Raw genomic sequence first — 115,343 nt, forward strand, 5'->3', positions numbered from 1 at the left:
CCCAGTTCCAGGTGTGCGACGCGCGACCACAGGACCGCGTGCGCGCGATGGAACCGGGCCAGGTCGGGCGGGAGTTGCCCGCCCTCGGGTCGCTCCCCCGGGTGCGTCACGACCCGCCCTCCCTGCCGTACCGCGGCGCTCCGCACGTGTGACCTTCCGCGCCGGCGGAGACCGCGGCGCGGGCGGGGATCGTCACCCGGGCGGAGACCGCCGCACGGAAGGTGGATAACGATGCGCGGCTTCGGCGCGGTGCCTCCGCCCCCGGCGCGGGGAGAGGTATCTGCCGGCCGTGCCCGGTGGCCCGCGGCGTGGTTGACAGCGTCTCCACGGGGAGACCTCTTCTCTTGTTCTGTTGGCACCGCCCCGGTCCGCACGGGTCCCGGGCGTCGAGTCGGGACGCGGTTTTCGCTCCCACGCAAAGCAAACCCGCTCGATGCCCCGGTTGTGCAAGAAGGAGCTAACTGCATGTGAGGGTGTATGCGCGTTCCGTCGACCACATCGGACCTTTTCTCCCGCACTTGCCATCGTTTGCGCGAAGCGGGGTGGGACGGCGTCCACGCGGACCGGTCGGGCATCGGCGTGGGCCTGCCGACGCTGCCGGGCCCGGACCTGCCGACTTGCGCGTCGGCCGGCCGGCATCCCGACGCCCGCGCGGCAGCCGCCCCCTCGCGTTCTCGCCTCCGTCGTCGCGTTTCTCCCCGTCGCCCGAGTCGGGACAAATCATTTCCCACGCAATTGCACAGACGGGCCTCGTATCGGCTTGGCTGGACACGTCGAACCGCCTTTTGTCCGCGCGAAGTCCTGTCGATGTCCGCATCGAGAAAGACGCGGTCCCGACCCACGCGACGAACGAAGCAGGGATGTCCATGAGCCGCCGTCGAAACCCGAGCCACCCCAGTCACGCCGACCCGCACGCCTCCTCGGCGATCCGGCGCCACTCCCCTTCCCCGGAACCGATGACCTCCCGCCGCACCCGTTCCCGCGGATGACCCCCGCCCGGGCCGCGACCGGCGGCGAACCCCGCCTGGTACCCGTGTCGTTCGAGGCCTACCGCCTCGCACACGCGGCGAGTTGGTTGCACTACGCCCACGCCCACCTGGAGAGCCGACCCCGGGCACACGCCGTGATCGACCGGGCCTTCGACGACCTCGCCCACACCTGGACCCACGCGCTCAGCCGCCCCAACGTCCAGGCCCACGCCTGGGCGCTGTTCAAGCGACATCTCGGCACCCACCCGGCGCCGTTCGCGATCGCGACCCTGGTCCGGGACACGGTGTCGACGCTCGCCCGACGGGCGCCGACCTCCGATGCGGATCCGGGCCCACCCCGGGCGTCGTCGCCCCTTCCCGCCCGGTACTACGACGTGCTCGTCCTGCGTGTGCTCCTGCGTCGCTCCGAGGAGGAGGTCGCGGACCTGCTCGGGACGACCGTCGACGAGGTGCGGTGCGACCTGCGTTGGGCGCTGCGGCGACCGACCATTCATCCGGGCACGACCGACACGAGCGAGGACACCCTGTGAGTACTCACCACGGCCGTCGCGAACACCGGCCCTCCATCGACGACTTGCTGGGCGAGGAAGGCGTTCTCGCGCGCGAGTACGACGACTACGACTTCGACGCGGAGGAGCGCGCCATCGCCGCGGCCCTCTACGGCACCCCGACCGCCGCCGGTGCCGAGGCCGACCCCGGTCCGCCGGCGCTGCGCGAGCGCGCCGGCCACGAACTGTCCCTGGCCGCGGCCGTCGTCCTCAACGCCGACCAGGCCACCGACGCCCTCGAACGCCTGTCCACGCTCACCGACGGCGCCCCCGACGGCGCCCTCGTGTTCGCCTGTCTCCTCTACCTCGCACACCACGAGGACGGCGCGCGCTTCTGGTGGCAGGTCGCGGCCGGATGCGGAAACCGCACCGCCGCCCACTGCCTCTACCTGCTACACCGCAGCCACGGCCAGACCCGCGACGCCGACCACTGGCGCGGCCAGGCCGAACGGCCCAGTGCCACGCGGCTTCCCCACGTGAACCGGGGTGAGCCCCGACCGCTGCTCACCGACCACGTGCGACACGCGCTCATCGCCGCCAGCCACAGCGGAGCCGACCCACGCCTGCCGCCCGCAGTCGAACAGGTCATACACGACCTCCCGGTCGACGCAGCCGCACACGACTTCGGCGAGGTCCCGGTCCCCGAACCCACCCTCGCGCAAGAACTCGCCGTCGCCACGACTCCGTAGCCGGCGACCCCGCGACCGACCCCAGCCTCGCCAACCGCCGCCACGCACGCGGTCGTTACGCCGCACTCCACCTCGCCGCGATCCTCACCCGGACCCGACACCGAGACTGGGCAACAGCACTTGGCAGTCAGCGCGGCGAGTGGACCACAAGCCGGTTCTGCTCCCCGTCGAAGATGCCGGCCAAGGCTTCGCCTTCCTGCCGGCCGCCCTCGAACAGTCCGCGCTGATCGACGTGCACGACAAGGACGTCGTAGCCGTCGATCACCTCCGATATGCCACGGGCGTGGATCGTGTCCGACCAGGCGTCCAGGTTCCTGCCGAACCACTCCGGCAACCCGCACGGCTCGGCGACCGCATCCCAGAAATCCTTGAGCGTCTCGATCCGTCGGCCCCGCAGGTCAACGGTCAACACGTGGTCCTTCGTCACCCCGGCAGCGTAGCCGGCCGACGACTCGTCAAGGATCGCGGTGCGCACGGCGCGACGGTGGGCGCGGCACTCGCGGGTCGACGCCTTCCGGGTGGACGCGACATCCGGCAAGGCGAGCACGTTCCGTGGCGGCTGCGGCGAGCCGGTCGAGTACGGCCGGGTCGGCGTCCGGCCGGTCGGCGGCTTCGCCGGCCGTCAACCGATCTCCATGGCCTGGATCTGCCGACGGAGCCCGCGGTCGGCGACGGCCGCGCGGATACCTTCGCTCCCGAGCCACAGACCGAGGCGTCGGTGCAGTTCGGCGACCTGGTCGATGGTCAACCCGGTCACCGGTACGGGGTCCAGGCACAGGCGCGGCTCGGGCGGCGTGGTGGTGGGGATCAGGTCCGGGCGGTGCCGACCGAGGTCGCCGAGGAGGACCGCCCGGTGGTGCTCCTCGATGTGTACGACCAGGCCCGTCTCGTCGTCGATCGGGTCGACGAAAACCCGCAACCGCAGCCCGAATCCGTCCCGAACCACGCGCGCCCGACCGCGCCGAGGCTCGTCCGGGTGCGGGGGGCGCAGCAGCGTCACCGCGAGGAACCGTACCTCGTCGTCAGAGAGGCACACGGCGGCACGGTCGATCCGCACAGCCGGGGCCTGCGACCCGGCGGAAACGACGGCAAGACGCCAGGGCCGCACATCGTCCACGGGCGACAGGTGGATGCTCCACGCAGCCAACACCACGGCCCCGACGGGCATCCGGATCGCCGGCTCGGTCTCGATACTCATGCTGTCCTCGGATCACTGGTCGTCCGACTGGGCTGATGATGAAGGCGGGCCCGGTGCCGCTCGGTGCGGCGTGGGGGGACGGAGGGTGGCCGATCCCTTTGCCGGGCCCGCCCGCTCAGGGAGCGGGTCCGGTGATGCAGAACCAGACCGCCTTGCCGTCGCCGTCATCGACGGGCAGGACGCCCCACCGATCGCACATCTCGACGACCAGGAGCAGGCCGCGACCGTGGTCGTCGGCGCGGGTGGGACACCGAAGGACGGGTGGCGTCGGGTCACTGTCATGCACCTCAACGCTGAGCCGACGCCCGTCCCGCCAAGCTACGACGCCGAACTGGGCGCTCTCGGTGTGGATCACCGCGTTGGTCGCCAGCTCGGAGACAGCCACGACAGCCGCCGGCTCGATGTCGTAGAGGCCCCAAGCCCGGCACGCTTCGGTGACGTGGGCACGGGCGACGGCAACGGACGCGGGCTCACGCGCGAGCCACGTCGTGCGGCACTCGATCCCTCGTAATACATCCATGGCCACAGCATCGGCCCGGAATAGCAACGACCGGGGACAGATCGTCCCCGGTCGCTATGTGTACCCGGTCCGCTACGCGGCGATCAAGCCTACGTTCGTTGCCAGCTTGAGCGCGTCCTCGCGCACTGTCGCGCCGCCCCCGTCGACGAGTGCGGAGATCAGCGACCGTCCGACCGGTGAGTACGTGAGGGTCTCCGAACTGGCGCGCCACGACTTGTCCAGCAGGCTCGCGGTCGCGATGTGGTCCCCACGGTGATGCGCGCCACGGGCGAGTTCGATCCAGTGCCTGGACCTTCGCTCGACACTCGGAATGGAACGCGGATCGAGCTGGTCGGCCTTGCGTTGCGCCTCCCCTGCCTGCCCGACTTCCACATCGATCATGATGTCGTACAGGTCGACGACCGCTTGCCCGAAGCCATGCCATGGGTGGGCGTAGCCACTCGGCAGTTGCGGCACGATGGCGGCTGCCTTGTCGAAATACCTGCGCGCCTCCCCCTCCTGACGCTCGCGCGCGGCGGTCAGCGCAGCGCACAGCCACAGGTGTCCGTACATCGGCAGCAACCGGTCGCCGGCGTGGTCGAGTTGGGGGCGCAGCAACTCGGTTGCGCGGGAGACCAGTTCCTGCGCTTCCTCTCCCCGGTCGCATGCGCGGATCAGGTGGGCAAGGTAGAAGGCGGACCCGGCGAGAGCAAGCGGATCATCCGATGCGCGAGCTGCGGCCATCGCTCGATCGGACACGAGCCACACCAGCCTCGGCTCGGCCTGCCAGGCAAGGTACGCCTGCGCCAGGTGGTAGACCTCGGACACCAACGCCTGCGCGGTCCGCCGGTCGTCGCCGTCGTGGGTCTCGGCTGCCCGTTCGGCTTCGTGCATGAGTCCGGGAAGCACCTGACCGATCTCGGTCCGCTGCCGGGTCGACGTGTGCCAGGTCCGCCAGGCGCTGTCCAGTTGGGCCCGCACACGGTCGAGCGTCGGTGGCTCGTCGGTCGCGGCATCGAGCGGGTACGCCATGAGCGCGCGCCGCACGCCGTCGAGGGTGTCGTGACCGGGTCGGGCGTAGTCCATGGTGCGAATCTGCCGGCCGACCAGCTCGGTCAAGTCCGCGACCTGCAACACCTCGGCAAGACGGAGCAGCATCGGAAGTGGCGTGGAGCGCTTGCCGATCTCGATGCTCTTGAGCCACTCCGCGCTCTTGCCGCACGCCGCCGCGACAGCAACCCGGGTCATGCCCTGTCGAGTTCTCCGGTCGCGGATGCGCCGGCCGATCTCCTGCGCGTGGTCGTCAGCCACTGTGTCCCCTACCCGTGCTGGTCGGGTCTGCCCCCGAAGGCGATGCGTTGTACGGCGGGGGCTTACCCTGCCTGTAATGCGAGCCATCGCCAGGCTACGCCTGCCGGTGACATCCAGGGCCCCGCGATCCGGCACGTCACCAGATCCGGGGCCGCTGTCGCATCGGTCCAACCGATGGCCTTGTTCGACGACTTCGGATGCGCCGGCCGACCCGCCGGATGGGGCTCAGCGGGCGCGGTTCAGCGGCACAAGGCCGCTTCCACCACGTTGTCCACCCGCTTCCTGGATGCCGCGTCGTCGAGCTGGATGGTCACCGCGACGTTGGTGGCGCGGCCGTCGTCCGTGGCACCGCCGCGAGTCTCGTAGCCCGGGAAGCTGCCGCCGTGGCCCCAGTAGAGGAGATCGCCGCTGCCGCACCGCAGGGGCTTGCTCACGATCCCCAGCCCGTAGCGGGCGCCCTCGCCGAAGGTGGTATCGGCGGGGAGCGTGGCGGAGCGCATTTCGTCGAGCTGGGCCTGCGGAAGGAGGTGACCGGACAGGAGTTCGGTGAAGAACCGGTTGACGTCGGAGTTGGTGGAGATCAACTGACCTGCCGCCCAGCCCCAGGAGGGATCCGTTCCGGTGATGTCGCGCAGCGGCGCGCCCGGCGAATCCTGGTAGTAGCCCTTGGGGTGGGGTCCTCGGATGGTCACGTCGCCGGGGGCGGGGAAGTAGGTGTGGCGCAACCCGATGCGCTTGAAGATGCGCTGGTCCATCTCCTTGGCGAGGGGTCGACCCGTGACCTTCTCGACGAGCAGGCCGGCCAGCACGTAATTCGTGTTGCTGTACGCCCACTTCTCCCCGGGGTCGAAGTCGGCCGGGTGGCGGAGAGCGATGTCGATGAGCTCGCGGGGCTCGAAGTACCGCACCTCGTCACCGAGATGGTTGCTGTAGTTGGGAAGCCCGCTGGTCTGCTGCAGGAGGTGACGGACCTTGATCTTTCGACCATCGATGCCCTCGCCGCGAACGAGGCCGGGCAGGTAGGTGTCGATCGGGGTGTCGAGGCCGATCCTCCCCTCGCCGACCAGTTGCAGCACGAGCACCGCGGTGAACGTCTTGGTGTTGCTGCCGATCCGCACCCGACCGTCCCTGGGCACCTTCGAGCCGGTGGCCAGGTCGCCCACCCCCGCGGTGTAGGTACGGTTGTGGCCGTCGCGACCCTGGACGCTCGCCAGCGCGCCGGGCGGGCCTTCCGGCTGGATCAGCGCGTTCAGACCCCGCTGGACGTCGTCCGGCTTGCGGGCGGCGGACGCCGAGGGCGGTGCCAGGACACCCATCGTCACGATGCCGGCGGCCACCACCGCCACCGCCGAAACGGCCCTGCGCCGACCACCGCGCCGCGTGGAAGAACGCAATCCCTGCCATGCCTGCTTACGCACGAGCCAACTCCTGTGGAATCGCTGGAAACCAACCGTATGTGCAGGACCCAGCATGTCCGGACGCGGCCACTCGCAACGATCCCGCTACCCGCCCGGTTCCGGGTAGGGCTAACCCCCGACAGGCGCAACCGATGCGAAACGGGCGGATATACCGAAGGAATCATGGCGATTTAGCAGGCATTATCGGCATCATCCGCCTGTCCGACCGTCGACCCGCGGCCGCCGCACTCGGCCCGACACGGCACCAGGCGGCAGCGAACTCCGCGGTCCGGGGCGGCGGTTCGGTCGGGACGACAGTGCTCGTCACGAAGAATTCACGCCGCGTGGGGTCCCGGTGGCACGCACGACTCGGGCACGCTGGGCGCGCCGATCCGCGCCCGCCCCCCGGGCCGGACGCCACCACGACCCTCGGGAGGGCTCGCCATGACCACTCCGACCGTGCTGCGCCGCACCGCAACCACCCTGTGTATAACCGGACTTGCGCTGGCTGCGACAGCGACCGCGATCACCCCCGCGCAGGCCGCGCTGCCCACACCGATATCGGCGGCAACCGCGCGCTCCTACCTGTCCGGCATGTCCGCCACCGCCGAGACACACGGCGACAGCTACGACCGCGACCTGTTCCCGACCTGGATCACCATCTCCGGGACCTGCGACACGCGCGAATGGATCCTCAAGCGCGACGGCACCGGCGTGACCACGAACAGCGCGTGCACCGCCACCTCCGGGACCTGGACCAGCACCTACGACAACGCGGTCACCACGAACCCGTCGACCTTCGACATCGACCACGTCGTACCGCTGTCCGAGGCCTGGGCGTCCGGGGCCTGGGCCTGGACCACGACAAGGCGCCGCGGCTTCGCCAACGACGTCACCGCCCCTCAACTCATCGCCGTCTCGGCCTCGTCCAACCGTTCCAAGGGCGACAAGGACCCGGCCGAATGGCTCCCCCAGGCCTCCTACCGCTGCACTTACGCCCGAGCCTGGGTCCAGGTCAAGCACGACTACGCACTGACCGTCGACGCCACCGAGAAGAGCGCCCTCACCACGATCCTCAACGCCTGCTGACCACTGCCGCACTCCGACCGCGCGTGTGCCGTCGGAAGTCGCGGACGGCACACGCGGCCTTGATGTCCCCGCCTTGATGTCCCCGCCTTGGTGTCTCCCTGGCGTTGCCGTGACGACCGCCCCGTCGGACCGAGGCCGGCCGAGCACGAGAACCACCGCCATCGGCACGCCGCGGGTCGCCCGCGCGGCGACGATGGAGGGAACGAACCCGTACGGGATCGACCGTCGGGAAACGGTGGGCCGGATCGGTCAGGTCGCAGGCCGCAAGAAACCGACAACCTCCGCGCGTTCGCCCTCGATGCCCGCTTCGACCGCGGCCGACAGCGGCTCGAACGCGCTCACCTCGATGGTGCGTCCGCCCGCGAGGCGGGTCCACGTGGCGACGGCCAGCCCATCGACGCTGATCGTGGGCCGGATGAGCCCGCCGCCGGGGCGGACCCGATTCTCGTAGGCGGCGGGAACGGCGGATTCGCGGGTGCGATAGCCGACGAGGTATCCGTCGTAGGCGGGCAACATCCGCACGTCCGGCGCCTCGGACGACATGCCGACCAGGTCTTCCGCGGGATCGACCGACTGGGTCGGTGCGCCGTCGTCGGTGATCGCGCCGGACCAGGCCAGTGCCTTCCATGCCCTGCGGGCCCAAGTGATGGGCAGGCCCGACCAAGTCGCGAAGTCCTCCGCGTCGACGGGTCCGTGCGACTTCAGGTAGCGGAGCGCGAGTTCGGCGAGAGCCGACTCCGGCTCCGAATCCCTTCCCGAATCCCCGGGTTGCGCCGGCACCCAGTCGTCGAGAAGGGCATAGGTGGCCTCACCGGCGTGATCGGGGCCGTGGCACACGACGCCGGTGAGGGCCGCGTGGCGGATCAGGTGGAACGACGCCTGCCCTTCCGGCGAGACGCCGAGCGTGCCCAGGCGGTCGGTCAGTTCCTGGCGCGTGAGCGGTCCATGCGCGGTGACGGCGTCCCGGATGAGGCGGTCGGCGCGCTCGCGCAGGCCCTCGTCCAGGCCGAGTTCCCGATAGCGGCGGCTGGTCCCGTCGAGGAGGCGGGGCGCGAGCAGCCGCAGGATCCAGCGGACGTCCTCGGCCGCGACGGTGTGCAGGGTCCCGCGCATGAGCCAAGTGCGCACGACACTGCGCTCGTTCTCGTACGCCGCGCGGACGTCGCGAGCTGCGATGCCCCTGCCCCGTACGCGGATGCCCAGGTCGGCGGCGGTGGCGTCCTGGGCCTGGATGGCCAGGACCCGCCGCAGGACCGCCTCGACGGAGTCCTCCCTGACCCCATCCGCCAAGGCCTGCGCACGGGCTCGCGTCCTGCGGATCCGCTCCGGGTCGAGCATCGACAGTGCCTCGCGTCTTCTCTGTGGGAAGGGGACCGACCGCCCGGGTCGGACCATATCGTGCGCGTGGCGGAACACCGCTCGCAGTACCGCTGGTTGACATCGGGTCCGGCGATCGGGAGCCGACCCGACTCCCGGGTCCCGAGCCCCGACTCCCGATCGCGGCCAGTCAGAAATTCAGGCGCTGGAGGTGCACGGCCGGAACGACCTTGGAGGGAAGCCCCGCCCGGGCGATGGTCGCGCGAAGTTCGGCGACCGCCTTGGGGTTCACGGTCCCGGGGAGGGCCGGGTCGTCGTAGCCGGTGATCATGTCGTCGTGGTGGCTGGGGATGACGTAGCGCGGCCCGCCGAGCGCGGTGAGCAGCCTCGGAAGGTACTCGTGCACCGTGCTGTAGTCGGTCATCGACACCATCACCACATCCGGCCGCATCCCCGCGATCTCCCGCTCCACGAAGTTGGTGCCGCCGAACAACATCACCTTCAGCCGGCCCGGCACGGTGACCTGGTACGCGAGCGTGCCGCCCTCGACCAGGTCGGCCGTGGTCGTCGGCGGCGGAGGCGGGGCGGTGCGCGAGCCGGGCGCGAAGAAGCCGTGGCCGGCGGATTGGCTGTGCAGGCTGCGGATCACCTCGACGGTGTAGGCGCCGCCGCCGAAGCTCAGGTACTCGCCGCCCGAGGCGACGATCACCGGGCGCTCGACGCCCATGGCGCGCAGCAGATGGGCGTGCGTCTCCGTACCGATCGTGTCGATCGTGCGCGCGGCCCACTCCTTGCGGGTCAACAGGTAGGGCACGTCCGCCATGTGGTCCCAGTGGCCGTGGCTCACCATGACCAGTTCGGGCGGTCCCGCCAGTCGACCGGAGGCCAACAGCCCTTCGATCACGCGCGGGTCGGTGCGCAACGCACCACCCTGGAGGCGGTAGTCGAAGCGGCTCAGGTACGGGTCGAAGTACAACACGCGTCCGTCGAAGGTGATTTCCCAGCCGGCCACGCCGAGCCACCGCAGACCCACCCCCACCGGTCCGCGAGCCGCTTCCACCGCGACCTCGGGTTCCGCCGCCGCGCCGGGTGCGCCGCCGGCGACCGCGAGCCCCGTCGCGGCGAGCCCCGCACCACCGATCACCGCCGTGCGCAACAACCCTCGACGACTCGCGCCCGTCTGCCCGCCGCCCGTTGTGCAGTTCTCACACATCTCGTGCTCCCCGTTCTCCGTTCCGATCAAGGGAGCAGCACATCAAGGGCCGTCACCACATGTCCAAGACCGGATCCGACCGGCAGCCATAGGCGATCAACTATCGCCGCTGGTAGCCGACTTGCCCATCACCCACTCCCGCCCGGCAATCCGCCCCGGACGCCTGTGGGCCCGACCCGATCGGCGACCGAACCGAAGGCGGGCGCCGAACCACACCCGCCCCCATCACCTCGCGTCCATCGGCGCCCGCTTCCGGCTCACCGGCCGCCGCTCACCACTCACCGTTGCCCGTTTCCGACCCACCGTCGGCTGCTCTCGACGCACCGACGCCCCCTTCCGGCTCACGAGCGCCGCCGCCGCACCACCGGCTCCCGGCTCCGACCCGGCAGGTACCGGATCCCATCCAGCGGGTGCCGGATCCGATCCAGCGGGTGCCGGATCCGATCTCGCGCCTTCCAGGTAGAGCCCGGACCCTGGGCCGGCCAACCGCCGGCATCCATCCGCGCTCCCGGCACTCCCGGGCGGGTCGGCAGCGGCCGACCGGGCCTCGGGACCGAGAACGGAGCACTGGGAGGCAGTCGTGAGCCTTGTCGTCAACCCCTACGAGATCGTGTCCGCCTGGCGCGCGGCCGGACGCCCCGCCACGTTGGGAAACCATGTCCGGGGACAACTCGACCGGCTGTGTCGGGTGACCGGCGTGGCCGATCCCGAAGGACGGTACGCGGACTCGCTGACCGACCTGCTCGGCACCTCGGCCGACCGTCCCCTCGGCGCGCCGCCCGCCTGGCCGTCCTTCATCTCCGACGATCACACGCCCGCGGAGTTCTCGGTGACGGTCCCGCGCGGCGGCCCGCCGAGTGTGCGGGTGCTGACGGAGCCCGGCTGCGGTGCGGCGACACTCGCCGACAACGGCCGGTCGGGGTGGGCGGCGCTGCGCCGGTTGGCCGGTCGTTGGGAGTTCTCCGTCGAGCCGCTGCGTCGGGTCGAGGCGCTCTTCTTCCCGGCCGCGCCGCAGGGTGCGTTCGCGCTGTGGTGCGCGATGGAGTTGCGAACGCACGAAGGCCCGGGATTCAAGGCGTACGTGAATCCCGGGGCGCACGGGCCCGGCCGGGCGGCGGAGGTGGTCGACGAGGCCATGGCCCGGTTCGGGTACGCGCGGGCCTGGGCGGCGGTACGCGCGCACGTCGCGGCGCGTCGTCCCGACGACGACCGGTTCGCCTTCGTCGGCGTGGATCTGGGGTCGTGGCCGGCGCCACGCGTGAAGGTCTACGTCGCGCATCACCGCTTCGACCTCGACGGTGTCCGCCGCGTCGCCGGGCTGTACCGGGGCGGATGTCCGGAGCAGGCGGTGCGGTTCTGCCGCATCGCCGGGGCCACGAACCGCTTCGACGGTCGTCCCCTGCTGTCGTGCCTGTCCTTCAGCGGCGGTCCCGACACCTGCGGCCCCAGCGGCTTCACGCTGCACCTGCCGGTACGCGACTACGTCGGGGACGACGCGTGCGCCCGCGACCGCGCGGCGTCGGTGCTGCGCGAGCACGGTCTGCCCGCGGTCGTGCTCGATCGGGCGCTGAGTGCGGTGTCGAGGCGCCGCCCGGCCGACGGGGTGGGCCTGATCTCGTACCTCTCACTCGTACAGGCCGCGGGCCGGCCACCGAGGGTGACGGCCTACCTCTCCTCCGAGGCCTACCGGGTCGGGGCACCGCGCGCGCGGCGGTCCCGCCCGGAGACGTCGTAGCGGAGCACGGTCGCGGTTCCGTACCGAAGGAATGCCGCTTCCGAAGGAACGCCGTCACCCCGGGAAGACCGTCACGGAGCGCCCGCCGTCAACGAAGGAAGGCCTTCACCGAAGAAGCGCCCTCACCCGAGCGATGTCGTAGACCCGACGATCCGCGACCGATTCCAGACCGACGCAACCATCGTCCAACCATCCTTTCGAGCGAATTCGAGCGTCGGGTGCGACGCACCGACGCGCCGCCTCCCTAGAGTCGACATCCTGTCGACAGTCCGGAGTCGACGGCGGGCGGGCGGTCCGACGCGGGACGCGGCGGTTCGTCGGCGCCTCGTGGTCCCGCCCGAGAGCGAGAGGACGTCGTGCCTTCCGCACTCATCGGCAGGACCGACTGTCTGGATGTGTTGCGGTCACACGTGGAGCGGGCCCGCGCGGGGCACGGCGGCCTGGTGCTCGTCGGCGGGGAGGCCGGGATCGGCAAGACCACCCTGGTGCGCCACATCGCGTACCAGGCGCCGGGCCTGGGGATGCTCGTGCTGCGCGGGACCTGCTGGGACTCCGGCGCCACGCCCGACTACTGGCCCTGGACCCAGGCCCTGCGCGGCCTGCGGAGCGAGGTCGCCGCCGACGAGTGGGAGCGAATGGCAGCGGCGGCCGGCGGAGCGCTCCCGGTCCTCCCGCCCGAGCACGTCGCAAAGGCAGATCCGGACAAACATCCGGACGCGGATCCGGAATGGAGCCCGGACAGGGATCCGGACGGGCGACCCGACGGCTTCGCGATCGGCGACGCCGTGACGACGATGCTGACCACCGTGTCCCGCAGGCGACCGGTCCTGCTCGTCCTCGAGGATCTGCACTGGGCCGACGCGGCGTCGCTGGACCTGCTGGAGTTCGTGGCCCGACACACCTGGTTCGAGCGATTGCTGGTGGTGGGCACCTGCCGCGAGTTCGAGGCGCGGCAGGCCGGGCGGCGGCTGCCGGCGGCGGGTGCGGAGACGTCGATCGTTCGGCCGGCCGGTCTGACGCGCGCGGAGGTGGCGGAGTTGATCACCCGTACGGCCGGCGCCCCGCCACCGGACGCGGTCGTCGACGAGGTGCACCGGCGCACCGGCGGCAATCCGTTCTTCGTGGAGGAGACGGCTCGCTTGTGGTCCGCCGGTCAACCGGTCACCGCGATGTCCGCCGGCGTGCGGGCCGCGGTCCGGCGACGACTCGAACTCCTGGACGAATCCGTCGTGGAACTCCTGCGCGTCGCCGCCGTCTTGGGTCGGCGTTTCGAGGTCGACCCGCTCGCGCGGGTGGCTGGTGTCGGCGCGGTCGCGGTGGGCCGGTTGTTGACGGACGCGGTGGACGCGCACCTGGTGGAGCCGTCCGCGGGCGGGGAGTTCGTCTTCCGGCACGATCTCGTCCGCGAGACCCTGTACGTGTCGGCGGCCGAGGACCGCCGTTGTCGCCTGCATGCCGCCGTCGTCCGCGCGCTGCCCGTCACGGCGTCCGGCGCCGACCCGGCGCGGCCGAACGAGGCGGCGCACCACGCCTATCTCGCCGGTGCCGAACTCGACGCCGGCACGGTGGTCGACCTCCTGGTGGCCGCCGCCCGGCACGCGGCGAACCGGCTGGCCAACGGGGAGGCGGTGCGCCACTATCGGCGCGCGTTGGAGCGGCTCGGCCCCGACGCGCGGCGACGAAGAGTGACGCTGACCCTGGACCTGGGCCTCGCGCTGCAACTCACCGGCGACTACCGCCGGTCGTGGCTCGCCTTCGAGGACGCGGCCGTGCTGGCCCGCGACGAGGACCCCGTACTGCTGGGCCTGGTCGCGCTCACCCTGCTCGGCACGGACGGCCGCGGCGACGCGTCCGGCCTCAAGTCCCGCCTCACCCACGAAGCCCACGCCGCCCTGGCCACCGCTCACCCGAACGCACGACCCGCACCTTCGGGCCACGCATCCCCCGAGCCCGAGCCCCCGCCCGCCGACCCGACACCACCCGCTGCCGCATCACCCGCCGGCGCGCCACCCACTCCCCCACCGGCCACGCGCGTACCGCCACCCGAGCACGACCCCACCCCCCTCGCCGCGGAAGTGGCCCGCCACGTCACCGCCGCCGCCCGCCGTACCGGTGACGACGACGCCCTCCAGACCGGCTTGTGGGCCGCCGTACAGGCCTCGTGTGGGCCGCACGCCGTAGCCGAACGTGTCGCGTTGACAGCCGAGTTGAGCCGGGTGTCCCGCCGCCGGGGCGACCGCTGGATGGAACACATCGCGATGTCCCTGCGCTGGGTGGCCCTGCTGGAATTGGCCGATCCGCGTTTTCTGGACCAACTGCAGTCCCTGGTGGCGGTGGCCCGGGCCGGCGGCTCGCCCCGGATGCGGCTGACCGCGCTGATCGACCGAAGCGTGGTCTGCGCCTGCCAGGGCCGATTCGAGGAGGCCGAGACCCTGCTCACCGAACTCGCCACGCTCGACGGGCCGGACCCCAGCTACCGAAACTTCGGCGGCCAACACCGGTGGGCGTTGGCGCTGTTGCGCGGACGATTCGCCGAATTGCCGTTGGTGTACGACGCGTTGCGCGATGAAGATCATCCGTTCGCGGACCTGTTGGCGAATATCGCCGCGCTGGAGGCGGGCGAGCGTCCGCGGTTCCCGTGTCCGGTTCCGGTGGGCGACGGCGAGGGCACGGTGGCGCACCGCAGCATCGTTCCGCTGTGGTTGCGCCACCAGGCACAGGCCGCCGCCGCGGAAGGTGATCCCGCGCGTTGCGACCGAGCCCGCGCCGCGCTGGGTCCGTACCGGGGGCAGTGGCTGGTATCCCTCTACGGATGGGACATCGGCGGTCCCGCCTCCCTGTGGACGGGCATCGTGGACGCCGCCCAGGAGCGCTGGGACGACGCGGTGGAGGCGTTCGACGAGGCGCGCCGCTCCGCCGACCGCCTGCACGCGCGTCCCTGGTCGGTGCGCGCCCGGATCGAACTGGCCGAGGCCCTGCTGGCCCGGCACGTCGGCGACGATCGTGCCCGGGCCGAGGTGCTCTTGGCGGACGCCGGAGCGGAGGCGCACGAACTCGGCATGGCGCACCTGGTCGACCGCGCCCGTCGGCTGAGCCTCCCGCCGCCGACCGCTCGTCCGGAACCGGCGGAGCGTACCGCCGAGTTCCGTCGCGACGGGGCCGTGTGGCGGCTGGATTTCGCGGGCCGAGTGGTGCACGTGCCGGATGCCAAGGGCCTGCGCGACGTGCACCACCTGCTCGAACGGCCCGGTACGCCCGTCCGGGCGGCGCGACTGCTCGACCCGGACGGCGAGGCGGAGGTGTCGGCCGCGGGGGCCATGGGCGCGGACGCGCTCCTCGACGACGAGGCGCGGGCGCGCTACCGCCGGCATCTGGATCGGCTCGACGAGGAGATCGCCCGGGCCGAGCGGTGCGGTGACGACGTACGGGCGGCGGCGTACGACCGGGAGCGGGCCGCCCTGTTGGCGGAGTTGCGCCGCGCGGCCGGCCTCGCCGGGCGCGTCCGCCGTCTGGGCGACCCGGGGGAACGCGCCCGCAAGACGATCACCGCACGCATCCGCGACACGCTGCGGCGCCTGGACGAGCGACATCCGGAACTCGCGGCACATCTGCGCGCGAGTGTGTCGACCGGGTCGACGTGCTGCTACACACCGGATCCGCGGGTGCGTTGGCGGTTGTGACCGAGGCCGGATCCGCGGGCGTGTCGGCGGTCGCGATCGCCAACGCGCGGGGGCGGCTCGCCCCGGGGTCGGATCCCCGCCACGTAGCGGATTCGGCACCACCCGGTGGGGGGACCGGCAGATCCCGGGCCCAGGAGAGGAAGAACCTTGAGAGCGAAACGAGCCCTTGCGGTGGCGGCGCTGACCGCCGCGGTGCTGTCCGCGACGACCGCGGCGGCGATCACGACGACCAGCGCCACGTCGTCCGGATCGGTGACCGGACTCGGCCACCGCCGCGACGCGTCCGCATCGCCCACGCCCGCCGGCACCGCACTGGCGCGCACGGACACGGGCCTGGTGCGCGGCGTCCGCACCGCCGCCCACCGGACCTTCCGCGGCATCCCGTACGCCGCGGCCCCCACCGGCGACCTTCGCTGGGCCGCGCCGCGGCCGGTGCCGCCGTGGCCGGGGGTTCGGGACGCGACCGTGCCGGGCCCGCTGTGCGCGCAGGTCCCCGCCGCGCACGCGCAGTTGTCCGCCGTCGAGGAGGACTGCCTGGTCGTGAACGTCACCGCCCCCGCGCGGACCCGCGCGCCCGGACGGACCGCGCCGGTGCTGGTGTGGATCCACGGGGACGGCACGGTCGGCGCGGGCGAGTTCTTCGACGGCCGCCGACTCGCCGATCGAGGGGTGGTCGTGGTCACCGTCAACTACCGACTGGGTGTCTTCGGCGGCTTCGCCCATCCGGGCCTGCCGGGTTCGGGCACCTTCGCGCTCCAGGACCAGCAGGCGGCGCTGCGCTGGGTAAGGCGCAACGCGACCGCGTTCGGCGGTGACCCCGACCGGGTGACGGTGGCGGGTTCGTCGTTCGGTGCGACGGCGATCACCGCGCACCTGACCTCGCCGTCCGCCCGGGGGTTGTTCCAGCGTGCGGCCCTGTCCAGCGGCGAGGGCATGATGGACATGCCCGCCGGGGCCATGGGTGAGGGTGTACCGGCGTACCCGTGGTACGGCTGGCGCACCACGCGCGAGATGCAGGACACCGGGGTCGACACGGCCTCGTCGCTGGGGTGTTCGGCGCCCGATCCGGACGCCGCGCTGCGGTGCCTGCGGGCTCTGCCGGTGGAGCGCCTGTTGCGGGTTCCGTACATCATGAACGCCCTCCAGGCCTTCGCCTTCGGCAACGAGGTGTTGCCGGAGTTGCCGGAACAGGCGCTGCGGGAGGGGCGGTTCCACCGCGTTCCGGTGTTGTCCGGGGCCACCCGTGACGAGCATCGCCTGTTCGTCGGCGCAGCCCACGACGCGGTGCAACGACCTTTCACGGATGCGCAGTTCGACCAGGCGGTGGAGACGGCGTTCCCGGACACGCGGGAGTGTGTGCTCGCCGAGTACCCGGTCCGCGACCATTCCTCGCCGGCGCTGGCCTGGGCCGCGGTGGTCACCGACCGCATGTGGGCCCGGGGGACCTACGCGCAGCACATCGCCTTGAGCCGGTTCGTGCCGACGTACGCCTACGAGTTCGCCGATCGGGACGCACCGATGTACCTGCCGTTTCCCGCGGCCTTCGACTTCGGTGCCTACCACGCCTCGGATACGCCGTACCTCTTCGAGGACCCGCAGGCCCAACCCCGATTCACGCCCGCCCAGGTGCGGTTGTCGAACACGATGAGCGACTACTGGGCGGCGTTCGCGGCCGGCGGCAATCCGAACGGCCCCGGCCTGCCGTACTGGCCGCGGTTCGTCGACGCGCACCATCCTTCCGCCCCGCCGCGCACCCAGTCGCTGGCTCCGGACCGGATCGCGCCCGTCGACTACGCGAGCGTCCACAACCTCGATTTCTGGAACGCGAACGGCACCGGCTGCGCGGGGCAACGGTCGCCCCGATGACCTGGAACCGATGGCCCGGGCAGCCAAGGGAGCTGCCCCGAGCGGCCGTTGCGGCCGGTCGGGGCAGCTCCGCGGGGAGTGGGTGTTCAGCACTCGTACGCGTAGTAGGCGGCGGCGTCCGCCGCGAAAGTGACCCGGCGCGACTCCTTCGCGGGGATCGCGACGCAGTCCGGGTCGTAGCCGTCGACCTCGACCGAGGCGTTGATCCCGTGCGAGCAGTCGTTGTTGATGTTCGCCCAGCCGGGGCCGTGGTCGCCGAGCTGCGCGCACCCCGGTCCGTCCGCCGCGAGGCCGGGGCCGGCGGCGGCGATCGGGGCGGTGAGCAGGGTCGCCGGGATGGCGAGGAACGCGGCGGCGGAGAGGGATACGAGGGTGGTACGCAGGCGAGTCATGGTGATTCCTTTGTCGTTGTCGCCGGGGGTCTTCGCCTCGGCGGGGGTCGTTCTCGATGGGGTTTCGTTTCTCGCGTGGCCGGTGCCGTGGCACCCACCGGTGGGCCCGGCCACGGCGCCTGTCGCGTCGTGTTCGTGGCCGGATGTGCGCCCCGGGATCACAGTGCCGGGGCCGGGGTCGCTCGCGCGCCGCGGTGGCGTGAACTCGCCACTGGTCCAGGCTTCAACGGCCCGCCACCCGCCCGATCCCCCACATCCGGCGCCCGGCACCGACCACCAGTGGCCCCGGGTCCGGCCCGGGCCACGGAAACGAGTCGACACGTGGTGCACATGAGTGCGTACTCTTGGTGACAGCAGGTCTGCCCCTGCTCATACGAGGAGGAAGCGCGTGTCGGTGGTGACCTCCGGTCGGGTGCCCGCCCGCTCGGTGCTGCGCGAGACCTTGAGTGCGTCGCTCGAGGAGTCCGCCTTCCACGCCGATCGCGGCATCAGGCCACCCGCGCAGTGCGTGCGGCCGGAGAACGTGGGTACGGCCGCCGCTCGGCTCGCCGCCGCCACCCGGCACGAACTGCTCACCTTCGACGACCCCTCCGGCTGCATCGGTCAGGGCGTCCCCGAGCGCATGCTCGTCCACGCCGCCGCGTGCGTCCGTCAGATCGTGGATCGTGTCCCCGAGGTCCGCCAGATCACCTCGCGACGCGGCCTCGCCCAGGACGCGGACGTGGGCACCATCGGCTGGCGGCACGGAGCCCAGGCTCGCGTGATCGACCGAATCCCCTTCCGGATGGGCGTCATGGACCGCTCGGTCGCGCTCGTCCCGATCGATCTCGACGTCCTGTACAACGGCATGCTCCTGGTCCGCGATCCCGTCGTCGTACGCACCCTGGTCCGGGCCCACCAGTGCTCGTGGCAGTCCGGCGAGGATCCCAACGCCACCTCGTCCGACGAGGAACTGCCCGCCCACCTGGTCCCGGTCCTCGACTGCCTGCTCGCCGGCCTGACCGACGACGTGGCCGCCACCCGGATCGGCCTGTCCGCGCGGACGTACTGCCGCCGGGTCGGCGACCTCCTCACCCTCCTGGGCACGACCAGCCGCTTCCAGGCCGGCGCCCGCGCGGCCCGCAAGGGCTGGGCCTGAGAAGACTCGCCCGCCGGCGCCACGCGGCGACGCTCGACCGGAGGAAGCCGACACCGGACGCGATGGACCGAGCCGCGAACCCACCGACGTCCCTGGTCGCGGGCCAGGACCGCGACAGCCGCGACACGCTTCACAAACGCGCGACCCGACCAACGACAGGGCACACTCGGACAGGTGGGCCTTCGACGGCATCTCGCGGAGACCCGGCAGCCATGGCGAGCGTCTCATGCGCTGTCGGCGATTCCCGTCGCACTGATCGTGGTCATCACGGTTTTGGACGTGCTCTCCTCGCCCGACGTGCACCTGGGTCCGCTCCTGGTGGTCGCACCGGCGCTGACCGCCTCCTTCGCCGGGCCGCGGTTCACCGCCGCGATCGGGCTGCTCGCGGTGGGCGCCCAGATGGTCATCGCGGGCCTGCGCGACGGCCTGACCACCCAGAACCACGTGATGCAGATCCTCGCACTGACCGCGATGTCGGCCCTCGTCGTGTTCTTCAGCCTGCGCCGCGAACAACGCACGCGCCAGCTCGTACAGCTCCGCTCGGTGGCCGAGGCCGCACAGCGCGTCCTGCTGCGCCCGCTGCCGCCCCGCGTCGGCTCGCTGCGGATCGCGTCGTTCTACCTGGCCGCCGAGGACGAGGCACAGATCGGCGGCGACCTGTACGCGCTGGCCCGGATCGACGGCGGAGTGCGGCTGATCATCGGCGACGTACGCGGCAAGGGCCTGGCCGCCGTCGAGGACGCCGCCCAGTTGCTGGGCGCGTTCCGCGAGGGCGCTCATCACCACGCCACGCTGCCCGAGTTGGTCGGCGCGCTGGAGGAGAGCGTGTGCCGCTATCTGGCCGAGGTGGCGAAGACCGATCACGACGCCGACGAGCGCTTCATCACCAGCATCGTGGCGGACGTACGGGACGCCGACGGCCGCGGCGGGCTGACCAATTGCGGGCATCCGCCGCCGTTGCTGGTGCGCGACGGCCGCGTCGACACACTCGACTCGCGAAACCCCGCACCCCCGATCGGCCTGTGCAACATGTTCGGCGCCGCCTACACCTACCCCGTCGACACGTTCGTCCTCCGTGGGCGGGACATCCTGGTCCTGTACACCGACGGGGTCATCGAGGCGCGCGCGCCCGACGGGGCGTTCTATCCGCTCCCCGAGCGGGTCGCGCACTGGCCCGACACCGACCCCGAGTCCCTGCTGGAGCACATCCGCCGCGACCTGCTCGCCCACGTCGGCGGTCGGCTCTCGGACGACGCCGCCGTGATCGCGATCCAGCGCACGCCCGTCGAGCACACGTCGGCGGCCGTCCGGGAGTGAACGAGCCCGACCAGGGTGTGGCCGGATCCTCCCGAGCAACCCCGCTCGCCCGTCTGTCGGTCGCGTGTGGAAGGTTCCGGTGCGGCGCAGGCGATGCCCTGTGTCGCGCGGAGTGTCCGAGTTCGGTTCCGGTTGCCGCGCGTACGCGGCCGATCGCGGTGTCCGGTCGGTCGTTCCCTGGTTCGGAAGGTGGGTGCCGACGGCATGGACAGCACGCTCTCCGCCGCGGTCGTGGTCGCTTACGACTTCGTCCCCTCGGCGGATGTCGGTGCCCTCGTGCGGCGGCTGCGCGCCGAGACGATCGCAATGCTGAGGTACGCGGCGCGTCTGCCCCCTCGACTCGTGCGGTACGTACTGGCCACCGACGACCGCGAGTTGCGAGCCGCACTGGCGGCGAACGTCGGCGGGCGCTGCGGAACGATGCCGTGGCGCGCCATGCTCGCCCGGGTCGGCGATCCCACGCTCGCGATGGCGCTGTACACCGCCGATCCGGCACTCGACGACAACGAGGCCACCCGCACGGCCGTCTGGGCCGCCGCCGATCCGGCCGACGTCGGATGGCGCGACCCCGGCGGCCTGGTCGAACTCCTCACGCGTACCGTCCCTCCCGTCGCCCCGAGTCTGCTGCGACCCGCTCTGCGCGCCCCGTTCCCCGAAGTGATGATCGCCGCGCTTGTCGCACTGGCCCCGTCCATGACCCCTCGGCATGTCACCCGGGTGTGCCGCCACCTGGTGGACGTCGGGGGCCGGACCGCTCTCGCAGAGGCGGTCGCGCGGTTGTCGGCCGCGGGCGAACTGCATCAGCCGGACCTGCTCGGCCTGTTGCGCGATGCCCTCGACGCGTCCGAGCCCGCGCGGATTCCGGCCGTGGAAGTCTCCTCGACCGACGAGGCGCTGCTGCAGGTCCGTCTGCAGCGGGGCCGGGCGTTCGAAGTGGCGGTCACCGACTGGGAGTCGGTCCGCGCCGAGCAGGCCCGCCGGCCGTTCGACAATCGGGACTGGTGTGTGCTCGTCCGATGGCCCGACTGTCCCGACGACCTGGTTCTGGCGGCGTTGCGCAACAACCCGTACGACGTCGCGAACAACGCGGCACGGATACCCTTCGACGCGCTTTCCGAGCCGTGCCTGATCGCCGACGGGAAGTTGCTCGAACGGCTGTTGCGGCGCGGAATCACCGAGCGATGGTGGTCGCCCGAGCGTGTACTGGACGAAGTCACGCCCGCGCGGCGCGCGTTGGCCGCGATACCGGACGACGACCCGGCCGTCGACGCCCTGCTGACCCGTCTGGTCGAACCGCTGGGCGCCGAGCCCGCGTTGTGGTTGTCCCTGTACCGCAGTCTGCAACGCTTCCCCGGGACCGTGCTCGACCTGATCGAGACGGACTGCCGGCAGGCGGACCGAACACGTCCCGCCGCGTGGTCCTCGCCGCTCGCGCCGCTGTTCCCCGGGCGTGCTCCCGAGGGGTCGCGCGCGGTGCTGCTGCGGCTGTTGCGATGCGCGCCCGAGGAGGCGACGCGGGCCATGATTCCGGTGCTGGACCCGCGCGGAGTCCAGCAGTTGCTGTTGTACGGCCGGCTGACACCGCGCCTGCGCGACCACGTGTACGCCGTGCGCGGCAGCGCCGCGCAGGCCGCGCACGCGTCGCGCTGGGACCTGTCGGCCGAGGATCTCGCCAACCTCTCGGACCTGGACGATCCCGAGGTCAACGCCAATCTCTTTCTCTTCACCCTCATCGACCGGGCGGAGCGGGCGCGCGTGTTGGCCGGTGTCGGCCGCTCCGGGAATCCGGTGGCGATCTCCGAACGGTTGATCACGGCGGTGCGCGGCGACACCTCGGTCGACCGGGAATCCGTCACCGCCGGCATCGCCTCCGGTGACCCCCGCGTGGTCCGGGCCGTACTCGCGCGGATCAGGATCCACAGCGAGAACGGGCGACTCCGGCTCCTGGTCGCGCTGTGGGAGCGGCACGGTCCGGTCGCCGTCCGCGAACTGCTCGACGAGACGCACTTCGAGGGCCGGCGCGGCGCCAAGCATCCGCTGCCGGCCGGAACCCGGCGGATCGCCTCTGCGGCATTGGAATCCTCCGACGGGCTCGACGAACTCAGGTCCCGTCTGGCCGGGTTGGATTCCCCCGAGGCGATCGTGGCGTTGTTGCGCCGCTACACCGGGAAGGGCGAGGAGCCGATCCGTCACCTGCGGGCGGAGGGCGGCACGCTGTCCTGGCCGGAACTGAGCGCGGCCCATCGCACGGAACCCTTCCACCGCGACATCCTCTACACGCTGGTCGGTCAACCGGACTGCCCGCGCGCACTGCTCCTGGTCGGTCTCGCCTCGCTGCGACTTCTCTCGCCCGACGGCGACGTGCAGGACTGGTTGGCCCGCGCGCTCGACCGAGGCGTGATCACGCCGGAGGACGTGGTGCGGGTCGGCAACCCCGCCCGCGACGCGCTCGACGTCCTGGGTCGCCGTCGGCGGCGGGACTCCACCACGTGGCGCCCGCCCGTGCGATTCCTCGCGCGACTGTTGCGGGGGCATCTCGGCTCGGATCCCCAGGCGTGGACCGTCGCCCTGCACCTGTTCGCGGACTTCACCGGCACCGTCCCGGAACTGCTCGCGACGGCCGGCGCGGTGGCCCGATAAGGCCACACTCACCTTGACTGTGACGCAGGTCACATTCTCTGTGTCATACCGCAGACCGTCACCGACCGTGTACGGGCTGTCCACGCAACGCGCTTCGAAGGGACATCATCATGCGTCTCCGCAACTTCGTACTCGCTCTCGCCACCGGCGGCGCCGTCCTCGCCGGCACCGTACTGGCCGCGGCTCCCGCCCAGGCCGCCCCCGCGACGGTGGCCTGCGAGCATCCGTGCCACCCGCCGGCCAGCCCCGGCTACACCTACATCACCGACTACTACTGGGCCAGTGCGTGCAACGACACGGGCAACCAGGGGATCAACGCCCATCGCTGGTCGAGCTACCAGTGCACCGGCGGCGGCCAGTTCGAGAACTACGAGCTGTGGGTGAAGTAGCGCTCGGAGCCCTCGAAACCGGGCGCCCCCGGCACCTCGGCACGCACTCCGTGCGCATTGGGGACTCCCACGGTCCCGGGCCGTGCCTTCGCCACGCGAGCGTCGTCCCCACCACCCACACCTTCGGTGGGGACGACGCCCGAGGCCGTCGACGGTCGGGGCGCGAGTCGGCCATCACCGGGCCGGCCACCCGGCGGCAGAGCTTCGCCGCCGCCGAGGCACCGGTGCGCCGCGCCCGCCGGGTGCGTCCGGCGTTCGCGACGGGCGGCGCGGCGAACTCGTCGGGAGTGGCGGCGGATCCGCATGCCGTAGCCTCTCGCGGACGCGGATGCGGATTCGGATGCGGCTCGGATGCGGCTCGGATGCGGCAGCCGGTCGGTCCCTCGGACGGGGGATCCGTGTGGCTTCGTCTCCCCCCGAGCGGGGAACCGAGTTTGGCTCGGATGCGGGAAGACGCTCGGTTCGCGGATTCATAGCGTTGTCGGGGACGACGCGGGACGTCCGCGTCCGAGCTTCGGGGGAAACGCCATGCTACGGATCTCACGTGTGCGACGACGTCGGTTCGCTTTCCTGGCCGGGGCCTCGGCGGCGGCGCTGATACTGGCGGGCTGCTCGGGCGCGAACGACGACGGCAAGCCGCCGGTGTCGTCCGCGAGTACGAGCGGGGCGGCCAAGGCACCCACCGCAACCGCGGCTGCCACGGCCACGGTCGCCCCGCCGACGTCCGCACGGGCAGCCGCCGTCGCCGTGTATCTCGACAGGCACTGGCCGTCCGGTGCGGGTGGGGCGATAGCCACCGCTCGAAACGGCGAACTCGTGAGCTGCCAGGGGCGCGGCCGAGCCAACATCGAGTCGGGCGTCGACGCCGGGTGCGACACCGTCTTCGACATCGGTTCGATCACCAAGTCCTTCACCGCCGCGGCGATCCTGAAGCTGGAGACGACCGGTGCGCTGCGGGTGACGGACCCGATCGGCACGTATCTGGGCCCCGTCCCCGCCGGCAAGCGCGACATCACCGTGCACCACCTGCTCACCCACACCTCGGGCCTGCCCGAGGGCCTCGGCGACGACTACGATCCGGTGGGCCGCGACGACATGCTCGCCCGCGCGCTCGCGGCTCCACTGGACGCGGCGCCGGGCGAGACGTTCGGCTACTCCAACGTCGGCTACTCGCTGCTGGCCGCGATCGTCGAGAAGGCCTCCGGCACGAGCTACTCCGAGTTCCTCACCCGGAACCTGTTCACCCCGGCCGGGATGACCCGCACCGGCTACCGACCGGCCGACCCGCGTCGCGACGACATGGCCGTCGAGTACGACGCGGACGGCCACGCCCACGGCACCCCGTTGGACCACCCGTGGGCTCCGGACGGCCCGTACTGGAACCTGCGCGGCAACGGCGGCCTGCTGTCCACCGCGCGCGACATGTTCCGCTGGTACCGCGCGCTGGACGGCGAATCGATCCTGCCCGCCACCGCGAAGGCGAAGATGTTCACTCCGCACGTCCCCGAGGGCCCCGACACACCGCAGTCCTATGGCTACGGCTGGAGCGTCCTGCCCTCCGCGTCCGGCCCGATCGCCACCCACGACGGCGGCAACGACTGGTCCTACGCGCGCTTCCTGATCCGTCCGGCCGACCGTGCCATGGTCTTCTGGGTCAGCAACCACGTGGCGCGGGAAGGCACATGGAACCTCGAGGAGCAGGACCGCGAACTCTCCCTCGATCTCCTCGCCCTGACCGCGACCACGACCTGACCGGGTTCGGCCCTCGAGATGGCGGGTGCCCGGGTCAGTCGTGGGGCGGGAGGTTGCCGATGCGGTGGTCGGCGACGCGCAGGGCCTCGTCGACCAGGCGGTTGACGTGGCCGTGCGGCACGGCGTACACGACGCGGCGACCCTCCTTGCGGGTGGTGACGAGGCCGGCCAGGCGCAGTCGGGCCAGGTGTTGGCTGACCGAGGTACGGCTCGCGCCGCACGCCTCGGTCAGCGTGCCCACGTCGGCCTCGCTCTCGGCCAGGCGTCGCAGCAGGGCCAGTCTGGTGCGGTCGGCCAGCAGGGTCAGGACCTCCACCGCGACCGCGTATCGCTCGCTTTCGTCGTGCACCTGCGCATCGTACGCACCTGATAGGTGCATGCGTGCGCTCATGTGCACATAATTGAAGGCGGGGTCGGTGGACCACCGACCCGACCCGCCTCGCCGAACGCCGCCGATCCGCGCCGAACGCCGACCCGAGGACACCGCCCGTGCCCGAGAACGCCGCACACCACCCTGGACACCACCACCCCCACGGCCACCCGCACCGGCACCCGCACGGCCCGCACGAGCACGGCCGCGAGAAGCCCGACTTCGGCCCGGACCCCGACCACGACGGCGGGCGGTGGGCGCGGCTCCGCCACGCCCTGGCGCACACGTTCTCCCCGCACTCGCACGACGCGCGCGATCGAATCGACGCGACCCTGGAGGCCTCCGCGGACGGCATGCGCACCCTGTGGATCTCCCTCGTGGTCCTGGGCGCGACCACCGTCCTGCAGGCCTTCGTGGTGCTGTTGTCCGGATCGGTCGCGTTGCTGGGCGATGCCGTCCACAACGGCGCCGACGCGCTGACCGCGGTCCCGCTGGGCATCGCGTTCGTCCTCGGGCGGCGCGCGGCGACCCGACGCTTCACCTACGGCTACGGCCGCGCCGAGGACATCGCCGGGATCGTCATCCTGCTCACCATCGCCGCGTCCTCCGCGTTCGCCGGGTGGACCGCGATCGAGCGCCTGTTGAATCCCCGGGAGGTCTCGCACCTGCCCGTGGTCGCGCTCGCGGCGCTGATCGGCTTCGTCGGGAACGAGTGGGTGGCCCGCCTGCGCATCCGCACCGGGCGCCGGATCGGTTCCGCCGCGCTGGTCGCCGACGGACTGCACGCGCGCGCCGACGGCTTCACCTCACTCGCCGTCCTGCTCGGCGCCGCCGGTGCCGCCCTCGGGTGGCCGCCGGCCGATCCGATCGTGGGACTGCTGATCACCCTGGCAATCCTCGCCGTCCTCAAGGACGCCACCCGGGAGGTGTTCCGCCGGCTGATGGACGCCGTGGACCCGGTGCTGGTCGACACCGCCGAAGCCACGGTGCGCGCGGTGCCGGGTGTGCTGGACGTCGGGGAGTTGCGGATGCGCTGGATCGGCCATCGCCTGCGCGCCGAGGTCGCCGTCGTCGTGGACGCCGACCTCAACCTGCGCGACGCGCACACCGTGGCCGTCGCCGCCGAACACGCCCTCCTGCACGCCCTCCCCCGCCTGAACGCCGCCCTGGTCCACACCGATCCCGCCGCCGTGGCCGACGGCAACGACCCCCACGCGGCCTTGGCCCACCATGTCCGGACCTGATCGCCCGCGTGCGCCCGGAGCGTCGATGGGTGGGGTCGAAGTCGCGGCCGGGTAGGGGTTACCGTCGGGTCCGGGTTGCGGTCGGGTCCGGGTTGCGGTCGGGTCCGGGTTGCCGTCGGGTCCGGGTTGCCGTCGGGTCCGGGTTGCGGTCAGGTCCGGGCGATCAGGGCGTAGCGTTCGTCGGTCACCGCGCGCCCCCACAGCGCGGGGTCTTCGTCCAGGGGTTCGACGCGCAGGTCCGCGACGAACGGGCGCACGGCGCTGGACAGGTCGTGCGCTCCGACGCCGCCGTGCCAGGGCAACGCCTCGGCGCCGGCCACATACGGGACGCCGCCTTGGCCGGCCTCGCGCCAACGCCCCTCGATCAGCAGCAGGGTGCCGCCCGGGCGGACCCGGGTCACCCAGTCCCGCAGTGCGGCGTGCGGGTCGGGCAACGTCCACAGCAGGTGGCGCGACAACAGCACGTCGTACCGCTCGTCCCCGGTCGGCGGCGCCGCGGCGTCGCCCACCAGGAATCGGGCCGACAGGCCGCCCGCGGACAGCTTGGCCCGGGCGCGTTCGATCATCCGGGGCGACAGATCCACACCCGTGACCCGGTGGCCGGCCTCCGCGAGCAGTCGCGAGAGCGATCCCGTCCCACAGCCCACGTCCAAGACGTCCGCCGGGTCGGCCGGCACCAGCCCGGCCAGAAGCCGCGACCACGCGGCACGTGTTGCGCCGGCGCGCAGGCCGTGATCCGGCTCGTCGTCGAAGGCGGGAGCGGCGGCGTCCCAATAGGCGGTGATCGCGAGGGGGTCGGTCATCCGTCGATCCTCGCAACCGACACCGACACCGACGCCCTGGGCCGCACCGACCCGCGATCGGGCGATGAGGACCCCTCGACCGGGCTCGACCGCGGTCGAGGGGCGTGCGGTCATCGACCAGGTCGGTGCCGGCGCGAGGGGACGATCGACGCGACGGTGACGCCGCGGCGGCGGGTGAGGCGGTCGGCGAGTCGGCGGGCGAAGGCTTCCGTGAGTCCGGCCGCCGCCACGCACAGCACGTACAGGGGCAGGACGACGGCGATGGTGTCCGGGTCGAACCCGGCCTGGGTCGTCTGGGCGATGCCGACGTAGGCGAACCCGTAGACGGCATCGCGCCATTGCGACCGGGAAACGTCGAACTGCGGGGCGCCGTCGGAGGGACGGTCGCGCTCCTGGGGGACCTGTGGCTCCGGAGCGGGCTTCGGGCTACCGTCGGCGGTGGAGATCTCAGGCATATGCGCTCCTTGGGCAACTATGCCGGGCCCGGGGCGACCGCAGATCGCACCGGGCCCGTCTTCGGGATGGGTCCTCGAGGTCCGCACGGATCTCGGGGACCCGCTCGGATCCCGAGGACCTCTTTCGCTCGCACTCCTCATCGTGGTCGGCCCCACCTGCCCCGACAAGCGTGTTCGGGGTGTGCACGACCCTCCGCGCGAAGTCGTTTGCGCAGGTCAGGACAACCCCGATGGGATCGCGTAACAGGCTGGGCACGCATCTCCACGTGTGCGGTGCGCGGCCTCAACAGCGCTGTTAACGTTCCGGAATGGACCCCGGGGAGCGTATGCCCGCCGGCGGCGTCGACCGTGATGCCGCGAGGCCGGGCGAGGACCGCATTCGACATCACGTCGACGACATCGACGACGTGGGGCAGTTGATGCGCTACGCGCTCGCGGCGCAGCTCGCCCGCCTCGAGCGGTACGGCATCTCGCAGAACGCCGTGGCGCGCGGGGCCGGCAGTGCCCCGGCCAAGGTGACGGGCAGCCTGCGCGCCCCGAACCCGACCACGAGCTCGACCTCGAACCCGACCTCGACCTCGACCTCGAACGGGAAGTCCGCGAATCGGCCGAACACCCGGGAATCGGTGGCGCTGACGGGCGACTGGCTGCGCAACCTGGACCGGGCGATGGTGGCGCTGGCCCCCGACACCGAGTCCCTGGGCGGCCTGAACTCGCTCGGTATCCGGCTGCGCGGGCTCACCCGCAACGACGGCCTGCCCGCGCACCTCCCGGCCGGTTGGACGTGGGAGATCCTGCAGGACGACGCGGACACCGAATTCGCGGTGCTGATCCAGGCGTCCGCGCTGTTGTCCCTCTTCATGCCCGTCGACCACGCCAGGCGCTCGTCCTCGGAACTGCGGCAGAAGTACAAGAAGAAGATCCATTCGATCGCCGAGCGGCTGGCGTTGATCGGAGGCGCGCCGCCCACGCCGCGCAACATCGACGCGCTGGTGTTGCTGGGCAGCCTCACCAGGTACGCCTACGATCCCGATCTCGGCGACCTCATCGGTGGCGGGTTGCGCACGTCGCCCCTGGGCTTTCGGCACTGGCGGGTGCTCACCCAACTGGTCCACCTGTGCCAGGACAATCTCGGCTCCACCTCGCATCTCAAGGGCTGGGTGATCCGCCTCCTCGAGGACGCCGAGGAACTCCGGCGCAAGAGCGTGTGCCCGGGACGTTCGCTGGATCTGGAGCTGGCCGTCGCGATCCCCGAACCGTGGTCGCCGCCCGAGGACGACTGGGTGCGGGACCTGCTGCTCACCCGGGCGACCGATCCCCGTTCGACGACCCGGGAGCGCGGAACGGCGGCGCTGGGGTTGTGGCAACGTACCCTCGCGCACAATCCGCTCCACCGCGAGGACGACGCACAGGCCCGCCGCGTCGGCGAGGTCGAGGCCCGACTGCGCGAGTTGGTGACGTGGTTGCGGGACCAGGGCGCCGGCCAGGACGCGGGCGGTCTGCGCTGGACGGCGGCGACCCTGGAGTCCGTACTCGATGCCGGGACACCGGTGTGCAATGTGTGGCCGACGCCCGAGCCCCGGGACGAGTCCTGGTTTCGCGTCGTGCGGGGCGCGGTCGATTCGCTGGATTCCCAGGAGATCCCCGAACGCGTTCTGCAGCCGACCAAGGCCCTCCTCCTGCACGTCCTGCTGCAAAACGCCGTGGTCCAACGGCGAAGGGCGATCGACACGCTGATGGCGAGCGGGTGGAGCGGCGCAGTCGTGCACGCGCTGGAGCATGTGCTCGAACACGAGAAGGAGCAGTCCTGGTTGCGGGTACGGGCGCTGTTCGCCATCGGTTTCCTCCAGCGCCGGGACAACACCGTGGCGCGGATCCTGGTCGAGGCCTGCAAGGAGGCCCACGGCAAACTCGCCAACGGGCCGACGGACGCCCAGATCACCGAGATGCACGCGGTCCTGTTCGCCATCGGGGATTGCTTCGGGGCCGGATTCGGCGCGCGCGATCGCGGAAATCTCAGGACCGTCCGGGCCGGAACCGCCCTGATCATGAAAGAACTTGCCACCGGGGACATCACCAGGGACGACCCTCGCTTCTACCCGGTGGCCAGAGCGCTCGCCTACCAGTCGACCTTCACCGCCCAGGATCGCCGCGCCGGGACCAAGGATTCGTCCGAGGAGTTACTGGAGGCGCTTCGCACGCACCCCGACGACACGACCCGCGAGTTCTGCGAATGGGCGCTGCAATACCGCTTCGGCGACGACGGCAAGGTGCGATCCCTGCTCCACGCGGCCGACACCGACGACTAGGGACATGGACCAGTGCTGTCGTGGGAACGGGCCGGACGGCGTCGCGGGCCGACCTCGCACGCCGACCTCGCACGCGAACGGCCCGCCGTCGCACGCCCGATGGCGACGGGCGTCGTTCGCATCCCCCCGGTCTCGCGCTCGACCGTCGTGAAGCCGCCGCCGACGGCCCCCGTCCGGTCTCCCCCGTCGGCGCGGCGGGATCAACTGTGGTCCCCGGCACGGCCGATGACCAGGGTGATCGCGTCCCGTCCCGCCGTGGGACGGGTGTCCCGGGGCTGACCTGCACAATCGCGGCGGGGCTGGGACGGGCTTGCCATACTGACGCGGGAACTGGAGAGCGCCGTCACGGGGGTGGGCCGCATGGACGAGGCACAGGACAGGGCAGCAGCAGTCCGCGAATTGTCCGCCGTGTTGGCGGCGCTGAAGCGGCGCAGCGGTCTCAGCTACCAGGACCTGGGGCGCCGGGTCTTCACGAGCAGTTCCTCCCTGCACCGGTACTGCCGGGGCGAGTCGGTGCCACCGGACTACGCCCTTGTCGTCCGGATCGCCAAGGAGTGCGGGGCCGGCCCGGACGACCTGAACACGTTGCTCGAGTGCTGGAACGCGGCAGCGGGCCAGGGCCGGGTACAGGACCCGATTCCCTCCCCGGTTGTCGTCGAGCCCGCCGCGCCGACCGACTCCGCGCCCTCCGCCGGCACGCGGGCCGCGGGCCGCCCCCCGAGGCGTCGGCGGCGCTCGGCCCTGCGCTTGGCGGTCGCCGTGGGCGTGGTGCTGGTCGTCCTCGCCACCGCCGTCGCGAGCACCCCGCAGCAGCAGGGGCCGCCGGCCGAGCGCATGTCGGTCGAGGCCACGAGTTGGACGCGGGCTCCGTCACCGGTGCCCGCCCAGCTCTTCGGCGTCACGATGAACAGTTCGAGCGGAGCGATGCCGTCGTTCCGGGTCGGGGCCCTGCGGTTGTGGGACAGCGAGACCCGCTGGGCGCAAGTGCAGCCGCGCAGGGGGGAGTTCGACTGGTCCACGCTCGACCGACTCCTGGACGGCGCGCGAGAACAGGGCCTGCCCACGCTGTTCGTGTTCGGCGGTACGCCGGCCTGGGCGGCGCCGGAGGCCCGCAAGGCCGCCTACCCGGACGGGTCGCGAGCGGCGCCGCCGGACGACCTGGCGGACTGGGACACCTTCGTGCGGTCCCTCGTGCGACACGCGGGCGACGGGATCGACGCGTACGAACTGTGGGTGATGGCCAACCACGAACACCACTACAACGGCAGTGTGGAGACCCTGGTCGAGATGACCCGCCGCGCGAGCGCGATCGTCCGGGCCGACGACCCGAGCGCCACCGTGGTGTGCCCGTCCATCACGGAGCTGTGGAAGCGGCAGTCGCACGACTACCTGCTGAGGTTCGCCGAACTGGGGGGCTACCAGTACTGCGACGCCGCCGGGGTCAAGCTCTACCAGCGGCAGGTCGCCGACCCGCCGGAGACCATGTTGACGGCCGTGAACGACGTGGACCGAACCTTCCAGCAGGCCGGCTACCATCTGCCGCTGTGGAACACGGGCACCACGCAATCGCTGCCGCTGAACGACCCGCTGGACCCGGACACCGCCGCGGACTTCGCGGTGCGCTTCTACCTGACCGGCCTGTACGCCCGCAATCGCGGCCTGGAACGCATGTACTTCTATGCGTGGGGCAACGGAAAGATCCCGCTCGTGCTCCAGGCCGAAGGCCGGCAGCCCACCCGCGCGGGGCTGTTCGTCGACCGCCTTCAGCAGTGGCTCGCGCACGCGCGAATCCTCTCCTGCGGCAACGGCGGCCAGATCGGCCTGCCGGACAACGTGTGGCAGTGCGAGTTCGTCGTCCCCGACGAACACGGCACCCCGCGCGGCGCCCGGATCCGCTGGACCCACACCGGCACCGCGGACGTCCGGGTGGGCGCCGGGGCGACACGGGTGCGCCGGCTCGACGGGAGCGCCCACGGCGTGGACTCCCGGGACACCGTACGGGTCACGGAACGACCGATCCTGATCGACTACACCTGACCACCCGGCGACCCCTCGGGCCGGCGCACGGCACACCGGGTGTGATCCGACCGTCCGGGACCGGGCATCATGGGAGGATGCGTCCCGTTCCCGACACCGCCGCCTATCTCGTCGGCCGCTGGTCCATCGACCGCGCCGTGACCGACGAGCGCTCCGGCGCGCGGGGCACCTTCGTGGGGACCGCGGTCTTTCGCCGCACCGACGACGAGCTGCTGGAGGTGGAGTCCGGTGAGTTCGTCTGGGCCGGGACGGCCAATCCGGCGAGCCGCACCCACCGCCTCGTTCCACGGGCCGACGGCACGGTCGACGTGCTCTTCGCCGACGGGCGACCGTTCCACCGTCTCGACCTGCGCACGGGCCGATGGAGTACCCGACACCCCTGCGCCGCCGATCGCTACGACGGCGAGTTCACCGTCGTGTCGCGGGACGAGTGGCACCTGCTGTGGCGTGTGGAGGGCCCGACGAAGACCCAGACGCTGACGTCCGTGTACCGACGCATTCCCACCGGGTCCTGAGCGACAGCCCAGGGCTCCGGGCCCAACCCCGGGCCCCGGGCTCACCAAACCCCGCCGACGCCGACGCCGGTCGGCTCGCCCGCCACCCCGACACCCGGCCACGCGGCTACTCGGTGCGCGAGAAGCGGCGTGTCGCCAGGGCCAACGCCATCAGTGCGGCGACGGCGAGGAAGGACACCTCCAGCGGTACCGGCGGCGCCCACCCCCACCACTGTGGTCCCGTTGCCACGCCGTCCGGGGCCGCCGCCTCCCCGGGGAGGGTGCGCCGCAGCGCGTCGACGCCGTACGTCAGCGGGTTGATCAGGACCGCGGCCCCCAGCCAGCCGGGGAGTCCGCGCGCGGGGAACATCGCGCCGGACAGGAACAGCAGCGGCATCATGAACATGCCGACCACGACCTGGAAGGTCTCGATCCGGCGAATGCACACCGCCGCGAGCACCCCCAGCGCGGTGAAGGCGAACGCGATCAGCGCCAACTCCGGCAGCACCAGCAGCAGTCGCGGACGATACGGGACTCCCGCGGCTCCGGCGACGGCCAGCACCAAGGCGCCGTAGGCCGCCCCCGTGGCGGCTCCCCCGAGACAGATGCCCGTCAGCAACACCCCGCGGCGCACCGGCGCGACGAGCATCTGCCGTAGGAATCCCGCCTGGCGGTCCCACACGATGGTGACCCCGACAGCGATCGCGGGCGCCTGCACGGCCATGATCAGCACGCCTGGGAACAGGTACGCGCGGTAGTCGCCGAATCCGTCGGCCGAACCGCCGACCAGTGAGTCCAGTCCGGTCCCCAGGATGAGCAGGAACATCAGGGGCGTGACCAGCCCCATCGCCAGCCGGACCGGATTGCGGGCGAACCGGATCATCTCGCGTTGCCACAACACCCGAACGGTACGCAGATCCCGCGTGGCCTGGATGCTCGCCATGGGTTCACCTCCTCGGTCCGCGGCCGGACGGCGCGGTCGGACCGCCGTCGGCTTCCCGTATCGTGCGGCCCGTGTAGTGCAGGAAGACGTCGTCCAGCGAGGGCGCGGTCACCCGCACCGACCGCACCGGCACGTCGAGTTCGGCACACAGGCGGGGCACGAACGCCGCGCCGTCGGCCACCCTCACCCGCAGACCTCCCTCGTGGACCTCCGCCGTCAGGCCGAAACGTTCGTGTACCGCCCGCGCCGCCCGCTCGTCGTCGCCGGTGTGCAGCGTGACCAGATCGGCGCCGACAACGGCCTTGAGCGCGGCGGGTGTTCCCTGGGTCACCAGTTCGCCCGCGTCGATCACGGCCATCAGGTCGCAGTTCTCGGCCTCCTCCAGGTGATGCGTCGTCAGGAAGATGGTGATGCCCTGTTCGCGTCGCAGGCGGTGCAGGTGCTCCCACACGGCCGCGCGGGTCTGCGGATCCAGCCCGGTGGTGGGCTCGTCGAGGAACAACACGCGGGGTGCGTGCAGGAGACCCCGGGCGATCTCCAACCGGCGGCGCGTGCCGGCCGAAAGTGTGCGCACCGGTGCGTTCCCGCGCCGCGCCAGGTCCACCAGATCCAGCAGGGCCGGGATCGTCGTGCGCGAACGCCGTCGCGGGATCCCGAACAGGTCGGCCTGGAATCGCATGTTCTCCTCGGCGGTGAGATCCACGTCGAGCGTCGATTCCTGGAAGATCAGCCCGATCCGGCGCCGCACCTCGTCGGGTTCCGTGCGCACGTCACGGCCGGCGACCCGGGCCCGGCCCAGCGTCGGGCGCACGAGCGTGCACAACATGCCGATGGTGGTGCTCTTGCCCGCGCCGTTGGGGCCGAGGAACCCGAAGATCCGGCCCGCCGGGACCTCCAGGTCCAGCCCCACCACGGCCTCGGTGTCGCCGTAGAGCTTGCCGAGCCCTTCGGCACGGATGGCGATCTCGTCGTCGACGGCCACCCGGGCGGCGGTCGTTCCCTCCTCGGCGGCGATGCTCATGACGACCGCCGGTCGGGGCGTCGCACACTGAGCACCGTGTGGAACAGCGCCATGTCGGCGCTCTCCCCGATCGGCACGCCCCGGGCCTCCACCCAGGCGTGCGCGCGGAACGGCTGCGTGCGAACTCCCGTACACCAGTCCGGAGTCGCGCCCCGCAGCCGGCACAGCAGCAGCGTGGCCACCGATCGCTGCAGGCATCCCTGACCGGCGCAGCGCGCGCTCACCGACACCACGGCCCGCCTCGCCTCCAGCGTCTCGGCGGCGCCGGCGGGGCGGGTGCCCAGGCCCACCGCCCACAACACCCGGCGCAGTCGTCGCGGCGGAAGGAGCGCCAACGGCCGGGCGAGCGCGACCGCCCAGCGCGCCGTGACGTGTCGTTGCCAGGCCAGGGGCACCGGCTGTTCCGCGACGACCGGCATCGTCATGACGCCACCACCAGACGGGCGTTGCACAGCGCGCGCAGCAGGTTCCGTACGTCGTGGTGCGCCCGTGCGGCGGCGGCCGGGGACGTCCGCGCCAATCGGGCCGCCGCGTCGTCCGCGGTGTGACCGTCCAGGAGCAGGCGCAGTGCACGCGCCCCGGTCGCGTTCAACTGCCAGTACCGGCCCTTGCGTTGGTCGAGCAGGACGAGCCCGTCCGGCACCTCCGTTGCGGTGACGTCCGGGGCCAGGGTGATGGTCATCGGAATCCTCCTGTGGCTATCGCGGGACCGGTTGCGACCGGCACGCTTCGGCGGAGCGCAGCCAGCTCTCGCAGGCCAGGGTGTTCTCGAACGGCGCCAGTGCCGCGGTGTCGGGCTTGGGCCCCGACAGCGCGGCGCGCAGCGCTGCGGCGTCGACCAGTCCGAGCCGGGCCAGGCGCAGGTCCTCGCACAGTTCCGCGAGCCGGCGCCGATTGTGCTCCACGCCCGCGTGGAACTCCGCGCTGAAGTCGCCCTTGCCGCGCCGGGCCAGGAGTTCGTCCGGCACCAGTCCGCGCAGCGCGGTGGTCAGGATCGGCTTGAAGCCGCCGCGCGGCATGCGGTCCCGCGTCCGGACCGACAGGACGGCCTCGACGACCCGGTCGTCCAGGTACGGTGCGGCGAGGTCGATGCCGAACCGGGACAGGACCTCTCCCATGCCGCGGATCGCGGCCCCGCCGTGGAGTACGCCCTCGAGGATCTGGTGCCGGTCCCGTTCGGGGTGCAGCGGCCGGGGGTCGTCCGCCGCCGCGTCGACGAGCAGCCGGCGTACGGACGCCGCGGCGCTCGCGGACGCCCAGACGGGCAGGCGCGGGTGGGGCGCCCAGCCCATGAAGACCTGCGACGGCCGCGGCGCGGGAGCGTGCAGGCCGCGCGCGCCGGCGAGCAGCGCGTCGGCGAAGGAGTCGTTGTCGGTGAGACCGCGGAGGGTGGGGAGCAGGCCCCAGCGGTTCAGCGCCCGGCAGCGGAGCACCGCCGGCAGGCCCGTGAGCGGGTGGGTGCGCACGAGTGTCCGCAGGTGGGTGGGGGTGACGGAGAACAACTCGTCGCCTCCGACGCCCATCAGGTGCACGGTCGCGCCCCGGGCGGCGGAGTCGCGTGCGACGTGTTCCATCCGGGCCAGATTGCGGCTCCACGGGAGGGGGCCGTGCGCGCCGTCCACGATGCCCGGGTCGGCGACCTCGTCGAGCCAGCCCGGACCATCGGCGGGCCCGTCCACGCGGTGCCGCGCGGCGGGCAGAAGTTCGGCGGCTCGTTCGGCCCATGTCGTGTCGTCGTTGGCGGCGTCCAGGGGCCGCCAGTGGTGGGTCAGCAGGGTGCCCTCGCCGGCCGCCGCGACGAAGCACAGGCCGGTGGAGTCCAGTCCGCCGGACAGGTCGGCGCTGACCGTGCGTCCGCCCGCGGTTCGTACGGCGACGGCGTCGCGGATCACGGCGCGTACGCTGTCGGCGGCCCGGGGCAGCGGGACTTCGGCCGCGGGCGGCTGCCACCAGCGCACGGCGCGCCGCGCGCCGCGGGTGTCGATGTCCAGCCGGCAACCGGCGTCGAGTTGGTCGATGCCGGTCCACACGGTGCGGGTGCTCAGCGGCCAGGGTGCCCCGGGGGTCGCCAGTCGCAGGGCCAGGACGTCCCGGTCCAGGGGCGCCCCGACGAGGTGCGCGAGGCGCCCCGGCGAGTCGGCCGCCACGGTGACGCCCGCGAGGCGGGTGTGGAAGATCTGTCGGGTGCCGGACAGGGCGCCCTGGGCACGGATCCGGCCGTCGATCGAGGCGAGGAGGTGGATGCTGCCGGGCAGTGTGCGGGCCAACGCGTCCAGATCGTGCGGTGAGCGGGCCCGGGCCAGGATGCGGGTCGCGGTATCGGTGTCGAGGCGGGTCCGCCCGAACACCACGAGCCGACGGGTGCCGGCCACGAGCACGGTGACGTCCTCGTCCGCCCAGTGCCCGACCAGCCACGGCCGGCCCGAGGCGTGCGCGAGGCATCGCAACGGCCGTTGTCCGGCGTTCCCGACGGTGATCGACTCCGGCACCGAGACGTCCGGAAGGATCAGAAAGTCCATGGCCTTCTCCAGGCGTGACGATCCGGTGAGGTTGGTTGCTCCACGGGAGTCCCGGGCGTATCCGGGAGGCGCGCGGGGTCCGCGGGGTACGCCGGATTCGCGCGGGGCCCGAGGCGTACCCGGGAGGCGCGCGGTCCGAGGGGTACGCGGAAGCGCGCGGAACGCGCGGTGCCGGAAGGATGTGCGGAGGCGCGCGAGGCGCCTCCGCACCCCAGTCCCCGGCGACTTGCCGACGCGAGGGTCAGCAGGCGAGCGGCGTCGGACCGCCGAAGATGTCCTGCGGGCAACCCCACCAGAGGCCGAGGGTCAGTTCGGTGAAGTCGCCGACCTCGACCAGCGCCGGGGGCTCGTAACCGTCGTCGTACGTCATGATCTTCTCCATCCCTTGCGTACTGCGGATGTCGCGAGCGGAACACGTCGACCGGATCGACGTCCCCTCCTCGTCCGGACCCCCGCCACGCTAGGCCGCCCGTTGTCCCGGGCACCCGGGGCACAGGTCCCACGCCAGTCCCACGACAACCGATCGTGGCGGGACCACGGCGGCTCGTCGAAGAGTTCGACCGGTCGCCGGAAACCGTCGAGCCGTTCCTGCCCGATCAAACGCGCGAATCCGGCGGCGTACCTCGGATCGACCTCCATCCGGCGAGAATTCGGGAGTCTCGCCCGGCCCGGTTGCCGAGCGGTCACCGACGCTCCGCGTCCGGCTACGCGAGGGTGAGATCGCAGCCGGCACGACGCGCGGCGGTGCCCGCGGCCACGAATATCGGCAGGGCCAGGAACATCCGGTCGGCTTCCGCGCGTTCGCGCTGCTCGGCGATCCACGCGTCGGCCCGTACGCGAGTCACCGCGCCGGTCGCGCGGGCCTTCTCCGCGAGCCCCGCCACCATGGGAAGCATCGCGGCATCGGTGAAGATCTCCATCCGCGCCTCCACCGTGACATCCCCGAATCCGGAGTCAAGGAGCAGATTTCGATAGCGCCGCGCGCTCCGCGGCCCGGCGATCGCATCGGCGCGCGCCCACACGATCGTGCGGGTGAGCGCCGGGTCGTCGGAGTCGATCACGAAGGCGTCCCAGTCCTGACCGACCAGCACGATCCGCCCGCCCGGGGCCAACACGCGCCGGGCCTCGACCAAGGCCTGCTCAGGTACCCGCAGTTCGTGGTAGACCTTGTCCGCCAGGTACCCGTCGACGCAGGCGTCCGGCAGCGGAAGCCGTCGCGCGTCGGCACGCCTGAAGTCCCGCTCCGGCCACCGGCTTCGCGCCACCTCGATCATTCGCTCGTCCGGGTCCACTCCGACGGCCTCGACGCCGCGCCGGGCCAACTCGTCGACCGCGCGGCCCGCGCCACACCCCACGTCCAGCACCCTCGATCCCGGCCCGGCGTCCAGCAACTCGTAGGCTCGCTCGCGTAGTTGTCGAGCGCCCGACAATTCCTCAGCCGCGTCGAGCAAGGCGACGAGCGCAGGCGTCGCGGGTTCTTCTTTCCGTTTCTTGGACATGGCCCCAAGGCTCCGGCTTAATGTCGGCATGAAGTCAAGCGGCTCGAACGAGACCCTGAGCATCGGCGCCGTCGCGGGGCGTTTCGGTGTGCCCACACACGTCCTGCGCCACTGGGAGACAATGGGTCTGCTGAGCCCGGCGCGCGACACGGCCGGCCGGCGCCGATACGGGACCGACGCCGTCACCCGCGTCGCCGTGATCCTGCGGGCCAAGGAAGCGGGCCTGAGCCTGGCGGGCATCCGATCTTTGACCACGGCCGACTCCGCGGCGCGCCGGGAAATCCTGCGCCGGGAAGCCGAGGCCGCGCGCTCCGCGATCGCCGCCGCCCGATCCAGACTCCGTCTCATCGAATGTGCCCTGGACTGCGACCACGAGGATGTCGCCCGGTGTCCGCATTTCCGCCGCGTGCTCACCGAGCGGATCGATACCGGGAGTCCGTCCCCGTGAATGGTGATCGAGGAACGGTGATCGAGGAAGGGCGACCGAGGAAGGGCGATCGGTGGCCCACCCTCGGTTCGGCTCAATTGCGCGGCGCCACCTGCGCGTTCGCCGCAGCACCGGCGTGAATTTCGCCGAGGGCCTTACCTGCGGCCCGCGCGGGCCGAAACACTGGGAGGCTCCGGTCCTCGGCATCGTCAGGAGCAGCTCGTGAGGGTGACCATCGGCACGTGGAATCTGGAGAACCTCTTTCGCCCCGGCGACCCGGACGGCCCCGAGGACGACGCGACCTATCAGGCGAAGTTGGCCGCGCTGGCGTCCACGATCGGCCGGCTCGAACCCGATCTGCTCGGCATCCAGGAGGTCGGCAATCCGGACGCACTCGCCGACCTGGTCGGCCTGTTGCCCGGCCGTTGGCACACCGCGCTGTCCGCCCACCCGGACGGGCGCGGCATCCGGGTCGGCTTCATCGCCCGTACGCCGCTCACCACCGTCGCCGACGTCACCGCGTTCCCCGCCGCGTTCGCGCCCGTGCAGACCCAGGACACCGGCGCCCCGGCGAGCGGCATGGGTCGAGGCGGCCTCGCCGTCACCACGGAACCCGCGGCCGGCCACACCCTGACCGCGGCCGTCTGCCACCTCAAGTCCAAGCTGCTCACCTACCCCGGCAACCGCCACGCCCCGCGCGACGAAGGCGAACGCGCCCGCTACGCCGCCTACGCCCTGTCCCGGCGCGGCGCCGAGGCGGCCACGATGCGCGCCCTCGCCGACCGGCTCCTCGCGGGCGACGGCCGCACCCGCGACGTCGTGCTGATGGGCGACCTCAACGACCAGCCGCAGGCCGCCACGACCCAGATCCTGTACGGCCCGCCCGGCTCGCAGATAGGCACACCCGGCTTCACCCACCCCGATCGCGGCGACGCCTCCCGGCTGCGGAACCTCGCCCCGCGCATACCCGAAGACCAACGCTTCTCGCGCGTGTTCGAGGGCCAGGGCGAACTCATCGACCACATTCTGGTCAGCCACGCCCTCCTCGCCCGCGTCGAGTCCGCCGGCACCGGAGCCGACCACCCGCTGCCCTCGGTGAGCGGCCGGCCCGCCGAACGGCAGGGCGAGCCCGGCTCGGACCACGCACCGGTATTCGCCCGACTCGCCTACTGACCGGGCCGGTCGCCGCCCGCGCAACCGCTCCATGAGATCCCCACCGACGCTATTCGTCGTATAAACAATCCTTCGCATCGAATAATTGAATGCGTTTCGGAGTATCCATTGCACACCTCGACAGCGACCGACAAACCGGTTGCATGGATCCGGAATATCGACCTATATTGATTCCGCCAACTCGCCCGCCCGGAAGTCGAGACGGATTCAATGCGCACCGATTCCAATGCACGAACCGTGGTCGTCTCCGGTGTGGAATTCGGCTGGGGCAGCACGGGAAAACTCGGCGCGATCCTGTCGGCCGCACGAGAACGATCGACCGAGCCACTGCGCTTCGTCGGTCTCGCCTCCGAACTCGGCCGCCCCGTGTTGTCCGAGCACGCCATCGACCGCTGGTACGACCTTCCGGACACCGAGGAGGACGTACCCGCCACGCTCGACGCCATCACCCGATCGGAACGGGCTGCGGCCGCGGTGGTCGTCCTGGACGGTGCGCTGGCGAAGACGCTGGAGGCGTCCGGCGTACCCACTGTGTTCGTGGACAGCCTGCCCTTCCTGTGGACCGAGGGCGACCGGGCCGCGCTGCCCCTGGACGCGACGGCCTACTGCGCGCAGAAGTGCGTCGAACTTCCCCCCGAGTGCCGGGACGTGCTCGCCTCCGTCCGGGCCCTGCGCTGGGTGGAGGCCGTCGTCGGTGCACCGTCGGCCGCCGAGCCGAGCGCACCCGCCGCCGGCCCGTACCGCACGGCTCTGGTCAGCCTGGGCGGTCTGCGCGCGCCTCGGCTGGCCGACTGGACGGCCTACCCGCGCATCGTGGTTCCCGCCGTCCTGGAGGCGCTCGCCGCGTACGGGATCCACGAGGTGCACGTGGCCGGGAACCTGCCCGCAGACCTCGCCGGGCGGCTCGTGGACGCGTCGATCGCACCCCCGCGGGTGAGCACGGGGGCGCTCGCGCACGGCGAGTTCCTGGACCGGGTGGCCGGCTGCGACGTCCTGCTGACCTCCCCGGGCCTGACCACCCTGCTCGAGGCCGGTCGGCTGCGCGTGCCCACCATCTGCCTGCCACCGCAAAACCTCAGCCAGATCTTCAACGGACGATTCCACAGCCGCGCGATCGGCGCCGAGACCCGAATCGCCTGGCCCAAGGGGGTGTTCACCGAGGAGGAGGCGCTGTCGCTGCGCACCTGCGGCGAGGACCACGCCTTGGAACTGATCTACGCGGCGATCGCCGCGGTGGCCGCCGACCCGGACGGCCGGAGAACGACCGCCACACTTCGCGACGACATCCTGACCGCGCTGCGCGGCCCCGCCGACGGCACCGACTGGGGCGCGCTGACCGCGACCGTCGGTGTCGACGGAGCCGCCCAGGTGGCCGACGCCCTGCTCGCGATCCTGCCCGGCGCGCCCCGGCCCGCCTGACCCTCGCCTCGACCCGCCCCGCCGTCACCTCGACCCGCCCTGCCCGCGACCGGCCCGAAGGGGTCCCCCTGTGCGTGAGCGTCACCGATATCTCTTCGTCAGGATCCTGGAAGCCTGCAACGCCGACTGCTTCATGTGCGACTTCGCGCTGTCGCGCGACACGTTCCGCTTCTCCCGGGAGGACTTCGATGACCTGTTGCCGAAGGCCCGCGACGCCGGCGTGGCCTATGTGCGGTTCACCGGCGGCGAACCGCTCATGCATCCGGACGTGGTCGAGCTGGTGCGCTCCGGCACGGCGGCGGGAATGCGGATGTCCCTCATCACCAACGGCTCGATGTTGCCGAGGATGGCCGAGAGCCTCGCCGAGGCGGGCCTGGCCCAGGTGATCGTCAGCCTCGACGGCGCGTCCGCCGAGACCCATGACGTCTACCGCCGTTCCCCCGGCATGTTCGACAACGGGCTGCGCGGACTGCGCGCCGCCGCGGACCTCGGCGTCCTGCCCAGGGTCAACACCGTGGTCGGACCGCACAACTACGGCGAAATGCCGCTGCTCCAAGAGGTGTTGACCCGCGCCGGGGTCCGACAGTGGGAACTGTCGGCACTCAAACTGGATCGCAGCATCACCTACCCTGATCCCGACGACGTGCGCCGGGTGTGCGACCGCGTCTACGACGCCGATCCGAACTCCCTGCTGGTGCCGATGGGCAAGCGCTTCTACGGCGACGATCCGGAGGAACAGGCGCGCTACTTCGCCGAATCGGTCACCCCACGGGCGTCGCTGCCGCAGTGCCACGTCACCGACGACGTGATCTACATCGACGGCAAGTACGGGCGGATGTACGCGTGCAGTTGCATTCCGCACCGCGAGGGCGAGGACGGCCCGGGCGGAGCACCGCTGCGCCAGGCGGGCGTGATCGGCCTGGACACACCGGCGTTCCGCGAGCACGCCGACTTCTACCGCGAACGCGGACCCCTGGTGTGCAACGGCTGCTCCACCACCGCGGCCGGCTACAGCGACGACGTCGCCCGGCTCGGGTCGGTGAGCCCATGGCAGTACTGACTCCCCGGGAGGGGCCGGATACGCGACGGACGGCCGCCGACGGGTCCGAACTCGGGCCCGCCGAGCCGGCCCGCCGCATCCTGCTGGTCTCGCGCGACGACCGCCTGGACTCGCTGCTCGCCCGGCGACGCGTCGCCGCCCATCTCGGCGACCTGCGACCGGTGCGCGACCCGACCGGGGCCCCACTCCTGGACGTGGCGCTGGTCTGCGACGACGAGGCCGCCACGGACCGGCTGCTGGAATCGGGCGTACCGGTGGTGCATCTATCCTCGGGTCACGAGGGCGGGGCCGGGACGACCGGGACGGCCGGAACGACGGGCACGGCCGGAGCAAGCGGGACGACGTCGGCGACCGGGGCCGCCGGCCGGGCCCTGCATCGTGTCCACCGGCCCGGCTGGCTGCCCGACCCCGCACTCGCGTCGACGGGCGTTCGCCCCAGCGGCGTTCGCCCCACCGGGATGCTCGCCCCCGCCCGCACCGCCCGCAAGCGCGAACGCGCGGGAACCCTGCTGTTGTTGTCCACGTGGGACGCGCCGGACGCCGAGGCGGACGCGTTCATCGTCGGGACGCTGCCCGCGCTGGTCCGAGCGGCACTGCGTCGCACCGGCCGCTGCGACGTGGTCGGCGACACGCGGCTGACCGCGATCCGCGCCGCGCTGGCGGGACTTGACGGTCGCCGGGAGGTACGGGTGAGCCGCGCGGTGGACGTGGACGTGGACGCGCTGCACGCCGGGGCCGAGCTGTTCCTGGCCGCGCCGACGCTGGGCGCCCTGTCGCTGGCCCAGGCGCGGCGCGCACCGCTGGTGTTCCTGCCCGCACTGGGCGACACCCAGCGCGATCTGGCCGCGCGCGTACGGCACCTGGTCCCGGTTCCGACCGCCGACGATCCCGAGGACGAGGCCTTGTGGGTACCGCCCGAGCGGAACGCCACCGCGCTGTGGAGCGTGCTCGACCCCGACCTGGACGACCTGCGCGGCGCGCAGCGCGTCGCCCGTACGCTCCGCCAACTCTCGCTCGCTCCCCTGTGAACGGCCCCCCTGTGCACAGCTCCCCGCGTACAGCCCCCCGTGTACATCTCGCCGTGACCAGCCCACCGTAACCAGCCCACCGTGAACAGCTCGCCGTGAACATCCCACCGTGAACAGCTCGCCGTAAGCGTCCCGCGCGGACATCTCGCCGTGGACGCCCCCTTCCGAACGGCCCGCGACACCGCGACCCACCCACCATCGCCCCCGACGCGGGCACGGCCGCCACATGCGCCCCGGCCGAATGCCTCGCGTCGTCGAAGGCCCGTCAACCCTGGAGTCCGCCATGTCCGCCACGCCCCTCGAAGCCACCACCTCGATCGATCCCGAGATCGCGCGACCGCGCGTCCCCGACACGGACTGGGACGACTGGCGTTGGCACATGCGTCGACGCATCACCAACGTCGACAAGGCCCGACAATGGATCAACCTCAGCCCCGACGAGGAGAAGGCGATCGCCGGGGTGGCGGGCAAGTACCGGTGGAGCATCACGCCGTACTACGCCTCGCTGATGGATCCGGACGACCCGCGCTGTCCGATCCGGCAGCAAGCCGTCCCCGCCGCAGGGGAGTTGGTGGAGTTCTCCGGTGCGGAGGTCGACCCGGTCGGCGACACGTACTACCGCAAGACCAACCGCGTCGTGCACAAGTACCCCGACCGGGTGATCATGCTGATCACCGAGGCGTGCCCGGTCTACTGCCGGCACTGCACCCGCAAGTTCCACACCACCGACGTCAACGGCACGTACTTCCGCGACGACGAGGGCGAGTCATTCGACGAGGATCTGCGCTACATCGCCGATCACCCGGAGATCCGGGACGTGTTGCTGACCGGCGGGGATCCACTCTCCTACCAGGACGGCAAGCTCGAGGAGATCATCGCCGGGCTGCGGGCGATCCCGAGCGTGGAGATCATCCGGATCGGCAGCCGCTTCCCGGTGTTGCTGCCGCAACGCATCACCGACGACCTGTGCGCGATGCTCGCGCGCCACCACCCGGTGTGGGTGAACACCCATTTCAACCACCCCAAGGAGATCACCCCGGAGGCGACCGCGGCGGTGGACCGCATGTTGCGCCACGGGATCCCGGTGGGCAACCAGACCGTGCTGCTGCGGGGCATCAACGACGACGTCGCCACCATGCGCACCCTGATGACGGACCTGCTGCGCATCCGGGTGCGGCCGTACTACCTCTACCACTGCGACAACGTCACCGGCGTCTCGCACTTCATGACCTCCGTGGCCAAGGGCTGGGAGATCATGGAGGGTTTGCAGGGTCACATCACCGGCTTCGGTGTGCCGCAGTACGTGCTGACCACCAGGATCGGCAAGATCCCGATCGCGCAACCGTACTTCACGGTCACTCCGGAGGGCCTGCGCCTGCGCAACTTCCGCGGCGAGGAGATGCTCCTCGACAGCACGGCCTGCCCGATCACGGAGGCGGACGCACGATGACCCTGGACAAGCGACTCGGACAACGTTTCCTGCCGTACGGCGCGAACTACCTCGACTGGTCCGACATGGCGGAACTGCGCGAGGCGATCGACCATCGGGTGCTGTTCCGCTACCAGACGGAAACCGAGAGCATGGCCTCGCGGTTGGAACGCGAGACCTGCCGACACCTGGGCGCCGCCCACTCGTTGGCTGTGCACAATTGCACCGAGGCGCTGCGGCTCGCGCTGATCGCCACCCGCCCGTCCATCGGCGACCGGGTGTACATCCCCGCCGTGACCTTCGTCGCCGTGGCCGGCGCGGTGTTGTCCTGCGGCCTGATCCCGGTGCTGGTCGACACCGACGACTCGCTGTCGTTGGATCCCACGCTGCTGCCGCCGGACGCCGAGCGGGTGATCGTGGCCCACATGGAGGGCACCGTGGCGCCGCTCCCCCAGGGCGTGCGGTACGTGATCGAGGACTGCGCCCAGTCGCTCGGCGCCCGGTTCCCGGACGGACGCGCGGTGGGAACCGCCGGCTACGCGGGGACCTTCAGCTTCCACCACAACAAGGTGCTCACCTCGGGCGAGGGCGGGCTGGTGGTCACCGACGACGAGCAGGCGTGGGCGACGATGCGCTGCTACCACGACCACGGCTCGGCGCGCGTACCCGGCCGCTACCCCACCTGGAACGAGGACGCCTACTACGGCGAGAACTTCGTCACCAGCGAGCAGGTAGCCGCCGTCCAGTGCCAACAGTTCCGCCATCTCGACGAACTCCTCGGCGGGCTGGAGCGCATGTACGCCATCGCGATGCGCGAACTCCCCGACCGCGCGGACCTGGAGGTGCGGCCGCGCGCGGCGGGCGACGTGAAGGTCAGCCTGCGCTTCCGCTGCCGCGACCGCGCCCTGCGCGACGCCGCCGTGGCCGCGCTGACCGCCGAGGGCATCGCCAACTGGACGCTGAACAAGTACCTGTTGCCCGAGCATCCGGTGCTCACCGGCCGGCGCTCGCTCTACGCCGACGGCTTCCCGTGGAACCACGCCCCCGAGGGCTCGCTCGCACTCAGCCACGACGGATTCGCCCGCACCCGCGACCGGTTGGACCGCACCCTGTGCGTACCGCTGTCCCCGGAGTTGCCCGAGTCCGAACAGGTCGACGCGGTCAAGGCGATCCGGCGCGTGCTGGAGGCGGTGTGAGCCCGCGTCCTACGCTGCTGATGGTGGACGACCGGGCCTCGTCGTTCACCCGCTACGCGGCCCGGGCGCTGTCCGAGAATCTGGTGCTGCTGCGCTTCGCCGAGCTTCGCGACGACCTGCGCGAGGACTACCTGCGCGAGACCGCGCACCTGCCGGCGTTCTGGGTCCGGGAAGGGGTGTCCCTGGCGGAGGAGGCGCGACGCTACCGGGACTGGGCGGCCGAACTGCCCCAGCCGCCCACCCGGTTCTGCAACCCCTCCGAACCGCGCCAGCACGTCGCGCATCGCTTCGCCGCCCTGGTCGGGCTGCCCCATCTGGACGAACGCCAGGTGGCCTGGGTGCGCGACAAGGTCGCCATGAAGGAGCGCTTCCGCGAACTGGGCCTGCGTACGGCCGCGTTCACCCGGGTGCGGTCGGCCTCGGAGGTGGAGCGGTTCGCCGCGCGGTACGACTGGCCGCTGGTCCTCAAGCCGGTGGACTCGTTCGCCTGCGTGGACACCTACCTGCTCCCGGGACCGACCACCGCAGCCGAGATCGACTACGAGGCCAGGGACTTCATGGTCGAGGAGCACCTCGGCGGCACCGAGTGGGAGGTGTGCGCGCTCATCCACGACGGCGAGGTGCTGACCGCCTGGCCCAGTGCGATGCCCTGCCGTCCGCTGGACATCGTGGACGGCGCGATGAACGCCAACATCAGCGTCGGCACCGACGAGGGTCCTCCGGTGGACCTGCGCGACATGCTCCAACGCATCGTCACCGGCATGGACATCGACCACGGGTACGCGCACATGGAGTTCTTCGTGGTCGACGGCCAGGTGTTCGCGGGCGAGATCGGGGTCCGGCCGGCGGGTTGCGAGATCCCCGCCAACCACGGACACGCCTACGGATTCGACGTGTTCGCGGCCACGCTGGACGTCTACCTGGGTCGTCGCCCGCGCCTGGACTACCGCGAACGCCGCTGCGCGGGCGACCTGCTGCTGCCCCTGCCCGGATCGGGGACCGTGCGCCGCGTCACCTCGGCGGACGAACTCCTGCGCCTGCCGGGCGTCGTCGAGGCCGTCCTGCGCACCGGCGTCGGCGACACGGTGGTGGCCCGCCGGGCCTCGCACAACGCCTCGGGCCACGTCCATGTCGTCGGCGACTCGATCGCGCGGGTCGAACAGCGCATGCGGGCCGTCCTGGACGCCTTCACGATCGAGGTGGTCCCGGCCCGCGAGCCCGATCCGGTGGCCCGATGACCGCCGGTCCGCGCCCGGACGGCGAAAGCGCGTCCGCGATGGGCCCACCGGAACCGGCGCCCCCCGGGGCCGGCGGCCTGCTCGGGCGCTTCCGCGACCTGCTCGCCCGCCCGCAGGTGGCCCCGGCGGCCGGGTGGAGCGTCGTGGCCAGGCTGCCCGTCTACCTGATGTCCCTGGCCATGGTGCTGACCATCCGTGAACAGGGCGGCAGTTACGCGCAGGCCGGCCTGGTCGCCGCGCTGTACACGCTCGGGATGGCCCTGGGCAGCCCGCTGATCGCCCGTCACCTCGACCGCAGCGGACGCCGAGGCGTCCTGGTGGTCACCGGCCTGGCCTACCCGGCGACGCTCGCGACGCTGGTGTGGGCCACCCGGCCGGGTTCCTGGGCGCAGCCCCTCCTGGCCGTCGCCGCGGGTGTCGCGCTCCCGCCGACGAACGCGTGCATGCGCTCCTTGTGGGCGCGCATGCCGCTCGCGGACGACGAACGCGAGACCGCCTACCTGTGGGAGGCGCTGCTCACCGAGGTCCTGGTCATCGGCGCGCCGCTGATGCTCGCGGCCCTGATGGTGTCCGGATCCGCCGGGGCGGCGCTGACCACGGTCGCCGTCGTCGGCGGCGCGGGAGCCCTCGGCCTGGCCTGTGTCCGGCTCCCGGCGAGCACCGAAGCCGCTGCCCCGACCGGCCCGAAGACGGCCGGCGCCGACGCCGAGTTCCCGGGCATACCGCGCCACCCGCTGCGCGATCCCGCGATGCTGGTGCTCCTGGGCGTGATGACCGCGTGCGCCGTCCCCATCGGACTGATGACGCTTGCCATCCCGGCCTTCGTCTCCGCCCACGGATCACCGGACGGCACGGGTGTGGTCTACGCGTGCTGGGGCGTCGGCAGCGCGGTGGGCGCCCTGTGGCTGGGGCGCGCCCCGTCGCGGATCCCGATGCGGGTGCGCTTCCCGCGCCTGGTGCTGGCTTTCGCGGCCGGCACGGGACTGGCCGTGCTGAGCACCTCCCCGCTGACCCTGGCGATCGCCCTGGCCGTCGGCAGCATGCCGATCGCCCTGGTGTCGGCGGCCGAGATGACCCTGGTCGGCGCGCTCGCGGACAAGCGTCTGCTGGCGCGGGCGTTCACCTGGGCGTCGCTGGCCACCGTCCTGGGGGACGCGGTGGGTCAGCAGGTCGGCGGCCTGCTGATCGAACCGGTCGGCCCACGCGGCGTGTTCACACTCGCGTTCGGCGTGGCCCTGGCGGGAGCGGGACTGGCCTTCGCGGGCCGCAGGTTGCCGGCGCCCGATGCCGCCGCCCCCGCGCGGTGCGCGACCTGATCAGCGCCGGCGGTGCGTGAAGCCCGTCCGCCCCACCCCGGTCGGCCCGTTCCCGGCCGGGTCAGCCCACAGAACTCGAGGTCATCCGTCATGAACGCCCCCGTCGTCACCGAAGCACACGACCGCTCGGATCCGACCCCGGCCCCCGCGCTGTTCGGTGTGGTCGAGGTCGAGCAACTGCCGCAGGCCGTCGCCGACTTCCTCGCCGCGCCCGGACATACCCCGGTACCCGTGCCGGGCGTGGGACGCCCGGATCTCACGCACGCCGTCGATCTGGCCGCCCGTCTGTACGCCGGCGTCGAACTCCCGCGGCCGCTGGACGTCGGAGTACTGCTCGGGCCGCGGGACCTGCCCGACGGCGTGCCGGCGCTCGCCCGCCCGCTCGCCCGTACCTGGGTGGCCGAGGAGGAACTGGCGGACGCCGCCGAGTTCCGGCGTCGACACCCCGGCACGCTGCTGATGGTCGGCTGCTACGACCGGCTCAACCTGGATCCGGTCCGGGCGCTGCTGCTGACCACCTACCGTGACCGGGAGCCCGGGCTGACCCTGCTGAGCGGACGCGACGCGGCCTCGGTGGCCTGGAACGTGGCCAAGCAGTACGCGACGCCGGCGACCGGCGTCGACGCGATCGGACTGTTCACCGACACCGACCGGCCGCCGCACCCGGACGGCGTCCGGGTCTTCGACGACCGGGACTTCGAACGCGTGGACATCCAGGCCGAGATCCTCGGCACGCGCTGGCGCAGGGTGGCGTTCCAGGGCCACGGCAAGGACGACAGCGTCAACCTCGGCGAGTTCACCATCTGCGGCCTGAACCCCACCGCCCCCGCCCGCGCGGGACTGCTCGGCCCGCGCTGTGCGTACGGACTGCCCTGCTACAAGCCCGAGGACAAGCTGGTCCCGCTCAACCGGGTGGAGGCCGTCGAGGTGGTGCTCAGCGCCTGCAACAGCGGCCCGCTCGCCGATCTCGCGCTGTACGACCCCCGGTACCAACTGCTGCTCAACGCCCTGGACGGCCCGGCCCGCACCGTCGTCTCCGCCGTCTCGGTGCACGATTCCGATCGGCCGGAGAACGTCGCGTGGATGCGCGCGGCCCTGTCCGGCGCGGACTCCGTGGACACCCTCAACGCCAGCCTCGCCGGGTCGCACCCCTATCCCGCGTTCATGCGCTTCGGCCTTCCGCAGGGTGACGCGCCCGCCCCACCGCCCCCCGCCGAGCACCGCCCCGACCCGCTCGTACTGACCGTGGGACGACGCCTGACCACCCTGCTCACCTCGGAACTGCTGCCGCACAACCACGCGTTGCGCCCGAGGCTGGTCAAGCTCGCGCGCAAGGTCGACCTTTGGGTGTCCCGGCCGACCCATCTCGCCGACCAGTCACCCGACGAGATCCGTTCCTCGCTCACGGCGGACCTGCAATCGCTCGACCACGTGATCACCGAACAGGTCGCGGCGAACCCCGAGAACGAGATCATGAGTTACCCCGCGCACTTCGGGGACCGCAGTTCGCTGGACCCGCAGGTGAACGAGGTGACCTGCCATTGCGGCCGTCCCGCCCAGGAGTTCACCCGGCGGGGGCTGCTCCCGCACGTGTCGGACACGGTCTGCGCGGTCTGCATGCGTTGCGGCGACGTCACCTTCCGGGTCCCCGAAGCCCCTTCCCTGCTGGCCTACGCCCGCGACGAGGTCGAGCAGGGCGGCGTGCTGGAGGTGCGCGCCACCCTCACGGTCACCCGCGCCGGACCCGTGCGGCTGGGGCTGTTCGTGCCCACCTACCTGCGCGAGGACACCACGGTGGAGCCGGGCGTGGTCAAGGTCCGGGCCGGGCACGACCGGCCTCAGGACGTGGCCTTCCGGGTGCGCTTCGCGGCCGACACCGCGCCGCAGGCGTACTACTTCACCGTCTTCGCCGTCCAGGACCTCGCCGTCTCCACGGCCCGCCGCCACTTCGGCGTGGTGCCGCGCCGTACCTGAGCCGAATCCGACCCCCGTTCCGCCGAACCAAAGGACGAATGTGATGGAAACCCGATCCAAGCCCGAGATCGAACTCGTCGAGACCGACGGCGAGGTGACCCTGAACATCGGCGGCGAGCAGGCGATGCAGGCCTGGGAGCGCGATCTGATGTGGGCGAGCGCCGACATGTTGTGCGAGTACGGCCGGGACTTCTACGAAGTCGGCCTGGGTCTGGGGCTGTCCGCGCTGCGGATCGCGGGCAACCCGGCGACCCGCAGCCACACCGTGCTGGAACTCTTCGACGAGGTCGAGGACCTCTTCCGAAGCCGGCACCCTTCGCTGCCCGACAACCTCGCCATCGAGCGCGGCGACTTCTTCCGGCGCGTCTTCGAACTGCCCACGGAGAGCCTCGACGGGATGTTCTTCGATCCGGCCCTGGACATGGAGGTCTGGAAGGACGAGGCCCTGTGGGCCAAGACCATGCCGGAGGTCGTCCGGGCGCTGCGCCCCGGCGGGGTGTTCATCCCCTTCTTCAGCACCAAGCCGGAACTGCGTTGGCAATACCTGCCACATTTCCGGAGCATCCGGGTCGAGTCGCACCCGTACCGGGCGTACGACACCACCGAGTACACCTACGGCACGAGCGGCCAGGCCTACATCCAGTGTTTCCGCAAGACCTGACCACGAGCCGGCGCCGCCCGCCGGCCCGGCACCCGCGGCCGCAACGCGCCACGGCGTCGCACCTCGTCCCACGCCATCCCCACGGCCCCAATCCGGAGGCAGCCGTATGACCACCGCCCCCTCTACCGACTACCTGTGCGGCCTCGACGTGGCTTCGCTGTTCCTGGCCGGGCCCTTCATCCAACTCCTGGACCCGGCCACGGGGGAGATGCCCGAGCACGCACGAACCCCCTTCGACATCCTGATCAAGCACTTCGAGGCGCGTGGGCTCGCCGTGCACAACGCGCACCGCCGCGAGGCGTGGGGTGCGGAGCTGATGCGGCCGGAGCAGTGCACCCGGCTGGACCAGGACGAGATCCGCAAGGCCGACGTCTTCGTCGCGCTCCCGGGCTTCCCCGCCTCGCCGGGGACCCACATCGAGGTGGGCTGGGCCAGTGCCTTCGACAAACCCATCGTGCTGATGCTGGAGCGGGGACGGGAGTACACGTTCCTGGTCCAGGGGCTGCACACGGTGGCCACCGTGGAGTACGTGGAGTACACGGACGTCGCGGAAGCCCTGCCCGAACTCGACCTGGCGCTGCACCGGGCGGTGTCCCGGCACCGCGAGTCGACCCGCACGGGCTGACCCGCGCCGCCAGACCGGCGGGCGGCCGGGTCGCGCCCGGCCGCCCGCCTTCGAACGCCGCCGACCCGACGGGGATGATCCGATGAGAATCGCCACGGCCGTGCTCGCCGCCGTCGCCACGCTGCTCGGCGGGGTCGGCGCGAGCGCCGGCTCCGGCTCCGGCTCCGGCTCGAGCGTCGTGTCGGTGCGCGATCAGGCGCCGACCGCGGATGAGGCACGGACGTCCGCGGACGGGTCACGGACACCTGCGGACCGGGTGCGGACGCCTGCGGACCGACTGCGGACGCCTGCGGATCAGGTGCGAACACCCGCGGCGCCCTCGTACACGGTCGACCTCGCCGGTGACGCCGCGGGCCGTGTGTGGACCGGCCACGAGCGGGTGGGCTTCACCAACGCCTCGGCCGATCCGCTCCCGGAGGTGTACCTGCGATTGTGGGACAACGCGCACGGCACGTGTGCGGCGCCGCCGATCACGGTCTCCGAGGTCAGCGGCGGCACCCCGGTGGCCCTGTCCGTCGACTGCACGGCCCTGCGGGTCGTCCTGCCCAAGCCGCTCGGCCGCGGCGAGCGTGCCTCGATCGCCTTCGATCTGCGGATCGAAGTCCCGGACCGCGTCGACCGGTTCGGCCACGACGGCGAGCACGCCGTGCTCGGCAACGCGTTGCCGCTGCTGGCGATTCGGGACGCCGCGGGCCCGCATCTGGACCCCTACACCGACCACGGCGAGTCCTTCTACTCCCTCGCCGCGGACTTCGACGTCACCCTCGACCACCCCACGCGCCTCCGGGTGCCCGCCACCGGCACCTCGGTCGAGTCCCCGGGTGCGCCCGGTCGTACGGTCACCACCGCGACGGCGCGCAAGGTCCGCGACTTCGCGTGGGCCGCCGGGCCGTTCACCCGCGTCTCCGGCACCTCCGCCGCCGGGGTCCGGATCAACGTCCACGCGGACGACGGCATCGACCCGTCCGACGCCCGGGCCATGCTGGACGTCGCGCTGACGAGCGTCGACGCCCATGCCGGGCGCTTCGGTGCCTATCCGTACGCCGAACTGGACGTCGTCCTGGACGACGATCTGTGGTTCAGCGGCATGGAGTACCCGGGCTTCGTCCTGGACCGGGTCCGGTCCACGGCACTCGTCCACGAAGTCGCGCACCAATGGTGGTACGGGATCGTCGGAAACGACGAGTACAACGACCCCTGGCTCGACGAGTCGTTCTCCGAGTACGCCACCGACCTCGCCCAGGGCAGGACCGGCGACGGCTGCCGAGACGGCTTCTCCTGGGCCGCGCCGACGGAACGGGTCACCGAATCGATGCGGTACTGGGACGCGAACCCGTCCCGCTACGAGGCCGTCGTCTACGACCACGGCAAGTGCGCCCTGCACGAGCTTCGGCGCCTGATCGGCGATGCCCCGATGGAGAGGCTGCTGCGCGCGTACGCCGCCGAGCACTGGTACGGGATCTCCACGACGGCCGAGTTCAAGCGCGCGGCCCAGGCGGCCACCACCCACGACCTGACGCCGTTCTGGGCACTGCACCGCATCGACGGCTGAACCGGCCCGCGCGCCCGCGCGGGCATGAACCGGGGTGGTCAGCCGCGGTGTTCCGCTCCGGTCTCCAGGTTGCGGGTCATGCGTTCCAGGACGGTCACCGCGATCCGATACTCCTCGTCCGTGATCCCGGCCGTGGACAACTCGCGGAAGGTACCGACCCGTTCGGCGACCTCGGCGAGGCGAGCGCGACCGTCGTCGGTCAGCGCCAGCCGACTCGGTGCCGGGCGGGAAACCCAGCCGTCGGCCAGGACCGCCTCGACGGCGGCGGTCAGGTCGGCGACGTCGGCGTTGGCGGCCAGGACGGTGCGCACGTCGGCGTCGGTGGCCCGCGGGTCGCCCTCGACGACGTTGAGGACCTGCCAGGCGAGGCGGGTGAGGCCGAACTCGGCCACCATCGAGTCCATCGAGGCGGTGATGGCCTTGTCGGTGCGGTTGAGCCAGTAACCGATGGGCTTCATATTCTGCTCCCGAGTGGATCGGCGCTTCCGGGGCCGAGTGGCGATGGCACGAACGGGCCGCCGGCGCGGGCTCGTTCGGTCAGCGGCCGGCGAAGGCGGCGGCGTTCTCGCGGGCCCACTGTTCGAAGGTGCGGGCGGGGCGGCCGAGGAGGGACTCGGTGGTGTCGGCGATGGCCGCGGGGCCGTGGTCGGCGGCTTCCCACAGGTCGAGCAGCGAGGAGACCATCGGCGCGGGCATGTGGTGGCCCATCTGCTGCTCGGCCTCGGCGCGGGTGATCCGCTCGACGGGGATCGCACGGCCGATGGTGCCCGCGAGGACGGCGAGTTGCTCGCGGAAGGAGAGCGATTCCGAGCCGGTCAGGGTGACCCGGCGGCCGGTGAGGGAGTCGCCGGTGAGCGCCTCCACGGCGATGTCGGCGATGTCCTCGGGGTGGATCGGGGCGATCCGCGCGTCCGGGTAGGCGAGTTGGATCGGCATCGCCCGGCCGATGAAGTACGCCCAGCCCAGCGCGTTGCTCGCGAAGGCGTCGGGCCGCAGGAACGTACAGCCGAGGTCCGAGTCGGCGAGCGCGCGCTCGACCCGGAGGCTGTGGCTCGCGAGCGGGTCGTTCTCGGCGTCCGGGTTCAGGACCGAGGACGAGGACAGCAGGACGACGTGCTCGACGCCGGCCGCGCGGGCGGCCTTGATCAGCGCGTCGATGCCGGCGGGCTCGGGATACAGAAAGACCTGGCGAACGCCGCGAAGCGCGGCTTCGAAGGTCTCGGGACGGTCGAGGACGAGTTCGGCGACCTCGACGCCGGCCGGGACGCTCAGCTCGGCGGGGTTGGCACTGGCGGCGCGCAACGTGTGTCCGGCGGAGTGCAGGCGGTCGATGATCGCCCGACCGACCCTGCCGCGGGCGCCGGTGATGAGGATGGTCATGGAAAAAGCCCCGTTCGTTTGTTCTCGGATGGTCCGCGTATTCGATGATCCGCACGCTCGACGGTCCGCACGTTGCGATTTGCACGTTGCTTCGCTCGTGCCGACATATGCATGCTGTCATGCATACGTTTTCGCGTCAACACATGTCTTCGGCTGGTCACGTATGTGTACGATGAGGACATGACGAAGCACGAGCCGCGCACAGCCGACGAGCTGCTCGACGCCGTGGGCCCGGCCTTCGGGAAGCTGCGGCGCTCCTCCCTACTGGACGTCGAAAACCCGATCTCCCAAAAGGACTTGAGCCGCACCCTGGTCCTCAACATCATCCTGGAGGCCGAACAGGACGACGGCCGCGAGGTCACCGTCGGCGCGGTGGCCGACCACCTGAGCGTGGATCCGTCGGTGGCCAGCCGCATGGTGTCCGACTGCATCTCGGCCGGCTACCTGATCCGCGCCGCCTCCCAACAGGACGGCCGCCGCACAGTCCTCCACCTCAGCCCCGACGGCATCGACCTGATGAAGCGCTTCCGCCGCCACCAACGCTCGGCCTACGAATACATCACCGCCGACTGGCCCGACCAGGAACGCCTCGACTTCGCCCGCCTCATGCTCAAATACGTAACCGCCCAAAACACCCTCCGCCACAACCCCCCGACCCCCAAGTCCTGACGCCACCCACCTCCCCTCGCCCGGCGAATCCGCCATCGGGCCGGGTCTCCGCGCTCCCCGACGGGATCGGCGCGCGTGTCGTGGGCACGCCGTCCGGTCGGCGCGCGATCGTGTTGGGATGTGCGCCGACCCCAGGTTGTCGGCGGAGGTCGTCGCCTGCGCCGTCCACGGCGGGCAGTCCGGTGGCGGCCCGATCCCACCGTCCGCACGTGCGGCCACCCGATCGCGGCCGCTCGGCCCGACCGGAGAGCGCAACCCGGCCGAGGAGTCCGCCCGCGAGGACCTCAGTGCGATCCGAGAGCGACGAGCGCGGCGCGCACCTCCTCGGCACGGGCGTCGCCGAGTTGCTCGTACAGTCCCAGCGCCTCCCGCCACGCCTCCCCCGCGGCGTCCGTCGTCCCGGACGCGGCTCGGGCGTTGCCGAGCAGGTGCAGGATGCGCGCCTGTTCGTGCCGCACGCGGTTGTCCCGCATGTGGGGCAGCGCACCCGCGAGAGCGGCCGCCGCCTCGTCGGGTCGGTTCGCCCTCAGGTGCGCCTCGGCGAGGCTGGTGAGTGCGCGGGCCTCGTTGTACGGGTCGGGCAGCACCGCGAACGCCTGCCGTGCGCGCTCCAACCCGGCCACGGCCCGGGCGTCCTGTCCGCTGAGCGCCAATGCCCTTCCCAGGTGGTGGGTGAGCAAGGCCCGGCCCCGGGGGTGGTCGACGCCCTCGAGCGCGTCGACGGCATCAGCGAAGTAGGCTGCGGCAAGCGCCGGTTCGCCGGTACGTAGTTCCAGCAGGCCGAGGGACTCCAAGGCACTGGCCGTGGTGCGCGCGTGGCCGACGGCCCGGGCCGACCGCAACGCCTCGGTGAATCCGGCGCGGGCTTCGGCGACGTCGTCCACACCCGCGTTCCGCTCGAAGTGGGCGAAGGCCAGGTGCAGGCGCATCCGGGCGAGCGCGACCGGGTCACCCGTCGGCTGTGCGCCGGCGTCGACACCGAGGCGGTAGGTCTCGATCCAGTCCGCGAAGTGACGCCTCATGAAGAACAGGCCCCACAACGCCTCGCACAACTGCCACACCATGGCGTGCCTGCCGGTGCGCGCGGCCAGACGCACCGCGGCAACCAGGTTGTCCCGGTCGCGTTCCAGGGCGTCCAGGGCCGACCCCGGATTCGGGTGGGCCGGTTCGGCCGGTTCGGCGAAGGCGGGACCGTGGCGCCACCGGGAACTCACCACGCGGTCGGCCTCGACGGCCCGTTCCAGGTAGCCGCGCAGGATCCGGTCGATCGCGGCCTCGCGTTCCGCCCCGGGCTCCTCGGCGGCCCGGGCCGCGGCGTGCGCGTGGACAAGATCGTGCATGCGATAGCGACCCGTATCCGCGACCACGTCGAGCAGGCTGGCCCGCACGAGGACATCCAGAAGGCGACGGGTGGCCGCGGTGTCGAGTCCGGCCGCGGAGGCCGCGGCCCGTACGTCGAGCACGGATGTCGGGTGAAGTCCGAGGTGGCGGTACAGGCGCTGCGCGTCCGGTGGCAGCGGACCGTACGAGGCGTCGAAGACGGCGCGTACCGAGAGGTCGTCGTCCGGCACGGAAAGGACCTCCCAGTCCCGATCGGATCGGCCGTCGCCGGCGCCCGGACCGCCCAGGGCGGACGCCGCCTCGGTGAGGTCCGCGTGCACCTGCCCGGCTACCTGCGCACCCATCACACACAACGCGATCGGCAGTCCACCGCAGGCTCGCGCCAGTTCCGCCGCCGAGGTGCTGTGGCCGGTCATGGCGGTCAGGAGTGCGGCGGCATCACCCTCGTGAAGCGGATTCACGGGGACCCGAACCGCGCCGTGGCTGGCGGTGAGGCCGGCCAGGGTATGGCGGCTGGTGACCACGACGAGGCTTTCGGGATGTCCGGGCATCAGGGGGCGTACCTGGGCGGCGGTCCGCGCGTTGTCGAGGAAGACGATCACGGGCTGTTCCGCCGTCAGGGAGCGGAAGCGTTCCGGGAGCCGCTCCGGGTCGACCGGGATGTCCCGGGGCGCCACGCCCAGGTCGCGCAGGAATCCGTCGAGCACGGCCGCGGGCGGCCTCGACTCCTCGGGGTCCTGGCCGCGAAGGTCGACGGAGAGGCGGTCGCCGGCGTACCGATCCTGGATGTCCGCGAGCCAACGCAGGGCGGTCGCGGTCTTTCCCACGCCGCCCATGCCGGTGAGCAGCACGACGGTCGGCCCGCCCTGCGCGGCCGACGCGGCTTCGAGTAGCCGTAGTTCGGCCACACGATTGACGAAGTTCCCCGCGACTCCGCGCAGTTGCCGTTGCGGACGGCGAACACTGTGCGCGGCGTGTACGTGGGCCACTCCCGCCTGCACGATCGGCCCGGTGAACTCGCCGCCGCTGATGGTGTTGCGCGTCCCGTCCATCACTCCCCCGTCACCGCCACATCACGGACGGGCACCATGATGCCGGACGAAGGGCGCTCACGACCCCTCCCGCCCCGACGTACCACGCGAATCGGGACGGCAACGACGTGGGCAGGTGCAGGGTCGGGTCGGAGGAGTTGCGCCCTTGGATGATCGGTCCATGCCGAATGCCCGCGCTGATGGTGTTGCGCAGCACGCCCGCGGCATCGTCCCCGACGAGCGGAGCGACCTCGTCGACAAGCGCGCGGTTCCGCGGCCGCGACCTCTTGGCAATGCGCCCGCACCCATTGTTCCTCGGGGGTTCTCGATTCCCGCCATGCCGTGCCCGATCTCATGCGCGACGCGGGTCCCGGGTACCGGTCGGGTGGTCGGGGTGGGTGAGCTGGTCAGGCGGATGGGGGGCGGGTCGGGGTGGGTGGGGTGGTGAACGAGTGGTGTTCGTGGGTGACGGTCCAGTGGTTGTTCGGCTTGGTGAGGCCGAGGGTCAGGCGTAGACGGCGGTCGGGGTGGTGTTCGAGATCGGTGGGGTCGCCGCATCGGAGCAGGGCGATCGCGAAGGCGACGTCCGTGCCGGCGGTGATCTCCAGCGACTCGATCTCGAAGACGGCACCGGACGCCTGCCACTCGAAGAAGCCGGGCCAGGTCTTGCCGTACGCCTCGATGCCGCGCACGCCCTGCTCGGGGGGCGGGACGTCGAACATGACGATGTCGGCCGCGTGGTCGGCCAACACGGTGGGCAGGTCGCCGGCGTGCACGGCACGGGCCCAGCGTTCGATGAGATCGCGGATTCGCTGCTCGTCGGTCATGTGTGGGCTCCTCCTCGGCGGCACTGTGTACCGGTAGGACTCGCGGGATGGCGAGAACTCATCGCGACGGTGCGGGCGAGGGGGGAGGGTGGTGTGGGGCGCCGGGCGGGTTGGGCCCGGCGCCGGTTTGTCATGGGTGTTCCACGCCGCGGGCCGGGTCGGCTCCGAGGGGGAATTCCGGGCGTGTGTCGGAGAGTTCGCCGATCGCGTGTGTGCAGCGTTCCGTCACGCCCATGCATCGCGGACAGAACATCTCCCGTCGGCGTCGGGCGTCGCCGTCGTGCCCGCGCGGCGGCGTGGCGCCGCCGCTCCGCTTCGTACCCGCACGACCCGTCGCCCGCCTGCCGGCGCCCGGCGTGTTCCCGGTCGCTCTCGTCCCGCGCATGTGCACTCCTGTTTCGGTGAGGTGTGTCGCCGTCGCCCTCACCAGATAAGCCGCCGGCGCCGCGCCGCGCACGCTCGGCCCCGAGGCCGGCGCCCCCGGAAGCCCACCCGAACGGGGAAGAATCCGGTACCGGTCTTGGGGCCGCTCGGGTGAACGCCCCTCGCCGGGACGACACCCGAAACACCGCCCGGCCGGGTCCTCGCGGCGACGGGATCCCGGGTGTTCATCGATCGGGCGAGGCCCCCGGCGTGTCCTCGGCGACCCGTGCCGCGTCGTACGGGTCCATCGCGGCGCCTCGGGCGAAGGAGGCCGCGAAGCCCGACGGTCCCAGCGTCGCGGTGGCGGTCGCGGTGATCCGGTCCACGTCGAGGCGCTCGGCGGGCGGCAACGGGGCGCCGACGCCGCGCCGCGCCGCGTCCGCCGCACCCAGCAACAGCGCCGCCCGCTCGGCCGCGGAAGCCGTACGCTCCAGCGCGGCCGCGCCCGCCAGTCCCTCCAAGGACAGCGCCACCGCGCGCGGTTCGCCCAGCGAGCGGGCGATGCGCAAGCCGTGCAGGTGCCGGTCCAGCGCGCCGGCCGGGTCCCCGCGCAGTTCGTCGACGAAGCCCAGTTCCGCCGCGATCAGGTGCTTTCCGGCCGGTGAGGACGCCTCGACGTCCCGCATGTGCAGCAGGTGCGCCTCGGCCGCGTCGAGGTCGCCGGAGCGCCGAGCCCCCAGCGCCAGGCCCATCAGCGCGTGGATCTCGCCGTACTTCCAGCCCTGCTCGACCGCCGACCGCCGCGCCTGTTCGTGCAGCTCGCGGGCGCGTTCCCAGGCGTGTTCGAGCAGCGCCAGCCGGCCCAGTCCGGACAGCCGGGCGCTCACCTCGATGTCCAGGCCGAGTTCGCGGGCCAGGCGCAGGCCCTCGTGGTGGCGGCGCGTCGCCTCGGCGTGGTCGCCCTTGATCTCGGCGAGCGCGGCGAGCGGTTGCACGGTCTGCGCCTCCCCCCAGCGATCACCGAGGGCGCGGAAGATCTCGGCGCCGCGCAGCCCGTCCGCCTCCACCGCGACGAGGTCGCCGCGGATCAGCGCGCACATCGCCCGCAACGCGAGTGCCGCCGCCGTGCCCCACCGATCGCCGTCGGCGTCGAACCGGGCGAGTGCCCGCTCGTTGGCCGCCTCGGCGGCGGACACGTGGCCCGCGTTGAACAGCCCGTACGCGTACAGCCACAGCGCGGACGCGGGCACTCCCGAGGCGGCGGCATCCGGGTCCGGGTCCGGCGGCGAGCCGGTGCCACGCCCGCCGGTCAACAGCGTGACCGCGTCGTGCAGCACCCGCAGTTCGGGTGCGGCGGGCGCGGCGTCCAAGAGCCGGCCCAGGCAGCGGCGGGCCTCGATCGGCCGACCGCGCAGGAGCCACCACCACGTCAACGCCGCCGCGAGCCGTTCGGCCCGGTCGACGCCGATTCCGGCGCCGGCGCCCGAGCCGCCGTCCGCGTCGATCGACGCGTGGTCCACCGCCGTGTCGATCGCCGCGTGCAGGTTGGCGGACTCGGCGTCCAGTCGGTCCAGCCACTCGCGCTGTCCGCCGTCGCGCAGCCGCGGTCGCGCCCGTTCGGCGAGGTCGAGGTAGTACGCCAGGTGTCGGTCCCGGACCGCCTCGACGTCCTCGGTCTCGGCCAGCCGCTCCCTCGCGTAGGCGGCGACCGATTCCAGCAGGCGATAGCGCGGGGGCGTGCCGCCGGTGCCGTAGACCACGACGACCAGGGATTTCTCGACCAGGCGGGTCAGCAGGTCGACCACCTCCTCCGGGGACACGCCCTCACCGGCGCACACCACCTCGGCGGCCTCGAGGGTGCAGCCGTCCCGGTGCGCGGCCAGCCGGCGCAGCACGACGCGTTCGCGGGCGCGGAGCAGGTCCCAACTCCAGTCGATCATCGCGCGCAGGGTCTGCTGCCGGGCCGGGGTGCCGCGTCGTTCCGAGGTCGGCAGCCGGAAGCGGTCGTCCAGGCGAGCCGCCAACTGGGCCATGCCCAGGGCCCGCACGCGGGTGGCGGCCAGTTCCAGGGCGAGCGGGATGCCGTCGAGCCGAAGGCAGACCTCGGCCACCAGGGCCGAGATCCCGCCGGGCTCGGGCGCGGCCGGGAAGCCGGGTGCCGACGCGGCGGCGCGTTCGGTGAACAGCCGCACGGCGTGATCGTGGCGCAGCGGCTCGACCTGGAACACGCTCTCGCCGGCCAGTGCCAGCGGCTCGCGGCTGGTGGCCAGGATCCGCAGGCCGGGCGCGCCGGCCAGGAGTCGGTCGGCGAGTTCGGCGGCGGCCTCGACGACGTGTTCGCAGTTGTCCAGGACCACGAGGACGCGCCGGTCACGCAGGGCCGCCACGAGCCTCGCCACCGGCGGGCGGTCGGCGGCGCCGGGGCCGTCGCCGCGCACACCGAACACGTCGCAGACCACCTGTGCGAGGTCGGCGGCCTCCCCGTCCCGCCCGGCGAGTTCGACCAGGCGCACGCCGTCGGGCACGAGCGCGCCGGCCTCCCGGGCGAATCGGCCCGCCGTCTCCACCGCGAGCCGGGTCTTGCCGACGCCGCCCGATCCGGTCAGGGTGACCAGGCGCGCGCGCTCCAGCAGCGGGCCGAGGTCGGCCACGGCGTCCTCGCGCCCGATCAACGGGGTCAGCGGGACCGGCAGGTGGGCCTCGGGCAGGTCGGCGGGCGTCCGTGCGGCCGGCGAGGCGGGCACCGCGGTGGCGGGCGGGGGCGGTGATTCGTCCTGGCGCAGGATCGCGCCGTGCAGGGCGACGAGATCGGGGCCGGGATCCAGTCCCAGTTCGTCGGCCAGCCGCTCGCGCAGGTCCGCGTACGAGGCCAGCGCCTCGCTCTGCCGCCCGGCGCGGTAGAGCGCTCGCAGGTACACCGCGCGCAGCCGTTCGCGCAGCGGGTGGCGGGCGACCAGGTCCGCGAGTTCCGCGGCGAGCACCGCGTGCTCGCCGGTGTCCAGCCGGGCGCTCGCGTGCTCCTCGACGGCGACCAGGCGCAGTTCCTCCAGGCGCTGCGCGGTGGGGCGGGCGAACTCCTCGTCCGCGAAGTCGGCGTACGCCGGCCCGCGCCACAGTCCCAGGGCCCCGGCGAGCGTCGCGGCTCGCGCGCGCGGATCGTTCTCGGTCCGGGCACGATCCACCAGGGCCGCGAAGCGATGCGCGTCCAGGTCGGCTCCGTCGACGTCGGTCCGGTCCAGGAGCAGTCGGTAGCCGGGTGCCTGGTGCACCACGCGGTCGCGGCCCAGCGTCCGGCGCAGCACGGAGATCCTGGTCTGGAGCGCGTTGCCGGGCTTGCCGGGCGGGTCGTCGCCCCACAGGTCGTCGACGAGCCGGTCGACGGAGACCGTACGCCCCTCGTGCGTCAGCAGGTCGGCCAGCAGCGCGCGTACCCCTGCCTCGGGGACCTTGACCGGTTCACCGTCGACACCCCAGACCGCCAGTGGACCCAACACCCCGAACCGCATCGGGCCACCGTACACAGCGGATCCGGGGCGGCTCCCGGGTGGGCCCTCAGCCCTGCCTCGCCCCGGCCCTCAGCGGACCCTCAGCGACTCCCCAGCCCACCGGCGCACAGTGATATTCGTCGCCGCAGGGCGCACCGGAACACCGAACGAACCAGGCAACCAGGCAACCAAGCCCACCGAACACGCCGAACACACCGAACACACCGAACGAAACCCAATGGGCTCGACCCGAGCCCCGATCCCAGGAGTCAGCGCCGTGGACAACGCCCTCTACGACTACAGCCCCATCGTCGACCGCGAGCCGATCCACTGGCCGAACGGCGCCCGCGTCGCCTTCTATGTGGGCCTGAACGTCGAGCACTTCCTCGTCGGCACCCCTTCGACGAGCATCAACCAGGCGACCGCGGGCCTGCTGCCGGACCCGCTGAACCACGGCTGGCGCGACTACGGGCCGCGGGTGGGCATCTGGCGGATGATCGAGGCGTTCGATCGCTACGGGATCCGGCCCAGCGTGTTGCTCAACTCCGACGTCGTCGACCACTACCCGCAGATCATCGAGGCGGGGTCGGCCCGGGACTGGGCCTGGTTGGCGCACGGGCGCAACAACTCGACCCTGCAGTCCGACGTCGCCGACGACGAGCGCGCCTACCTGAAGCACGTCGTGGAGACGATCGAGAAGGCCACCGGCCGGCGCACGCGCGGGTGGCTGGGTCCGGCGCTCAGCGAGACCTTCCGCACGCCGTCGCTGCTGGCCGAACTCGGCCTGGAGTACACGCTGGACTGGACCGCCGACGACCAGCCGTTCCGGCTGAACGTGCCCGGGATGTTGAGCGTGCCCTACACGCTCGAACTCAACGACCTGGGCCTGTTCACGGCGCACGCGCTCAGCGGGCCGGACTTCGTGCAGGTGGTCAAGGACCAGGTGGACCAGTTGCACGCCGATGCGGCGAACGGCGGCCGGGTCATGTCGCTGGCCCTGCACCCGTTCGTCTCCGGTCAGGCGTTCCGGCGCAAGTATCTGGACCAGGCGCTGGAGTACGTGGTGAACCACCCCGGGGTGTGGGTCACCACGAGCGACGAGATCGCCGAGCACTACGCCCGTACTGCCTGATTGGGCGGCTTCGCCGCCGGCTCGCGCGGCGCCGCCTTTTTTCTCTCCCCGCTTCGCTCCTCCGAGAAAAAGGGCGGCGCCGCGCTCGCGGGCTTCGTGTCCCTGCGCTTCGCTCCGGGCCACGAAGCCCGATCTTTGCGGCTCCGCCGCTCTCCGCGCTCCGCGCGTCGATCACCGGGGTGGGCGCGGGTCGGGGACGCTGACGCGCCGAGGGGCGGGGGTGTCGTCGCGCGGTGTGCGGGCGGCTATGCCGCCTTCGTCGCGCGCAGCGAGTAGATCAGCGGAACACGCGGCTGTCCGGCGGGGAAACGGTAGCGGCCGTCGTCGTGTTCCAGGATCGGGAAGCGGGCGAACAGCGAGTAGTCGTGCTCGTGCAGGAACTCCGGGCGCAGCCCGGCCGCGATCAGCGCGCTGACCACGTCGCCGATGCCGTGCTGCCACTCGACCGTCACGTTCGCGGAGGTCTCCGTGTCGGTGTCGGTGTAGGTGCCCGGCTCGTCCCAGACGGTCGGCTCGCGATGGAAGTAGTCCAGTTCGACGGTGCGGCCGTCCTCCGCCAGGACGTCGGCGAACGGGTGGAACTCGGCCAGGTAGAGGAAGCCGCCCGGCGCGACGAGCGCCGCCGCCGTACGGGCCCAGCGGTCGATGTCCGGGAGCCAGCACAACGCGCCCAGGCCGGTGTAGACGATGTCGAAGGTCGCCCCGTCGAGCGCGGCCTCGGCGTCGTACACGTCGGAGGTGACGAATCGGGCCGTGCTCGCGCCGATCCGCGCGGCGATGGCGCCTGCCTCGGCCACGGCCGGTTCGGAGAAGTCCAGGCCGGTGACGGTGGCCCCGCGCCGGGCCCAGGACAGCGTGTCCAGGCCGATGTGGCACTGGAGGTGGAGCAGCGTACGGCCGTCGACGTCGCCCACCTCGGCGAGTTCGAAGTCCCGGAGCGCGTCCTTGCCCGCGACGAAGCCGGGAACGTCGTAGAACCGGCTGGCGCTGTGGATCGGGACCCGCTCGTCCCAATTGGCCCGATTGACGTCCCGCCAGTCGGCCGCGGCCTCGATCTTCGTCATGACCGACCACGCTAGCCGGCCCCGGCCACCCGGCTCAAGCCATATATGACGGCACACCCGGGGCCTCGGCCGGCCCGCGCGGTCGGTAAGCCCGGCGCGTCCGGTCGGTCGCGTCACATGACCGCCGGCCCCCACGGACGACGAGCCCGGCGAAGAGCCCGGGCAGACCGGTTGACCGGATGCCGTTCACCGAAGCAGCGCACCGCCCGCTCGTCATGGGGCGCGGCTTCGGAAGCGCGCGACTTGCCTACGACGCGGGCGAGTTCCACCGGCACCGCACCCACGGTCGCGTTGTCCGGATCGTGGTCCTCCCACAACCGCAGGGTTTCGGTCGGCAGTTCCTCGGCAGCCGCCAGTCGCTCAATCGCTGGACGGAGATCTGCCGGAACTCTCCGGGCGGGCGACGCCGGTTGACCTCCCGCACCACGGCGTCTGGTCGAGGCCCTCGGCCGGCTGAGGCACGCCATCGCGACCGAACGGCTGTACCGGACAGCGGAATCGGCCGACGCCGCGGCCGGGCGGTACCCGATTCCGGCGACGGGACGAGCAGCCGGGGGCCCGGGCGCCCAGGTTTCCGACGTCCGGCCCCGTTCCGATGACGTCGGTACCTGGGTGCCTCGGCCGGATCCGATCACCGTCGCGTGGACCGGGCCACGACCGCGCCGTGTCGGTGGCGCTGCCGCGGGTCGGCGGGTCTCACCTCGAGACGGTGACGCGCGCGTGCGGGATCACCATGGGGGTGGCGGTGATCGGGTCGGGGGCGATGTCGCATGCCAGGCCGAAGACGTCGTGGACGCGGGCGGCGGTCAGCACCTCGCCCGGCGGACCCTCGGCAACGACCCGGCCTGCCTTCATCACCACCAGGTGGGAGGCGAATCGTGCGGCCTGGTTGAGGTCGTGCAGCACCGCGACGACCGTGCGGCCCTCGGCGTTCAACTCGGCGCACAGTTCCAGGAGTTCGTATTGGTGGGCGATGTCGAGGAACGTGGTCGGCTCGTCCAGCAGGACGATCGGGGTCTCCTGGGCGAGGACCATCGCGATCCAGGCCCGCCGGGCCTGGCCGCCGGACAGGTCGCCCGCCGGGGTGTCCGCGAGGTCGACCAGGCCGGTCCGCTCCAGCGCGAAGGCGATCGCCCGGTCGTCGTCGGGCGACCACTGGCGCAGCAGGGTGTGGTGCGGGTGCCGGCCGCGCCGCACCAGGCCGCGCACGCTGATGCCCTCGGGCGCGATCGGACTCTGCGGCAGCAGCGCGACCCGGCGGGCGAACTCGCGCCCGCGGTGCGCGTGTACGTCCCTCCCGTCGAGGGTGATCGTGCCGCGCACCGGCTTGAGCACCCGGGCGAACGACTTGAGCAGGGTGGATTTGCCGCACCCGTTGGGACCGACGACTACGGTGAGGCCGCCGTGCGGGAGGTCGAGGTCGACGCCTTCGACGACCGGCTTGCGGCCGTACGACAGGGTCACGTCGCGGGCGCTCAGCCCGGCCGGGGCGGGCGCCGGTTGGTCGTTCACAGTCGTCCACTCCTCCATTCGCGGGTCAGCAGGTATCCGAGGTAGGCCCCGCCGAAGGCGAGGGTGTAGATGCCCACCGGCAACGGCTCGACCCAGGGCAGTTGTTGCGCGGCGAGGTCGGCGACGGTCAACAGCAGCGCGCCCGTGAGCGTGGACAACACCAGGTGCGGGCCGGTGCCGCGGGTGAGCCGGCGGGCGATCTGCGGCGCGGTCAGCGCGATGAACGCGATCGGACCGGCCACGGTGACCGCGCCCGCGGACAACACGACGGCCAGGACGACGGCCAGTGTGCGGGCCCGGCCGGGGTTGCCGCCGAGCGAGCGGGCCACCTCGTCGCCCATCTCGCCCAGGTCCAGGTGCCGGGACAGGGCCACCGCCGGGCCGGCGACCACGAGCAGGACCAGCCCGATGGTGCCGGCATCGTCCCAGGACCGGGCCGCGACGCTGCCGTTGACGTACGCGCTCAGCGCGCTCGCCTTGTCGCGTTCGACGACGTAGACGACGTATTGGGTCAGCGCCGTGCCGATCGCGGCGACGCCGATCCCGGCGACGACCAGACGTCCGGGGTCGCGGAACCCGGTGCCGGTGGCCAGGTACACGATGGCCATCGCGCCGAGCGCGCCGAGCAGGGCGCCGATCCACACCGGGGTGTCGCCGGGCACCACGAGCGCGAAGATCGCCGCGCCCGCGCCCGCGCCGCTGCTGAGGCCGATCACGTCCGGGCTGGCCAGCGGGTTGCGGGTGGCCGTCTGGAAGAGGGCGCCGGAGAGGCCGAACGCGGCTCCCGCGCCCAGGCACACCACCAGGCGCGGCCCGCGCAGCCGGTTGAGCACGAACTTCTCCTTGCCCTCCGCGCCGCCGAACACCGCGGGCAGCAATTCGCCCGGGGCGATGCCGAGTCGACCCATGGTCAGCGTGGCGAACGCGGCCGCGACGGTCAGCGCGAGCATGACGACCGCCACGAGCATCGTCGCCCCGCGCACGGGCAGCGCGATCGTGCTCCCGATCCGCAGGTAGCCGCGTGGGCGGCGGCTCCGCGGTGTGCCGCTCATGTGCTCACCCGCATCCGGCGTACCGCGAACAGCAGGGCGGGCGCGCCCACGAACGCGGTGACGACACCCACCATCAACTCCTGGGGGCGCAGCAGGATCCGGCCCACCACGTCGGCGGCCAGCAGCAGGGTCGGACCGAGCACCGCCGCGAAGCCGATCTGCAGGCGGAAGTCGCCGCCCACGAGGGCTCGGGCGATGTGCGGGACGCCCAGACCGACGAAGGCGATCGGCCCCACGGCCGCGGTCGCGGCGGCGCTGGTGACCGTGGCCGTCACCAGGCCGGCGGCGCGCAGCACGGCGGGGTCGGCGCCCAACGAGGTGGCCGATTCCTCGCCCAGGGCGAGCGCGTTCAGGCCGGGCCCGAGCAACAGCGCGACACACACGCCGAGTACGCCGAACGGCAACATCGACCAGAAGACGTCCCAGCCGCGCCCGCCCAACGCGCCCACGACCCAGTAGCGGTAGCTGTCGAAGACCTTGGGCTTGCCGAGCGTGACCGCCTGGATGTACGCGCCGAGCACGGCGGACAGGACCGCGCCGGCCAGCACGAGCCGCACCGGGCCGCCGCCCGCGCCCAGGACGTGCACGAACACGCCGACGAGCAGCGCTCCGGGCAGGGCCCACCACAGGGCCGCCCATGAGCCGGTGGCGCCGGCGAACGCGGTGCCGGTGACGATGCCGGCCGCGGCCCCGGCGTTGATGCCCAACAGGCCGGGGTCGGCCAGCGGGTTGCGGGTGACGCCCTGCATGAGGGTGCCGGCCACGGCCAGGCACACGCCGGCCAGCACGCCGAGCGCGGTGCGCGGGTAGCGGCTCTCCACCACGGTGGTCAGGTACGGGTCGCCGTGCCCGGTCAGTACGTCCACGACGTCGCCGAACGACGTCGTCCTGCTGCCGAACATCACGCTCGCGAAGAGCGCGACGACCAGCAGCGCGAGGCATCCGGCGAAGAGCGCGGCGACGCGACCGGCGGGACCGGTGCGCGAGACACCGGTCCCGGTTGCGGCCGGACGCGCGCGCGTGTCGGCGGTCATCCGAATCGTTTCTCGGCCGCGGCTACTTGCCGGCCTTGGCGACCGCCGCGTCGATCTGCGGCAGGTAGCGCTCGATGCTCCACGGCACGGTCAGCGGGTTGATCATCGACGACGCGGTCACGAACGGGTTGTCGTTGCTCGCGACCACCGCGCCGCGCTTGACCGCTGGTATCGAGGCGTACAGCGGCTGGGCCTCGATCTCCTGGCGGGTCTTGGCGTCGGTGTAGAAGGTGAAGACCACGTCGCTGGCGGCCAGCTTGTCGGCGTTCTCCAGGCCGATGAGCGCCGAGTCGGTGCCGTCGGTCTCCGGGAAGGTGTTCACGACCGGGTCGACCCTGAGGCCGAGCGAGGACACCACGGACACGCGCTGCTCCTCGGGCTTGAAGACGCCGAGGGTGCCGGGGCCGGTCGTGTAGATGTAGGAGAACGTGACGTTCTTGTAGTTGGGCCGGGTGGCCGCCGCGTCGGCGAGCTGCTGCTTGATCTTGCCGGTCAGCTCCCGGGCCTTGTCGGGCTGACCGAGGGCCTTGCTGACGATGTCGATCTGCTGGTCCCAGTTCGTGCTCCACGCCTTGTCCGGGTAGGCGACCGTGGGCGCGATGTCCTTCAGCAGGTCGTACTGCTTCTGCGTGATGCCCGACCACGGGGCGAGGATGACGTCCGGGTCGAGCGCGGCGATCGCCTCGATGTCGAGTTCCTCGCCGCCCTTGAACTGCTTGGGCAGCTTGCCGCCGGCCTTGGTGACCGCGTCGTGCACCCACGGCAGGTAGCCGGACTTGTCGCTGCCCCACTCGTAGCTCTCGATGCCCACCGGCACCTGGCCCAGTGCGATCGCGGTCTCGGTCGAGCCCTGACCCAGGGTGACGATGCGCTCGGGCTTCTTGGTGATCTTCGCTTCGCCAAGCGCGCTCTTGATGGTCACCGGGAAGGCCGACGCGGCGGGCGCGCCCGAGCCGGCGGGTGCGGGCGTCGCGGCGCCGTCGGTGCCGGCCGACTTCTCGTCGTCGTCCTTCGAGCCGCAGGCGCCCAGCGCGAGGGCGAGTACGGCGGCGGCGACCGGCACCGCGAATCGGCGGCGGATCATGCCCTTGGGCAGGGGGGACATCGATGACCTCTTTCTTGCCAACCGAACAGTCGGCTATCGATCCACTACGGTGCGTAGCCGAGCATGGGCGGTGTCGTACAGCCCGAGAATGTCGCGCTTGTTAGGTCAGCCTAAGCTAAGTGACCATCGCACCTCAATGGGCCCCTCCCCGGACACATCGACCAGGCGCGAGGGCGAGTCGTCAGTCACTCCGTGTCACCATAGTGGGCGCGTCACGCGCCCCGGCTGCCCGCGCCGACGGGTCCGGCACCGGTGGTCGCCCCGGGTTCGGGTACGGCGCCCGGCGTCTCCCGGCGGAAGTGGCTGGGGCGGCCGTCCCGGTGGACCAGGACGCCCGATCGTGCGGCGTCGGCGTGGTGGAGCAGGTGCGGCCGGCCGTCGGGGTGGTGCAGGACGGTGGCGTGCCAGGGGGTGGCCCACACGTCGGGGGCGTCCAGGAGCCGGATGCCGAACTTCTCCGCGCCGCGGCGTTGCGGGTGGATGGACAGCCGCAACGCGTGCGGGTGGTGCTCGGCGACCAGGTCGCTCCAGGCCCGGCTGCGCTGGATGACGCCGTACGCGCGGGCGCGGCAGTCGCGTTGCAGCGCGGAGCGGGTGCCGGGGAAGTCGACGGCGTCCTCGAAGAGGAACCGGGTGATGCCCCGGTACAGGCGCAGGGTGTCCTCGTCGGCGCGCACCTGGGCCCGCAGTTGCGCGACGGTGGGCGCGTGGCGCGCGTGCAGCCAGGCGCGCTTGTCGTCGTGCGAGTCCGCGCCGCGCACGTCGCGCAGGTCGAAGACGCTCAGGTGGTGCAGGTCCTCGCGGACGATGATCGCGCGCAGTTCGTCGGCATAGGCGTCGATGTGCCTGTCGGGCACGTGGATCAGGTCGGCGAAGACGTGGCCGTCGGAGCAGATCACCATCCGCGCGCCGGGCGGGTGTACGGCGGCGATCGCCGCGCACAGGCGGTGCAGGAAGGCCAGGCTCAGGCGTTCGCCCTCGTCGGGCAGCGGGCCCAGGACCTTGGCGGGGTTGGGCGACTTGCACGGGAAGCCGGGGAGGGTGAACACGACGGGTTCCGCGCGCCCGACGAAGCGGGCGAGTCGGTCGAGTTGGATGGGGAAGTCCGCGACCGATTCGCCGAGCGTCCCGCCCGGGTCCGCGTCGCCGGCGTCGGGCGCGGTCTCGGTCGCGCTGCGGCGTTCCTCCTCCGTCGCGCGGCGGTGCGGCAGCAGGAGGTTCAGGATCGCGGCGCAGGTCGCGGACGTGTTCGCGCGGTCCGCGGGATCGCGGGGGTGGGTGGCGTGCATGGGGCGGCTTCTCCACGGGGGCAGGGCGGCCGGGCGCCTCGGCGCGGGCGGCGGGCGGTGTGGGGCGGCGCGGGCGGGACGACCCGGGCTGCGCGTGGCGGTTCGCGGCCTCGGTCAGACGCGTTCGGTGTACGTGACCGGGAGGGAGTCGACACCGCGGGCGAGGACGGCGGGAATCCACGCGATGTCCTCGACCGGTACCGCCGGCGCCAGGCCGGGCAGGCGCGCGAGGAGGGTGCCGAGGGCGACCTGGAGTTCGACCCGGGCCAGGGCGGCGGCCGGGCAGAAGTGGATGCCGTGCCCGAACGCCAGATGCGGGTTGGGGCTGCGGTCGAAGTCGAGGGTGTCCGCGTCCGGGAAACGTGCGGGATCGCGGTTGGCCGCGCACAGCGAGACGATCACCGAGTCGCCGGCGGGCACCGTCGTGCCGTGCAGGTCGTCGTCCGCGCCGAGGAAGCGCCACGTGGTGAGCTCGAACGCGTTGTCGTAACGCAGCAGTTCCTCGACCGCGGCGGGGAGCAGGGTGGGGTCCTCGCGGAGCCGGGCCAGGTGTCCGGGGTGGCGCAGCAGGGTCATCAGCGCGGTGCTGATCTGATTGGTGACCGGTTCCTGCCCGGCGACCAGGAGTTGGAAGACCATCGAGTCCAGCTCGTGGTCGGTGAGCTCGCCGGCGGTGTGCGCGGCGACCAAGCGCGCGAGCAGCCCGTCGTCCGGGTGCGCGCGCCGGTCGGCGACCACGTCGGCGATGTAGGCCTGCAGCGCCCGCAACCGGCCCTCGTAGTCGGCGCGTCCGGGGTCCTTGGGACCCACCGGCTGGACCACCTTGCACCACTCGCGGCGAAATCCGGCGGCCGACTCGGCCGGAAGACCTATGACTTCGGCCAGCACCAGGAAGGGGAAGCGGGCGGCGAAGCACGCGACGACGTCCGCTCCCCGGTCGGCGGGCATGGCGTCGACCAGGGTGTCGGCCAGTTCCTGGATGCGCGGTCGCAGCGCGTCGATCCGACGCGGCGCGAACGCGTCGGTGACCAGGCGCCGCATCGCGGTGTGCTTGGGCGGATCCTGGTGCAGCAAGTGCACCTGCAGTTGGGCGTGTTGCGGCTCGGGCATGATCGAGGCCAGCGCCCGCCACCGGTCGTTGCCCAGGTCGTGGTTCTTGCCCAGGCGCGGGTCGTTGAGCGTCGCGTGCGCCGCGTCGTACCCGGTGACCAGCCAGGCCCCGACCCCGCTCGGGAACCGCACCCGATGAACGGGTCCGGCGTCGCGGAGCTTGGTGTACAGGGGGTAGGGGTCACGCTTGTACTCGGGCCCGTACAGTTCCACGGGTTCCACGGGTTCCACGGGTTCCACGGGCTCCACGGGCTCCACGGGCTCCACGGGTTCGAGGCTGTACGCGCCGGAATCGGCCTGGGTCACGGGTGTTCGCCTTCCTGACGAGGTCGCGGGGCGGGTCGGGTGGGCGGGGCGCGGCGGGTGCGGGGTACGCGCGGGGCGCGGCGGGGTCGGTCAGAGCGTGACGCGCGGGTTGTACTCGTCGAGCCACAGGGCCAAGTCGACGACACGTTCCAGGCGCAGCCGATGGCCCCACGGGAGCCGGTCGGCGGGGGCGTCGAGGCAGGCTTTGATCGCCGTCTCGTCGGCGGTGCCGCGTATCTCGCCGCCGCGCGCGTCGAGCGCCTCGCGGGCCAGGTCCTGGAGGCCGCGGTTGTAGTCCGGGTGGTGGGTGGCCGGGTAGTGGTTCTTGGCCCGGCGCAGCACCGAGGGTGGGGCCAGGGTGTCGCCGGCCGCGGCCCGCAGCAGGCTCTTCTCCCGGCCGTCGAAGCTGTGCAGCGACCACGGCGCGTTGTAGGCGTACTCGACGAGGCGGTGGTCGCAGTACGGCACCCGCACCTCCAATCCCTGGGCCATGCTCAACCGGTCCTTGCGGTGCAGGAGTTGGCGCAGCCAGCGGGTCAGCGACAGGTGCCGAAGTTCGCGCAGCCGATGTTCGCCGGCGTCCTCGTGGTCCGTGTGCGGGACGGCGGCCAGGGCGCTGCGGTAGGTGTCCGCCCGGAACTCGCCGATCCGCAGGGCCCGGGACAGATCCGGGTGCAGCGGCATGGCGGCCTCGTCGCCGGTCACCGACAACCAGGGGAAGGTGTCGGCGGCGAGCGCGGCCGGATCGTGGAACCACGGGTAGCCGCCGAACACTTCGTCCGCCGCCTCGCCGGAGAGCGCGACGGTGGAGTGCCGACGGATCTCGCCGAACAGCAGGTACAGCGAGGTGTCCATGTCGCCCACGCCGATCGGTGAGTCGCGGCAGGCGACGACCGCACGGCGGTGGTCGAGGTCGAGCAGGGCGAGCGGGTCCAGGACGACGGTGTCGTGGTCGGTGCCGATGAACCGGCCGGCCTCCGCCGCGTACGGGGTGTCGTGCCCGGTGCGCAGCACGTCGGCGGTGAACGAGCGGGCCTGGTCGGTGTAGTCGACCGCGTAGGAGCGGATGCGCGCGTCGGGGCTTTCCCGCAGGCGCAGTTCGTCGGCGACCAGCGCGGTGACGACGGTGGAGTCCAGGCCGCCGGAGAGCAGGCTGCACACCGGTACGTCCGCCTCCAGTTGGCCGCGGCAGGCGTGTTCGACCAGGTCGCGCACCCGCTCGACGGTGCTGTCGCGGTCGTCGTGGTGGGGTTGTACCGCCAGTTGCCAGTAGGCGCGCTCGCGGATGCCGTCGCGGTCGAGGGTCAACATCGAGCCGGGTGCGAGCTCGCGGATCCCGGTCCAGACGGTGGGCCCGGTGTCGAACAGCAGGCCGTACGCGGCGCGCAGCCCGTCCGCGTCCACGCACGGGTCGATCTCGGGGTGTGCGAACAGCGCCTTGGGCTCGGAGGCGAAGGCGATCCCGCCCTCGACCTTCGCCCAGTACAGCGGTTTCACGCCGAGCCGGTCGCGAACCAGCACCAGCCGTGCCCGGCGGACGTCCCAGATCGCGAACGCGTACATGCCCTCCAGGTGCTCGACGCAGCCCTCGCCCCACTCCCGGTAGGCGCGCAGTACCGTCTCGGTGTCGCTGCGGGTGCGGAACTCGTGTCCGGCGCACCGGAGTTCGGCACGCAGTTCGTGATGGTTGTACACCTCGCCGCTGTAGTCGAGGACCACTTCGGGATCGTCGCGCCGGTCGGCCATGGGCTGCCGGCCACCCGCGATGTCGAGTACGGCCAACCGCCGGTGTCCCAGGGCCGCGTGGGCGTCCAGCCACGCACCGCCGGCGTCAGGTCCGCGCCGGGCGAGCGTCGCGGTCATCGCGTCGAGGATCGGGCGCCGCGGTCGCGCGTCGTGCAGGAAGGACACCCAGCCGGTGATACCGCACATACGTGGTCTGTCCTTCGGTCGGGAGGCGGGCGAAGCCTTCACGTCGGTTCGGGGTGGGGCGGGCGGGCCCGTGTCGTGGACCTCGGTCTCGATCTCGGCGGCGATCCGCCCGCACGGGCGGCGGAAAGGGTGCCACCCCGTCACCGACACGCACACACGTCCGCACACGCATCCGAGTAGTCGGGCGGCGATCGCCTTCGGTTCCGGACTCGGCGCCGTTTTCGCGAGCGGTTCGATCCGGCCCGGCGGCGACGACGGCGCGAAGGCGCACGTCTCGGCACACCACGTGCCGGCAAGGGGCGACGCCGGAAAAGGGACCGCATCGGGCAGATCGGCCGGCGCGGCGCCGGCACGGCACTTCGGGCACGGCACTGGAGCACGGCGTTGGGGCACGGCACTGGGGCGACCGGGCCGGTCCGGCCCGCCGGAACGTGCGGTGTCGGAGGTGGCCGCTACATTCTTCTGGCCGCCGGAGACTTGCCCCCCAACCAGGTCCGGCGGCGAGACGAACGGCCCGCCGCCCCCAGGCGCACCCCTCGCGGGGCGGCGGACCGTTCAAGCCCGCAGGCATCGACCGTGCGCGCCACAGGACCGCGCCGAACACCGCGAGGCGATCCGGACGCGATCCGAGCGCGAGCCCGGTGCAAGCCGGACGCGATCCGAGCGCGAGCCCGGTGCGAGCCGAGCGCGACCCGTCAGCGACCCCGGCGGGAGTTGAGCCGGGCGGCCTGGCGTGTCAGATGGTCGCGTTCGGCGAGGTTGGGTGCCTTGTGGGCGGCCTCGGCGTACAGCCGTGCCGCCGTCGCCGGGTCGCCGTCGCGCTCGTGCAGGTACGCCGCCACGGCGGTGTGGCGGGGCAGCGAGTCGTCCAGCGCCGCGAGCGCCGCCAGACCCGCGCGCGGTCCGTCGGCCTCGCCGACGGCGACCGCGCGGTTGAGCCGGACGACGGGGCTGTCGGTCAGGCGCACGAGTTCGTCGTACCACTCGAGGATCTGCACCCAGTCGGTCTCCTCGGCGGTGGGCGCGTCGGCGTGCAGGGCCGCGATCGCGGCCTGGGCCTGGAACTCGCCCAGCCGGTCCCGGGCGAGCGCCGCCTGGAGGATCCCGACGCCCTCGGCGATCGACGCGGTGTCCCAGCGGCCGCGGTCCTGCTCGGCGAGCGGCACCAGGCTGCCGTCCGGCGCGGTCCGGCCGGCGCGCCGGGCGTGGTGGAGCAGCATCAGGGCGAGCAGCCCCGCGACCTCGGGATGGTCGATCGCGGCGGCGAGTTGCCGGGTGATCCGGATGGCCTCGGCGGCGAGGTCGACGTCGCCGGAGTAGCCCTCGTTGAAGACCAGGTAGAGCACGCGCAGCACGGTGGCGACGTCGCCGGGCCGGTCGAACCGCACGCCGGAGACGGTGCGCTTGGCCCGGCTGATGCGCTGCGCCATGGTCGCCTCGGGCACCAGGTAGGCCCGGGCGATCTGGCGCGTGGTCAGCCCGCCGACCGCGCGCAGCGTGAGCGCGACCGCGGAGGAGGGCGTCAGCGAGGGGTGGGCGCACAGGAAGTAGAGCCGGAGGGTGTCGTCCGCCGCGGGCGCCGGCCCGGGTGCCGGCTCCTCGTCGACGAGGTCCTCGCGCCGACGGCGGGCGGCATCCGAGCGGGTGGCGTCCAGGAACTTGCGCCAGGCCACGGTGACCAACCAGCCCTTCGCATCCCGCGGCCGCTCGGCCGGCCAGACGCGCAGTGCCTCGACCAGGGCGTCCTGGACGGCGTCCTCGGCCGCCGCGAAGTCGGCTCCGCGGCGGACGAGGACGGCGAGCACAGCCGGTGTCAGGCTCCGGAGCAGGGCTTCGTCCATCGGTGGGTCACTCCGTGACGGTGGGGTGCGGGCCCAGGAGCGGGCGCAGTTCGAGCCACTCGTGGATCGGCCGCCCGCCCGCCCCGGGTGCCGCCGACAACTCCCCGGCCAGCTCCACGGCGCGCTCGTAGGTGTCGACGTCGATCACCATCCACCCGGCGATCAGGTCCTTGGTCTCGGCGAACGGACCGTCGGTGACCGGCGGGCGCCCCTCGCCGTCGTACCGCACGAAGGTCCCCTCCGGGGCGAGCGCCCGACTGTCCACGAACTCGCCGGACTCCTCCAGCCGAGCCGCGAAGTCGTTCATGTACCGCACGTGCGCCGAGATCTCCTCCGGCGTCCACCGGTCCATCGGCACGTCGTTGACCGAAGCCGGAGCGCCGCGGTAGTGCTTGAGCAACAGGTACTTGGCCATCGTGACTCTCCTCGGTGCGGTGCGACCCATTGTGGTCGCCTGCACACCGGGGACGGAGCCGGGCACGCGTTCTCGACGTCATCGGCCGAACTTTTTTGGCCGAACTTTCTTCGGCCCTTCGGGAGAGCCGCGCCGTCCGGGGCGTGCCTTCGAGTCGTCGGGGGGTCGAAGACACGCCCAGGAGGCGCCGTGCGACTAGATCGACGCCTTGATCCGCCTCGGGGCGTCCAGGATGCGGCTGATGATCTGGATCATGAGCGGCGGCTGTTCACTGTCGTTCCGGCCGTTGCCCAGGATGTAGTAGACCTGTTCGACCGAAGGCGGTCCGACCGCCAGCGCCTGGCGCGCGGCCTGCCCGGACGTGGCCTCGCCGGTCCGCACCGAGTAGGCCGCCGTCATCGCGCCGGTCCGGCCGACGCCCGCGCCGCAGTGCACGAACACCGGTCCGTCGGAGGTCCGCACGATCCGCAGGAACTCGTCGACCTGGGCCTGGGTGGGCGTCTGACCGTCCCGGATCGGCAGCCGCTCCAGCTTCAGTCCGGCCTGCACCGGGCGCTCGAGGTCGGCCTGGCTCATCTTCTCCGCGCGCAGGTCCACGACGGTCCGCACGCCCCGGTCGGCGAGTTCCCGGTATCCGGGGACACCCGGAGCGGAGCCGCGCCACACCTTGTCGTCCACCTGCTTGACGTGGTTCATCCCGGCGACCGAACTGCCCGAGGACTCGCCCTGCTGGGCGACCGCGTGCGCCCCCAGCATGCCCAACACCGACACCAGCCAGATCACGCCGTAACCGAGCACGGCGGCGAGTACGTACTTCAGAACCCGTCGGCTCACGCGCCGCCGGGGACCGGCGGGCGCGGTGGAAGGGGCTCCAGTGGCAGGTGTGACAGGCGTGGGGGAGAAGGCGGAACGCGTGAGGACCTTGGGTCCGGACAAGTGGAATCACCGTCGATGTTGGCGGGCGGCGGGCAACGTCCCGGGCCCTGGGGAACCGACGGGTCGTACTTCAAGGTTAACCGATCGATCTCAAGATATTAGTAGCAATATTGATTTAATGGTAAAAAGCCTCAAATCAACTGTTTTCACCGCTGCGGTGGCACCTGTCCCTCGCCGACGATCTCGGCGCGCGCGTGGAAGGCCCTCGTGTCCTGGAGACACCCGCGCAGCCGCATCATGTCGTGGTCGTTGAGCGCCGGCCGCACCACGCCCACCCACACCTCGGTGTCGAAACGGCCGAGCACGGCGTACTCGGGTCGGGCCCCGGTGGAGCTGCGGCAGCCCTCCCACAGCTCGCGCGCGGCCACCTCGCGGGCGATGTCGCGCTCCTCACGGGAGATCACCCGGAAGACCACGGTGCTGGCGACGGACTCGGGCGGACCCTGGGGCCGGCTCTCGGTGGCGTCCGCCAAGCGGTCGACCGCCAGGGCGAGCAGGAATGCCGCGAGCACGGCTCCGGCGACCACCGCGGCCGCGCGCACCCGGCGGGCGGGCGCGACGGCTGGTCGATCCTCCAGTTGCGGCTCGACGCCGAGGGCGTCGTCGGCCGGTGCGTTCAGGGCCACCAACCGCCGGGCGAGCAACCCGGTCGAGACCGGATGCGAGGTCAGTCGCGCGATCCGCTGGATCACCCAGGCGACCCCGGAGAGCACGACGCCCGCGGCCAGCAGGACGGGCACGAACACGTGGTGTGTGTCACGACTGTCCAACCGGTCGGCGTCCAGCCAACGGAATCTGCCCTTCCCGGTCTCGTCGTGCGCCTGCTCCAACCGCCGTCGGGCCTCCTCGGTACGGTCGTCCGCCTCGCCCAGGTGCCGCTCCAGCCGGGCGATCCGACCGAGCAGCACGGTCGCGACGACCAGGATCTCCACGATCACGAAGATCAACAGGCAGAAGACCGCCCGGTTCCACTCCCAGCGGTACAGGTAGACCACCGCGTAGCAGGCCGACGCCGCTCCGGCGATGCCGCCGAACAGAAACGTCAGGTACCTCACGCGCCCGCTCCCTTCCCGGACCCCGCCCCCACCCCGCGCTCCCCGTCGCCGGCGTCCGCGACGTCCGCGTCCGCTCCGTCCGCGACCGGTCGCGCCGCGTCCGCGAGGACGGTCACCAGGCCGGTGCCGCCGTCCACCGTGAGTGTCGTACCGGGTACGAGCCGGTCCACCGCGCCGACCACGCCCACGGCGGTGGGAACGCGGCGTTCGCGGGCCAGGACGGCCAGGTGGGAGAGCGGACTCCCGGTCTCGGACACCAGTCCGGCCAGGCCCGGCAGCAGCGCGGCCAGTGCCGGGTCGAGGACGCGCACCACCAGCACCGCGTGCTCGGGCCGCGTCCCGCCGCCGTCCCAGACCGTGCCCGTACCGGTACCGCCGCCCGCGCCCCGCCCGCCGCCGCCGCGATCGGTCCGGGTCGGCGCCGCGACGGGCCTGCCCTCGACCAGGCGGAACGCGGCGGGCAGCGCCGGCCGGTCCGGCCTGGGCACACGGGCGGGCAGGTCGGCCGGGAGGTCGGCGCCGTCGGCCGCCGCGACGAGTTCGCTCCAGCGCAGCCGCGCCACCTGGGCCGGATCCTCGATCAGTCCGGTCGTCGCGAGCCTGGCGGCGAACTCGCGCACCATGCCCACCTGCATCTCCTGCACCCACCGGATCCGCAGCCGCAGCCCCTCCCGGAACGGCAGCGTGCCCACTCCCCTGGGCGCGCCCGTCCAGCCGATGCGCCCCGGCAGCCGACGCACGCGGTCCAGCGACGGCGGAAACAGCGCCAGCAGGACCGGGTGATCCGCCACCAGTTCCGCGTCGGATCTGCCCGCCGTACGCCCCTCGGACAGCACGGCCAGGGCCTCGCCGGCGAGCGTGATGCCCGCGCCGCCGCCCAGGAGCGCCCCGGCCAGCGCCTCCTGCGCGTGCAACGCCGACAGGGCCCGGCGACCCCACGAAGCGGCGGACACCAGCCGCCCGCCGAGCATCTCGCCGGGCACCGGGAACTCGGCGAGCCGGCGATCGACGTCGGCCATCAGGTCCAGCGCGAGCAGGGGCAGCGCGGACCGCAGGCGTCCCACCCGCCACGCCGCGCCGGCCGCACGGGCACCGGGTGCGGGGTTGAGGATGTCGAGGACGGGGTGCGGCGAGGGGACCGCGCCCAGCAGGCGCAGGTCGGCCACCGCCAGGCCGTCGACGGTGCGCACGACCGGGACGGTGCGCAGCCGGCGCCTGGGAGCGGTGCCCGTGACGTCGAGGGCGACGGCCAGGCCGTGGGCCATCGGCGCGACCCACAGGTCCTCCTCCAGCGGTTGCAGGACGTCCGGCAGGGTCTCGGCCACCGGCCCGGGTCCGAGCAGCCGCGCGCCCCGCGCGGGCCGCGCGCTCATCGCGGTGATCGGACGGGACTGGAACAGCCACAGGCGGTCCTCGGCGTCGAAGCCGAACTCCATGTCCTGCGGCGCGCCGAACAGGCGCCGGGTCTGCCCGGCGAGCACGACGAGCCGATGCAGCCGGCGCCGACCCAGTACGTGCCGACCCGGAGGCTCGACGGGACGGGTGGGCAGCCGCCGGCCCCGGCGGGTGAGCCGGTAGTGCACGCCGTCGGTGCGCCCGTCCACGAGTCGGGCGGGGCTGCCCGGCACCGCGCTGATCAGGATGTGCTCCTCGCGCCCCTCGACGGGATCGGCCCCGAACATCACCCCGCCCGCCACCGGGTACGACATCGGCTGGACCAGTACGGCCATGCCCTCGGCCCCGGCGTCGTCCCCGGACGGGTCCGGGTCGGCGGCGCGCGCCGAATCGAGGACCGTGTCCACCGCCGCGGTGAAGGCGTCCCAGCCGCTCACGTCCGCGACCGTCGCGAAGCGCCCGGCCATGGAGGAGGTCGCGGTGTCCTCGTGTACCGAGGACGACCGCACGATCAGCGACCGGGATCCGCCCTCGGCGAGCGTGTGCCAGGCGCGACGCAACGGTTCCTCGCCGTGCGGGGCATCGGGGGCGCGGGTGGCCGGGACGAGCACGAATCCCGGCAGGACGGGCAGGCCGGCGGCCCCGGCACGGGCCAGTTGGGCGGCCTTGCCACCGGTCAGACGCGGATCGTGGGCCCGCTCGACGTCCAACGGCACGACGACCAGCCGGTTCGCCTCGACCGCCATGGCGGGCTCCTTCCGCCGCCGGTGTCCGTACCGAGTTCCGCTTCCGGTGCTCGTCACCTACCCGATTCGGTGCCCCGAGCGGAAGGGGGGCGTCCCGGGCACACGGCCGACGGGTCGTACCGACATCTCGACATTCAAGCTTCCCTCCCCGCCCGCACACGGGCAATCCGACGGATGGAAACCGGCCGGCCCGCCGAGCGCGCGACGACACGGCGGAACCGTCACCGCGTCGGCGTCCGAGCCGACGTCGGCGTCGGGCTCAGGGGCGGCGGGCCGCCCAGACCGTACGGCTGCTCCGCATCGTCAGGTCGCGGCGGTTCGCGAGCGCCTCGGGGCGGTCGTCCGACAACAGTCGGTCGAGGACATCCAGGTCGTCGGCGGCCGACCGGCCCTCGACGGCGACCCGGAAGGCACCGAACTGGCGCCGCGCGTACCGCCGCGCGGCGGGCGGCGCCGGGCTCGCCTCGACGATGAAGGTGCGCTGGACGACCGGCTCGAAGCCGGCCCGTTCCAGGTGGGGCCGCCAATCGGGATGCGCGTTCCAGCCCGCCCGCGCCGCCGCCTCGTGGCAGCGGGTCTCCAACCCCGGGCGGCCGAGGCCGATGTCGTCGGGCAGGAAACGCGGCAGCGCGTCCATCTCGACGACCGCGAGCACGCCGCCGGGGTTCAACGCGCCGTGGATGTCGCGGAGCACCCGGTCCGGGTCGGCGACGTGGTGCATCGAGGAGGCCGCCCACGCGACGTCGACGGCGTCGAGAGACGGCCAGGCGATGTCCAGGTCGGCCGACACCACGCGCAGCCGGTCCGCGAGTCCCGCGCCGTGTGCCGCCGTGCGCAGGCGGTCGAGCAGCGCGGGCGACCGGTCGATCGCGACGATCTCCGCCGCCTCGAATCGCCGGGCCAGCGCCAGGGTCCCGGTACCGGTGCCGGCGCCCACGTCGGCGACCCGCTTCGTCGCGTCGGGGCCATGGCGCCGGACCCAGTCGGTCATCTCGTCGAGCAGCGACCCGAGCATCTCGGCGTCCAGGTCCAACATGTCCGCCGACGCCGACTCGTCGTGCCCCGTGGACCCGTCACCGTGACCGTGCTCGTGGTGCTCGTGGTGCTTGTGCTGCTTGTGCTGCTTGTGCTGGTGGTGCTCGTGCTCGTGGTGCTCGTGGTGCCCGTGGTGGCCGTGCCGATCCGAGTGCGTTCCCATGGCCACACGATAGGCACACTCATGCGTGTGACACATATACTCTTGCCTATGGCGCAAGAAGAGGTAGGACTGGACAACATCGTCCGCCACCGCATTCGCGGTCTGCGACTCGCCCGCGGCTGGTCGCTGGACGCGCTCGCCGCCCGCTGTCACCTGAGCCCGTCCAACCTGAGCCGGATCGAGACCGGGCACCGCCGGATCGCCCTGGACCAATTGGTGAGCATCGCCCGCGCGCTGGACACCACGCTCGACCAACTCGTCGAATCCGCCGACGACGAGGACGTGGTGATCCGCCCGGAGCCGTGTCACTCGCAGGGCATGACCAGTTGGCTGTTGTCCAACGAGCGCTCGCTGCACGGGGTCACCGTGGCCAAGCTGCGGATCACCCCCGACCGGCCGACCGGAACCGAACACCTGAAGGTGCATCCGGGCCGCGAGTGGTTCACCGTCCTGTCCGGTACGGCACGGCTGCAACTGGGCGAGCGCACCATCATGATCCAGACCGGCAACGCGGCCGAGTTCTCCACCATGACGCCGCACTCCGTCGGCGCGCACGACGGTCCCGTCGAGTTGCTGATCATCCTCGACCACAACGGGGAACGCACCCACCTGCCGTCCGCCGGCCGCACACCGAGACCCTGACACCGGCCGCCCGACACCTCGACGCGCCCGCGACCGGGCGCCGTCCGCCGCCGGATCCCACCCGCCCGCCGGCACCCCAGCGACCTGTCGCGTGGTCGCTCGTTCACCGGACATGAGCAACCACGCGCCACCACCCGGCGACTCCCCCATCACCGCCGACGCCCGTGTCTCGCCCGAGCAGCACGCCGCCCTGGAGCGGGTCACCGCCGCCGGCGACCGGGCCGGCGCCTGGCTGTGCGCGCACGGTCGCCCGGGCGGCCCCGCCTGGGCACTCGCCGGCGCGATCGAGCACGTCCTGCGCAGCCTGCACGTCGGCGCGCCCACCGGCGCCGGGCCGGACCGGCCGCCGCGCCCCGGCGTCGACGCCGACGCCGACCTGCTCCTGTACCTGGACCCCTACACGAGCCCGGCCGGCCCCGTGATCGGCGCCCTCCCGCTGACCGCCGCCGAGACCGTCGCCGTCATCACCGCGGCCGGTTGCGCCCGGATCGCCCTCCAGGCGATGTCCCGCGCCGACTGGGCGGCCCAACTGCACGTCCTGGCCGACGCGATCGACGACGCCCTGGAGCACGCCGACCGGCCCACCCACCCGTCGGCCCCCGGGCCTCGACACGCGGAGTGAACACGCCGGCGGCGCGGGCGCGGGCCGCCGACTCCCGTGCCCCGCACGTCCCGGCGGCGGTCGCGACACCGCCCCGCCGACCGCCCCGCCCACCGCACCGGAACCCGAGGACGACATGAACCGCGCCACCATGCCCCATCACCTGTCCAGCCACATGCCCGGTCGGATGTCCGACGCCGCCCGGGCCGGCACCGTGCCGACCGAGCCCGCGCGCGAGGATCCGCCCCCGCGTATCGGGCGCCGGTTCCGGATCCCGGACGTGCTCGCCATCGCCCCGCCCGTGCTGGTGCCGGCGGTGATGGGGTGGCACCGGCGGTGGATCACCGACGACGGGCTGATCTACGTGCGCGCGGCCCGGAGATCGCGGCCGGCAACGGCCCCGTGTACAGCCCCGGCGAGCGGGTGGAGACCTCGACGGGCACGCTGTGGCAGTGGCTGCCGGCGCTGCAGGCCCTGCTCACGCCGGGCGACCCGGCCCAAACCGCCGTGTACGCCGGGCTCGTGTTGTCCATCGCCGGGATCTGGCTCGCCCTCGCGGGCATCCACCGGTTTCTGCGCGCCGAGACCGGGCGGTACCTGGTCCCGGCCGGTGCGCTGGTGTTCGTCGCGCTGCCCCCGGTCTGGGACTTCGCCACCTCGGGGCTGGAAACCGGACTGGCGACGGCCTGGATCGGACTGTCCTGGCGGTTGCTCGTCACGTGCGGCCCGCGCTCCGCGAGGACCGCGCGTGTCCTGGGGATCGCGGCGGTGTTCGGACTCGGCCCGCTGATCCGCCCCGAACTGGCGGCGACCTCACTCGTGTTCCTGGTCGCCATGGCGATGGCGGCACGGTTGCCCCGGCGGTCCACCCTCGCGGTGTTCGCCTGCGCCGGCCTGCTGCCCGGTCTGTACCAGGTCTTCCGGATGGGCTACTACGGCCTGCCCTACCCGATGCCCGCCGTCACCAAGAGCGCGACCCGGCAGTTGTGGGGGCGCGGCTTCGACTACCTCGTCGACTTCGCCGATCGCTACCGGCTGTGGATTCCGGCCGTGCTGGTGCTGTTGCTCGTCCCGGCGCTCCTGGTCCGGCGCGGCCCGCGGGAGCGGCGCGCCTGGATCCTCGGCGCCACACCGGTCGTCGCCGCGGCGGTGCCGTGCCTGTACGTGCTCCGGGTCGGCGGGGACTTCATGCACGGGCCGATGTGGTTGCCGGTGCTGATGCTTGCCCTGCTGCCGATCCTGCTCGTTCCCGTCGACCGGCGCGTGTCGGCCCTGGTCGTCCTGGTAACGGTCTGGGCCGCGTGGTGCGGCTTCGGTCTGCGCTCCGGTCTGGTGACCACGAACGGTCCCCGGCCCGGGGTGTGCCAGACCTGGAACGAACGTATGGTGTAAGTGAATTGGCCCCGAACCGCCAACCCGACCACGGCGCGGGCGCACAGCGCGACGCTGCCGGGCCTGCGTGCGGAACTCTTCCGGATGGACGCCGAGGGCAGGCGCATGCTCGTGCCGGACGGCAACCACCTCGCCGACCCGACCGCGTTGCCGCCACTACCCCTGCGCGCCGACCTGCCGGCGACGGAGGGGGTGATCATGGGGCGACTCGGCGTCGGCGGCGCGGTCACCCCGCTGCGCGGGATCGTGGTCGACGTGTGGGGCCTGGGCAACACGGTGGGCGCGCACATCGAACCGACCGAGCACGTCGCCGCCGGGCACGAGAAACTCCTCCCGCTCGCCTGGAACATCGCCCTGTACGTCGATCCCGCCGCGTGGGCCCGGATCCCCGCGCACGTGGTCCCGATCGAGGACGTGCGCGCCGCCCGGGCGGCGCTGGACTGCGGCGACCTGAAGGAACTGCCGCGATCGAGCACCGAGCCCATGTCGCCCGGCCGCTTCCTGCGCAACCTCACCGGATCCTTCGACCGCGCCGCCCTGACCATCCCGCCCGACCCGAAGGCCGCCGAACGCGAGTTCTGCGGCCGATGAGCACCCGCTCCGGCCGGCGACCCGGGCGGCGGCCGCACGACGCCGCCGCCCGGGTCCGGTTCACGAGTCGCCGAGCAGCGCCGCCAGCGCCGTCGCCGTGTCCGGGTGACGCTCGACCAACACCGCACCCGGCGAGCCGGGTTCCGCCGCTTCCCACGGATCGTCGCAGCCCAGCAACCGTGCCACCGCGTCGCACGTGGCGGGGTGCGCGGTGAGCAGCGCCAGGCCACCGGCGCCGCCCCGACGCCGCGCCGAGGACAGGGCCGCCGGCGCCGCCACCGGCGCCGACCACGGCGGCACCCACTCGTCCAACGCCCGCAGCCGACCCGGGAAGATCCGCCCCGCCTCGCGGATCAGCAGCGGCGCGAACTCGGCGCCGCCGGACCGCAACGTGCCGATCAGCGTCGGCAACCACGGCAGCAGCAGCGGGTCCGGCAGTCGGGCGAAGGCGTTCGACACCGCCTCCACCACGAAGTCGGTCAGCCCGGGCACCGGCTCCAGCGCGTGCACGAACCCGCTGAGGTAGTGCGGATAGGCGGGCAGGACCATCGGGTTGTCGAGCATGTCGTCGCACCGCGCCCGCAGGTCCGCGCGCGAGAGCCCGCCCAACTGCACCTGCGCCGCCCACAGCAGCGCCACCTTCGCCGGCTCCTCGGGGTGCGACTGCCCCACCGCCAGCTCCAGTTGGGTGCGGTCGCAGCCCAGCGACAGCGCCAGGGTCTCCATGCTGAACAGGAAGCCCAGCATCGCCGCGACCTGGCGCACGCCGGCGTCCTCGTCGGTGAACGCCGTCGGCAACAGGGTGCAGTAGTGCGCGTACCCGGTCTTGACGAACGACTCGATCCACGCCGGGAGCACCGGTTCGCTGGTCCGGTAGTAGGCGAGCAACCGCCGCACCCGGCGCAGTACCTCCGGTGCGCCGTCGACGCTGCGCTCGGTCGCCAGGACCTCCAGCGCGCGGGTGCCCAGCTCGTCGGCCAGGCGGCGGCCGCGCAGGTACAACGTGGCGTCCTCGACCGCCTCCAGGACGGTCGCCGCGGTCGCGTGCGGGCCGTACGCCGCCCGGCGCAGCCGCTGCTCCAGCACCTGTTCGATGCTGACGCCCTCGTAGCCGAGTTCGATCAGGGCGCGCTGGTGGGTACCCAGCGACAGGTCCCACGACTCCTGGATCGGCCGTTCGCCGAGTCGCCGTTCGCCCATGATCGGGCGCGCCGCGCCCGGTGGCATCAGGTAGCGGAGCATCCACAACACATCGGCGCACCGCTCCAGTTCCGGCCGCGCCGCGATGTCCAGCAACGCCCTTCGTACGCCCCGCTGTTCCAGGTTCAGTTGCAGCGGTGCGAGCCGGTCGTGCACGTCGCGGGCCAGCGGCGGCAGCGCGTCGTAGCCGACCTTGCCGATCCGGTCGCCGCCCATCATGATCTCGACGATGCGGCGCACGTCGCGGCGGCCCGGCACGGTGTCCTTCTCGATGCAGGTGACCGCCGCGTCCTGGAAGTCGTACGGCGTGGGCTTGGCCCGGTCACGCATCCCGGCGAGCAGGATCGAGGTCTCGAACACCGAGATGGCGTCGGCGGTCGAGGCGAGGTAGCCGTTGCGCCGTGCGGCGCGGACCACGTCCACCGACCAGCCGAGCAGTTCGCTCTCGTCCAGGCGGTCCAGCACGGGCGGCCGGCCGAGGAAGCCGGTCAGCCGGTCGGCCGCCGGGAGCACATCGCCGGGCCCGGAGGCCGGCGGGGCGACCGCCGTCGACGCGGTCGCCCGGGCGGCGCTCTTCTTGGGCTTCGCGGTCTTCTTCGCGCCCGCCTGTCCGGTGAGCCGGAACGGTGCCACGCCGGTGCGCGAGAGGTTCTTCGCCCACACCGTCGCCGCGATCGACACGGACCCCGCCGCGAGGCCGAACTGTGCCTCGATCGCGGCGTGGCTGGACGGGATCAGGCCGTGTTGCCACGTGGTCGCGGTGCGCGGGGTGATCTCGAACGTGTCGGCGCCGTGCACACCGAACTCGGCGACCCGCGAGGCCGCGTGGAACGCGCCGCAGACGTAGAGGCAGTCCGCCGGATCCGTGCCGGTCGCGGCGAGGTGTTCGCGGGTCCGGGTCCACATGTAGCGCTCGCGGTCCTCGTCCACCCGCACCCGTTGCGGATCGCCGGGGGCCAGCCGCCGGAACAGGCTGCCGATCAGCAGCATGACCTGCCGGTAGGTGTCGTGGTCGCAGTCGCCGAGCGGCAGTTCGACGTACTGGTGCCACCATTCCGACCAGTGCCGCACCCGGCCGTGGCGCAGCAGGTGCTCCTCCAGTTCGGCGAAGCGCGGACGCAGGTCGCCGATCTCCAGGCCGACGGCGTCGCCGTGCAGCGCGCTCTCCTCGTCGGCCGGCGCCGCGTCCGGGTCGGCCGGTTCGGCGGACTTGGTGCCGCGTGGTTCCCACTGGAACACGTGGTCCGAGGAGCGGTCGACCAGGACCAGTTCCGTGCCGGGGGTGTCCAACGTGTAGGCGATCGCCTGGTATTCGGCGGACGCCTCGGTGATCGGCGCGACCACCGACAGTGGTGCCCACTCGGCCGGGAAGCCCTCGATCTCGGCGGCGAAGGACTGCACCGCCACCGGAAGAGTGCAGTTGCGCAGCTCGGTCAACAGCGGCGCCATGTCCTCGCACAGTTCCAGGTACACCACCTTCGGCCGCTTCTCGCGCAGCCGGCGCGCCATGGCGATCGCCGAGGCGGGCGAGTGGTGGCAGACCGGGAAGATCTCCAGTGGTTCGCGCACCGCGCGGTCCACGTCGTCGACGATGCCCAGCAGGATGTCCTTGAGCGCGTCCGGCCCGTCGGCGAACGTCGCTGCCGCTTCCTCGAGTTGGCCGCGCAAAGCGTCGAACGCGCCCTCGTTCGGGCCGCTCATGACAGGCCGGCGATCGCGTGGCGACCGCCCTCCAGGAACTCCGGCCAGAGCCCGCCCTCTTCCTTCCCGCGCGGCTCGACCACGCCGTGCAGGTACTTGTTCATGATGGCCAGGTCCTCCGGCTCGCGCCGGGCCAGCGAGCCGACGAGCGAGGAGGCGAGGGTGTGCGCGGTCAGCGCGCGCTCGCCGAAGAAGTTGCTGTGCAGGATCGCGTCCTCCAGGACGCCGATCTGTTCGGCGGTGGACAACGACGACTCCAGCTTCTCGTCGTCGCTGCCGGCCGCGGCCGCCGCGGCGCGCAGGTCGGCGAAGCTCTGGAGCAGCACGTCCAGCAGCGTGGGCGGCACGTCCAGTTCGATCCGGTGCCGGCGCAGCAGTTCCTCGGTGCGGAAGCGGACGATCTCCGCCTCGCTCTTCTTGTTGGTCACCACCGGGATGCGCACGAAGTTGAACCGGCGCTTGAGCGCGGAGGAGAGGTCGTTGACGCCCCGGTCGCGGCTGTTGGCGGTGGCGATGACGGAGAATCCGGGCTTGGCGAAGACGATGCTGTCGCTGTCGAGTTCGGGAACGGAGACGTACTTCTCCGACAGGATGGAGATGAGCGCGTCCTGCACGTCGCTGGTGGAGCGGGTCAGTTCCTCGAAGCGGCCGATCGCACCGGTTTCCATCGCGGTCATGATCGGCGAGGGGATCATCGATTCCCGGGACTGGCCCTTGGCGATCACCATGGACACGTTCCACGAGTACTTGATGTGGTCCTCGGTGGTGCCGGCCGTGCCCTGGACGACCAGGGTGGAGTTGCGGCAGATCGCGGCGGCGAGCAGTTCGGCCAGCCAGCTCTTGCCGGTGCCGGGGTCGCCGATGAGCAGCAGACCTCGGTCGGAGGCCAGGGTGACGATGGCTCGCTCCACGATGGAGCGGTCACCGAACCACTTCTGCGCGATCTCGCGATCCAGGCCGTCGGAGCGCTCGGAGCCCAGGACGAACAGGCGCACCATCTTGGGCGACAGCCGCCAGCTGAAGGGCTTGGGGCCGTCGTCGATCGACTCGAGCCAGTCCAGTTCCTCGGTGTACTTGAGTTCGGCGGGGGCGCGCAACAGGTCGGACATGTGTGGGCCTTTCTAGGCGAGGAAGGTCTTGAGTTCGTGGACGAGCTTGCGGATGTGGCCGGAGATCACCGGGGTGCCGAGGTCCTTGAAGCGCTCGCGGAACCAGGGGTTCACGCTGCCGCGGCCGGAGCTGGTCACCGAGCCGACCGGGATGAACTTGGCCCCGGAGCGGTGCACGGCGGCCATGCTCTCGAACAGCCGATCGGTGTGCCATTCGTAGAAGTCGGAGATCCACACCACCACGGTGTTGCGCGGTTCGGCGATCTTGGGTTGGGCCAGTGCCATGGCCACCGTGCCGTCGGTGCCGCCGCCGAGTTGGGTGCGCAGCAGCGTCTCGAAGGGGTCGTGCACCCACGGCGTCAGGTCGACCGCGCGCGTGTCGTACGCGATCAGGTGCACGTCCACCTTGGGCAGTCCGGCGAAGATGGAGGCCAGGATGGTGCAGTTGACCATCGAGTCGACCATCGAGCCGGACTGGTCCACGACCACGATCAGGCGGGTGGGCGTGGTCTTGCGGACGGTGTGCCGGTAGAAGAGCCGGTCGACGTAGAGCCGTTCCTCCTCCGGGCTCCAGTTCGTGAGGTTCTTCCAGATGGTGCGGTCGATGTCGAGGTTGCGGAACACCCGCTTGGGCGGGATCGAGCGGTCCAGGGTGCCCACGCTGGCCTTGGCCACCTGCGTACGCAGCACCTCGGCGACCTCGTCGACGAAGCGCCGGATCAGGTCCTTGGCGTTGGCCAGCGCGACGCCGGACAGGTTGTTCTTGTCCCGGAGCAACTGCTCGATCAGCGACATGCTGGGCGTCAGTCGGGCCGCGAGCCTGGAGTCGGCGAGCACCTCGCGCAGGTGCATGCGCTTGACCATGTCCGCCTCGATGGCCGCGAGTTCGGGGCCGATGGCGGGGATCAGGTTGCCGAGGTCGGGGGTGCCGCTCCGGCCGCCGGTCCCGGTCGGGGACACACCTCCACCGGCACCCGTGCCGCCGGTGCCCGCGCCGGGGCGACCGCCGCGCAACTCGCCGGGCCTGCAGCCCAGCGCGCGCTCCAGCCACCCCGCGTCGGACTGCCAGCGGGTCAGTTGTTCGGCGCTGACCGTGCCGGATCCGGTGCCCAGGACGTTGAGCAGCACCTTGGACACCAGCGCCGCGCGCCGCACCTCGGCGGCGCGATCACGCTCGTCCTCGTCGGGCTCGGGCACCATCAGGCCCTCGAACTCGGCGGCCAGCTCCGGATGGCGCTGCACGACGGCGTCCACGGACGCCTGCGGGTCCAGCAGCGCGCTCGGCAGGCCGATGTCCTCGACGACGGCCAGGCTCGCCGATTCCAGCGAAGCCTGCTCCTCGTGGTCGAACAGACGCGCCAGCAGTCGCCAGTACAGGACTTGGCGGCGGTTCTCGTCCGGGTCCGACGCGGGGGTGGGTCCGGTCCGCGGGTCGCTCATGTGCGCAGCAGCTTTCCGGCGCGCTCGCGCAGCACCGCCACGGCCTCGGTAGCCGCCTTCTCGGCCTTGGCCGCCGACTTGTCGTCGGTGCCGCCGGCCCAGGCTCCGGCGTGCACGACCGAGGTCTTCTTCTTGATCGTGGTCTCCACGGCGAGCGGTTGCACGCGGAAGCCGCCGGCGTCCCAGCGCAGCAGCCCGATGCACGCACCGGAGGCCGCGAACGCCTCGGGGGTGAGCGGGCCGGCCGTCGGGACGCGGTCGACGTCGACCGCGAGGCGGTGTCCCGCGAGGGTCAACGCCGGTGCCTCCGCGTCCCGGTCGACGGTGTAGTTCTCCAGGAACACCGGGATCGCGATGCCCGCCGGGTGCCTGGCCGGCGGCGCGCCGGCCGCGGCTTCGGCGGTGGGCAGGGCGACCCGGGCGGTGGCGAAGGCGTCGGCGGGTTCGCCGGCGCGGGCGTGCTCGTCGGCCCAGATCAGGTCGCCGTCGACGGTGATCGGCATGTTCTCCAGGTGCATCGAGCGGCCTTCGCCGGCGACCGCCAGCAGGGACAGGTGCGGGCGCAGCAGTTGCCACACGCCGACTCCCACGACCGTGTCCGGCTTGGGAACCGAGACGCTCGCCCGCACCAGGCGTGCGGGGCCGCCGTCGGCGGGCTCGAACACCGCGTGGACCTGGGCCTGCGCGGCGGTCGCGTGCTCGTGCAGGTCGACGCCCAGCGGCAGCAGCCGGCCGGTGGCGGTGTCGGGCGCGGGCGCGGCGGCGGCGCCGGGCACGGTCAGCAACATCGCCCGGGCCCACAGGTCGGCCCAGCGGCGCACCGGGAAGCGGTCCAGGGCCGCGCCCGGGCAGGAGGCGGCGAGTTCGGCGGCGAAGCCGTCCAGGAGCGTGGCCAGGCGTCGCAGCGAGGGGTCCGGGAGCATCGCGAAGACGACCTGTGCCGACCCGGAGACCAGGTCATGGTCGATGCCCTGCCATCCGGCGCGGGCGAGGTCGGCGAGCCAGGAGCGGGCGGCGGCGAGCAGGTTGACCGCGGCCGGCTCGTCCGGCACCGCGCCGGCGTCCCGGGTACGGCTGCGGCCGGTCGCCTCGTCGACGCGGGTGGTGAGCGCGTCGTGGATCGCTCCGAGCAGCGCGGCGCGGGCGGCGGCGAGGGCGACGAGGTGGTCCTCGCTCGCGGCGCCGGCGAGCGCCTTCTCGGCCGCTTCGGCGACCCGGGAGGCCAGGGGTGTCCCGGCGACGGCGGCGGCCAGATCGCTCAGCGCGCCGGCGTGGGCGGGCTGCGGTCGCAGCAGGCCGCCGACGAGGGTGCGGTCGAAGGCCTCGACGACCGCGAGCGCCTCGTCGAGCCCGGCGATGGGTTCGGCGAGCAGGTCGACGCGCATCAGGCCACCGCCCTGGTCGGCGGGAACCACTGCATCTCGGGCAACGGCGTTGTGATCGCCGCGAGTTCGAGGTAGGTCAGGTGGCGCAGGAAGCGGCTGAAGACGGGTGCGGCGGCCGTGGCGGCGGCCTGCGCCGGGCGGGTGGCGCGCATGTCGGCCAGGATGCCCTGCACGGTCGGCGTGCCGTTCGCCGGCTCGACCCGCAGGTAGCGGGCCACCCGCTCGGCGCCGTACTGCACCACCGATTCGACGACCAGCGCCTCGATGTGCTTGCAGAACGAGCCCCGCGCGCCGCCGCACGGCCGGTTGTTGTTGGTACTGCACGCGAAGGCGTACGTGCCGGCCGCGATCGACGAGACGTAGACGCGTCCGATGTCCGAGCCGCTGGACACCACACCCTGCAGGCGTCCGTCGGCCAGTTCGACGAACGGGACCTTGGCGAGCCTGCGCGGCCGGGCGGGTGGTATCACCCGGGCCGCGCTCGCGCCCTCCCACACTTCCGTGGCTGAGGACACACCATCTCCTTTACACCGAGGGGGATTCCGCACCGAGAGATCGGCGGGACGGGGATGAAGGTACTAACGATCTCCGACAGGCGCGGCGCCGCCCCGGTGGCCACGCGTCGACGGCGTGGGCGGTTCTTCGTCCGGTCGGACGGCCTGCCGGGACGCGCGCGGATGTCCGAGGAGCGTGGTAGGCAGGGCGTCCCGGCCGCGGCCGCGCACGTCGCGGCGGGCCGGTCGAGGTCGCGATGGCGGTGGACGGAGGAGCCGTGCGGGGGAACCGGAGGAACGTGGCTCGGCGTGCCGTGCTGGACCACCTGTTGCGGTTGATCGCGGACGCCCCGTGGAGCGAGCGCCTGGTCCTGCGCGGCAGCATGGTGATGCCGGCGTGGGTGGGCGACAGGGCGCGGGAGCCGGCCGACCTGGACTTCGTGGTGCCGTCGGGGTCGCCCGCCCGGGTGGATCCGCTGGACCCGTATCCCTTCGTGGCGCGCACCGACGTCGTCCAGCAGTGGCCGGAGGCGGCGGACGGTGCGGCCGGGTACGAGATCTGGACGGACGGTGAGCAGGAGTTCGAGACGCGCGGACTGCGGCCGAGGGTTCCCCCCGACGGGCTGTGCTGGGCCCTGGACCCGGACCCGCCGGATGTCGTTCCCGACTACGGTGACCTCGTCGACCGGGTGCGGCGCCGGCCGATGGCGGCGCCGGGAATCGCCCTGGACGCGAGCGGCGTCCACCGGGACAGCAGTTGGTCGTACGCCTATGACGGATCCGAGTCCGGCGGGATCCGCGTGCTGGTCCCGTGGCGGGCGAAGGGACTGGGCCGCGGTGCGGCGCAGTTGGATTTCGCCTTCGACGAAACGCTCCACCGGCCTCCGGTGTGGACCCTGGTGCCGCGCGCGGACGGTGCCGCGCCGACGCTGGTGCGCACGGCGAGTCGGGAGTTGTCCCTGGCCTGGAAACTGCTGTGGCTGTACGTCGATGGCGCCGACGGCCACGGGTCCCGGTGCAAGGATCTCCACGATGCCGTGCTCTTGGCCGAGGACGCCCGCACCGCGCTGTCCGTGCAGCTCCTGCGCCAGGTGCTGCACGGACACGGGTTGGCTACCGCGACCGCGAGCGGTGGGTTCGGGGTGCACGCGGCCCGGGTCGCGGAGGCCGATTGGGCGGCGTTTCGCGCGGAGCACCCCGGTGTGCGCGGCAGTGCGCGGGAGTGGCTCCGTCGCCTCGACGCGGCCCTGGCGGGGGTGTTCGCGGGGCTCGAAGGCGCGACCGGGTGAGCGTCCGGTGCGGGTCGGTGCGCGGTTCGGCCTCGGCCCGGGGCCGTTGGCTCACCCGCCGCCGGTCCCGCTTTCGCCCGTGCGCCCTCGCGCACGATCCCACGCCGGAGCGGCGCCGTCCGGGGGTCAGCCCGCGACGATGTTGCCGTCGGCGTCGAAGACGGTCGTGGACCAGTGCTTGTCCCACTTGTCGCCGAGGTACCGGGGCACCTTGCCCTCGGGGTAGCGGACCCAGCCCGGCTCCGGCTCCCGACCGTTGCTCACGCAGGTTCGACCGGTGCTGCTGCCGACCGCCTTCACCGGATACTCGCCGGACCTACAGACGCGCTCCCGCGTCGAGCACGCGGCCGACAGGAGACCCGCGACCACCGCCACCGCGACGACCGCGACCGTCGCACCGCGAAAGCCGCGCCCCGCGACGGTGGTGATCCGCGTCCTTCGACGATTCGTCCACACGATCCGCCGACCCCCTTCTTCCTCGGTTCGATGGGTGTCTGCCCGCAGGACTGCGACTCGCACATGTCGCGACCCACGAACTCCGGTCGACACGAGAGCGGGGTCGGCCGCCGGGTCGTCGGGGAATCGGGCGTACTCCATGCCGAGGAGTCCAACACACGGCCGGCGGCTCGCGCAGCCGGTCGGGCGATGAATCGCGGGCGTGGCGCGGCCCGCGGTCGGCTTCCCCGAGAAGCGCGCGCCGTCCCGGCTCGCGCGGCCGGCGTCGCGGTGAACCCGACGTCGTCGTGGGTGATTCCGTCGCGCGCACGCGGTTGTGGCATCGTGGCGGGTCCAGTGCGCGACGGCGCCCCGACGAACGCGAGAGGCCTTGACGTGCCCGAAGACGTATTCGCCCTTCCCGTCGTCCGGCGGCTGGACCCCCACCTCACGCTGCGTCGGGTCGGTGCGCTCCCGGTGGTCGTGGTGACCCATCCGCAGGTACGCGCCGCGGTCACCCTCCAGGGCGCCCAACTCCTGTCCTGGCAACCGACGGGCGAGGAACCGGTGTTGTGGCTGAGTGAGGCCGCCGAGTTCGTGGAGGGGCGTGCGGTGCGCGGCGGGGTGCCGATCTGCTGGCCGTGGTTCGGCCCGGCCGGTCGGCCGAACCACGGCTTCGCCCGCGTACTGCCGTGGACGCTGCTCGACACGCACGAGGACGACGACGGGGTGCGGCTGACCCTGGTGCTGCGCGCGAGCGAGGAGTCGCGGGCGTACTGGCCGCACGAGTTCGAGGTGTTCGCCCGGTTCACGCTGGGTCGCGAGTGCCGGATCGAACTGGAGGCCCGGGGCGACTTCGAGAGCACCGCCGCACTGCACACCTACCTGCGGGTCGGCGACCTCGACGAGGTGCGGGTCACCGGCGTGGACGGCCCGTACGTCGACAAGGTGGCGGACCCGCCGGCGGACTCGAACCCGGCCCCGGAACCGGACGGGATCGCCTTCCACGAACGCGTCGACCGCGTCTACACCCGACCCGGCGACGTGAGCCTGGTCCGGGACGCGGCCGGCAAGCGCGTCGTCGAGGTGCGCCACGACGGACACAGCGACGTGGTCGTGTGGAACCCCGGCGCCGCCCTCGCGCGCACCATGGCCGACGTACCCGACGACGGCTACCGGGAGTTCGTCTGCGTGGAGACCGCCCGCGTCTCCCGGCCCCTGGTGAGCGATCCGGCGGCACCCACACGGCTGAGCGGCACCCTGCGCGTCGTGCCCGACGCGTAGCGGCTCCGCGCGGCCGGACCTGGCGTTCCGGTCCGGGCGAACGGGATCGCCACGCTACGGGTAGTGCGGCGACGCGGTCGTGTAGGCGAGCTGGAAGCCGTTGTCGGCCGGTGCCCCGGTCGACGTGTAGCAGGCCAGGTACATGAGGACGTCGTCCTTGGCGCCGTAGTCGTTGCGCAGCACCGTGGTGCAGTATCCACCGCCGGTGGCCGTCAGGTGGGCGTAGCTGGTCAGGTAGCCGACCGACAGGTGCAGCGTGTAGCGGCCGGTCGCGGTGCGCGTCACGGTCGCCGACCCCGGCCGGGACATCCACGACCGGGTGATCGTCGGCGCGCCCGCGCCGGGTGCGTCGGCGACGGTCAGTTGCACCGCGTGCGGGACCCGTCCGTCGTCGAGCATGCTCTGTCGGCCGGTGTGGCTCAGTACGAAGGCGGTGTCGGCCGGCGCGCCGGTGTGCGTGGTGCAGGCCACCGACGCGGTGCCGGCGGACAGGCCGGCGACCGCGCAGTGCCGGGGCGCCGTGCCGATCGGCGAGACCTGCACGGACTCCGTGTCCGCCGCGACCGCCACCGCGTAGCGGCCGGTGCCGGTACGGGTCACCGGGCCGGTGTTCTGCCGGGACGCGGCGGCGGGGAGTTGGCGCGCGGCGGTCGGGTCGCCGGCGTGCACGTAGCCGCGCGAACCCGTCTGGCCGTATGGGCCGTTGCGGTCGCCGGCGAGGAACAGTCCGGTGAACGGGACGTCGGCGGGGTTGCCGGCGCGGTTGAAGCAGGCGACCTCGATCCTCTCGTCGGTACCGTCCGGCCACCACCGGACGGGCTGGCAGGACACGCCGTTCGCGGCGTAGTCGGACGCCCCGACCTGGGCGATGCCGCCGGGGGCGCCGCTGTCGGGCAGGATCACCACATGCCGGCCGACACCGGTGTGCGTGACCCGTACCGTCTTGACGGCGGGCGGGTTGCCGAGCCGCCACGCGCCGTAGGTCCAGTTCGGCTCGTGGCTGTCCGGGCGTTGCGGGGACGGCGACAGTTCGCGCGTGCTGCCGATCGCGTCGTCGGCGTAGCGAACCTGCCAAAAGCCCCAGGCCGCCGGAACCGGGGCGCTGCTCGCGCCGTCGCCACCGCCGCCCGGTGCGGTGCCGCCGGTGCCCGGTGTGCTGCCCGCCCGGCCCTGGTCGGGGCCGGGGCCGGAACCGGGGCCGGAACCGGAACCGGTTTCGCCGGGAACCGCGCCCGGCCGACCGGCGCCGGTGTCCGCATCGCCCGGGGGCGTCGCGCCGCCGGGCGCGGAGGTGTCGCCGGGAAGCGGTGGCCCCGAGGCGTCCGTCGGGGCGAGGCTCGCGGGCGGAATGCCGTCCGCCGCCGGGTTCGCCGCCGGATCCGGAGCCGCGCCGCCGGGGGCCGCCGAAGAGCCGGGGGACGGCCGGGCGGACGGCGTGTGCGCGGAGTCGGGCGCCACGGCCAACAACGTCAGTGCGGCCGCCGCGACCAGGGCGACGACCGTGCCGCCGACGCGGACCGCCATGGGGTTGTCGGTGGCGAGCCGGGAGGCGGTGCTCACCGCCGGGGCGACGCCGGGAACGCGCAACAACTGCTGCAGCACCGCGTCGCGTACGGCGCGCGTGCCGGTGACCAGCGGCCGGGCGACGGCCTCCAGGCCCGGGCGTACGATCCGCGCGATCTCGCCGAACCGGCCCGGATCGGCCGGTGCGGGCGCCGCGGCGACCGCGGACGCGACCACCTCCGGAGTGACGCCGGACGCCGGCGAGGCCGCCCCGGCCATGGTCGCGGGCGCGGCTTCGGCCGCGGCGGGGCGACCCGTCCACCAGGCCACGGCCGCGCGGCGCCGCTCGTCCTCGTCCGTGCCCTGTCGGGCCGCCGCCAACGCCAGGCCCGGGCCGAGCACCCAGGTGCGTTCCAGGACGGCGTCCTTGGCCACGGCGGAGCACCGCTCACACGTCTTCGCGTGCGTCCCGAGCGCGCGATACTCCGCGCGGGTCGGAACCAGTGCGGAGCCGGCCTGTTCGGCGACGAACAACCGTGCGAGCCCGGGGACTTGGGCGGCCTCGGAGCAGGCGCGCACCGAGCGGGCCGCCGCCAACAGCCCCACCCGCTCGCGCACCTTCTTCAGACCGCGGCTGAGTTCGCGGTCGACCTTGACCCGTGGCCACCCCAGATGGGCGGCGAGTTCCGCGCCCCGGACCAGGCGCATCTCGGCGAGCGTGTGATCCAGGTGCGCGCTCACCACGGCGCGTTGGGTCTTCGACAGCGCGTCGGTGGCGGTGTAGAGCGCGGCGAACGCCTGGGTCTTGCCGTACGCGTGGCCGAGATCGGTGCCGACCGTGACCGCCCCCGAGGCGACCGCGTTCCGCACGTCCGGCGCGGCGTCCTCCTCGACGGGTCGGCCGGCGGCACGTCGCCGCGCCGTCAGCTCCGCCTTCCACAGGTTTCTGGCGATGCCCCACAACCACCGGTCGACGCCCCGGCGCGGCTTCAGGTCGCGGGCGATGCCGTCGAGCGCGCGGACGAACACCTCGCTGACGAAGTCGTCGGCCTCGGCCGCCGAGGGCAGATTCGCCCGGAACCAGCGGACCAGCACGTCGTGGTGACGCTCGTACAACGCGATCCGGGCGTCCTCGTCCCCGTCACGCAACCGCTGCCACATGTCGTCCGCACCCGGATCCGCACCCGAACCCGCATCCGCATCCGCATCCGCATCCGCATCCGCATCCGCATCCGAGCCTGGGTCCCAATCCGAACCCGCCATCGAACCCGCGCCCGAACCCGGGCTCGGATCCGCTGTCGGACTCGGAACCGGGACCGAACTCCAGGCCGAACCAGGCTCCGTGCCGAGCGACTCGGTGTTCTCGGCCGGCGGCGCGGCCGGTTCGTCGGGGACCTCCGGCGACCGCCGATCCGACGGCAGGTCTCCGGGCAGGTCCGATCGGGTCTGTGTCATGGCACCCTCCGCAACGGCAACGCGGCTCTGTCACCCGGAACGTGGGCCGAGGGGCGCGGATCTCTCCACTTTCCGCGCGACCAATTATCCAACAACGAACGGGCGTTGGTCCGGGAAAGCGCGTATCGGCGCACAGCGCAGGAAATCGGCGCTCGAAAAATGGAGAGATCTCGCCGCTCCCGGCCACATCCCCGGTGATCGGCCACACCCGTGGCCGCGCACCGGCCCGCACCGGCCCGCACCGGCCCGCACCGGCCCGCACTGGTGCACACCGGTGCACACCAGCACGCACCGAAGGACTCCCGTCATGCGCGAGCACTCGCACCACTTCCTCGTGGCGAGGCAACTCGTCCTGTTCGTCGGCCCGTTCGTCGTCGCTCTGATCGCCCTGCGGGTCCGCTACCTGCGCAGGTCGGGCATCCGTACGACCGGCACCTCGGTATCCACCCGACTTGAGTGCCGCACCCGGCCAAGCTCCGACCCCGACCGCACCCGCGACGACGTCTACTACGTGCACGTGACCACCGTCGCCTACACCGACCACAACCGTGTTCCGCACCGCTGCACGGTCGAGGGCCGCCACCGCCCCGGCTCCCCGGTTCCGCTGATCTACCCTCCCCGCAGGCCGCACCGCGCCCAAGCCGCGTCCGCGGCCTCCTACGGCCGAGTCGTCGTCGCGATCCTGACCTACGCGATCCTGTTGGCAGGTCTCACCTACGCGGCGCACCAAGTCGGCGACCAAATCGACGACTTCTGCACACCCCTCACCCCCGAGGCCCGCTCATTCCACGACTGCCCCTGAAAGCGTCGCCGAGGCGTCCGCCACGGAACACCGGCCCCACGCGACGGCCTCGATGTCGGTGGGCATCACGTGATGGCCGGCGCGACGCGCCGAGGACCGACCCCGGTCGCGACTCGATGGGGCGCGTTCGCTTCCGGGCCGGCGCTCGGGAGCCGCCCGACCGACACTCGACACATGGACATCCTGCGGACACACGGCTCGCTGTCGCTGCCGGGCCGAGGCGAGATCGAGGTCACCCTCGACCTGTACGACCCACCGCTCACCGACGACGTGCTCCCGCGCGGGTGGACCGCGACCATCGCCGACGGTCCCCCGCTCACCGTCGGCGAGCACGGCCTGCTGTACCTCGACGCCCAACGCTCGGCCATCGCCAACCCGTTCGTCGTGGCCATGAGCACCGCCGGGATCAGCCGGATCCGGGGAGTCACGGACGCTTGACGGCTCCCGCCGACTCGTGGGGTCGTGAACCTTTTCGCCCGCACCGCCGACTTACCCGGCACAACGGTGCGGCAAGGAGGTGCGGTGGCCGGGGACAAGCACAGCGAACTGCTGGTGGTGCGATGCCAACTCGGGGAACGAGAGGCATTCACCGAACTGGTGGAGACATGGCACGGCCCGCTGTGGCGATATCTGCGGGGCATGGTCGAGTCGGCGCCGGTCGCGGACGATCTCGCCCAGGAGGCCTGGGTCGGTGTCGTCCGAGGACTGCCCCGCCTGAGACAGCCCGATCGTTTCGCCCCGTGGCTGTTCACCATCGGGCGCCGCGTCGTGGCGAACCACCTGCGGCAGACGTACTCCGCGCGGGAGACGACCGCGCCCGAAGCCGACGAAGCGACCGGGTGCAAGGACGACGACTTTCCGGCGGGCGTCCTGGACCGGATCGAGATCCGCGGCGGCCTGGAGCGGATGCCGCCGATCGAGCGCGAAGTACTGATCATGTTCCACCTCCAGGACCTGCCCCTGGCCGCGTGCGCCGCCGTACTCGACGTCCCGCTCGGCACGGTCAAGAGCCGACTCTCCCGCGCACGTCGCATGTTGCGGGACATCCTCACCGAGAGGGGATTCCAGGCGTGAACAAGAATCCGAACGAGAGCCCGAACGAGCACGAGCACGACGGGCAGGACCGGTACGCCTCCCACGACCGCCCCCCGGCGATCCCCGTCCCGGAAGCCCTCGAACGCACCATCACCGCCGAGACCTCGCTGCGCGCCCGGATGCTCCACGTCGCCGTGGGCCTGGCGGGCGGCTGCGGGGCCGCGTTCGTCGCCCTGCTGTGGGCCACCGAGCCGGGCACCCTCCCGGTCCGTACCCGGATCGCCTTCGGCGCACTGATCGCGGTGGGCTCCGCGTGGGCCGCCTTCGCCGCCTGGGCGCTCGCCGAACGCCGTCCGCTCTACGGCCGCGACCAAGTACTCGCGGCCTCGATCGCCCTCGCCGCGACCACCGCGACCACCGCCCTGGGCACCGCGGTCGCCGCCGCACGCGGCACCGCGACCGCGACCGCCGCGACGGCGCTGACCGGCGCCACCCTGGTCGTCGCGTCGGCGCTACTGCTGGCCAGAGCGCGAGGCCGACGCCGACGGCTCCTGCGGCTACGCGACGAACTGCGCGCGAAGAGCGCGTGACCGGTCCCTCGGCCGCGTGGCGCCCGGGCACCTGCGGAAGGCGGGGCGCGGGCGTCCGTCAGCCGGCGGCGTCGGTCGTCGCGAGTTCGGTGATCGCCTTGTGCAGCCGACTCTCGCGGGTCGCGGCGGTGCGCGCGGTGATCAGCTTCAGGATCACCGCGTACCGCTGCGTCCGGCCCAGTTCCTCGAACGCCCGTGCGGCCCGCGGGTTCTCCGCCAGGGCGGCGGCCAGATCGGGCGGGACGACGGCGTCGCGCTGCGACTCGTACGCCGCCTCCCACCGTCCGTCGGCCTTCGCCGCCTCGACCTCGGCCAGCCCGGCGGGCCGCATCCGCCCGGCCGCGCTCAGCTCCTCGACCTTGGCCACATTGACCTGCGACCACCGGCTGCGCGGTCGGCGCGGGACGTACTTCTGCAGGTAGTAGTCGTCGTCGTAGGACTTGCGCTGCCCCGAGATCCAGCCGTAGCAAAGGCCGACGTCGACCGCCTCGTCACTGGTCAGCGACGGGATGCCGGAACCCTTCTTCGCCATCTTCAGCCACACCCCGACCGCCAGTTCGACGTGCGTGTCCAACCAGGCCTCGAACTCCGCGACATCACGGAACACGATCACCTCGGCTTCCTCGAAAGCGGGTCCCGTGGACACACGCGGCTCCTCCGTCCGGCGAGGATCGCCCAGTGCGCTCCCCCGAGACGGCCCAAGATAGCGAGGCGGCGGCATCCGTACGTGCCGCCCGACACCCGATTTCGCCCGGCGCGGCGAAGGCGAGCCCCGGCGCGGCTCCCGCGATCGGGGCGCCCGGTCAGCGGACGTCGGTGCGCGACGCGGTCACCGCCACCGCGGTGTAGCGCATCGTGAAGCCCTCTCCCGACGCGTCGACGACGGCTCCGACAGCCGCCGACAACGCCTCCATCTCGGCCGCCGGGAGCCGGGTGTGGTCGCCGGTGGTGGGCAGTTGGTCCAGCCACTCGGTCCGGGTGTAGCGCCGTTCCCAGTCGAAGTGCCACTGCTCCGGCTCGTCGTAACCGCCCGCCGCGCGTATCCCGGCCTCGGCCCCGGCGCACAGCGCCGTGTGTCCGACCGATCCGCTCGCCCATCGCCGTGCCGCGAGCGAGTCGGGCAACATCCGGCGATAGACCTCGGCGAAGGCTTCCGCGATCTCGGGGGGCGGTTGTTCCACGTTCCAGAACAGGGCGAGCCGCCCGCCGGGCCGCAGCGCCTCGGCCGCCTTCACCGCTCCCGCCACCGGGTCCACCCAGTGCCAGGTCTGCGCGGCGACGACCGCGTCGAACGCTCGCCCGGCCGGGTCCCAGTCCTCGAACGCGGCCACCTCGACGTCGAGTCCGCGCCCGCGCGCCCACGCGGCCATCCGCGCGTCGACCTCGACACCGAGCACATCGCAGCCGGCCGCCCGGAACTGCCGGGCCGCGATGCCGGTGCCGATGCCGACATCGAGGACGGCGGGCCCGGGCGCGGCGGCCACGATCCGCGCCACGAGGGCGTCCGGGTAGCGGGGCCGGGCCCGGTCGTAGCGTTCGGGATCCACGCCGAACGACTCGGCCATCCGGCGGTGCCGGTGGGGCGGGGCTTCGGAACCGGGGGCTCGCTCGGGCCCCGATGGCATAGTGGGCATGCGCCCACTATGAATGGGCAAATGCCCACTCGTCAACGCAGGCGGCCCGCGCGCGAGAGAATCGGCGGAATCGACACGGCACGAAGAGACGGCGCGAAAAGCCCGCGCGGGAGCACGCGAACAGAGCGCGCGAGGGAACCGCGCGAACAGACCGCGACGGCACGAACAGACGGCAACGGAAAGAGGCGATGCACGGTGCCCACCGGAACGGCCATCCGCGACGCGCGCGAGCAGTTGTTCGACGCCGCCGAGCGCGTCCTGCTCCGCGCCGGCCCCAGCGCGCTGACCAGCCGCGCGGTCACCACCGAGGCGGGCTGCGCCAAGGGCGTCCTGCACCGGCACTTCACCGACTTCGACGCCTTCCTGGCCGACCTGGTACTGGACCGCATCGCCCGCATCGACGGCCGAGCCGACGTCCTGCGCGAGGGGGCCGGTACCGGGACCGTCGCCGACAACGTCACCGGCGCGCTGACCGGCCTGTTCGAATCGGTGGCCGTCGCCATCGTCGGCCTCGTCACCTCCCGCGACGACCTGCGCACCCGCCTCCGCCGCAGCACCCCGACCGGCATCCCGGTCCTGACGGAGGCCACCGCCATGCTCGCCTCGTACCTCACCGCCGAACGCGACCTCGGCCGCATCGCCGCCGACGCCGACATCGACACGCTCGCCCCCACCCTGATCGGCACCGGCCACATGCTCTTCGCCGACCGCAACGGCACCCCGCCGACACCCGAAGCCGTCCACAGGATCGTCACCTCTCTCCTCGCCCCCACCCTCCGGGAGCCCCGGGCCTGAGCCGTCCCTCCGTATCCGAATCCGAACCGGTACCGTCGGTGTTCGGTGGATCGGCCTCGGTGTGTCGTCCGCGACGCGTGGGCACCACACCGGCAGCAGCACACCGGCGTCGGCGGGGCCATGCGCCGGCGGGGATCCAGGACACGGAGTCGCCGTTGTTGTTCACACACGACGTACTGGTCAAGATCGCGTCCGGCGACGTCGACCTCGCCTTCCGCCGTTGGCGCACGCCCGCCGTGCGCCTCGGCAGCACGCTGCGCACCGAGGTCGGCGTGCTGGAGGTCGACGAGGTCGCGGCCGTATCGGAGGCGAGTGTCACCGACCGGGACGCGCAACGCGCCGGCTACGCCACCAGAGCGGAAGTGCTGGCCCACCAGCGCCCCGGCGAGGACCGGCAGTTGTACCGGATCGGCCTGCGCTTCGTCGGCGCCGACCCACGGGTGAGCCTGCGCTCGGACACCGACCTGTCGGCGAAGGACCTCGACGAGATCGTCGAGGGACTGCGCCGCCTGGACGCCCGAAGCGGCCACGGGCCGTGGACCACCGCGATGTTGGAACTGATCGACGCGAACCCCGCGGTACGCGCCGCCGACCTGGCCGCCGGCGTCGACCGGGAGAAGCTCCCCTTCAAGGTGGATGTCCGCAAACTCAAGGAACGCGGCCTCACCGAAAGCCTGGACGTCGGCTACCGACTCTCGCCACGCGGCCGCCTGGTCCTCGACCACATCCGCCGAAGCAACCCGGCCTGACCCGGGAAGCCCCCGAGCCGACCACTCGGACGACAGCGCGCGAACACCGCCGCCCCGAGGCCGAAGCGCCCGCAACTCCGCCTGCGCGCGATTGCCGCGTCCACCGCCGGGTCGACGGGCCGGACACCGTCCACCGGCGGGGAGCCGGCCGTCCTCGGCGCGAGCACGACCGGTAGTCGGTGCCCTCACGTGCACGCCGCACGCTCCGTACCCGTACCCGTACCCGTACGCGTGACGCGCGTCGGCACGCCCGGGGTCGACGAGACGGAGCGGGCCATCGCGGGCGGGAGACCGAACCGAGCCTCCGAACCGCGCACATCGCAGCCCACGACAGGTCACCCGTCGCCCGCCGCGGGTGGCAGGGCGCACCACGTCCGCGCCACGTCCCGCATCCCGCATCCCACGGAACCCGTTCACCTCCGGATCCGTCCCAACTGCGTTGCCTCGCCCGTCCGTTCCTCTCGTCCCGGCCAAGGAGCGTTCATGACCATCCTGGGCACCCGCCTCCACCGCACCGTCGGCGTCGGCGTCGGCGTCGGCGTCGAAGAGCCGCCGGTCGATCCGTGCACACCGGATGAGGATCCACACGCGCATGGGGTGCGCCGTCTGTTGGGTCGACTCGTGGGAGTCGTCCTCGTGTCGGGCGCCCTGGTCGTCGGGACGTTCACGATCGTGCGGGTGATGCCGGGGGACCCGGCCGTGCTCGTCGCGGGGCGGAACGCGGATTCCGCGCGAACCGAACAGGTACGGCACGAGCTGGGGTTGGACAAGTCGCCGGTCGCGCAGTTCGGCGACTACGTGTCCGGGCTGCCGTCCGGCGATCTGGGCACCTCGTTCCGCACTGGCGAGCCGGTGACCGATGTGCTCACACAACGGCTGCCGCGTGCCGTCGAGTCGGCGCTGCCCGTGGTGTCGGTACTGCCCGTGGTCGCCGTGCCACTCGGGATCGCGGTGGCGGCCCGCCGCCGGAGTGGGCGCCGACGCGGCCTGGACCGCGCCCTCACCGCCGGCATCGCGGTGTCGGGCGGCGCGGTGATCGCGGAGAGCGTGTCCGCGTGGCCCGGGCTCGGCTCGTGCCTGGTCGAGGCGATCCTCGACCGCGACTATCCGGTGGTCCAGGGCGCGGTGTTGGCGCTCGGCCTCCTGGCCTGCCTGGCCGCCCTCGCGATCGAGCTGCTGCTCGCGTCGACGGCCCCGCGCACACCCGCCTGAAGGTGCTCGGGCCCGCTCGCCGGCGTCGCGGCGACCGCGTACCGCGTACCGCGTACCGCGTACCGCACGTCGAACGCGCGAAGGCGGTGGCGGTGAAGGATGTGGATCCCTCACCGCCACCGCCGGCCGACCGACCGGTGCGCTCGACGCCCCGCGGGTCAGTCGTGTTCGAGAGCGATCCGCGGCAGTGCGCGGTCCAACGGGCGCGGGAGCCACCACGCCCGGGCGCCGAACAGGCGCATCACCGCGGGCACGATCAGGCAGCGGATCACCAGCGCGTCGAGCAGGATCGCGACCGCCAGGCCGAGGCCGAACTGCTGCAGCATGCGGTCCTCGCTCAGGACGAAGGCGCCGAAGACCACGATCATGATGGCCGCCGCCGCGGTGATCACCTTGCCGGTGGTAGCCAGACCCTCGCGGACCGCGTGCCCGGCGTCCCGGGTGCGCTGCCACTCCTCGTGGACCCGGGCGAGCAGGAAGACCTCGTAGTCCATCGAGAGTCCGAACACGATCGCGAAGATCATCACCGGGATGAACGCCTCGATCGGGCCCTCCTGCACACCGAACATGCCGTGTTGGAACACCAGCGTGATCACGCCCATCGCGGCACCGATGCTGAGCAGGTTGAGCAGCGCGGCCTTCAGCGGCACCAGGATCGACCGGAAGACCAGCAGGAGCAGCACGAACGACAGACCCACCACGATCGCCACGAACAGCGGCAGTCGGTCGGCGACCTTGGCCGCGAAGTCCTCGACGGCGGCCGTACCGCCGCCGACCAGGACGGTGGCGCCGGTGCCGCGTTCCACGCCCGGCATGACGTCCTCGCGCAGGTGCTCGACCAGCCTGGTGGTCGCCTCGTCCTGGGGTGCGGACTTCGGATAGGCGATCACCGTGGACACGCGCGGGTCGCCCGACGGCAGGACCGGGCTCACCGCCGCGATCCCGGGAGTGCCTTCGAGCGTGCTCCTGGCCTGCTCCGCCGCGCCGGCCTCACCCTCGACGACCACGAACAGCGGCCCGTTGAAGCCGGGCCCGAACCCGTCCGCGAGCAGGTCGTACGCCTGCCGACTGGTCTTGGCGGCCGCGTCGTTGCCGGCGTCGGCGAAACCCAGGCGCATGTCGACCGCGGGTGCGGCCAGGCCGACCAGCGCGACGACCGGGACGATCAGCGCGAGCCACGGACGGCGCTGGACCAGGGCGGCCCAGGAGCGCCACCGGGTGCCCTCGACAACCTTGCTCTTGGCCGCGCGGCGCTCGACGTTGCGCCGGATGCGCTTGCCGAACAGGCCGAGCAGCGCGGGCAGCAGGGTCAGCGACGCGAGCATGGTCATCAGTACGGTCAGCGCGACGGCGAGCGCCACGCCGCGCAGCGAGCCCAGGCCCAGCGTGACCAGGCCCAGCAGTGCGATGATCACCGTGCAGGCGGCGAAGAACACGGTGCGACCCGCGGTGTCCAGGGCGCGTCGGGTGGCCTGTTCGGCGTCCGCGCCGCGCAGCAGTTCGGCGCGGTAGCGGGAGAAGATGAGCAGTGCGTAGTCCACCCCGACGCCCAGGCCCACCAGCATCATCACCGGCGGCGTGAAGTCGGCGATGTTGGCCAGGTGCGAGGCGAGCACGACCAGGCCGAGCGTGCTGCCCACCGCGAAGATGGCGGTCAGCAGCGGTACGGCGGCGGCCACGAGCGAACCGAACAGGAACACCAGGATCACCAGCGCGCCCAGCATGCCCGCGCCCTCGGCCGCACCGCCGCCGCCCTCCTGGGCGCCGCGGATCTGATCACCGCCGAGTTCGACCCGCAGCGTCGCCTCGCGCGTCTCGGCGGCCCGCGCGGTATCGATGATCCCGGTCACCGCGTCCTTGGGCACGTCCGTGCCGACGCCGTCCAGGGTGACCGTGGCGTACGCGGTCAGTCCGTCCCGCGAGACGGCGTTCACGTCGTCGTACGGACTGCGCACCTCCGCCACGTGTGGGAGGTCGCGCACCGCGCCGAGCATGCGCTCGACCCGCTCCCGGGTGGCGGGCGTCGACACCGGCACCTTGTCGTGCAGGACGATCTGTACGCTGTCGCCGGCCTGGGTGGCGCCGTGCCGCTTCAGGGTGTCGGACGCCTGTTGCGACTCGGTGCCCGGGAGCGAGAAGTCGTTGTGGTAGTCGCTGCCGATCGCCATCGCGATGCCGCTGACCGCGATCAGCACCGCGACCCACGCCAGCAGGGCCGCCTTGCGACGCCGGTGGGCCCAGCCCGCGATGCGCTCGAACACGCTCGGGCGGTCGGTGCGTCGCGCTGACGGGGGGCCGGCGTCGACGCCGGGCGGGGGGTAGGAAATCGGGGTCTCGGGCATTGCTTCCTCGATCCGCAGGAGAGGCTTGGGGACGTGGTGTCTCTTGTCCACAAGCCTCTCGGCGGGACGGCCGCCGGGCGTCCTGCGCAGGCACGGTACGGTCGGACGCCCCCGGTGGGCCCGCCGCGCCGGCGGATACCCCCACGGTTGCGTCCGGTGTACACCCCCGGTTGTGGGTCGTTCCGGAGCCGCCCCCGACCGACCCTCGATCGACCCCGACCCCGACCCCCCCGAGCACTCCCGCACCGACCCGGATCCGGGTCAGCCCAGCCAGCCGGGCGTCACCATCCCCGACTCGTAGGCCAGCACCACGAGTTGGGCCCGGTCGCGGACCGCGGCCTTGGTCATGATCCGACTGACGTGCGTCTTGGCCGTCGCGGGGCTCAGCACCAGCCGGGCCGCGATCTCGTCGTTGGACAGCCCGGCCGCCACCAGGGCCATCACCTCACGTTCACGATCGGTCAACGCCTGGACCCGCGGGTCCGGTTCCGGCGGCGCGACCCGGCCCGCGAACTCGGCGATCAGTCTGCGGGTGATCGTCGGCGAGATCAGCGCGTCGCCGCGGGCGACCACCCGTACGCCGTGGATCAGTTCGACCGGTTCGGTGTCCTTGACCAGGAAGCCGCTCGCGCCCGCGCGCAGCGCACCGTACACGTATTCGTCCAGGTCGAAGGTGGTCAGGATGACCACCCGCACGTCGGCGAGGAGTTCGTCGGCGATGATCCGTCGGGCCGCCTCCAGGCCGTCCAGTCGCGGCATCCGGATGTCCATCAACACGATGTCCGGTCGTAGTTCACCCGCGAGCGCGACCGCCTCCGTGCCGTCGACGGCCTCGCCGACCACCGTGATGTCGTCCTCGTTGTCCAGGATCCAGCGCAGGCCGGCCCGGACCAGGGCCTGGTCGTCCGCGAGCAACACCCGGATCACGCGGCGCCCTCCCGGCGCAGCGGCAGCGAGGCGCTGACCCGGTACCCGCCGCCCGGCCGTGCGCCGGCCTCGAACTCGCCGCCCAACGCCCGGGCCCGTTCACCCATGCCCGCGACCCCGCTCCCGCCGCCCGGTCCGCCCGGCCCGGCCGCCGCACCGGGGGTGCCCTCCGGACGCACCGCGTCGCGGCCGTCCCGGGAACCCTCCGCGCCGGCCCGGCCGTCGTCGTCGATCCGCACTCGTACCCGCCTCTCCTCGAACTCGATCCGCACCACGGCCGACGCCGCCCCCGAGTGCCGGGTCACGTTCGTCAGCGCCTCCTGCACGATCCGATACGCGGCCAGATCCACCGCCGGCGGCAAGGGGCGTGAGCCGCCCGGCAGTTCCAGGCGCACCTCGATGCCGGCCCGGCCCATGTGCGCGATCAGCTCGTCGAGCGCGGCCAGACCGGGCGCCGGCGCCGTCGGCGCCTCCTCGTCCACCTGCCGCAACACGCCGAGCGTCTCGCGCAGTTCGCGCAGCGCGTCGCGGCTGGTCCGCTTGATCGCGTCGAGCGCCTGCTCGGCCCGGTCCGGGGCACGCGCGAAACCGTGCAACGCGGCCCCGGACTGCACGTTGATCAGTGACAGGTGGTGGCCCAGCACGTCGTGCAACTCCCGTGCGATCCTCAGCCGTTCCTCCACCGCACGGCGCCGGGCCTCCGCCTCCAGGGTGTGCGCCGCCTCTTCCGCGCGGCGATCCGCCTCGGCCAGGTACGCGTTGCGGTTGTGCAGCATCCCGCCGATCGCGATCACCGCGACGATCCAGCCGAACATGAGGAACAGCGCGGCATCCGCGAGATGGTTCTCGCCGCTGCGCTGTTCGGAGGCGCCGACGGCGGTCGCGAAACCGGCGCCGACGACCATGGTGATCACGAGGTGCCCGTGCGCCGCCGCGCTGTACAGGGCCACGGCGAAGGTCAGGAACAACGGTCCGTCCGCCACCACGAACGGGTAGTACACCGCCGACGCCAGCAGGGTCAGCAGCAGCACCGTGACGGGGTACTCCCGGCGGACGAACAACGCGGCGCACGCGGCGAAGACCGGCACCAGGCCCAGCGCGTCCGTATTGTCCATCGGCACCATGTCCACGATCGTGAACACCACCACGAGCACGCCGACGGCCGCCGTGCACACCGTCCCGATGGCCGGACCGCGCGGCACCCGCGCGGATATTCGCGAAAGACTCCCCATGATCGGCAGCATAGGGGCAGCCCGCGCACGAGACCCGCCTCGCCGGCGCACCCGGGACCTCGCCCGATGGGTCCGCCGCCGAGGTCCCGGGCCGACCGGTTCGGCCTTTGCCCGGCCGGCCGGCACATGCCGAGCGCCGCCGTCAGGCTCCCCCGCCCGGTGCGATCAGCCCGGTCTCGTACGCCAGCACCACCGCCTGCACCCGGTCCCGGAGGTTCAGCTTCGACAGGATGCGGCCGATGTGGGTCTTGACCGTGGTCGGGCTCAGCGACAACCGCTCGGCGAGTTCGGCGTTGCTCAGGCCCGTCGCGAGCAGCCGGAGCACCTCCAGCTCGCGCGGGGTCAACTCGGACAGGTCGCGGTGCGGCGTGCCGCGCGGTTCGTCGTGCTGCGCGAAGCGCTCGATCAGCCGGCGGGTGATGGTCGGCGCGAGCAGCGCGTCGCCGGCTTGGACCAGGCATACGGCCGCGACCAGTTGCTCGGGGGTGACGTCCTTGAGCAGGAAGCCGCTGGCCCCGGCGGTGAGCGCGGCGTAGACGTAGTGGTCCAGGTCGTACGTGGTCAGGATGATCACCCGGGTGCCGGCCGAGCCGCCGTCGGCGAGGATCCGGCGGGTGGCCTCGATGCCGTCCATCTGCGGCATCCGGATGTCCATGAGCACCACGTCGGGTCGGGTGCGCCGCACCGCGGCGATCGCCTCGACCCCGTTGGCCGCCTCGGCCGCCACCTCGATGCCGTCCGAGGCCAGGATCATCCCGAAACCGGTACGCACCAGAGCCTGGTCGTCGGCGATGACCACCCGCAGCGCCGGTCGGTTCACGCCGTCCGCCACGGGACCGCGGCCCGGATCCGGTATCCGCCGACCAGGGTCGGCCCGGCGGTCAACTCGCCGCCGTAGACCGCCAACCGCTCGCGCAGCCCGATCAGCCCCCGGCCGTTGCCGTCCATCGCCCGGCCGCCGTGCGTGCCCCCGGTGTCGACTACCTCGATCTCCAAGCTGTCCCCCGTGTAACCGATGACGACATTGGCCGCCGCTCCGGGCGCGTGCTTGATCGTATTGGTCAGCGCCTCCTGGACCACCCGATACGACGCGAGATCCACCCCGGGCGGCAACGGCTCCGGCGGCAGCGACATCGCGACGCGCACCGGCGTACCGGCCGCGCGCACCCGCTCGATCAGCTCGTCCAGGCGGTCGAGTCCGGGCTGGGGTTCGAGGTCGTCGGGGCGCTCGTGGTCCGCGGCGGCGAGCAGTCCCATCACATGGCGCAGTTCGGCCATCGCGGCCCGCCCGCCGGCCTCGACCGCGAGCAGCGCCTCCTTCGAGCGTTCCGGCGCCGCGTCCATCACCTTGCGCGCGGCCCCCGCCTGGATCACCATCACGCTGACATTGTGCGTCACCACGTCGTGCAGTTCGGCGGCGATCCGGGACCGCTCCTCCTCGACCGCCCGGCGGGTGGCCTCCTGTTGGTCCTGCTGGAGCCGGGTGTAGCGATCCCGGCTCGCCGCCAACTGCCGTCGCCAGAACAGCACCAGGCCGGCCAGCCCGCCCGCGACCAGCAGCACCACGCCCGGGCTCGACCAGCCCGGCAGGATCGGCGCCGAGTCCCGGAACGCCGCACCGGCCAACACCGCGGCACCCACGAGCACGGATACCGCGCGCACCCGGTAGCGGCTGTAGACGACGGCGCTGTAGGCGCCGATCACGCAGGTCAGCACGTTGATCCAGGACGCGTCGTCCTCGCCGATGGCCACCCCCGCGCTCAGCACCGCGGCGAACGCGGCCAGCGGGTACCGGCGTCGCACGGCCAGCGGCAGCGCGGAGAGCACCACGAACGGCCAGGGCACGGAGGACAGTCCCCGTTCGTCGGGCGGCCAGCCCTCCGGCGGTATCGGCGGTCGCGGTGGGGAGGGATGCCCGGCGGACTCGTACGGGACCTGCCACGCGTCCTGGACCGGACCGCTGACGGAGGACGGCCTCCGTTCCTCGGGTGGCCGGACCCCCGGCGGCACCGGCTGTACCGGCGGGACCGGCTGAACGGGCTGAACGGGCTGAACGGGCTGAACCGGCGGTATCCGTGGGGCCGGATGCTCGGCGGACTCGTACGGGACGTGCCGCGCGTCCTGGACCGGACCGCTGTCGGGATACCGAGCCGCCACCACCAGCGCGAGCACGGTCAGCACGACGGCCAACACCACGTCGACGGATATCGCCCGCCGCGAGAGCGGGGCCGTACCCGCCTCCGAGCGCAGCGTGAACGCCAGTTGCGCCCGCCATCCACGCCGGGCCCCCGGCTCGTCTTCCGTATCCACCGGCTCATTGTGCGGCCCGCCCACGCCGGGCCGCATCCGCCCGTGCGACCAGGGCACGGTCCGCGCGGAGTACTCCGCAGGGATGACCCCGTGCCCGGGTCCTCCGCGCGGAGGGTCGGATGTCGGTTGGGCGGCCGACGCGCCGGATCGCTGCCCGCCCCTACGTTCGCTGAGCCGGCAAGGACACCTCCCCCTCTCGACGTCAAGGACGGACGACTCCCATGACTCATGTGATCGAACTGGCGGGCGTGGCCAAGCGCTACGACAGCGCCGGCGCACCCGCGCTCGGACCGCTCGACCTCGGCGTCGCCCAGGGCGAGGCGCTCGCGGTGACCGGCCCCTCGGGCAGCGGCAAGTCCACGCTGCTGAACCTGATCGCCGGGCTGGACAAGCCGACCGAGGGCGCGGTGACGGTGGCCGGCCGGCGGATCGACGGGCTGAGCGAGCACGCGCTGGCCCGCTTTCGCCGCGAACACATCGGCATGGTCTTCCAGTTCTTCAACCTGCTCGACGACCTCACCGTCTCCGACAACATCCAGCTTCCGGCCCAACTCACCGGTTCCTCCCGGCGCAAGGCTGCTGCCCGCGCCGCCGAGTTGATGGAGGTGCTGGGCATCCAACGGCACGCCCACGCCTACCCGGGCCGGCTCTCCGGCGGTGAGCGCCAGCGCGTCGCGGTGGCCCGGGCGCTGGTCAATCGGCCCGCCCTGCTGCTCGCCGACGAGCCGACCGGCGCGTTGGACACCGCGTCGGGGCACGACGTACGGGAGTTGCTGGTGGACCTGCACCGGGACGGGCAGACCATCGTGCTGGTCACCCACGACCTGGCGCTGGCCCGGGCGTGCGCGAGCCGCACGATCCATCTGGTCGACGGGCACCTCGCGCTCGACACGCGTGCGGAGGTCGTCCGATGATCGGCCGCGGCGGCTCCGCACTGGGCCGGGTGGTGGGTTCCGGCGTGGGTCGACGCCGGGTGCAGACCCTGGTGATCGCGCTGGCCACGATGATGGCGGTGGCCTCGGCCGTGGTCGCCGGGTCGCTCATGGTCGCCGCGAACGCGCCCTTCGACCACGCCTTCGCACACCAGCACGGCGCGCACCTGAGCGTGCAGTACGACCCGGGCGCGGCGAGCGCGGCGCAACTGGACGCCACCCGGAGGCAATCCGGCGTCACCGCGACCGCGGGGCCGTTCCCGTCCACGACGTTGCGCCCGGTCAGCGGCGGCGGTGGGCAACTGCCGCCGCTGACCCTGGTCGGGCGGCCCGGTCCCGACGCCGACGTGGACGACCTGGACCTGAGGTCCGGCCGATGGGCGGCCGGTCCGGGCGAGATCGTCGTGTCCGCCTCCTTCGGCGGCCCCGACATCCGACTCGGCTCCACCCTGCGCGCGTCCGACGCCGCGGACGCCCCGTCCCTGACCATCGTGGGCATCGCCATGTCGGCGAGCAAGACCGCCGACATGTGGGCCACACCCGAGCAGGTCACCGCGATCGCGTCGTCGGCCGGGCCGCTCACCACCCAGATGCTCTACCGCTTCGCCGCGGCGGGCGGCAACGACGACATCACCGCGGCCCGGGCCCGACTCGCCGCGGCCGTGCCGCCCGACGCACTGCTGGGCAGCCAGTCGTACCTGGACACCAAACGCGCCGCCGATCAGAACGCCGCGCCGACCATCCCGTTCCTCTTGGCGTTCGGCGCGCTGGGCATCGCGATGTCGGTGATCATCGTCGGCAGCGTGGTCAGCGGCGCGGTCGGCACCGGGCTGCGCCGGATCGGCATCCTCAAGGCCATCGGCTTCACCCCGCGCGAGGTGGTCCGGGCCTATGTGGCCCAGGCGTTGATCCCGGCCTCCGTCGGCATCGGGGTGGGTGTCGTACTGGGCAACCTGATGGCGCTGCCCCTGTTGTCGGACACCGAGGAGATCTACGGCGACACGTCGCTGGCGGTGGCCTGGTGGGTGGACGTCCTGGTGCCGGCCGCGGCCCTGCTCGTGGTCGTGCTCGCGGCGCCGGTGCCGGCGCTGCGGGCCGGGCGGCTGCGTACGGTCGAGGCCATCGCGATCGGCCGCGCGCCGCGCACCGGACGGGGCCAGTGGGCGCACCGCGCGGCGGGACGACTGCCGCTGCCGCGCGCGCTGACGTACGGCCTCGCGAGTCCGTTCGCGCACCCGGTGCGGATGCTCGCGATGTTGCTCGCGGTCGCCTTCGGTACGGTCGCGGCAACCTTCGCGATGGGGCTGACCTCGTCCCTGAACGCGGTCGGCGAGGCGCAGGATCCGGAGAGCCGCGCCGCGATCACCGTCATCGGCGGCGGGCTGTCCGAGGGGCCGGGCGGGCCGGTCGGACCACGCCCCAAGGGGGGCGACACCGCCGTCGACCCGGCCCGGGTGCGCGCCGCGATCGAGGCGCAGCGGGGCACCGCGTCGTACTACGGCCTGGCCCAGGCGGACGTCACCGTGGCCGGGGTGGCCGGCTCGCTCCGGGCGACGCTGTACCAGGGCGATTCCCGGCCGGGCAGCTACGAGATGATCTCCGGGCACTGGATCGCCGGCCCCGGCGAGGTCGCGGTGCCCACGCGTTTCCTGGAACGCACCGGAACCAGGATCGGCGACCCGGTACGGGTGACCTATCGGGGCGACACGCAGACCCTGCGGATCGTCGGCGAGGCCTTCGACACCTCGGACGACGGCATGCGCCTGCACGCGGACCTCGCCGCCTTCGCCGAAGCGCGCCCCGAGGTCTTCCTCGTCGAGGTCGGGTCGGGTCTGTCGTCCGCCGAGTACGCCCGCCAACTCGAGGCGGTGGTAAAGCCGTTGGGCGGCGAGGTGCTGGTCAACTCCCCCACCGAGTCGGAGGGCATGATCCTGATCCTGAACACGATGGCCGTCCTGCTCACTCTCATGCTGGTGGCCGTGGCCTCGCTCGGGGTGCTCAACTCGGTCGTCCTGGACACCAGGGAGCGGGTGCACGACATCGGCGTGTGCAAGGCCCTGGGCATGACGCCGAGGCAGACGTTGAGCCTGGTC

The 115,343-nt window shown here is 72.5% G+C and carries 97 protein-coding genes (2 of these 97 cut by a window edge); 45 read left to right on the forward strand and 52 right to left on the reverse strand.

Annotated features, from left to right (window positions below):
* Positions 1-110: the 5' end (the start) of an RNA polymerase sigma factor gene (locus ACWCPW_RS18290; RefSeq protein WP_449762593.1), read on the reverse strand. It extends 694 nt beyond the left edge of the window; the window shows 110 of its 804 coding nt (coding positions 1-110); it begins with the start codon at positions 108-110; its stop codon lies beyond the left edge, outside the window.
* An 875-nt stretch (positions 111-985) separates the two neighbouring features.
* Here ACWCPW_RS18290 and ACWCPW_RS18295 point away from each other — a divergent pair.
* Both ACWCPW_RS18295 and ACWCPW_RS18300 read left to right on the forward strand, forming a co-directional pair.
* Complete coding sequence (locus ACWCPW_RS18295) at positions 986-1,519, forward strand: hypothetical protein (RefSeq protein WP_449762594.1); 534 nt, start codon at positions 986-988, stop codon at positions 1,517-1,519.
* Positions 1,516-2,226 (forward strand): hypothetical protein, encoded by a 711-nt coding sequence (locus tag ACWCPW_RS18300; protein WP_449762595.1) that lies wholly within the window; start codon positions 1,516-1,518, stop codon positions 2,224-2,226. The genes ACWCPW_RS18295 and ACWCPW_RS18300 overlap by 4 nt, the downstream gene beginning before the upstream one ends.
* A 127-nt stretch (positions 2,227-2,353) precedes the next feature.
* Here ACWCPW_RS18300 and ACWCPW_RS18305 read toward each other — a convergent pair whose 3' ends face one another.
* The 5 genes from ACWCPW_RS18305 to ACWCPW_RS18325 all read right to left on the reverse strand — a co-directional run bounded on the left by ACWCPW_RS18305 (position 2,354) and on the right by ACWCPW_RS18325 (position 6,652).
* The gene (locus tag ACWCPW_RS18305) at positions 2,354-2,653 is read right to left on the reverse strand and encodes a barstar family protein (protein ID WP_449762723.1); all 300 of its coding nucleotides are present in this window, start codon (positions 2,651-2,653) and stop codon (positions 2,354-2,356) included.
* A gap of 195 nt (positions 2,654-2,848) precedes the next feature.
* Positions 2,849-3,424 carry a hypothetical protein gene (locus tag ACWCPW_RS18310; RefSeq protein WP_449762596.1) on the reverse strand — a complete coding sequence of 192 codons (576 nt, stop codon included), beginning with the start codon at positions 3,422-3,424 and terminating at the stop codon, positions 2,849-2,851.
* Positions 3,425-3,539: 115 nt separating this feature from the next.
* Positions 3,540-3,944 (reverse strand): ATP-binding protein, encoded by a 405-nt coding sequence (locus ACWCPW_RS18315; RefSeq protein WP_449762597.1) that lies wholly within the window; start codon positions 3,942-3,944, stop codon positions 3,540-3,542.
* A gap of 72 nt (positions 3,945-4,016) precedes the next feature.
* Positions 4,017-5,234, reverse strand: a complete 1,218-nt coding sequence (locus ACWCPW_RS18320; RefSeq protein ID WP_449762598.1) for a helix-turn-helix domain-containing protein — start codon at positions 5,232-5,234, stop codon at positions 4,017-4,019.
* Positions 5,235-5,473: 239 nt separating this feature from the next.
* Complete coding sequence (locus ACWCPW_RS18325; protein WP_449762599.1) at positions 5,474-6,652, reverse strand: serine hydrolase domain-containing protein; 1,179 nt, start codon at positions 6,650-6,652, stop codon at positions 5,474-5,476.
* Positions 6,653-7,075: 423 nt separating this feature from the next.
* Here ACWCPW_RS18325 and ACWCPW_RS18330 point away from each other — a divergent pair, with 423 nt between their 5' ends.
* Positions 7,076-7,720, forward strand: coding sequence for an HNH endonuclease family protein (locus ACWCPW_RS18330; RefSeq protein WP_449762600.1), 645 nt, complete (start codon positions 7,076-7,078; stop codon positions 7,718-7,720).
* 249 nt (positions 7,721-7,969) lie between these two features.
* On the opposite strand, the gene ACWCPW_RS18335 is transcribed toward ACWCPW_RS18330, so the two are convergent.
* The gene (locus tag ACWCPW_RS18335) at positions 7,970-9,058 is read right to left on the reverse strand and encodes a winged helix DNA-binding domain-containing protein (RefSeq protein ID WP_449762601.1); all 1,089 of its coding nucleotides are present in this window, start codon (positions 9,056-9,058) and stop codon (positions 7,970-7,972) included.
* A 169-nt stretch (positions 9,059-9,227) separates the two neighbouring features.
* A complete protein-coding gene (locus tag ACWCPW_RS18340) occupies positions 9,228-10,280 on the reverse strand; it encodes an MBL fold metallo-hydrolase (RefSeq protein ID WP_449762602.1) in 1,053 nt (350 codons plus the stop codon).
* A gap of 550 nt (positions 10,281-10,830) precedes the next feature.
* On the opposite strand from ACWCPW_RS18340, the gene ACWCPW_RS18345 reads away from it, so the two are divergent.
* From ACWCPW_RS18345 to ACWCPW_RS18355, 3 genes are all read left to right on the forward strand, one after another.
* Entirely contained in the window at positions 10,831-11,985 is a 1,155-nt protein-coding gene (locus tag ACWCPW_RS18345) for a tryptophan dimethylallyltransferase family protein (protein ID WP_449762603.1), read from the forward strand.
* 356 nt (positions 11,986-12,341) lie between these two features.
* A complete protein-coding gene (locus ACWCPW_RS18350) occupies positions 12,342-15,665 on the forward strand; it encodes an ATP-binding protein (protein ID WP_449762604.1) in 3,324 nt (1,107 codons plus the stop codon).
* Between the two features lie 147 nt (positions 15,666-15,812).
* Entirely contained in the window at positions 15,813-17,531 is a 1,719-nt protein-coding gene (locus tag ACWCPW_RS18355) for a carboxylesterase/lipase family protein (RefSeq protein ID WP_449762605.1), read from the forward strand.
* Between the two features lie 86 nt (positions 17,532-17,617).
* Here the strand turns inward: ACWCPW_RS18355 and ACWCPW_RS18360 are convergent, their stop codons facing one another.
* Positions 17,618-17,923 carry a hypothetical protein gene (locus ACWCPW_RS18360; RefSeq protein WP_449762606.1) on the reverse strand — a complete coding sequence of 102 codons (306 nt, stop codon included), beginning with the start codon at positions 17,921-17,923 and terminating at the stop codon, positions 17,618-17,620.
* Positions 17,924-18,311: 388 nt separating this feature from the next.
* On the opposite strand from ACWCPW_RS18360, the gene ACWCPW_RS18365 reads away from it, so the two are divergent.
* The 5 genes from ACWCPW_RS18365 (at position 18,312) to ACWCPW_RS18385 (ending at position 25,159) form a co-directional block, all read left to right on the forward strand.
* Positions 18,312-19,061, forward strand: coding sequence for a DNA-binding response regulator (locus ACWCPW_RS18365; RefSeq protein ID WP_449762607.1), 750 nt, complete (start codon positions 18,312-18,314; stop codon positions 19,059-19,061).
* A 258-nt stretch (positions 19,062-19,319) separates the two neighbouring features.
* Positions 19,320-20,378 carry a PP2C family protein-serine/threonine phosphatase gene (locus ACWCPW_RS18370; RefSeq protein WP_449762608.1) on the forward strand — a complete coding sequence of 353 codons (1,059 nt, stop codon included), beginning with the start codon at positions 19,320-19,322 and terminating at the stop codon, positions 20,376-20,378.
* A gap of 204 nt (positions 20,379-20,582) precedes the next feature.
* The gene (locus ACWCPW_RS18375; protein ID WP_449762609.1) at positions 20,583-23,018 is read left to right on the forward strand and encodes a hypothetical protein; all 2,436 of its coding nucleotides are present in this window, start codon (positions 20,583-20,585) and stop codon (positions 23,016-23,018) included.
* 110 nt (positions 23,019-23,128) lie between these two features.
* Positions 23,129-23,407, forward strand: coding sequence for a hypothetical protein (locus ACWCPW_RS18380; RefSeq protein ID WP_449762610.1), 279 nt, complete (start codon positions 23,129-23,131; stop codon positions 23,405-23,407).
* Positions 23,408-23,953: 546 nt separating this feature from the next.
* Complete coding sequence (locus ACWCPW_RS18385) at positions 23,954-25,159, forward strand: serine hydrolase domain-containing protein (RefSeq protein ID WP_449762611.1); 1,206 nt, start codon at positions 23,954-23,956, stop codon at positions 25,157-25,159.
* A 34-nt stretch (positions 25,160-25,193) separates the two neighbouring features.
* On the opposite strand, the gene ACWCPW_RS18390 is transcribed toward ACWCPW_RS18385, so the two are convergent.
* Entirely contained in the window at positions 25,194-25,550 is a 357-nt protein-coding gene (locus ACWCPW_RS18390; protein ID WP_449762612.1) for an ArsR/SmtB family transcription factor, read from the reverse strand.
* Positions 25,551-25,648: 98 nt separating this feature from the next.
* Here ACWCPW_RS18390 and ACWCPW_RS18395 point away from each other — a divergent pair, with 98 nt between their 5' ends.
* Positions 25,649-26,773, forward strand: coding sequence for a cation diffusion facilitator family transporter (locus tag ACWCPW_RS18395; protein ID WP_449762613.1), 1,125 nt, complete (start codon positions 25,649-25,651; stop codon positions 26,771-26,773).
* Positions 26,774-26,922: 149 nt separating this feature from the next.
* Here ACWCPW_RS18395 and ACWCPW_RS18400 read toward each other — a convergent pair whose 3' ends face one another.
* Entirely contained in the window at positions 26,923-27,576 is a 654-nt protein-coding gene (locus ACWCPW_RS18400) for a class I SAM-dependent methyltransferase (RefSeq protein WP_449762614.1), read from the reverse strand.
* A 110-nt stretch (positions 27,577-27,686) separates the two neighbouring features.
* Positions 27,687-28,031, reverse strand: a complete 345-nt coding sequence (locus tag ACWCPW_RS18405) for a hypothetical protein (RefSeq protein WP_449762615.1) — start codon at positions 28,029-28,031, stop codon at positions 27,687-27,689.
* Positions 28,032-28,339: 308 nt separating this feature from the next.
* On the opposite strand from ACWCPW_RS18405, the gene ACWCPW_RS18410 reads away from it, so the two are divergent.
* The 3 genes from ACWCPW_RS18410 (at position 28,340) to ACWCPW_RS18420 (ending at position 32,892) form a co-directional block, all read left to right on the forward strand.
* Positions 28,340-30,340: a hypothetical protein gene (locus tag ACWCPW_RS18410; RefSeq protein ID WP_449762616.1), complete on the forward strand. Its 2,001-nt coding sequence runs from the start codon at positions 28,340-28,342 to the stop codon at positions 30,338-30,340.
* A gap of 360 nt (positions 30,341-30,700) precedes the next feature.
* Complete coding sequence (locus ACWCPW_RS18415; RefSeq protein WP_449762617.1) at positions 30,701-32,377, forward strand: helix-turn-helix domain-containing protein; 1,677 nt, start codon at positions 30,701-30,703, stop codon at positions 32,375-32,377.
* A 77-nt stretch (positions 32,378-32,454) separates the two neighbouring features.
* Entirely contained in the window at positions 32,455-32,892 is a 438-nt protein-coding gene (locus ACWCPW_RS18420) for a DUF6314 family protein (RefSeq protein WP_449762618.1), read from the forward strand.
* A gap of 106 nt (positions 32,893-32,998) precedes the next feature.
* Here ACWCPW_RS18420 and ACWCPW_RS18425 read toward each other — a convergent pair whose 3' ends face one another.
* From ACWCPW_RS18425 to ACWCPW_RS18455, 7 genes are all read right to left on the reverse strand, one after another.
* The gene (locus tag ACWCPW_RS18425) at positions 32,999-33,814 is read right to left on the reverse strand and encodes an ABC transporter permease (RefSeq protein WP_449762619.1); all 816 of its coding nucleotides are present in this window, start codon (positions 33,812-33,814) and stop codon (positions 32,999-33,001) included.
* 4 nt (positions 33,815-33,818) lie between these two features.
* Positions 33,819-34,835, reverse strand: a complete 1,017-nt coding sequence (locus tag ACWCPW_RS18430) for an ATP-binding cassette domain-containing protein (RefSeq protein WP_449762620.1) — start codon at positions 34,833-34,835, stop codon at positions 33,819-33,821.
* Positions 34,832-35,260, reverse strand: a complete 429-nt coding sequence (locus tag ACWCPW_RS18435; protein WP_449762621.1) for a lasso peptide biosynthesis B2 protein — start codon at positions 35,258-35,260, stop codon at positions 34,832-34,834. The genes ACWCPW_RS18430 and ACWCPW_RS18435 overlap by 4 nt, the downstream gene beginning before the upstream one ends.
* Positions 35,257-35,517, reverse strand: coding sequence for a lasso peptide biosynthesis PqqD family chaperone (locus tag ACWCPW_RS18440; protein WP_449762622.1), 261 nt, complete (start codon positions 35,515-35,517; stop codon positions 35,257-35,259). Before ACWCPW_RS18440 ends, ACWCPW_RS18435 begins: the two co-directional genes overlap by 4 nt.
* A 16-nt stretch (positions 35,518-35,533) precedes the next feature.
* Entirely contained in the window at positions 35,534-37,354 is a 1,821-nt protein-coding gene (locus tag ACWCPW_RS18445) for an asparagine synthase-related protein (RefSeq protein ID WP_449762623.1), read from the reverse strand.
* 241 nt (positions 37,355-37,595) lie between these two features.
* The gene (locus ACWCPW_RS18450; RefSeq protein WP_449762624.1) at positions 37,596-37,724 is read right to left on the reverse strand and encodes a lasso RiPP family leader peptide-containing protein; all 129 of its coding nucleotides are present in this window, start codon (positions 37,722-37,724) and stop codon (positions 37,596-37,598) included.
* 334 nt (positions 37,725-38,058) lie between these two features.
* A complete protein-coding gene (locus ACWCPW_RS18455) occupies positions 38,059-38,853 on the reverse strand; it encodes a methyltransferase domain-containing protein (RefSeq protein WP_449762625.1) in 795 nt (264 codons plus the stop codon).
* A 28-nt stretch (positions 38,854-38,881) separates the two neighbouring features.
* Here ACWCPW_RS18455 and ACWCPW_RS18460 point away from each other — a divergent pair, with 28 nt between their 5' ends.
* From ACWCPW_RS18460 to ACWCPW_RS18520, 13 genes are all read left to right on the forward strand, one after another.
* Complete coding sequence (locus tag ACWCPW_RS18460; RefSeq protein WP_449762626.1) at positions 38,882-39,301, forward strand: MerR family transcriptional regulator; 420 nt, start codon at positions 38,882-38,884, stop codon at positions 39,299-39,301.
* A gap of 207 nt (positions 39,302-39,508) precedes the next feature.
* A complete protein-coding gene (locus ACWCPW_RS18465) occupies positions 39,509-40,453 on the forward strand; it encodes an endonuclease/exonuclease/phosphatase family protein (protein ID WP_449762724.1) in 945 nt (314 codons plus the stop codon).
* A 210-nt stretch (positions 40,454-40,663) separates the two neighbouring features.
* The gene (locus ACWCPW_RS18470; RefSeq protein WP_449762627.1) at positions 40,664-41,872 is read left to right on the forward strand and encodes a hydroxymethylcytosylglucuronate/cytosylglucuronate synthase; all 1,209 of its coding nucleotides are present in this window, start codon (positions 40,664-40,666) and stop codon (positions 41,870-41,872) included.
* Positions 41,873-41,942: 70 nt separating this feature from the next.
* A complete protein-coding gene (gene blsE / locus ACWCPW_RS18475; protein ID WP_449762628.1) occupies positions 41,943-42,932 on the forward strand; it encodes a cytosylglucuronate decarboxylase in 990 nt (329 codons plus the stop codon).
* On the forward strand, positions 42,920-43,960 hold the full coding sequence (gene blsF / locus ACWCPW_RS18480; RefSeq protein ID WP_449762629.1) for a CGA synthase-related protein: 1,041 nt from the start codon (positions 42,920-42,922) through the stop codon (positions 43,958-43,960). Before blsE ends, blsF begins: the two co-directional genes overlap by 13 nt.
* Positions 43,961-44,243: 283 nt before the next feature.
* Positions 44,244-45,410, forward strand: a complete 1,167-nt coding sequence (gene blsG / locus ACWCPW_RS18485) for an arginine 2,3-aminomutase (protein ID WP_449762630.1) — start codon at positions 44,244-44,246, stop codon at positions 45,408-45,410.
* The gene (locus ACWCPW_RS18490) at positions 45,407-46,585 is read left to right on the forward strand and encodes a DegT/DnrJ/EryC1/StrS family aminotransferase (RefSeq protein ID WP_449762631.1); all 1,179 of its coding nucleotides are present in this window, start codon (positions 45,407-45,409) and stop codon (positions 46,583-46,585) included. Before blsG ends, ACWCPW_RS18490 begins: the two co-directional genes overlap by 4 nt.
* Positions 46,582-47,823, forward strand: a complete 1,242-nt coding sequence (locus ACWCPW_RS18495) for an ATP-grasp domain-containing protein (protein ID WP_449762632.1) — start codon at positions 46,582-46,584, stop codon at positions 47,821-47,823. Before ACWCPW_RS18490 ends, ACWCPW_RS18495 begins: the two co-directional genes overlap by 4 nt.
* Positions 47,820-49,139 carry an MFS transporter gene (locus tag ACWCPW_RS18500; RefSeq protein WP_449762633.1) on the forward strand — a complete coding sequence of 440 codons (1,320 nt, stop codon included), beginning with the start codon at positions 47,820-47,822 and terminating at the stop codon, positions 49,137-49,139. Before ACWCPW_RS18495 ends, ACWCPW_RS18500 begins: the two co-directional genes overlap by 4 nt.
* Before the next feature lie 90 nt (positions 49,140-49,229).
* A complete protein-coding gene (locus ACWCPW_RS18505; protein ID WP_449762634.1) occupies positions 49,230-51,113 on the forward strand; it encodes a hypothetical protein in 1,884 nt (627 codons plus the stop codon).
* Positions 51,114-51,156: 43 nt separating this feature from the next.
* Complete coding sequence (locus tag ACWCPW_RS18510; protein ID WP_449762635.1) at positions 51,157-51,774, forward strand: class I SAM-dependent methyltransferase; 618 nt, start codon at positions 51,157-51,159, stop codon at positions 51,772-51,774.
* A 106-nt stretch (positions 51,775-51,880) separates the two neighbouring features.
* On the forward strand, positions 51,881-52,399 hold the full coding sequence (locus tag ACWCPW_RS18515; RefSeq protein ID WP_449762636.1) for a nucleoside 2-deoxyribosyltransferase: 519 nt from the start codon (positions 51,881-51,883) through the stop codon (positions 52,397-52,399).
* An 82-nt stretch (positions 52,400-52,481) separates the two neighbouring features.
* Complete coding sequence (locus ACWCPW_RS18520) at positions 52,482-53,951, forward strand: M1 family metallopeptidase (protein ID WP_449762637.1); 1,470 nt, start codon at positions 52,482-52,484, stop codon at positions 53,949-53,951.
* Between the two features lie 38 nt (positions 53,952-53,989).
* Here the strand turns inward: ACWCPW_RS18520 and ACWCPW_RS18525 are convergent, their stop codons facing one another.
* Both ACWCPW_RS18525 and ACWCPW_RS18530 read right to left on the reverse strand, forming a co-directional pair.
* Entirely contained in the window at positions 53,990-54,409 is a 420-nt protein-coding gene (locus ACWCPW_RS18525) for a MarR family winged helix-turn-helix transcriptional regulator (RefSeq protein WP_449762638.1), read from the reverse strand.
* A gap of 79 nt (positions 54,410-54,488) precedes the next feature.
* On the reverse strand, positions 54,489-55,331 hold the full coding sequence (locus tag ACWCPW_RS18530; RefSeq protein ID WP_449762639.1) for an NAD(P)H-binding protein: 843 nt from the start codon (positions 55,329-55,331) through the stop codon (positions 54,489-54,491).
* Positions 55,332-55,511: 180 nt separating this feature from the next.
* Between ACWCPW_RS18530 and ACWCPW_RS18535 the strand changes: the two genes are divergently transcribed.
* On the forward strand, positions 55,512-56,000 hold the full coding sequence (locus ACWCPW_RS18535) for a MarR family winged helix-turn-helix transcriptional regulator (RefSeq protein ID WP_449762640.1): 489 nt from the start codon (positions 55,512-55,514) through the stop codon (positions 55,998-56,000).
* A gap of 284 nt (positions 56,001-56,284) precedes the next feature.
* On the opposite strand, the gene ACWCPW_RS18540 is transcribed toward ACWCPW_RS18535, so the two are convergent.
* The 3 genes from ACWCPW_RS18540 to ACWCPW_RS18550 all read right to left on the reverse strand — a co-directional run bounded on the left by ACWCPW_RS18540 (position 56,285) and on the right by ACWCPW_RS18550 (position 63,068).
* The gene (locus ACWCPW_RS18540) at positions 56,285-58,393 is read right to left on the reverse strand and encodes a tetratricopeptide repeat protein (RefSeq protein WP_449762641.1); all 2,109 of its coding nucleotides are present in this window, start codon (positions 58,391-58,393) and stop codon (positions 56,285-56,287) included.
* 386 nt (positions 58,394-58,779) lie between these two features.
* On the reverse strand, positions 58,780-59,199 hold the full coding sequence (locus tag ACWCPW_RS18545; protein ID WP_449762642.1) for a YybH family protein: 420 nt from the start codon (positions 59,197-59,199) through the stop codon (positions 58,780-58,782).
* Positions 59,200-59,807: 608 nt separating this feature from the next.
* Positions 59,808-63,068 carry a BTAD domain-containing putative transcriptional regulator gene (locus tag ACWCPW_RS18550; RefSeq protein WP_449762643.1) on the reverse strand — a complete coding sequence of 1,087 codons (3,261 nt, stop codon included), beginning with the start codon at positions 63,066-63,068 and terminating at the stop codon, positions 59,808-59,810.
* A 256-nt stretch (positions 63,069-63,324) separates the two neighbouring features.
* Here ACWCPW_RS18550 and ACWCPW_RS18555 point away from each other — a divergent pair, with 256 nt between their 5' ends.
* Positions 63,325-64,179 (forward strand): polysaccharide deacetylase family protein, encoded by an 855-nt coding sequence (locus ACWCPW_RS18555; protein WP_449762644.1) that lies wholly within the window; start codon positions 63,325-63,327, stop codon positions 64,177-64,179.
* Between the two features lie 245 nt (positions 64,180-64,424).
* Here the strand turns inward: ACWCPW_RS18555 and ACWCPW_RS18560 are convergent, their stop codons facing one another.
* The 14 genes from ACWCPW_RS18560 to ACWCPW_RS18625 all read right to left on the reverse strand — a co-directional run bounded on the left by ACWCPW_RS18560 (position 64,425) and on the right by ACWCPW_RS18625 (position 82,169).
* The gene (locus ACWCPW_RS18560) at positions 64,425-65,243 is read right to left on the reverse strand and encodes a class I SAM-dependent methyltransferase (protein ID WP_449762645.1); all 819 of its coding nucleotides are present in this window, start codon (positions 65,241-65,243) and stop codon (positions 64,425-64,427) included.
* 696 nt (positions 65,244-65,939) lie between these two features.
* Positions 65,940-66,773, reverse strand: a complete 834-nt coding sequence (locus tag ACWCPW_RS18565; protein WP_449762646.1) for an ABC transporter ATP-binding protein — start codon at positions 66,771-66,773, stop codon at positions 65,940-65,942.
* Entirely contained in the window at positions 66,752-67,807 is a 1,056-nt protein-coding gene (locus tag ACWCPW_RS18570; RefSeq protein ID WP_449762647.1) for a FecCD family ABC transporter permease, read from the reverse strand. The genes ACWCPW_RS18565 and ACWCPW_RS18570 overlap by 22 nt, the downstream gene beginning before the upstream one ends.
* Complete coding sequence (locus ACWCPW_RS18575) at positions 67,804-68,841, reverse strand: FecCD family ABC transporter permease (protein ID WP_449762648.1); 1,038 nt, start codon at positions 68,839-68,841, stop codon at positions 67,804-67,806. The genes ACWCPW_RS18570 and ACWCPW_RS18575 overlap by 4 nt, the downstream gene beginning before the upstream one ends.
* 22 nt (positions 68,842-68,863) lie before the next feature.
* Positions 68,864-69,946: an iron-siderophore ABC transporter substrate-binding protein gene (locus ACWCPW_RS18580; protein WP_449762649.1), complete on the reverse strand. Its 1,083-nt coding sequence runs from the start codon at positions 69,944-69,946 to the stop codon at positions 68,864-68,866.
* Positions 69,947-70,158: 212 nt separating this feature from the next.
* Positions 70,159-71,235, reverse strand: a complete 1,077-nt coding sequence (locus ACWCPW_RS18585; protein ID WP_449762650.1) for an L-tyrosine/L-tryptophan isonitrile synthase family protein — start codon at positions 71,233-71,235, stop codon at positions 70,159-70,161.
* Between the two features lie 114 nt (positions 71,236-71,349).
* A complete protein-coding gene (locus ACWCPW_RS18590; protein WP_449762725.1) occupies positions 71,350-72,585 on the reverse strand; it encodes a cytochrome P450 family protein in 1,236 nt (411 codons plus the stop codon).
* A gap of 156 nt (positions 72,586-72,741) precedes the next feature.
* A complete protein-coding gene (gene asnB, locus ACWCPW_RS18595; RefSeq protein ID WP_449762651.1) occupies positions 72,742-74,583 on the reverse strand; it encodes an asparagine synthase (glutamine-hydrolyzing) in 1,842 nt (613 codons plus the stop codon).
* Positions 74,584-75,278: 695 nt separating this feature from the next.
* Positions 75,279-76,424, reverse strand: coding sequence for an RNA polymerase sigma factor (locus tag ACWCPW_RS18600; protein ID WP_449762652.1), 1,146 nt, complete (start codon positions 76,422-76,424; stop codon positions 75,279-75,281).
* Between the two features lie 7 nt (positions 76,425-76,431).
* Positions 76,432-76,839 carry a YciI family protein gene (locus ACWCPW_RS18605; RefSeq protein WP_449762653.1) on the reverse strand — a complete coding sequence of 136 codons (408 nt, stop codon included), beginning with the start codon at positions 76,837-76,839 and terminating at the stop codon, positions 76,432-76,434.
* 195 nt (positions 76,840-77,034) lie between these two features.
* Positions 77,035-77,673, reverse strand: a complete 639-nt coding sequence (locus tag ACWCPW_RS18610; protein ID WP_449762654.1) for a phosphatase domain-containing putative toxin — start codon at positions 77,671-77,673, stop codon at positions 77,035-77,037.
* Positions 77,674-77,921: 248 nt separating this feature from the next.
* The gene (locus ACWCPW_RS18615) at positions 77,922-78,830 is read right to left on the reverse strand and encodes a hypothetical protein (protein ID WP_449762655.1); all 909 of its coding nucleotides are present in this window, start codon (positions 78,828-78,830) and stop codon (positions 77,922-77,924) included.
* Positions 78,827-80,971: a PEP/pyruvate-binding domain-containing protein gene (locus ACWCPW_RS18620; RefSeq protein ID WP_449762656.1), complete on the reverse strand. Its 2,145-nt coding sequence runs from the start codon at positions 80,969-80,971 to the stop codon at positions 78,827-78,829. Before ACWCPW_RS18620 ends, ACWCPW_RS18615 begins: the two co-directional genes overlap by 4 nt.
* A gap of 259 nt (positions 80,972-81,230) precedes the next feature.
* Positions 81,231-82,169 (reverse strand): class I SAM-dependent methyltransferase, encoded by a 939-nt coding sequence (locus ACWCPW_RS18625; RefSeq protein ID WP_449762657.1) that lies wholly within the window; start codon positions 82,167-82,169, stop codon positions 81,231-81,233.
* Between the two features lie 48 nt (positions 82,170-82,217).
* Between ACWCPW_RS18625 and ACWCPW_RS18630 the strand changes: the two genes are divergently transcribed.
* The 4 genes from ACWCPW_RS18630 to ACWCPW_RS18645 all read left to right on the forward strand — a co-directional run bounded on the left by ACWCPW_RS18630 (position 82,218) and on the right by ACWCPW_RS18645 (position 85,395).
* Complete coding sequence (locus ACWCPW_RS18630; protein ID WP_449762658.1) at positions 82,218-82,811, forward strand: helix-turn-helix domain-containing protein; 594 nt, start codon at positions 82,218-82,220, stop codon at positions 82,809-82,811.
* 112 nt (positions 82,812-82,923) lie between these two features.
* A complete protein-coding gene (locus ACWCPW_RS18635; RefSeq protein WP_449762659.1) occupies positions 82,924-83,433 on the forward strand; it encodes a hypothetical protein in 510 nt (169 codons plus the stop codon).
* A gap of 315 nt (positions 83,434-83,748) precedes the next feature.
* Positions 83,749-84,804: a hypothetical protein gene (locus tag ACWCPW_RS18640; RefSeq protein ID WP_449762660.1), complete on the forward strand. Its 1,056-nt coding sequence runs from the start codon at positions 83,749-83,751 to the stop codon at positions 84,802-84,804.
* Positions 84,805-85,395 carry a hypothetical protein gene (locus tag ACWCPW_RS18645; RefSeq protein WP_449762661.1) on the forward strand — a complete coding sequence of 197 codons (591 nt, stop codon included), beginning with the start codon at positions 84,805-84,807 and terminating at the stop codon, positions 85,393-85,395. It abuts the gene before it with no gap.
* 60 nt (positions 85,396-85,455) lie between these two features.
* Here the strand turns inward: ACWCPW_RS18645 and ACWCPW_RS18650 are convergent, their stop codons facing one another.
* Genes ACWCPW_RS18650 through ACWCPW_RS18670 form a run of 5 tightly spaced genes read right to left on the reverse strand, consistent with a single transcriptional unit; the run spans position 85,456 to position 92,745 of the window.
* Entirely contained in the window at positions 85,456-88,296 is a 2,841-nt protein-coding gene (locus ACWCPW_RS18650; RefSeq protein ID WP_449762662.1) for a hypothetical protein, read from the reverse strand.
* On the reverse strand, positions 88,293-89,405 hold the full coding sequence (locus ACWCPW_RS18655; protein WP_449762663.1) for an ATP-binding protein: 1,113 nt from the start codon (positions 89,403-89,405) through the stop codon (positions 88,293-88,295). The genes ACWCPW_RS18650 and ACWCPW_RS18655 overlap by 4 nt, the downstream gene beginning before the upstream one ends.
* A gap of 12 nt (positions 89,406-89,417) precedes the next feature.
* Complete coding sequence (locus tag ACWCPW_RS18660) at positions 89,418-90,845, reverse strand: VWA domain-containing protein (protein WP_449762664.1); 1,428 nt, start codon at positions 90,843-90,845, stop codon at positions 89,418-89,420.
* Positions 90,842-92,260, reverse strand: coding sequence for a hypothetical protein (locus tag ACWCPW_RS18665; RefSeq protein WP_449762665.1), 1,419 nt, complete (start codon positions 92,258-92,260; stop codon positions 90,842-90,844). The genes ACWCPW_RS18660 and ACWCPW_RS18665 overlap by 4 nt, the downstream gene beginning before the upstream one ends.
* Positions 92,230-92,745, reverse strand: coding sequence for a hypothetical protein (locus ACWCPW_RS18670; protein ID WP_449762666.1), 516 nt, complete (start codon positions 92,743-92,745; stop codon positions 92,230-92,232). The genes ACWCPW_RS18665 and ACWCPW_RS18670 overlap by 31 nt, the downstream gene beginning before the upstream one ends.
* Positions 92,746-93,023: 278 nt before the next feature.
* On the opposite strand from ACWCPW_RS18670, the gene ACWCPW_RS18675 reads away from it, so the two are divergent.
* Entirely contained in the window at positions 93,024-94,013 is a 990-nt protein-coding gene (locus ACWCPW_RS18675; RefSeq protein WP_449762667.1) for a nucleotidyl transferase AbiEii/AbiGii toxin family protein, read from the forward strand.
* Between the two features lie 126 nt (positions 94,014-94,139).
* On the opposite strand, the gene ACWCPW_RS18680 is transcribed toward ACWCPW_RS18675, so the two are convergent.
* A complete protein-coding gene (locus tag ACWCPW_RS18680; RefSeq protein WP_449762668.1) occupies positions 94,140-94,469 on the reverse strand; it encodes an SCO0607 family lipoprotein in 330 nt (109 codons plus the stop codon).
* Positions 94,470-94,844: 375 nt separating this feature from the next.
* On the opposite strand from ACWCPW_RS18680, the gene ACWCPW_RS18685 reads away from it, so the two are divergent.
* On the forward strand, positions 94,845-95,732 hold the full coding sequence (locus tag ACWCPW_RS18685; protein WP_449762669.1) for a D-hexose-6-phosphate mutarotase: 888 nt from the start codon (positions 94,845-94,847) through the stop codon (positions 95,730-95,732).
* Between the two features lie 54 nt (positions 95,733-95,786).
* Here ACWCPW_RS18685 and ACWCPW_RS18690 read toward each other — a convergent pair whose 3' ends face one another.
* The gene (locus ACWCPW_RS18690; protein WP_449762670.1) at positions 95,787-98,396 is read right to left on the reverse strand and encodes a sigma factor; all 2,610 of its coding nucleotides are present in this window, start codon (positions 98,394-98,396) and stop codon (positions 95,787-95,789) included.
* Between the two features lie 601 nt (positions 98,397-98,997).
* Between ACWCPW_RS18690 and ACWCPW_RS18695 the strand changes: the two genes are divergently transcribed.
* From ACWCPW_RS18695 to ACWCPW_RS18710, 4 genes are all read left to right on the forward strand, one after another.
* Positions 98,998-99,492: a hypothetical protein gene (locus ACWCPW_RS18695; RefSeq protein WP_449762671.1), complete on the forward strand. Its 495-nt coding sequence runs from the start codon at positions 98,998-99,000 to the stop codon at positions 99,490-99,492.
* Positions 99,493-99,666: 174 nt separating this feature from the next.
* Positions 99,667-99,930 (forward strand): hypothetical protein, encoded by a 264-nt coding sequence (locus tag ACWCPW_RS18700; RefSeq protein WP_449762672.1) that lies wholly within the window; start codon positions 99,667-99,669, stop codon positions 99,928-99,930.
* A gap of 84 nt (positions 99,931-100,014) precedes the next feature.
* Entirely contained in the window at positions 100,015-100,566 is a 552-nt protein-coding gene (locus ACWCPW_RS18705) for an RNA polymerase sigma factor (RefSeq protein WP_449762673.1), read from the forward strand.
* Positions 100,563-101,117, forward strand: a complete 555-nt coding sequence (locus ACWCPW_RS18710) for a transmembrane transport protein (RefSeq protein WP_449762674.1) — start codon at positions 100,563-100,565, stop codon at positions 101,115-101,117. The genes ACWCPW_RS18705 and ACWCPW_RS18710 overlap by 4 nt, the downstream gene beginning before the upstream one ends.
* 58 nt (positions 101,118-101,175) lie before the next feature.
* Here ACWCPW_RS18710 and ACWCPW_RS18715 read toward each other — a convergent pair whose 3' ends face one another.
* Both ACWCPW_RS18715 and ACWCPW_RS18720 read right to left on the reverse strand, forming a co-directional pair.
* The gene (locus tag ACWCPW_RS18715) at positions 101,176-101,763 is read right to left on the reverse strand and encodes a YdeI/OmpD-associated family protein (RefSeq protein WP_449762675.1); all 588 of its coding nucleotides are present in this window, start codon (positions 101,761-101,763) and stop codon (positions 101,176-101,178) included.
* Positions 101,764-101,920: 157 nt separating this feature from the next.
* Entirely contained in the window at positions 101,921-102,751 is an 831-nt protein-coding gene (locus tag ACWCPW_RS18720; RefSeq protein ID WP_449762676.1) for a class I SAM-dependent methyltransferase, read from the reverse strand.
* A 195-nt stretch (positions 102,752-102,946) separates the two neighbouring features.
* Here ACWCPW_RS18720 and ACWCPW_RS18725 point away from each other — a divergent pair, with 195 nt between their 5' ends.
* The 3 genes from ACWCPW_RS18725 (at position 102,947) to ACWCPW_RS18735 (ending at position 105,507) form a co-directional block, all read left to right on the forward strand.
* A complete protein-coding gene (locus ACWCPW_RS18725) occupies positions 102,947-103,546 on the forward strand; it encodes a TetR/AcrR family transcriptional regulator (protein WP_449762677.1) in 600 nt (199 codons plus the stop codon).
* A 155-nt stretch (positions 103,547-103,701) separates the two neighbouring features.
* Positions 103,702-104,295, forward strand: coding sequence for a hypothetical protein (locus tag ACWCPW_RS18730; protein WP_449762678.1), 594 nt, complete (start codon positions 103,702-103,704; stop codon positions 104,293-104,295).
* Positions 104,296-104,778: 483 nt separating this feature from the next.
* Entirely contained in the window at positions 104,779-105,507 is a 729-nt protein-coding gene (locus tag ACWCPW_RS18735) for an ABC transporter permease subunit (protein ID WP_449762679.1), read from the forward strand.
* Positions 105,508-105,665: 158 nt separating this feature from the next.
* Here ACWCPW_RS18735 and ACWCPW_RS18740 read toward each other — a convergent pair whose 3' ends face one another.
* The 5 genes from ACWCPW_RS18740 to ACWCPW_RS18760 form a co-directional block, all read right to left on the reverse strand.
* Positions 105,666-107,849 (reverse strand): MMPL family transporter, encoded by a 2,184-nt coding sequence (locus tag ACWCPW_RS18740; protein WP_449762680.1) that lies wholly within the window; start codon positions 107,847-107,849, stop codon positions 105,666-105,668.
* Between the two features lie 261 nt (positions 107,850-108,110).
* Complete coding sequence (locus ACWCPW_RS18745) at positions 108,111-108,776, reverse strand: response regulator (protein WP_449762681.1); 666 nt, start codon at positions 108,774-108,776, stop codon at positions 108,111-108,113.
* Positions 108,773-110,008 (reverse strand): sensor histidine kinase, encoded by a 1,236-nt coding sequence (locus ACWCPW_RS18750; RefSeq protein ID WP_449762682.1) that lies wholly within the window; start codon positions 110,006-110,008, stop codon positions 108,773-108,775. Before ACWCPW_RS18750 ends, ACWCPW_RS18745 begins: the two co-directional genes overlap by 4 nt.
* 142 nt (positions 110,009-110,150) lie before the next feature.
* Positions 110,151-110,840, reverse strand: a complete 690-nt coding sequence (locus tag ACWCPW_RS18755) for a response regulator (protein ID WP_449762683.1) — start codon at positions 110,838-110,840, stop codon at positions 110,151-110,153.
* Complete coding sequence (locus tag ACWCPW_RS18760) at positions 110,825-112,318, reverse strand: sensor histidine kinase (RefSeq protein ID WP_449762684.1); 1,494 nt, start codon at positions 112,316-112,318, stop codon at positions 110,825-110,827. The genes ACWCPW_RS18755 and ACWCPW_RS18760 overlap by 16 nt, the downstream gene beginning before the upstream one ends.
* 221 nt (positions 112,319-112,539) lie before the next feature.
* On the opposite strand from ACWCPW_RS18760, the gene ACWCPW_RS18765 reads away from it, so the two are divergent.
* A complete protein-coding gene (locus tag ACWCPW_RS18765) occupies positions 112,540-113,232 on the forward strand; it encodes an ABC transporter ATP-binding protein (RefSeq protein WP_449762685.1) in 693 nt (230 codons plus the stop codon).
* A protein-coding gene (locus ACWCPW_RS18770; protein ID WP_449762686.1) for an ABC transporter permease crosses the window boundary here: on the forward strand, positions 113,229-115,343 show its 5' portion. It continues 258 nt past the right edge of the window; 2,115 of the gene's 2,373 nt are visible here — the first part of the coding sequence; the start codon lies at positions 113,229-113,231; the stop codon falls past the right edge of the window. Before ACWCPW_RS18765 ends, ACWCPW_RS18770 begins: the two co-directional genes overlap by 4 nt.

Source organism: Embleya sp. NPDC001921 (genome assembly GCF_053594475.1).

Excerpts from the sequence above, each read along its gene's own strand:
- ACWCPW_RS18295 (WP_449762594.1), top strand. The coding sequence starts at position 986 with ATGACCCCCGCCCGGGCCGCGACCGGCGGCGAACCCCGCCTGGTACCC.
- ACWCPW_RS18310 (WP_449762596.1), bottom strand. The coding sequence starts at position 3,424 with ATGAGTATCGAGACCGAGCCGGCGATCCGGATGCCCGTCGGGGCCGTG.
- ACWCPW_RS18315 (WP_449762597.1), bottom strand. The coding sequence starts at position 3,944 with ATGGATGTATTACGAGGGATCGAGTGCCGCACGACGTGGCTCGCGCGT.
- ACWCPW_RS18330 (WP_449762600.1), top strand. The coding sequence starts at position 7,076 with ATGACCACTCCGACCGTGCTGCGCCGCACCGCAACCACCCTGTGTATA.
- ACWCPW_RS18335 (WP_449762601.1), bottom strand. The coding sequence starts at position 9,058 with ATGCTCGACCCGGAGCGGATCCGCAGGACGCGAGCCCGTGCGCAGGCC.
- ACWCPW_RS18360 (WP_449762606.1), bottom strand. The coding sequence starts at position 17,923 with ATGACTCGCCTGCGTACCACCCTCGTATCCCTCTCCGCCGCCGCGTTC.
- ACWCPW_RS18375 (WP_449762609.1), top strand. The coding sequence starts at position 20,583 with ATGGACAGCACGCTCTCCGCCGCGGTCGTGGTCGCTTACGACTTCGTC.
- ACWCPW_RS18380 (WP_449762610.1), top strand. The coding sequence starts at position 23,129 with ATGCGTCTCCGCAACTTCGTACTCGCTCTCGCCACCGGCGGCGCCGTC.
- ACWCPW_RS18390 (WP_449762612.1), bottom strand. The coding sequence starts at position 25,550 with ATGAGCGCACGCATGCACCTATCAGGTGCGTACGATGCGCAGGTGCAC.
- ACWCPW_RS18400 (WP_449762614.1), bottom strand. The coding sequence starts at position 27,576 with ATGACCGACCCCCTCGCGATCACCGCCTATTGGGACGCCGCCGCTCCC.
- ACWCPW_RS18405 (WP_449762615.1), bottom strand. The coding sequence starts at position 28,031 with ATGCCTGAGATCTCCACCGCCGACGGTAGCCCGAAGCCCGCTCCGGAG.
- ACWCPW_RS18410 (WP_449762616.1), top strand. The coding sequence starts at position 28,340 with ATGGACCCCGGGGAGCGTATGCCCGCCGGCGGCGTCGACCGTGATGCC.
- ACWCPW_RS18415 (WP_449762617.1), top strand. The coding sequence starts at position 30,701 with ATGGACGAGGCACAGGACAGGGCAGCAGCAGTCCGCGAATTGTCCGCC.
- ACWCPW_RS18420 (WP_449762618.1), top strand. The coding sequence starts at position 32,455 with ATGCGTCCCGTTCCCGACACCGCCGCCTATCTCGTCGGCCGCTGGTCC.
- ACWCPW_RS18425 (WP_449762619.1), bottom strand. The coding sequence starts at position 33,814 with ATGGCGAGCATCCAGGCCACGCGGGATCTGCGTACCGTTCGGGTGTTG.
- ACWCPW_RS18430 (WP_449762620.1), bottom strand. The coding sequence starts at position 34,835 with ATGAGCATCGCCGCCGAGGAGGGAACGACCGCCGCCCGGGTGGCCGTC.
- ACWCPW_RS18435 (WP_449762621.1), bottom strand. The coding sequence starts at position 35,260 with ATGACGATGCCGGTCGTCGCGGAACAGCCGGTGCCCCTGGCCTGGCAA.
- ACWCPW_RS18440 (WP_449762622.1), bottom strand. The coding sequence starts at position 35,517 with ATGACCATCACCCTGGCCCCGGACGTCACCGCAACGGAGGTGCCGGAC.
- ACWCPW_RS18445 (WP_449762623.1), bottom strand. The coding sequence starts at position 37,354 with ATGGACTTTCTGATCCTTCCGGACGTCTCGGTGCCGGAGTCGATCACC.
- ACWCPW_RS18450 (WP_449762624.1), bottom strand. The coding sequence starts at position 37,724 with ATGACGTACGACGACGGTTACGAGCCCCCGGCGCTGGTCGAGGTCGGC.
- ACWCPW_RS18455 (WP_449762625.1), bottom strand. The coding sequence starts at position 38,853 with ATGTCCAAGAAACGGAAAGAAGAACCCGCGACGCCTGCGCTCGTCGCC.
- ACWCPW_RS18460 (WP_449762626.1), top strand. The coding sequence starts at position 38,882 with ATGAAGTCAAGCGGCTCGAACGAGACCCTGAGCATCGGCGCCGTCGCG.
- ACWCPW_RS18470 (WP_449762627.1), top strand. The coding sequence starts at position 40,664 with ATGCGCACCGATTCCAATGCACGAACCGTGGTCGTCTCCGGTGTGGAA.
- blsF (WP_449762629.1), top strand. The coding sequence starts at position 42,920 with ATGGCAGTACTGACTCCCCGGGAGGGGCCGGATACGCGACGGACGGCC.
- blsG (WP_449762630.1), top strand. The coding sequence starts at position 44,244 with ATGTCCGCCACGCCCCTCGAAGCCACCACCTCGATCGATCCCGAGATC.
- ACWCPW_RS18490 (WP_449762631.1), top strand. The coding sequence starts at position 45,407 with ATGACCCTGGACAAGCGACTCGGACAACGTTTCCTGCCGTACGGCGCG.
- ACWCPW_RS18500 (WP_449762633.1), top strand. The coding sequence starts at position 47,820 with ATGACCGCCGGTCCGCGCCCGGACGGCGAAAGCGCGTCCGCGATGGGC.
- ACWCPW_RS18505 (WP_449762634.1), top strand. The coding sequence starts at position 49,230 with ATGAACGCCCCCGTCGTCACCGAAGCACACGACCGCTCGGATCCGACC.
- ACWCPW_RS18510 (WP_449762635.1), top strand. The coding sequence starts at position 51,157 with ATGGAAACCCGATCCAAGCCCGAGATCGAACTCGTCGAGACCGACGGC.
- ACWCPW_RS18515 (WP_449762636.1), top strand. The coding sequence starts at position 51,881 with ATGACCACCGCCCCCTCTACCGACTACCTGTGCGGCCTCGACGTGGCT.
- ACWCPW_RS18520 (WP_449762637.1), top strand. The coding sequence starts at position 52,482 with ATGAGAATCGCCACGGCCGTGCTCGCCGCCGTCGCCACGCTGCTCGGC.
- ACWCPW_RS18525 (WP_449762638.1), bottom strand. The coding sequence starts at position 54,409 with ATGAAGCCCATCGGTTACTGGCTCAACCGCACCGACAAGGCCATCACC.
- ACWCPW_RS18530 (WP_449762639.1), bottom strand. The coding sequence starts at position 55,331 with ATGACCATCCTCATCACCGGCGCCCGCGGCAGGGTCGGTCGGGCGATC.
- ACWCPW_RS18535 (WP_449762640.1), top strand. The coding sequence starts at position 55,512 with ATGACGAAGCACGAGCCGCGCACAGCCGACGAGCTGCTCGACGCCGTG.
- ACWCPW_RS18540 (WP_449762641.1), bottom strand. The coding sequence starts at position 58,393 with ATGGACGGGACGCGCAACACCATCAGCGGCGGCGAGTTCACCGGGCCG.
- ACWCPW_RS18545 (WP_449762642.1), bottom strand. The coding sequence starts at position 59,199 with ATGACCGACGAGCAGCGAATCCGCGATCTCATCGAACGCTGGGCCCGT.
- ACWCPW_RS18550 (WP_449762643.1), bottom strand. The coding sequence starts at position 63,068 with ATGCGGTTCGGGGTGTTGGGTCCACTGGCGGTCTGGGGTGTCGACGGT.
- ACWCPW_RS18560 (WP_449762645.1), bottom strand. The coding sequence starts at position 65,243 with ATGACGAAGATCGAGGCCGCGGCCGACTGGCGGGACGTCAATCGGGCC.
- ACWCPW_RS18565 (WP_449762646.1), bottom strand. The coding sequence starts at position 66,773 with ATGGAGGAGTGGACGACTGTGAACGACCAACCGGCGCCCGCCCCGGCC.
- ACWCPW_RS18570 (WP_449762647.1), bottom strand. The coding sequence starts at position 67,807 with ATGAGCGGCACACCGCGGAGCCGCCGCCCACGCGGCTACCTGCGGATC.
- ACWCPW_RS18575 (WP_449762648.1), bottom strand. The coding sequence starts at position 68,841 with ATGACCGCCGACACGCGCGCGCGTCCGGCCGCAACCGGGACCGGTGTC.
- ACWCPW_RS18580 (WP_449762649.1), bottom strand. The coding sequence starts at position 69,946 with ATGTCCCCCCTGCCCAAGGGCATGATCCGCCGCCGATTCGCGGTGCCG.
- ACWCPW_RS18585 (WP_449762650.1), bottom strand. The coding sequence starts at position 71,235 with ATGCACGCCACCCACCCCCGCGATCCCGCGGACCGCGCGAACACGTCC.
- asnB (WP_449762651.1), bottom strand. The coding sequence starts at position 74,583 with ATGTGCGGTATCACCGGCTGGGTGTCCTTCCTGCACGACGCGCGACCG.
- ACWCPW_RS18600 (WP_449762652.1), bottom strand. The coding sequence starts at position 76,424 with ATGGACGAAGCCCTGCTCCGGAGCCTGACACCGGCTGTGCTCGCCGTC.
- ACWCPW_RS18605 (WP_449762653.1), bottom strand. The coding sequence starts at position 76,839 with ATGGCCAAGTACCTGTTGCTCAAGCACTACCGCGGCGCTCCGGCTTCG.
- ACWCPW_RS18620 (WP_449762656.1), bottom strand. The coding sequence starts at position 80,971 with ATGGCGGTCGAGGCGAACCGGCTGGTCGTCGTGCCGTTGGACGTCGAG.
- ACWCPW_RS18625 (WP_449762657.1), bottom strand. The coding sequence starts at position 82,169 with ATGGGAACGCACTCGGATCGGCACGGCCACCACGGGCACCACGAGCAC.
- ACWCPW_RS18630 (WP_449762658.1), top strand. The coding sequence starts at position 82,218 with ATGGCGCAAGAAGAGGTAGGACTGGACAACATCGTCCGCCACCGCATT.
- ACWCPW_RS18635 (WP_449762659.1), top strand. The coding sequence starts at position 82,924 with ATGAGCAACCACGCGCCACCACCCGGCGACTCCCCCATCACCGCCGAC.
- ACWCPW_RS18650 (WP_449762662.1), bottom strand. The coding sequence starts at position 88,296 with ATGAGCGGCCCGAACGAGGGCGCGTTCGACGCTTTGCGCGGCCAACTC.
- ACWCPW_RS18655 (WP_449762663.1), bottom strand. The coding sequence starts at position 89,405 with ATGTCCGACCTGTTGCGCGCCCCCGCCGAACTCAAGTACACCGAGGAA.
- ACWCPW_RS18660 (WP_449762664.1), bottom strand. The coding sequence starts at position 90,845 with ATGAGCGACCCGCGGACCGGACCCACCCCCGCGTCGGACCCGGACGAG.
- ACWCPW_RS18690 (WP_449762670.1), bottom strand. The coding sequence starts at position 98,396 with ATGTGGCAGCGGTTGCGTGACGGGGACGAGGACGCCCGGATCGCGTTG.
- ACWCPW_RS18695 (WP_449762671.1), top strand. The coding sequence starts at position 98,998 with ATGCGCGAGCACTCGCACCACTTCCTCGTGGCGAGGCAACTCGTCCTG.
- ACWCPW_RS18700 (WP_449762672.1), top strand. The coding sequence starts at position 99,667 with ATGGACATCCTGCGGACACACGGCTCGCTGTCGCTGCCGGGCCGAGGC.
- ACWCPW_RS18720 (WP_449762676.1), bottom strand. The coding sequence starts at position 102,751 with ATGCCCACTATGCCATCGGGGCCCGAGCGAGCCCCCGGTTCCGAAGCC.
- ACWCPW_RS18735 (WP_449762679.1), top strand. The coding sequence starts at position 104,779 with ATGACCATCCTGGGCACCCGCCTCCACCGCACCGTCGGCGTCGGCGTC.
- ACWCPW_RS18740 (WP_449762680.1), bottom strand. The coding sequence starts at position 107,849 with ATGCCCGAGACCCCGATTTCCTACCCCCCGCCCGGCGTCGACGCCGGC.
- ACWCPW_RS18750 (WP_449762682.1), bottom strand. The coding sequence starts at position 110,008 with ATGGGGAGTCTTTCGCGAATATCCGCGCGGGTGCCGCGCGGTCCGGCC.
- ACWCPW_RS18765 (WP_449762685.1), top strand. The coding sequence starts at position 112,540 with ATGACTCATGTGATCGAACTGGCGGGCGTGGCCAAGCGCTACGACAGC.